The following is a 115,343-nucleotide window of genomic DNA, read 5'->3' as shown; positions in this document are numbered from 1 at the left end:
GTACGGCCGGATGATGCGCACCCTCGCGCAGACCGGCCAGGGCTGGATGACCTTCAAGGACGCCTCCAACCGCACGGCGAACCAGACCGCCGAGCCGGGCACGGTCGTCCACTCCTCCAACCTCTGCACCGAGATCATCGAGGTCACCAACGACGGCGAGACGGCCGTCTGCAACCTCGGCTCGGTCAACCTCGGCGCGTTCGTGCTGACGGAGACGGGCGAGATCGACTGGGAGCGGCTGGACGAGACCGTCCGCACCGCCGTGACCTTCCTCGACCGCGTGGTGGACATCAACTTCTACCCGACCGAGCAGGCCGGCCGTTCCAACGCCCGCTGGCGCCCGGTGGGTCTGGGCGCGATGGGCCTCCAGGACGTCTTCTTCAAGCTGAAGCTGCCCTTCGACTCCCCCGAGGCGAAGGCCCTGTCCACCAAGCTCTCCGAGCGCATCATGCTCGCGGCGTACGAGGCCTCGTGCGACCTGGCCGAGCGCAGCGGCCCGCTGCCGGCCTGGGAGCAGACCCGCACCGCGCGCGGCGTCCTGCACCCGGACCACTACGAGACCGAGCTGAACTGGCCGGAGCGCTGGGAGGCGCTGCGCGCCCGCGTCGCGACGTCCGGCATGCGCAACTCGCTGCTCCTCGCCATCGCCCCGACGGCCACGATCGCCTCGATCGCCGGCGTGTACGAGTGCATCGAGCCGCAGGTCTCCAACCTCTTCAAGCGCGAGACGCTCAGCGGTGAGTTCCTCCAGGTGAACGGGTACCTGGTGGAGGAGCTGAAGGCGCTCGGCGTGTGGGACGCCCAGACTCGCGAGGCGCTGCGCGAGTCCTCCGGCTCGGTCCAGGGCTTCGGCTGGATCCCGGCGGAGGTCCGCGAGCTGTACCGCACGGCGTGGGAGATCCCGCAGCGCGGTCTGATCGACATGGCGGCGGCCCGTACGCCGTTCCTGGACCAGTCGCAGTCGCTGAACCTGTTCCTGGAGACGCCCACCATCGGCAAGCTCAGCTCGATGTACGCGTACGCCTGGAAGCAGGGTCTGAAGACCACCTACTACCTTCGCTCGCGCCCGGCCACGAAGATCGCCCGCGCCGCGTCCGCGTCCGCCGTCCCGGCGGCCACCCTCCCCCTGCCTTCGGCGGGGGTCCCCCCGCTCCCGCAGGCCGTCGACGCCGACGCTCTGGCCTGCTCCCTTGAGAACCCCGAGTCCTGCGAGGCCTGCCAGTAATGAGCTCCAACGACAGCAAGAACCTCCTGGACCCGGGCTTCGAGCTCACGCTCCGCCCGATGCGCTACCCGGACTTCTACGAGCGCTACCGGGACGCGATCAAGAACACGTGGACGGTGGAGGAGGTCGACCTCCACTCGGACGTCGCGGACCTGGCGAAGCTGACGCCCTCCGAGCAGCACATGATCGGCCGGCTGGTCGCGTTCTTCGCGACGGGCGACTCGATCGTCTCGAACAACCTGGTGCTGACGCTCTACAAGCACATCAACTCCCCGGAGGCGCGCCTGTACCTGTCGCGCCAGCTGTTCGAGGAGGCCGTGCACGTCCAGTTCTACCTGACGCTGCTCGACACTTACCTTCCCAACCCGGACGACCGGGCGGCCGCGTTCGACGCGGTCGAGGAGATCCCCTCCATCCGCGAGAAGGCGCAGTTCTGCTTCAAGTGGATGGACTCGGTCGAGAAGATCGACCGGCTGGAGACGCAGGCCGACCGCCGCCGCTTCCTGCTGAACCTGATCTGCTTCGCCGCGTGCATCGAGGGCCTGTTCTTCTACGGCGCCTTCGCGTACGTGTACTGGTTCCGCTCGCGCGGCCTGCTGCACGGCCTGGCCACCGGCACCAACTGGGTGTTCCGTGACGAGACCATGCACATGAACTTCGCCTTCGAGGTCGTGGACACGGTCCGCAAGGAGGAGCCGGAGCTCTTCGACGACGCCCTCCAGCAGCAGGTCACCGACATGCTGAAGGAGGCCGTGGAGGCGGAGCTGCAGTTCGGCCGCGACCTGTGCGGCGACGGCCTGCCGGGCATGAACACCGAGTCGATGCGCGAGTACCTGGAGTGCGTCGCCGACCAGCGTCTGGTCCGTCTCGGCTTCGCGCCGGTGTACGGCTCGCAGAACCCGTTCTCGTTCATGGAACTGCAGGGCGTCCAGGAGCTGACGAACTTCTTCGAGCGCCGTCCGTCGGCCTACCAGGTCGCGGTCGAGGGCACGGTCGACCTGGACGAGGACTTCTAAGGGTCCTCCCGTCCCTCCGGCCGGGACGCGGTGAACGCCGCGAAGCCGGGATGCGGTTCACCACCGCGTCCCGGCTTCTCGCGTTTCCGGCGCCCGATCGTCCGGCCTCCCGTGTGCACGGTCGCCCCGGCTCAGTGGGCGACGGGGCCCCAGTGCATCCGGGTGTGCCGGGCGCGGGACCGGTGGACGGTGGGGGGCATGCCGCCGGCCTTCTGGCGCGGCAGCCACACCAGCCGGGTCTCGACGGCCCGCAGCTGCCGGTCGATCCGACGGTCGCGCAGGACCCCGTACAGGCTGGGGGCGAGCACCAGGACGGCGACGGCGAGGACGGTGAGGTAGCTCAGGAACGTGTTCATGTCTCCACTCTCCTCCCGTGGGGAAAACTCGCACAGTGGCAGGACTGTCATGAAAGAGCGAATTACTGCCACACTGGAGGCATGCTGACCAACGTGGCCGTGGCCCTCCTCGACGAGATCGCCCCCTTCGAGTTCGGGATCTTCTGCGAAGTCTTCGGAATCGACCGCAGCGATCACGGACTGCCGGTGTACGACTTCGCCGTCTGCGCGGCGGAGGAAGGCCCCCTGACCATGTCCGGCACCGGTTTCACGGTCTCCCCCGAACACGGGCCGGAGCGGCTGGAGAGTGCCGACCTGATCTGCGTGCCCGCCTTCCGGGACGCGGGCACCCGCGTGTACCCGGAAGCGCTCATGGAGGCGCTGCGCCGCGCGGTGGACCGCGGAGCGCGGGTGGTCAGCGTGTGCAGCGGCGCGTACGTGCTCGGGGCGGCGGGGCTGCTGGACGGCCGGCACTGCACCACGCACTGGATGCACGCCGCGACGCTGGCCCGGCGCTTCCCGCGGGCACTGGTCGACCCGGACGTGCTCTACGTCGACGCGGGCCCGGTGATCACCTCCGCCGGCACCGCCTCCGGCATCGACGCCTGCCTGCACCTCGTCCGCCAGGAGCACGGGGCCGAGGTGGCCAACACCATCGCGCGGCGGATGGTCGTACCGCCGCACCGGGACGGCGGGCAGGCCCAGTACATCGAGCGGCCGCTGCCGCGCACCTCGTGCGACACCGTGGGCGAGGTGATCGAGTGGATGGCCCGCCACCTGGAGGAGGAGATCACCGTCGAGCAGCTCGCGGAGCGCGCGCACATGTCACCGCGCACCTTCGCCCGCCGCTTCCTCCAGGAGACCGGCACCACGCCGTACAAGTGGGTGCTGCGCCAGCGGGTCCTGCTCGCGCAGGAGCTGCTGGAGGCGACCGACGAGACGGTGGACGCGATCGCCGGCCGCTGCGGCTTCGGCAACGCGGCCGCGCTGCGCCACCACTTCCTGCGGACCCTGGGCACCACGCCGAATTCCTTCCGGCGCGCCTTCCGGGGCCCGCAGGCGGCCTGACCGGCCGAGGGGCTACGCGTTCGGGACGGTCTCGTAGCGCGGGGTGCCCTCTTCCATCTGCCGCAGGGCGTCCTTGCGGTCGCGCTTCGAGAGGCGGTCGATGTAGAGGTAGCCGTACAGGTGGTCGGTCTCGTGCTGGAGGCAGCGGGCGAAGTAGCCGGTGCCGCGCACCTTGATCGGGTTGCCCTGGGCGTCCTGGCCCTCGACCTCGGCGTAGTCCGGGCGGGCCAGCGAGGCGTAGGCGGTCGGGACCGACAGGCAGCCCTCGTTCGAGTCGTCCAGCACCCGGGTGCCGGCGGGCAGCTCGACGAGCTTCGGATTGACCACGACACCGGTGTGCCGCACGCCGTCGTCGTCCGGGCAGTCGTAGACGAAGACCTTGGCGTCCACGCCGATCTGGTTCGCGGCCAGGCCCACGCCCTCGGCGGCCTTCTGGCTGGCGAACATGTCGTCGATCAGCTGCGCCAGCTCGTCGCCGAACTCGGTGACGTCCTTGCACTCGCGGTGCAGGACCGGGTTACCGACGACGGTGATCGGGCGGGCGGTGCCGCGCTCACGGTGGGCGAGCTCGCGCTCGGCACAGTCCTCCGTGTCCACGACGTACCCGTCGTTCACGACCTCGACGCCGACTACCTCGTTCTCCTGCTGCGACATGTCCGCCGTACGCCTTCCGTAAGTCCAAGTCACCGGTGGTCGCCAATGGCCACCGATGTGCCCGTACAGCCTACGGCCCTGCTCAGCAGACTTCTTCGAGATCCCGCCACTCGCGGGTGCCCGGACTGTCCGCGACCCAGCCGTCGAGCAGTCCGCGCACCAGACCGGCCGGCGCCGCGATCCCGCATTCGCGCTCGGGCACCCACAGGGAGCCGGAGCCGGCCGTGCGGTGCCCCAGCGGTCCCGGATGCCCCGGCTCGCTGTGGTCGTGCGGATCCAGGTGCTCGCCGTCGCCCTCGTCGCTGGGCATCTCGCTCTCCGAGCAGGTCCGGCACAGCAGCCGCACCGACGAGGACCAGTCCTCGGCGGCGAAGCCCGCGTCCGAGGCCAGCTGCTCCAGCGCGTCACGGTCCGCCTCGGTGGCCGCCTCCAGCAGCACCACCCAGGTCGGCACCGGCGACGGCGCCCACAGCTCGATCTCGTCGAAGACGGGGTACGAGGGACCGGCCGCGGTGACCCGCTCGCCGTGCGGGACCCCGTCGTGGAGCACGACCTCGCCCCAGCGCCGCCCCGAGGAGGGCAGCGGGATCGACAGGACCTCCAGCCGGGCCGGGTCCAGCCGGCGGCCCCAGACCACCTCGGCCTCGCCCTCGGGCGAGAGCCGTACGGCCGCGCTGCCGAGCTCCATGCCGACCGGTTCGCCGCTGCCCTTGCCGCCCGCGCCGTGGGCGTCGCCGGGCACCTTCAGCCCGTACGCCTGCCAGGCCCGCCGGGCCAGCGGCCAGTCCTGGAGCGCGGTCGCGGCGATGCCCACGTTCCACCAGTCCGGGGCGCCGGTCTCGCGGTCCAGCAGGGCCACGGCGCGCAGTCCCGCGGCCCGTGCCTGCTCCCAGTCGTGGCGGAACTTGTGCAGCAGGGCCAGATTGAACCAGGACTCGGACAGCCAGGGCTCCAGGTCCGCCGCTCTGGTCAGGAGCGCGCCCGCGTCCTCGTACCGCCCGTCGCCGATCAGCGTGAACGCGCGGTCGGTGGCCTGCCGCCACGAGGCGGAGGGCCGATGCCGTACCTTCCCGAAGATCCTCACGATTCCCGCCTGCCTGGGGGCACCCTCCCGGCGGTAGCCGGGGGACAACGGTGCAGCCTTGCGGACACTCTTACTGGCATCCAACCATGCCCACTCGGACGGCCGCTCATTACCCATGGGTTACCCAGGTCGGACGGGAACAACTCTGTCACGTCCGCCCCTGGCCAGAACCCTCGCCAGGCACTCCACGACCTCCGGCTGGTAATCGTGCCCGGTGCCCAGACGGAGCTGCTCCAGGGCGGCCAGTGAGCCGCCCGGGTGACGGCTCCCCCCGGCCAGGTCGTCGTACGCGTTCACCGTACGCACGATGCGGGCCAGGACGGGCTGCTCCCGGTACGGATCCGCCTGCCGCTCCACCACCACGGCGACCTCCGCGGGCACCCCGGTCCGGCGGGCCACCTCCCCGCCCAGCCCGGCGATCCGGCGGGCCTCGGCGGCCGGCAGCTCGGCGGTGGCCCCGTCCGCCACCGGGTCGACGAGGGACAGCTGGCCGATGTCGTGCATCAGGGCGGCGTACTCCAGCACCGTGAGCTCCCGCTCCGACAGGCCCAGCTCCCGGCCCACGGCGCAGCTCAGGGCGGCCACCCGGCGGGCGTGGCCGGGCCGGGTGTATCCGGCGATCTCGGTGGCGCGGGCCAGGGAGGTGATCGTCTGGCGGTAGGTCGTACGGATCGCGGTGATCCGGTGGAAGGACAGCTGCGTCAGCAGCAGGGGCACGCTGAAGACGGGTATGGCCCACAGTCCCGCCACGGCCGCGCCGAGCGCCATCACGACCCCGCTGGCACAGATCGCCGCGCCGATGCCGAGCTGGGCCCGCAGCTCGTCGCGCAGCAGGGGACCGTACGGCCGGCCGGTGCGGGCCCCGGCCAGCGCGGCGGCGAGCACGGCGTCGCACAGGGCGGTGAGGCCGAGCAGGCAGAGCAGGAAGAGGACGAGCCACGGGCCCTGGCCCACCCGTTCGTCCAGCCGGCCGGAGTTGTGGAGCGGCTGGAAACACACGGCGGCGAAGGCGACGGTGAGCACCCGGCGGGACAGGTGGTCGAGGGCGGGGCCGCGGCCCCGGGCGATGTGCGGGACGATCCCGGCGAGGGCCGCCGCGACGACGACGGCGACGATCTGGAGCACCCCGTGCCGGGTGGGCTGGCCGGCGTCCTCGCCGAGCAGGGCGTAGGCGAGGGCGCCGGCGGAGCCGAGCGGGGCGGGCAGGCGGTCGACGGAGCCGCCCTGGCGCCGGTCCCGGCGGGCGAGCTCGCCGACGGCGATCAGCGTGCCGAAGGCCAGGGCGGTACCGGGCTCGACGACGCCGTTCCACAGGGTGTGCGCGAGGGCGACGGCGGTGAGCACGGCCGCGGCCCCCCGCACCGTCCACACGGCCGCGGTCCTCATCCGCCCGCCCCGGCGCCGCCCGCGTCGCGGCCGGGCCGTCCACCGGTGGGTGGAGCGTCGCTCCCCGGGCGGTCGGCCCCGGCGGGCGGCGCGTCCTGCGCGGGCAGGGCGCGCAGCGCCGTCCGCGCGGCCGATCGGGCCGTGCGGGCACTCTCGGGAAGGGCGCCGCCGTTCCTGTCGGCCGGGCCGGGAGCCGCCCGGACCCGATCGGCAGGCGGAGCCGGCGGGGCCGCGCCCGGGCCCGGGCCCGGGCCGGGCGGTACGGACGGCCAGGGCCCGGGTACCCCGGTACCCGCGACCTCAGGGGGAGTGTTTGCGCTGATCACCTGGAGGTCCTCGTCGGAGGTGACCACCGGGTGCCAGCCGTGCCGGCCGATGGCGCCCGTCAGGGCCCGCACCATCGCCGGGTCGAAGTGCGCGCCCGCGCACCGGTCCAGCTCGGCCAGGGCCACCGGCACCGGCCGGGCCCGGCTGTAGGAGCGGGTCGAGGTCATCGCGTCGAAGGCGTCGGCCACCGCCACCACCCGGGCCAGTACCGGGATCTGCTCGCCGGTCAGCCCGTACGGGTAGCCGGAGCCGTCGACCCGCTCGTGGTGGTGCAGGATCGCGGACCGGGCCTCGCCGAGGAAGCCGATGCCGCGCACCATCTCGTGCCCGTACTCGGGGTGCAGCTCGATGATCCGGCGTTCCTCCGGGGTGAGCGGCCCGTCCTTGCGCAGCAGCCGGGTGGGGACGCCCAGTTTGCCGACGTCGTGGAGGATCCCGGCGATCCGCACGACTTCCATCCGGTCGTCGGCCATGCCCAGCTCGCGGGCGATCATCGCGGAGGCCTGGCCGACCCGTTCGCTGTGCCCGCGGGTGTAGCGGTCCTTGATGTCGACGGCCTGGACGAGGGCGCGGATGGTGGCCCGGTGGGCGGAGCGCTCGCGGTGGTACTGGGCGAAGACCCAGCAGGAGATGTACATCGGCAGCAGGACGAGGAGTGCGGCCGGGAGCCCGTACGGGCTGCGCCACATGACGGCCATCATCAGTCCGGCGAGGCCGTGGACGCAGTGCGGGGCGAGGGAGAGGGTGAGCGGTCCGCGCCAGGCGGTGGCGGCGGGCCGGCGTTCGGCGGTGGCCAGGATGCCGCCGTCGAGGGCGGTGAGCACCAGGCAGAAGACGACGGCCGCGGCGGCCGCGGGGAGCATCGCGTAGGGGAAGTCGGCCACCCATCCGGGAGGCCCGGACCCGGCGGAGGGTCCCCCGCCCAGGGAGTCCGGACCGCGCAGCAGCCCGTACGCCCGGCCGGCCGCCCACGCGGCCATGGCCTGCTGGGCGCCGTGCCACACCCGGCGCACCCGGGCGGGCCGCTCGGCCACGGCCCCCGCGCATCCGCCGGGCAGCGCGACGAGCGCCGCGGCGGCGGGCGGCAGCAGGAAGACGGCGGCGAGCACCACGGGGAAGAAGGAGCCGATGCCCTCGGGCACCCGGCTGCCCGGCAGCGGGCAGACCTTCACGAGTTCGCAGCCGAGGTAGAGGACGGCGAGCAGGGCGACGGCCGCCCAGGGCGTACCGGAATCCGTGAATGCGGGGGTGACGCAGGCCGCGGCGGCGAGGACGGCGCACAGGATGTATGCGCGCGCCGCCGGCGGAAGTACCCGCATGGCGCTCTCCTCCCGTGTGCCGTTCAGGCCGGGTACCGGTGCGGACCGGTACCGAATGGGGAGAATAAGTGGGGCCCCGAGGGACGTGGGCCACATTGTCGTATTGCGCCATGCGGACGCCCCCGGATTAGCACCTTCGGGTGAACGAAGTGCCTTTCCGGGGGCGGCTGTTCAATGCACTGCCGATCCGGTCAGCCGGGAGTCGGATTGTCGGCGGTGACATCGTGATCGGGCACCGCCTGCCCCGAGCGGATCAGCTCGATCCGGCCCATGACCTTCGACCGCAGGTCGGTCGGCACGTCGTCCGACCCGCAGCAGCGCTTCACCAGCTTCTTCACGGCCTGCTCCAGGCCGTACTTCTCCAGACAGGGATTGCACTCGCCGAAGTGGGTCTCGAACTTCGTGCAGTCGCTGTCGGGCATTTCCTGATCAAGGAACTCGTACAGGTGATCCAGGACCTCAGAGCACTCTGTCTCGTGCGGCTCTCCGCAACTCATGAGCCCGAGCCTTTCCGGTCGTTCGACTCTCCCGCGCCCGCGGGAACCAGCCCGCGCTCACGGGCATAGTCCTCCAGCATTCCGCGGAGTTGACGGCGGCCACGGTGCAGTCGCGACATGACCGTACCGATGGGTGTACCCATGATGTCCGCGATCTCCTTGTACGCAAAGCCCTCTACGTCGGCAAGGTAGACCGCGATGCGGAACTCCTCCGGAATGGCCTGCAGGGCTTCCTTCACGTCCGAATCGGGCAGGTGGTCGAGCGCCTGCGACTCGGCGGAGCGCAGTCCGGTCGACATGTGCGACTCGGCGCGCGCCAGCTGCCAGTCCTCGATCTCCTCCGCGGCGCTGCGCTGGGGCTCGCGCTGCTTCTTGCGGTAGGAGTTGATGAACGTATTGGTCAGGATGCGGTACAGCCACGCCTTCAGGTTGGTGCCCTCGCGGAACTGGTGGAAGGACGCGTATGCCTTCGCGTACGTCTCCTGGACCAGGTCCTCAGCGTCGGCCGGGTTGCGCGTCATGCGCAGCGCGGCCGAGTACATCTGGTCGAGGTAGCCGAGGGCGTCCCGCTCGAAGCGCGCGTTGCGCTCCGGGGTCGTCTCCTCCGCGTGGCCTTCGTCGGTCCCAGCGACAGGACCCACCTCCTCCGACTGCGTGGCGGCTCCGAAAGCGGACCCGCTCGAATCGGAGAATAGTCGACCATCCCGGCCCTCCGCCGCCCGAAGCGTGCTGCGCTTGGGGGCAGGAAGAACCGTCCAGTCCAGGTCAGCGGCCTGCCGTTGGTTCTGACTGATGACCTGGGTCATGCGCTCCCTCTCCTCCGACAAGTTCCCGTACGTACCGACATCCGAGACAACAGAAGGGCCGGGCGGCGCATTCCCGCGTACCGGACGGGTTTTCGGCCTTCTGTTCCCGCGCGCTTCGCGCTAGTTGCCGGCCGGGAGCGCGAGGAGCCATCGCCCGACCGCATCGGTGATCTTCCCGAGGGCCTCGTCCTGGGTGAGGTCCGCCTTCTTCGGCACGGCGAAACCGTGATCGCCGTACGGGATCTCCACCAGCTCGTGCTCCCCCGCGGGGAACTCCTCGGGGCGCCCGAAGGGGTCCCGGCCGCCCTGGACCACGAGCGTGGGCCGGCCGGCCCCGGTGAGCTCCGCGGCGCGGGACTTCTCCGGCCGGCCCGGCGGGTGCAGCGGGAACGCCAGCGCCAGCACCCCGGCGGCGCCCAGTTCGACGGCGGTCCGGCAGGCCACCCGGGCCCCGGCGCTGCGTCCGCCCGCGACCACCGGCGGTCCGGACTTCGCCAGCGCGGGCCACACCGCGCGCCATCCCTCGTCCAGCACCTTGGGCGCGGCGGCGACCTTCTTCCCGGCGACCCGCCAGGGCTGTTCGACCAGCGCGACCGTGATCCCGCGGGCGGGCAGGGCGGCGGCCAGCGCCTGGAGGTCGCGGGCCTCGATGCCGCCGCCGGCGCCGTGGCTCACGGCGAGCACGAGCTTCGCGGCGCGGGCGGTGTGCCAGGTGATGCGGGCCTCGCCCGCCGGGGTGTCGACGCTCTCGGTACGCGTGGTCATGCACCCCATCCTGCCCGGGCCCGGCCCTAGAAGAGGGTTGCCTCCTCGGGGGCGGCCAGCTCTTCGAGCAGCTCCGGTCCGTTGTTGCGGACGTTGCTGACGGCGGTGGACACCGGGTAGGCGCGCATCAGGCCGCCCGGCGGCGGCGCCAGCAGCTCCCGCAGGGAACCCTCGGTGTCGGTGTTCGCGGGGTCCAGCCAGGCGTCCCAGCGGTCCGGGGTCAGCATCAGCGGCATCCGCGGGTGGATCTCGGAGAGCGAGCGCGGCCCTTCGGCCGGGGGCACGCCCAGGGGGGTCGTCTCGGCCTCGGCGGTGATCACCGAGCAGGTGACCCACCAGGCGAGCGGGTGCTCGTCGGGCAGGGTCCGGTCGCGCCAGAACTCGTATATCCCGGCCATGGCGAAGACGCAGCCGTCGGAGGGGAGCACGAAGTAGGGCTGCTTGCGGGCCCTCTTCTTCTTCCCCTCCACCTCCAGCTGCCGCTCGTCGTGGGCGGTGACCCACTCGTAGTAGCCGTCGGCGGGGACGATGCAGCGGCGCTGCGCGAAGGGGCGCCGGAAGGACGGCTTCTCGTGCAGGGTCTCGGACCGGGCATTGATCATCCGGGCGGCGCCGTCGGGGTTCTGCGCCCAGGAGGGGACCAGGCCCCATTTCAGGGTGCGCAGCTGGCGAACCGGACGCGGGTGCGAAGCGTCCTTCAGGGGACGGTCGAGGACGACGTGGACCTCTTTCGTCGGCGCCTGTTCCAGTCGGGGGCCAGGGCCTCCTCCGGCTCCCACTTCTCGATGCCGAAGGCCTCCACCAGGTCCTCGGGCTTACGACTCGCCGCATACCGTCCGCACATGGCTGCCACACTGCCATGTCACTCCCCCGGCTACCGCTGGGAGGTACCCCCACGACACCGACACAAGGAGTCCGCCACCTCATGGACAGCAGCACGACGGCCGGCCTGTGGGACCGGCTCACGGGCATACAGACCCCGCCCGACCGGTGGCTGGTGATCGTGACCGGCCTGGTCGCGCTCGCCGCCGTCGGTCCCCGCCCGCTGTGGCGGCTCTCCCGCAACGCCATCACCATCGCGCACGAGGGCGGGCACGGTCTGCTGGCGCTGCTGACCGGGCGGCGCCTGAGCGGGATACGGCTGCACTCCGACACGAGCGGGGTCACCGTCAGCCGGGGCAAGCCCACCGGGCTCGGGATGATCCTGACCGCCGCCGGCGGGTACACGGCGCCCTCGCTGCTCGGGCTCGGCGGGGCGGCGCTGCTGTCCGCGCACCGGATCACGCTGCTGCTGTGGGCGGCCACCGCCCTGCTGGTGGTGATGCTGGTGATGATCCGCAACGCGTACGGGGCGCTGACCGTGGTGCTGACCGGCGGGGCCTTCCTGCTGGTGTCCTGGCTGACGCCGGCCGAGGTGCAGGCCGGCTTCGCCTACCTGGTGGTGTGGTTCCTGCTGCTCGGCGGGGTGCGGCCGGTCTTCGAGCTGGGGGCCAAGCGCAGGAACGGCGGAGCCCCGGATTCCGATGCCGATCAGCTGGGCCGGCTCACCCACTTGCATCCGGTGGTGTGGCTGCTGTTCTTCCACGTCGTCGCGCTGTGCTCGCTGGTCGGCGGCGGCCGCTGGCTGCTCGCCCTGTGACCACCCCCTGAGACCGGACGGCGATCAAGATCTGGGGCCGGAGGAAGCCATTAAAGTGGGGGCCATGACCGAGACCCCCGCGCTCCCTGCCCTCTGGCCCGCTCCGCTCGCCGATGGGACCGTCCACGCCACCGTCACGGTGCCGGGGTCCAAATCGGTCACCAACCGCGCCCTCGTGCTCGCCGCGCTCGCCGCCGAACCCGGCTGGGTGCGCCGCCCGCTGCGCTCGCGCGACTCCCAGCTGATGTCCGACGCCCTGCGCGCGCTGGGCGTCGGCATCGAGGAGACGGTCTCCTCCAGCTCCGCGAGTGCCGCCAACGGCGCGGTGGGCGGCGAGGCCTGGCGGATCATCCCGGCGGCCCTGCACGGCCCGACGACCGTGGACGTCGGCAACGCCGGCACCGTCATGCGCTTCCTGCCGCCCGTCGCCACCCTCGCCGACGGGGACATCCGCTTCGACGGCGACCCGCGCTCCTACGAGCGCCCGCTCGGCCAGGTCATCAGCGCCCTGCGCACGCTCGGCGCCCGGATCGACGACGACGGCCGGGGCGCGCTGCCCATGACCGTCCAGGGCGGCGGGGCGCTGGAGGGCGGCACGGTCGAGATCGACGCCAGCAACTCCTCGCAGTTCGTCTCCGCGCTGCTGCTCTCCGCCCCGCGCTTCAACCAGGGCGTCGAGGTCCGGCACGTGGGCGCCACCCTGCCGTCGATGCCGCACATCCGGATGACCGTGGAGATGCTGCGCGCGGCGGGCGCCCAGGTCGACACCCCCGAGGCCGGCGGCGAGAAGAACGTGTGGCGGGTCTCCCCCGGCGCGCTGCTCGGCCGCGACATGGTCGTGGAGCCGGACCTGTCCAACGCCCAGCCCTTCCTGGCCGCGGCCCTGATCACGGGCGGTACGGTCACCGTCCCGGACTGGCCGCGCCGCACCACCCAGCCCGGTGACGCGCTGCGCCGGATCTTCACGGAGATGGGCGGCTCCTGCGAGCTGACCGACGCGGGCCTGGTCTTCACCGGCACCGGCAAGATCCACGGCATCGACGTGGACCTGAGCGAGGTCGGCGAGCTCACCCCGGGCATCGCGGCGGTGGCGGCCCTGGCCGACTCCGAGTCCGTGCTGCGCGGGGTCGCGCACCTGCGGCTGCACGAGACGGACCGGCTGGCGGCGCTGACCAAGGAGATCAACGCGCTCGGCGGCGACGTCACCGAGACCGCCGACGGCCTGCGCATCCGGCCGCGCCGGATGCACGGCGGCGTGTTCCACACGTACGACGACCACCGGATGGCCACCGCGGGCGCGGTGATCGGCCTGGCGGTGGAGGGCGTACAGATCGAGAACGTGGCGACGACCGCGAAGACCCTGCCGGACTTCCCGAAGATGTGGACGGACATGCTCGCCGGGGACGCCGGTGGTTCCGGGACGCCCGGAGCGGGTGCGGGAGCGTAGGGCCCGTCATGCGCAGGTACGGCAAGCACACCGACGAGGACGACATCCGCCAGCGCCCCAACCCCAAGGGCAACCGGCCGCGGACGAGCATCCGGCCCAAGCACGAGGACGCGGCCGAGGGCTTCGTCCTGACCGTCGACCGAGGTCGGCTGACCTGCCTGGTCGAGGGCCGCTCCGTGCACGCGATGAAGGCGCGCGAGCTCGGCCGCAAGGCCGCGGTGGTCGGGGACCGGGTCTGGATCGTCGGTGACCTGTCCGGCAAGAAGGACACTCTGGCCCGCATCGTGCGGATCGAGGAGCGCAAGTCCGTCCTGCGGCGCACCGCCGACGACGACGACCCGTACGAGCGGGTGGTCGTCGCCAATGCCGACCAGCTGGCCATCGTCACGGCCCTCGCCGACCCGGAGCCGCGGCCCCGGATGATCGACCGCTGTCTGGTCGCGGCGTACGACGCCGGGCTGGAGCCGCTGCTGGTGCTCACCAAGTCCGATCTGACCTCCGCGGACAAGATCCTGGAGATCTACTCGACCTTCGGCCTGAACTACGTGGTCACCAACCGCGAGGAGCTCGCGACGGGCGATGCCGCGGACCGGGTGCGCGAGCGGCTGGCCGGCCGGATCACCGCCTTCGTCGGCCACTCGGGCGTCGGCAAGACCACGCTGGTGAACTCGCTGGTCGCCGAGGGCCGCCAGCGCGCCACCGGAGTGGTCAACGCGGTGACCGGGCGCGGCCGGCACACCACCACCTCGGCGCTGGCGCTGCCGCTGCCCTCGGGTGACGGCTGGGTCATCGACACCCCGGGTGTGCGCTCCTTCGGCCTGCACCACGTGGATCCGTCCCGGGTGATCCTGGCCTTCCCGGAGCTGGTGCCGGGTACGGAGGGGTGCCCGCGCGCGTGCAGCCACGACGAGCCGGACTGCGCGCTCGACAAGTGGGTGGAGGACGGGCACGCGGACCCGGCGCGGCTGTATTCGCTGCGGCGGCTGCTGGAGACGCGGGAGCGCCGCGAGGGCGACTGACCGTCCGGCGGGGCGTGCCGTGTTTGTCGGGGGCCCTGTCTGGATAAATGCATAATCCCACCAAGTGACGTGATGTCATGTGACGCGGGGAGGCATTCGACATGGCGTGGCTGCTGGTCGTGGTCGCGGGACTCCTGGAGACCGGTTTCGCGGTCTGCCTCAAGCTCTCCCACGGATTCACCCGGCTGTGGCCGACCGTCGCCTTCGCGTGCTTCGCGCTCGGCAGCTTCGGTCTGCTGACGCTGGCCCTCAAGAAGCTGGACGTGGGACCGGCGTACGCGGTGTGGACGGGCATCGGCGCGGCCGGGACCGCGATCTACGGCATGGTCTTCCTCGGCGACCTGGTCTCCACCCTCAAGCTCGTCTCGATCTCGCTGGTCATCCTGGGGGTCATCGGGCTCCAGCTGTCCGGGTCGGCGCACTGAGCTGCCGGAGCAGCCCGAGCAGCTCGGCCGTCCCCGGTTCCTCCCCCGGGGCGATCACGTAGGAGAGGGCGAGGCGCACGGCGAGCTCGCACCGCTGCGGCCCCTCCCCCGGGGTGAGCGCGGCGGCCGCCCGGTCGCGGACGGCCCGGGCCAGCTCACCGGGCCCGGGCGTCCGGCGGCCCGCGGCCGGCAGGCCCGCGTCCCAGCCGCCGGTGAGCAGGGCCCGTACGAGGGGCTGGGCGCGGGCCGCCCGTACGGTCCACTCGGCGAGGGCGGCGAGCCGGTCGGCGGCCTGGGCCGGGGCGGACAGGGCCCGGTCCACGCCGTCGAGGTAGCGGTCGGCCTCGCGCCGGACCAGGGCGCTGCCCAGGCCCGCCTTGCCGCCGAACTCGTTGTAGAGGGTCTGCCGGGACACCCCGGCGGCGGCGGCCACGTCGACCATCCGCACGGCCGGCCAGGGGCGTGCCGAGAGGGCCGCTCCCGCCGCTTCCAGTAAGGACTCCCGGGCTGCCGGCATCCGCGCCTCCCCGATCGGCTCTCCGGCAAGATTTGACGGGCCGACAGATCCTGTCAAGGGCGCGTCGGGGCCGCACTGTGGACGTCGTTCGCCCGGGTCCGGGAGTCTCGATACTGTTCGGACATGCCCGAGTATGACGATGACCTGCGCCTTGCCCTCGAACTCGCCGACGCGGCGGACGCCGCCACGATGGAGCGGTTCCGCGCCCTCGACCTGAAGGTCGAGACGAAGCCGGACATGACCCCGGTGAGCGAGGCCGACCAGGCCGCCGAGGAGATCATCCGGGCCGGCATCGCGGCCGCGCGGCCCGGCGACGCGATCCTGGGCGAGGAGTACGGCCTGCAGGGCAGCGGCCCGCGCCGCTGGGTCGTGGACCCGATCGACGGTACGAAGAACTACGTGCGCGGGGTGCCCGTATGGGCGACGCTGATCTCGCTGATGGCCGAGGGCGCCGACGGCGTCTTCCGGCCGGTGGTCGGTGTGGTCTCCGCGCCGGCGCTGGGCCGCCGCTGGTGGGCGGCCGAGGGGCAGGGGGCGTACGCGGGTGGCGCGCTCGGCGAGACCGGCGCGATCGGCGTGTCGCAGGTGGCCGGGCTGGCTGACGCCTCGTTCGCGTACTCCTCGCTGAGCGGGTGGGAGGAGCAGGGCCGGCTCGCCGGGTTCCTGGACCTGACCCGCGCGTGCTGGCGTACCCGCGGCTACGGCGACTTCTGGCCGTACATGATGGTCGCGGAGGGGTCGCTGGACCTGTGCGCCGAGCCCGAGTTGAACCTCTGGGACATGGCGGCCATCGCGGTCGTGGTCCAGGAGGCGGGCGGCCGCTTCACCAGCCTCGACGGGGTGGACGGCGTGCACGGCGGGAACGCGGCGGCCTCGAACGGGCTGCTGCACGAGGACATGCTCGGCCTGCTGCACCCGCGCGCCTGAGGCCGGCGCGCGCTGCCCGTGCTCCGTTGCGCGCCTTCTTGTCGGCCCCCCGGGTCCGTGGGAATCTGATACTCCCCACGCTTGTGCGCTTGTGAAGCCTTTCTCTAAGGCGGCTTCACGGGCACACCCGCCCAAGCGGGGGGCTCACCCCAGGAGGTGGCTCTCTTCATGCTCGTCCGTGACGCAATGAGCACCGTGATCCTCACCCTCGGACCCGCGCACACCCTCCGGCAGGCGGCCTGCCTGATGTCCGGCCGGCGCGTCGGCGCGGCCGTCGTCCTCGACCCCGAGCACAGCGGAATCGGCATCCTGACCGAGCGCGACATCCTCAACTCGATCGGCGCGGGCCACGATCCCGACCGGGAGTCCGTGGGTGCGCACACCACCAACAACGTCGTCTTCTGCACTCCGGACGCCACCGTGCAGGAGGCTGCCGAAGCGATGGCGCACGGCGGGTTCCGGCACCTGATCGTGCTGGAGAACGGCGGCCCGGTGGGCATCGTGTCCGTACGGGACGTCATACGCTGCTGGGTACCGGCGCGGCGCACGGTCTCCGCGTAGGCACTTCTGCGCGAACGACGCCGGGCCGCGGTCCTCCGAGGAGGGCCGCGGCCCGGCGTCCTGCTACGACAAGCGATCCGGGATCAGGCGCGGAGGGCCTGGACCGCGGCCTCCAGCCGCTTGCCGAAGTCGCCGTCCGCCTGGCGGAAGTTGTCGATCGCGCGCTCGACGATGTCGTCGCGCGAGACCTTGGCGATGAAGCCGGACAGGTTCTCGATCAGGCGGGCCTTCTCGTCCTCCGAGTAGAGGCGGTAGAGGTTGCCGGCCTGGACGAAGTCGGTGTCCTCGCCGTGCACGGCGGCGGCGTGGTTGCCCGTGCCGCCCGTCACGTCGATGGGCTGCCACAGCGGGCGGTCGGTCTGGTGCGGGCCGCCGAAGCTGTTGGGCTCGTAGTTCTTCGCACCCTTGTGGCGGCCGTCGTACAGGTAGCCGTCACGGGAGTTGGTGCGCGCCTCGGTGGCGTGCGGACGGTTCACCGGCAGGTGGTCGGCGTTGATGCCGACGCGGTAGCGGTGGGCGTCGCCGTAGCCGAAGAGGCGGCCCTGGAGCATCTTGTCCGGGGAGGGACCGATACCGGGGACGAAGTGCGCCGGGGAGAAGATCGACTGCTCGACCTCGGCGAAGACGTTCTCCGGGTTGCGGTTGAGCTCCAGCTTGCCGATCTCGATCGGCGGGTAGTCCTCGTGCGGCCACACCTTGGTGAGGTCGAACGGGTTGAAGCGGTAGGTCGCCGCCTCGGCCGCGGGCATGATCTGGACCTGGACGGTCCAGCTCGGGAAGTCACCGCGCTCGATGGACTCGCGCAGGTCGCGCTGGTGCGAGTCGGGGTCCTCACCGGCGAGCTGGTTGGCCTCGGCCTGGGTGAGGTTCTTGATGCCCTGGTCGGTCTTGAAGTGGTACTTGACCCAGAAGACCTCGCCGGCCTCGTTGTTCCACTGGAACGTGTGCGAGCCGTAACCGTTCATGTGGCGGTAGGACGCCGGGATGCCGCGGTCACCGAACAGCCAGGTCACCTGGTGGGTCGACTCGGGCGACAGACCCCAGAAGTCCCAGACGTTGTCCGCCTCCTGAGAGCCCGTGTACGGGTCGCGCTTCTGGGTGTGGATGAAGTCGGGGAACTTGATGGCGTCCTTGATGAAGAACACCGGGGTGTTGTTGCCGACGAGGTCGTAGTTGCCCTCTTCGGTGTAGAACTTCAGCGCCCAGCCGCGGGGGTCGCGCACCGCGTCGGCGCTGCCGAGGTTGCCCGCGACGGTGGAGAAGCGCAGGAAGGTCTCGGTCTCCTTGCCGACCTCGGAGAGGAACTTGGCACGGGTCCACTGGGAGACGTCGCGGGTCAGCGTGAAGGTGCCGTAGGCGCCGGCGCCGCGGGCGTGCACCACGCGCTCCGGGATGCGCTCGCGGTTGAAGTGCGCGAGCTTCTCCAGCAGCAGCTGGTCCTGGACCAGGACGGGACCTCCGACGCCGGCGGTCTCGCTGTTCTGGTTGTCGGCGACCGGAGCCCCGGCCTCCGTGGTGAGCGGTCCCTGCGTCACGTGCGCCTCCTGCGTCATTCCTGCGTGTCCTGTCCTTGGCGTTTGCCGTACTCGATCCTACAATGGACTTTGTCTAAGTCAAGTAAGCATCCAAGTCCGCACCGGTTCGGGAGTTACACCGAATCCCCTCACTGTTAGGCTGATGTCTATGAGTGACCTGCTGGAACGACTCCGCGGACGCGGCTGGCGCATGACGGCGCAGCGGCGTGTCGTGGCCGAGGTGCTCGACGGTGACCACGTGCACCTGACGGCCGACGAGGTCCACGCGCGCGCTGTGGCCAAATTGCCCGAGATCTCCCGGGCGACCGTCTACAACACCCTGGGCGAGCTCGTCACCCTGGGCGAGGTCCTGGAGGTCTCCACGGACCGGCGCGCCAAGCGGTACGACCCGAACGCCCACAAGCCCCACCAGCACCTGGTCTGCGCCCAGTGCGGCGCGATCCGCGACGTCCACCCGGCGGGCAACCCGCTGGCCGACCTGCCGGACACGGAGCGCTTCGGCTTCGTCGTGTCCGCGGTCGAGGTCACCTACCGCGGGGTCTGCCCGAACTGCGCAGGGGCCTGACCCGGAAACACGAGAAGAGCCCGGACCCCACGGGGGTCCGGGCTCTTCTGCCTTCCGGTTCACGACCGGAAACGACTCAGGGCCCGGATCCATTGGATCCGGGCCCTGAGCCTTCAGTAGCGGGGACAGGATTTGAACCTGCGACCTCTGGGTTATGAGCCCAGCGAGCTACCGAGCTGCTCCACCCCGCGTCGGTAAACACGACTGTACGTGAAGCCTTCCAACAGATGCAAATCGCTTAACTTCCGGCCTCGCCGGCGTGCGAGCGCGCTCAGGCGGACAGCTCCTCCGCGAGCGCGTCGCGCAGCCGCGCCGCCCGCTCCGAGACCTCCGCCGGCCCCAGCTCCATGGCGCGAACGCACCACTTCTGCCCCTCCGCGAGGTCCCCGTGCCGGGCCGCCAGCAGCCCCAGCCGCAGCGCCGCACGGCCGTGGCCCGCCACCGCGGCCCGCGTCCACCACAGCGCGGCCTCCGGCTCGCTGCCCTCGCGGGCGAGCAGCAGCCCCAGGTTGAACGCCCCGTTGCGGGACCCGGCCTCGGCCGCCTCCCGGTACCAGCGCGCGGCGACGGCCAAGTCGCCGCGGGCGGCGGCCAGCATGCCGACCCGCACCTGGGCGCGGCGGTGCCCCAGCTCGGCGGCCCGCTCGTACCACTCCTCGCTCTCCGTCTTGGGGGCGCCGCCCACCGGCTCGCCCAGCGCGACCGGCTCCGGCGGCGGGGCCAGCGACTCCAGCAGCGCGGCCAGCCGGAAGGCGGCCTCCGCGCTGCCGCCGCCCGCCGCGCACCGCAGGTGCCGCTCGGCGGCGCGCTCCTCCCCGTCGCGGACCAGCGCGATGCCGACCTGGAGCGCCGCGTCCGTGTGCCCGGCCGAGGCGGCCCGCTCGTACCACTTCAGCGCCGTACGGTCCTCGTCGCGGCTGGCGAAGAGGATGCCGAGGTTGAACGCGGCGTCGACGCTGCCCGCCTCGGCCGCCTTCGAGAACCACGGCTCCGCGCCCGCCGCGTCCCCGACCTGCAGCAGCATGATGGCCAGCGCGTTGGCCGCCTCGCGGTGCCCCGCGTAGGCCGCCCGCCGGTACCACTGCTCGGCCTGCGCGGTGCGGTCCTGCGCGGCGCACAGCAGGGCGAGGTTGTACGCCCCGTTCTGGTCGCCCGCGTCCATGGCGGTCCGGTACCAGCGCTCCGCGGTCTGGGTCTCCCCGCGCGCGGCGTGCAGGGCGCCCAGCGCGTTCGCGGCGTTGCCGTCGCCGTCCTGGGCGGCCCGGTGCCACCAGGTGGCCGCGCTCTCCTCGTCCCCGGCGTCGCGCAGCAGGAAGCCGAGCGCGCACGCGGCGCGGGCCTCCCCCTGCTTGGCGGAGGTCAGGTACCAGCGCCCGGCCTCCTTGAGCTCCCCGCGCGCCTCCAGCAGCGCGCCCAGGTGCAGGGCCGCGCGCCGGTGCCCGCGCGCGGCGGCCTGCCGGTACCACTGCTCGGCCTCGGTGGGGTCGCCCTTGCGCAGGTGCCTCGCCAGCCGGTACGCGGCTTCGCGGTGCCCCTGTTCGGCGGCGGCGCGGAACCACCGCTCGACGCCCTTGTCCCCGCGGTGCTCCAGCAGGTCGGCCAGTCCGTACGCGCCCAGCGCGTGGCCGGATTCCGCCGCCTGCCTCATCCAGTACTCGGCCGCGGGCTCGTCCCCGCGCTCGCGGAAGTGACGGCCCAGGGCGTGCGCGGCCGGCGCGGATCCGGCGACGGCGGCGACCCGCCACCAGCCGGCGGCGTCTTCGGGGTAGCCGCGCTGGTGCAGCAGGACACCGAGGTTGTTCGCGGCGGCCCGGTCCCCTTCGCCGGTGGCGCCCCGCAGGTACGGCTCGGCCCCGTCGAGGTCACCACGGCGCAGCAGCAGCGCGCCGAGCACGCTCATGGCACCGGGGTCGCCCTTGTCGGCGGCCACCCGGTGCCGGGCCTCCAGCTCGGCGTCGCTCGCCGCGTCGGTCTCGGCGAACAGCTCCTGCGCGCTGTGCTTGTCCAAGAAGTCCGCATCGGTCGGCGCGGTCTGCGCGTCGGCTACCGGAACCGCCCCCTGGGTCTCTGCGCCCGATTCGGTCTCCGCCCTCACAAACCGCCCTGTCTCCAGCAGAGTTGACCTGTCCCCCATAAATCCCATCGTCGCATCACCTGCTACCCGCGTACACCTGGTATGTCGCAGCCAGTGAGGTCACTACAGCGTTTTGTCGACATGCCCACAGTGAGGTAAGTCAAACACGCTCCTACCCCAACTCACCCGCCCCAGCTAACGCGTGTCCGCCCCGGGCATGACGAAGGCCCGGATCCCATGGATCCGGGCCTTCATCTTCAGTAGCGGGGACAGGATTTGAACCTGCGACCTCTGGGTTATGAGCCCAGCGAGCTACCGAGCTGCTCCACCCCGCGTCGGTGAAACCACAGTATCACGACGCGGGACGGAGCCATTACCCACTGATCATCAGCCGCCCGGACTGGGCGCCGCCGGCTTCGCCTCCGCGTCGATCGCCCGCTTCAGCGCCGCCTTGATCTCGTCCTGAGCCTTGCCGAAGGCCGCCCAGTCACCGGCCTGACGGGCCTTCTCGGCGTCCTCGACGGCCTTCTGCGCGTCGGCGAGGGCCGCCTTGACCGTCGGGTCCTGGTTCACCGGGGGCGTGACGGTGCCCTCGCCCGGCGGCTGGGCCGGGGGCACCGGCGTGGTCGGGGCCTCGGCCCCGAAGACCACGTTCAGCGCCTTCTCCAGCGTGTCCTCGAAGGCCGTCTGGCCGCCGTAGGTCACCAGTACCTTGCGCAGCAGCGGGTACTTCAGCCCGGAGCTGCGGACGTACACCGGCTCCACGTAGAGCATTCCGCCGTCGAGCGGCACCGCGAGCAGGTTGCCGTACTCGATCTCCGAGTCACCACCGCGCAGCAGGCGGATCGACTCGGCGATCTTCGGCTCGGACTGGAACTTGCTCTGCACCTGACCGGGGCCGTCCGGCGGCTTGCTGGTCGGCATCTTCAGGATTCTGATCTTGCCGTAGTCCGGAGTGCCCGGATCGGCGTTGACCGCCATGAAGGCACTCAGGTTGGGCCGCTCGTTCGGCGTGAACGTCGTGGTGAGCGAGAAGACCTGGTCCTTCTCCTTCTGGCCCGGCATCTTCATCGACAGGTAGTACGGCGGGACCGCCGTGCCGGCCTTGGTCGTCGGGTCGTCCGGGACCGCCCAGGCCTCACTGCCGCTGAGGAAGGTCTGCGGGTCCGTGACGTGGTACCGGGTCAGCAGCTCGCGCTGGACCTTGAAGAGGTCCTGCGGGTAGCGGAGGTGGTCCATGAGCGGCTTGGCGATGTCGCTCTTGGGCTTCACCGTGCCGGGGAACGCCTTCATCCAGGTCTTCAAGACCGGGTCCTCGGTGTCCCACTGGTACAGGTTGACCGAGCCGTCGTACGCGTCGACGGTGGCCTTCACCGAGTTGCGGATGTAGTTGACCTGGTTCTCCTGGGCCACCACCGCGCGCTGGCTGTTGGTCAGCGAGTCGGCGGTGCTCTGGCCCAGGGTGGTGCGCGAGGCGTACGGGTAGCCGTTGGTGGTCGTGTACGCGTCGACGATCCACTTGATCCGGCCGTCGATCACGGCCGGGTAGGGCGCGCCGTCGATGGTCAGCCACGGGGCGACGGCCTCGACGCGCTGCTTGGGCGTGCGGTTGTAGAGGATCCGCGAGCCCTCGCCGATGGCGCCCGAGTAGAGGATCTGCGGCTCGCTGAAGGAGAGCGCGTAGGCGGCCCGGTTGACCGGGTTGTCCAGGCTGACGCCGGAGTCGCCCTTGTAGCTCGTCTCCTTCTCGCCCTTGTCGTCCGAGTAGTCGAGCTCCTTCTGCGGCCCGCCGACGATCGAGTACTGCTTCGTCTGCTCGCCGTAGTAGATGCGCTGCTCGAAGTCCGTGCCGAACATCCCCTTGGAGGGCAGGTCGGACTGGGTGAAGTCCGGGGCCCCCTGGTCACCGACGGTGGTGCCCTTGGCCGCGACCACGCCGTACCCGTGCGTGTACTTGAAGTGGTCGTTGATCCAGTTGTTCTTCGGGATGCCGCCGATGTTCAGCTCGCGCAGCCCGATGACCGTGTCCTGGCCGCTGTACCGGTCCACGGCGAGCGTGGACGGGAAGGCGTAGTAGCCCTTGACCTGCTGGAGCTGCTGGAACGCCGGCGAGACGATGTTCGGGTCCAGGATCCGGATGCTGGCCGTGGTGTCGGCCTGCGGCCGCAGCTTGCTCCGGTCCGCCGTCTGCGGGGAGCCCGGGTAGTCCGTGACCTCGGAGCCCGCGATCCCGTAGGCGTCGCGCGTGGCCTTGATGTTCTTCTGGACGTACGGGGATTCCTTGGCCTGCTCGTTCGGCTGGACCTGGAACTTCTGCACGATCGCCGGGTACAGCCCGCCGATCAGGATCGCCGAGAGCACCATCAGGCCGAAGCCGATCACGGGCAGCTGCCAGGTGCGGCGCCACAGCGTCGCGAAGAACAGCACGGCGCAGATCGCGGCGATGGCGACGAGGATCGTCTTCGCCGGGAGATAGGCGTTGGCGTCGACGTACCGCAGGCCCGTCCAGTTGTCGGCGGCCTTGAAGTCGCTGGACTTGACGGCGAGGCCGTACCGGTCGAGCCAGTACGCGATGGCCTTGAGCGTGACGAAGAGGCCGAGCAGCACCGACAGGTGCCCGGTCGCGGCGGCGGTGGCCCGGGCGCCCGGGCTGGTCACCCGCAGTCCGCCGTACAGGTAGTGCACGACGGCCGCGGCGATCACCGACAGCACGACCGCGGCGAAGCCGAAGCCGAGCAGGAAGCGGTACCAGGGCAGGTCGAAGGTGTAGAAGGACACGTCCATGTGGAACTGCGGGTCCTTCGTGCCGAAGGTCACGCCGTTCACGTACATGAGCCAGGTCTTCCACTGGCCGGCCGCCGAGGCGCCCGCGATCAGGCCGACGAGCACCGCGATGCCCAGCAGCAGCCACTTCTTGTAAGGGGCGATGCTCATCCGGTAACGGTCGAGGCTCTGCTGCTCCATCGACATCGCGCTGAGCGGCGGCCGCAGCCGGTGGGCCAGCCAGATGTTGAATCCGACGACACCGGTCATCAGCAGACCGAAGACGGCGAAGAGCCCGATCTTGGTCCACAGCGTGGTGGTGAAGACGGTGGAGTACTTCACGGAGCGGAACCAGAGCCAGTCCGTCCAGAAGCCCGCGAACATGATGAAGAGCATGGCCAGGACGGCCAGCACGCCCAAGGTCATGAGGAGAGTGCGGGCCCGCCGGGAGGGGCGGCCGACTCTCATCCGTGGCCCGGACGGGCCTCCGCCGCGGTCCGGCATCTGGAAAGCCAAGGTGCGCACCTCGAAAGTCGCTGGGTCTGGTAATGAACGGGCCCCCGATCGTAGAGCCCACTCATGCAACTTACTGAGGCTTCGGTCAGTTCCCGGTATCCGGTGGAAAGGAGGCAGGATGTTGCCCATGTCCAACGTTTCGCCTTCCCCCGGCACCCCCATGGCGGCCTCGCCGCTGACCCGTGCCTGCCTCGAGATCGACGAGTACGCGGCCGGCCTCGGCTGGGACCAGCCGGCCCGGCTGTTCGCCCTCGTCGACACCGCCCGGCTCAAGAAGCAGGAGCCTCGGCTCGCGAGCCAGCTCGGCCTCGACCAGGACGACGCCGGCAAGGCCTCCCTCACCCCGATCGAGCAGGACGAGGTCCCGAAGGGGACCCCCCTCGACAAGTTCCTGGGCACCATCGCCTGGCCCGACGCCGTCGTCGGCTGTGCGCTGACGGTGGAGCGGCTGATGCTGCCGCCGTCCGCGGAGGCCTCCGTACCGGAGGGGCTGAACGACAAGCAGCTGTCGAAGTGGGTCGCCGGTCACCCGGAGCGGCAGGAGGTCCGCCTCACCGTGGCCGTGCTGCGCGACGGCTCGCGCGAGTCGGCCGTACGGCTGCGCGAGAAGGACTCCTCGACCGAGGTGCTCACCGGCGGGGGCCTGGTGCCCGGGCTGGCGGAGGCCCTGGCCGCGACCTTCTCGTAGGACCGCAGGGGGAGGGGCCGGTCAGGGCTTGGCGCTGCACTGCGTCAGCCCGGCCGTGTCCCCCTTGCTGATCTTCTCCAGGGCCTTGGTGGCGTCGCCGATCGTGGAGACCTTCACCAGGGTCAGGCCGTCGGGCACGTTCGTGGCGGCGGAGGCGCAGTTCTCGGCGGGCGTCAGGAAGTACTCGGCGCCGGCCTGGCGGGCACCGATGGTCTTCATCTGGATGCCGCCGATCGGACCGACCTTGCCCGCGTCGTTGATGGTGCCGGTGCCCGCGACGAACTTGCCGCCGGTCAGGTCCTCCGGCGTCAGCTTGTCCACGATGCCGAGGGCGAACATCAGGCCGGCGCTCGGGCCGCCGACGTCCGCGAGCTTGATGTCGATCGTGAACGGGAAGGTGTGGTCGGATCCGGCCCGGATGCCGACGATGGCGTGGCCGTCGCCCTCCGCCTTGCCCGCGTTGATCGTCACCTTCGAGGAACCGGTGGGCTCGTGGTTCGCCTTCGCCGCCTCGGCCGCCTCCGCGGCGGGCACGATGGTGAACTCGACCGGCTCGCCGGGCTTGTGCTTGGTGACGAGCTTCGCCACGTCCTCGGGGGCGGTGACGGGGGCGCCGTCCACCGCCTTGATCACGTCACCGGCGTGCAGCTTGCCCTCGGCGGGGCTGTCCTTGACCACGGACGCGACGATCACGCGGGCGGTGACGGGGATGCCGAGCTGATTCAGGGCCGCCACCTTGGCGCTCTGCTGCGACTGGCTGAACTCCTCGGCGTTCTCCTGGGTGGATTCCGCGTCCGTCTTGCCGTCCGGGTAGAGGTTCTCGTGCGGCACGACGATGTTGTCGCCGGACAGCCACCCGTACACCGCTTCCACCAGGCTCATGTCGTAGTCCGCGCCGGTGACGCGGACCGTCGTCATGTTGAGGTGGCCGCTGGTCGGGTACGTCTTGCGCCCGGCGATGTTGAGGACGGGCGCACCGTGCGAGTCGCCGAGCGTGTTCACGGTCGGGCCGGGGCTCATCTCCGCGTACGGGACCTTGATGAACAGCCCTGCGCAGAGCAGCGCGAACAGCACGAGGGTGGAAGCGAGCATCGTCGCAGTGCGGCGTGGCATGGATCCGACAGTACGGGACGGCCCCGGCGGGCAGCCCTCGGGGCCGGTCCGTACGGGGTCCGCGCGCGAAACTCTCAGGGGATTCTCAGCGGGGTCCCGTCAGACGGCGTCGGAACCCGAATGGGCCTCTGCCTTCGCCCTGGCCTGATCGGTGTTGCCCATGGCCTCGCGGAACCGCGCGTAGCCGGCGAGCTCGGATATGTCACCTTGCGTGCGGTCGCGCGCCGCCCAGCTGCCCCATATCGCCGCACCTATCGCGGCGGACAGCGGAATCAGCAACCACGCCAAAGACGCCATGGGCGTGCCTCCCTACCCCGAACTACGTTTCGTTGGTGGCTTCAACGCTCGTGCCCGTGGGGGGGTTACGCAAATCGAGGGCGTGTTGCGCGGCCGAACGGGTGCGAGGCTACCCCCTCGCGGGAGCCGCTCCGCGCCCGGGGCTCAGCAGGCGCCGACCCACTCCTCGGTGCCGTCGGCGAACGTCTGGTGCTTCCAGATCGGGACCTCGTGCTTGAGGTCGTCTATGAGCATCCGGCAGGCCTCGAAGGCCTCGCCGCGGTGCGGGCAGGAGACGGCGACGACGACGGCCAGGTCGCCGACGGCGAGGTCGCCCACGCGGTGCACGGCGGCCAATGCGCGGACGGGGAACTTGGCCACGACGCGCTCGGCGACCCGGCGCATCTCGGCCTCGGCCGTCGGGTGGCAGGAGTAGCCGAGCGAGTCGACGTCCGCGCCGCTGTCGTGGTTGCGCACCGTGCCGACGAAGAGCGTCGTCCCTCCCGTCGCGTCGTCGCCGACGGCCTGGAAGACCTCGTCGATCGAGAGCGGGGTGTCACGGATCTCGAGCAGCCGGATCGGGTCCTGAGCGGCCTGCTCGCCGGGGTGGTCGAAGTGCGGTGCCATGCCTTCATCGTGCCCTAGTGGCTGACGGGGCGAAATAGCAGTTTCGCCCGTGCCGGACCCACGCCCTTGGGAGCCTCCTACCAATCCACTCCGGCCTCGCCGGCGTTTGAGGCGGGCGGGTCCCCCGGACCGAGTCCGGGGGAGGGTCCGGGGCGGAGGCCCGGTCCGTGACCCGCGGGTCAGATCCCGCGCCGCTTGCGCGCCAGGCGGACCGCGGCGGCCGCGCCCAGCAGCGCGACCGTCGCACCCGCCGCACCGGCGGCCGTGGCGGCGTCCCTGCGGCCCAGCCGGCGGCCCGCGACCGTGTGGCGCCCCGAGACCTCCTGGAGGAGCTCGGCGAGCACCTCCTCGTTGGTCCAGCGCGGCCGCCACCCGGCCGCGTGCAGCCCGCTGACGCTGACCACCCAGGGGTGCATCGTGTACGCGAGGTCCCCGGCCGGGGACGGGGTCAGGCCGATCCGGTGCAGCCGGGCCGCCGCGCCCAGCGCGACCGCCGAGGGGAGCTCCATGCGGCGGATGCCGCTCAGCTCCTCGACCTCCTCCTGCTCCAGCCACCCCTCGCAGCCCACGGCCAGCTCGCCCTCGACCTTCTCCAGGGCCGCGTACTCCAGGGCGCTGACCAGGTCCTCGACGTGGCAGAACTGCCACGTGGGGCGGGATCCGGCCACCACGAGCAGCCGCGGGGACTCGAAGTACCGGGTCAGGGCCGTGTCGGTGCCGCCGACCAGGACCGCCGGGCGGATCACGGTGACGTTCAGGCCCGGGTGCGCGCGCGGGGCGCGGCGGCCGAGGCGCTCGATCTCCAGCAGGTCGCCGACGCCGGTGGCCTCGGCGGTGGCCCGCAGCTCGGAGTCCTCCGACAGCGGGATGTCGTTGTCCGGGAGGGCCCCGTAGACCATCGCCGAGGTGCAGAGGACGACCCGGTGCACACCGGCCGCGGCGGCCGCCGTGAGGACGGTCTGGGTCCCGCGCACGTTGTACGCCGTACGGGCCGCCGGGTCCGTCTCCAGATCCAGGTCGAGGGCGAGGTGGACGACGACGTCCGCGCCGCGCAGCTTCTCGGCGATCGCGGGGTCCCGTACGTCCAGGATGTGCCACTGCGCGGCCGCGCAGTCGCCCCGCCGCTCGTCGATGGCGACGACCTGCTTGACCTCGTCGGAGGCGGCCAGCCGGCTCACCAGGGCCGCGCCGACACCCGACGCGGCGCCGGTCACGGCGATCACGGGGCCTCGCACGGCCGGGTTTCGCGGCTGGCGAACGCCCTGGGCGCTGTCGCCGTGGTCAGGGCGGTCTTCGTCGTCGTTCATCGCGCGAAACTGCGGATCTGGGGAACTCACCGGGCGTCTCCAGCGGTTGTCTTCAGTAGGGACGCGCCGTGACGCGTACCCACCAGGTGATGTCCATCCTGCCGCAGCCCAGGAGTCGGCGGAGCACCGAGCCCGTATGCGGGCCGGGTGTCTACGCTGGGTGGTGTTGTCGGACCATTGCCCGTCGGCACCCGCCGGCGGCCCTACGAGCCGAGGAAACCCGTGAGCGACACCCCATTCGGATTCGGCCTTCCGCCGGAGGAGCCGGACAACGGCGACGAGGGCAAGAAGAAGGGCGGTCAGGGCGGTCAGGGCGGCCCGAATCCGTTCGGGTTCCCCGGCATGGGCCTGCCGGGCGGCGCGGGCGGTCCCGGCGGCGCGGACAACCCGTTCGCCGCGATGTTCGGTTCCGTGAACCCCAACGACCTCGGCGCCGCCTTCCAGCAGCTCGGCCAGATGCTGAGCTACGAGGGCGGTCCCGTGAACTGGGACATGGCCAAGGACATCGCCCGCCAGACCGTCGCGCAGGGCACGGCGGACGGCGTGAAGGACACGAGCGTCGGCATCGCCGAGAAGTCGGCCGTCGAGGAGGCCGTGCGCCTGGCCGACCACTGGCTGGACGGCGTGACCTCGCTGCCGTCGGGCGCCACCACCTCCGTGGCGTGGAGCCGCGCCGAGTGGGTCGAGGCGACCCTTCCGGTGTGGAAGGAGCTCGTGGACCCGGTCGCCGAGCGCGTGGGCGCGGCCATGGGCAGCGTCCTGCCCGAGGAGATGCAGGCCATGGCGGGCCCGCTGCTCGGAATGATGCGCTCCATGGGCGGTGCCATGTTCGGCCAGCAGATCGGCCAGGCCGTGGGCACGCTCGCGGGCGAGGTCGTGGGCTCGACGGACATCGGGCTGCCGCTCGGCCCGGCCGGCAAGGCCGCGCTGCTGCCGCTGAACATCGAGGCCTTCGGCAAGGACCTGAGCGTCCCGGCGGATGAGGTCAGGCTGTACTTGGCCCTGCGCGAGGCCGCGCACGCCCGGCTCTTCGCGCACGTGCCGTGGCTGCGCTCGCACCTGTTCGGCGCGGTCGAGGGCTACGCCCGCGGCATCAAGGTCGACACGTCGAAGCTGGAGGACGTGGTCGGCCAGCTCGACCCGTCGAACCCGGAGCAGCTGCAGGAAGCGCTGCAAGGCGGCATGTTCCAGCCGCAGGACACCCCCGAGCAGAAGGCTGCCCTGGCCCGCCTGGAGACGGCTCTCGCGCTGGTCGAGGGCTGGGTCGACGCGGTGGTGCACGAGGCCGCCAAGCCTCGGCTGACCTCGGCGGACGCGATGCGCGAGACCATGCGCCGGCGGCGCGCCTCGGGCGGCCCGGCGGAGCAGACCTTCGCGACGCTGATCGGCCTGGAGCTGCGCCCGCGCCGGCTGCGCGACGCCTCCCGGCTGTGGGCCTCGCTCACGGACGCGCGCGGTGTGGACGGCCGTGACGGGCTGTGGGAGCACCCGGACATGCTGCCGACGGCCTCCGACCTGGACGACCCGGACGGCTTCGTGCACCGCGAGCAGCTGGACTTCTCCGAGATCGACAAGATGCTCGGCGAGGCCGCCGAGCAGCGCGAGCAGCGTGACCGGCACGACGAGGACGGCGACGAGAAGAAGTGAGCCTGCACGAAGACGCGGTCCTGGTCCTGAAGGGCTACGAGGGCCAGCCCGAGCTGCGCGACGTCTATCTGGAGCACCTCGCCGCCCATGCGGACGGGGTGTACAAGCCGTGCACGGCGGGGCACATCACCGGCAGCGCTCTGGTGATCGACCCGGCGCGGGGGCGCGTACTGCTGACCCTGCACAAGAAGCTGGGCATGTGGCTGCAGATGGGCGGCCACTGCGAGGACGGTGACGACACCTTGGAGGCGGTGGCGCTGCGCGAGGCCCGCGAGGAGTCGGGCATCGCGTCCGGGCTGAGCCTGCTGCCCGGCGGTCCGGTGCGCCTGGACCGGCATCCGATCCCGGCGCCGTGCCACTGGCACCTGGACGTCCAGTACGCGGCGCTGGCTCCGGCCGGCGCGGAGGCGGAGATCAGCGAGGAGTCGCTGGACCTGCGCTGGTTCCCGTACGAGGAGGTGGCGGCGGTGGCCGACACCTCGGTGGTACGGCTGCTGGAGGCGACCTTGGCGCGGCTCGGCGGCTGACCCGGGTATGACGAAGGGGCGGTCCCTCGCGGGGCCGCCCCTTTCGCCTGCCTTCGATCAGTTCCCGCGGATCAGTTCCAGGCGTTGTTCTGGTTCTGCGCGTGGGAGCCGTGCTGGCCCACACCGAACTGGGCGGCGACGCCCTGGCCGAGCTGGGCGTTCTGCGGCGGCAGGACCTCGCTGGGCTGCACCAGCGCGAAGCCGGTGCCGAGGAAGCTGAGCTCCCAGCCCTCGCCGGTGTTGCCGCGCCGCCGCCAGACCCCGCTGGAGTGCGTCTGGGCCTGCATCTGCACGCGCAGCGAGGTCGACCAGGCGACGATGGCGTCCGCGTCGGCGTTGACGTACTTGTCGGGCGTGACGTGCATCATCAGCGGCTGCCCGGAGGTCATCAGCGCGACCTTGCCGCGGCCGGTGATGTTGAGCTGGTACTTGCCGGAACCGGAGATCCCGTACTGGCTGTCCACCGCGATGACCTCGGTGTGCAGGGTGGAGTCCAGGGCCAGCACGTAGCTGCTGTCGACCGTGAGGCCTTCCTGGTCCACGTCCACGACGTGGACGTACTGGGCCAGGTTGGCCAGGTAGACCGTGCCCTGCCCGGAGCAGCGCATGAGGTCCAGGCCCTCGCCGGTGCGGCGGCGGGCATTGCGCTGGCCGGTGCTCTGGTACTCGCCGTCGAAGTCGATGAGGCCCTGGTAGGCGACCATCGCGCCCTTGCGGGCGAGGACGTCGTCGGAGCCGGTCAGCGAGACCCGCAGCAGCTGCGGGTTCTGGATCGCGTACCGGTCCTGGGACTGGGCCTCGGCGTGGGCGAAAAGTGAGCTCTGCATGATGTGTCCGCTCCCCCTCAGCCCCGGACCCGGAGCCGGTCGGTGCTGTCCTCGCTGGGCTGTACGACGACGATGCCCTGGCCGGAGAAGGCCATCTGGTAGGCCTCCCCGCTGCCCCGGCCGATCATCGACGAGGCCTTGAAGCTGCGCTTGCCCTTGACCTTCAGATTCGGCGACCAGGCGACGAGCGCGTCCGGGTCGACGTACGTCTCGTCCTCGCCGCGGCCGCAGTCGACCACGATCGGGGTGCCGCGGGAGGTCAGGGCGACCCAGCCGGTACCCGCGACCTGCACGTTGAACAGCCCCTGGCCGGCGAACTTGGCGAGCCCCTTGACCCGCTCGACGCCCCACTGGAGGTGCGCGTCGAAGGCGAGCAGGTTGGTGCCGTTGACGGAGAGCGAGTCGTTCTGGAGGTTGATGACGACCACGTCGGCGCCGTAGTCGGCGAGGTAGAGCAGGCCGTCGCCGGTGCACTTCATCAGGGGTGCGCCCTCGCCGGTGACCCACTGCGAGGCCATCTGGCGGACGGCCGGCGGGTTGGGCTCGTACTGCACGAAGCCCTCGTAGGCGACCATCGAGCCGGTGCGGGCGAAGAGGTCCTGGCCGCTTTGCATGGCGACCTTGAGCATGGCCCGGCCGTGGTTCTCCATGCGGGCCGTGACGGGCGTCGGGGCGAAGCCCGCGAGCTGCTGGTTCATTGCGTTCATGTCGGGCTCCCTCAGACCTCGTACGGCTGGACGACGATGAAGTTGCCGGGAGCGCCGCGGAACTGGAGGTTCACGGTCTCCCCGCTGTGGCCGGGGTAGGCGTTGCGCCGCAGCCGGACCTGGCTGGACAGGATCACCTGCGAGGCGGAGGACCACGCCACGATGGCGTTGCTGTCCGCGAAGGTGGTCGGGGTGACGGGCAGGACCACCGGGACGCCGTGCGTCTTGACGATGACCGTGCCCGTGCCCTGGAACTGCATGGTGAACAGGGCGCCGCCGGGGATGCCGTGGCCCTCGATGCGGCGGACCTCGTGCTGGAGCGACTCGTCGAAGGCGAGGACGGCCTCGGCGGAGACGCAGATCCCGTCGCCCTGGAGCTCGATGGCGTGCAGGTGGGAGCCGTCCTCGGCGAGGAAGACCTGGCCGCGGCCGGTGCAGCGCATGAGCTGCATCTCCTGGCCGGTGGCGTTGCCCACGATGCGGCCGGCGAAGCCCGCGCCCTTGTAGCTGAAGTCCACCTTGCCCTGGTACAGGACCATGCTGCCCTGGCGGGCGAGGACGGCCTGGCCGCCCATCGCCAGGTCGACGCGCATGAGCTGCGCGTTCTGCGGGGTCCAGCGGGCGCCCGTGGGGGCTTCCTTGTACGGCTGCAGCGCGGCGGCGAGCCCGGCGCCGACGGGGGCGGCGGCCTGGGGGGCGTAGCCGGGCTGCTGGCCCGGGACCTGCCCGGGGACCTGGCCCGGGACCTGGCCGTAGCCCGGCTGCTGCCCGTAGGGCGCGGGGGCCGGGGCGGGCGGCGGGACCTGGCCCGGGTAGCCGGGAACCTGTCCGGGGACCTGGCCGGGGACCTGGCCGTACGAGGGCTGCTGCGGCTGCGGCTGCCCGTACGGGGCGGGGGCCGGCGGGGCGAGCGGCGCGGCCATGGTGGGTGCGGCGTGCACCGGGGCCGGGGCGGCGGGCTGCTGGTACTGCGGCTGCGGGACCGCGGCGGGCGCGGGCGCCCCGAAGGACGGCGCGGGCGCGGGTGCCTGGGCGGGCGCCGGGGCGCCGAAGGACGGGGCCGGGGCGGCCCCCTGCGGCGGCGGGGCGAACCCGGGGGTGGCCGCGGCGGGTGCCTGCTGCGCCGGCTGCGCCTCCTCGGCGACCTCGCCGCCGAAGTTCCTCAGCAGCGCGTCGAGCCCGCCGTCGAAGCCCTGGCCGACGGCGGCGAAGCGCCACACGTCCTTGAGGTAGAAGTCGCCGAGCATCACGGCCCGCTCGGTGGTGAACTCCGAGCCGGTGAAGGCGTACCGGACGACCTCTTCGCCGCCGGCGACGATCCGGATGTAGCCCGGACCGATCTGCGACATCTGTCCGGCGCCGTCGAGGGTGGCGGTGAAGGACAGCTTGTGGATGGACGCCGGAACGCGGTCCAGGGTCACCCGGAAGGATTCGGTGTCGCCGGACTGCGCGCCGAGTTGCTGAATGGACTCTTCCGGCGACTTCGGCTGGTTGAAGAAGACGAAGTAGCGGTCGTCCGACAGCTGCTCGTTGACGTCGAGCCCGAAACAGCTGATGTCGAAGGTGAGTCCGGGCCCGGCGATCTGGACGCCTACGTACAGATCCGTGCCCGCCGTGAGATCACTGATCTTGGCCTTGTGGCCGCGTTGGAATTCCCTGGCCATACGTAACGACCGTCCCCCATCCCGACTGTGAATACGTGCCGCTCAGGCTAACGGCAACTGCCGACATCCGGCCAAGTCGGTACCGACCCGGTACATATCACGCTGTGTGACATGACGGGTGGGTACAGGGCCTTCCGGCTCATTCGTCGCGGGCGGCGGGAACCTGCGGGAGCCGCTCGGCCGCCACCACTCCCTCCAGGTACCCGCGGGCGCGCTCGGTGCGCGGGTACGCCTCCAGCAGCTCCCAGAAACGGGGCCCGTGGCCGGGCACGAGGAGGTGGGCCAGCTCGTGCAGGAGCACGTAGTCGACGACGTACTCCGGCATGCCCTGGATGCGGTGCGAGAGCCGGATGCTGCCTTCGGCCGGGGTGCAGGAGCCCCAGCGGGTGTTCTGATTGGTGACCCAGCGGACCGAGCGGGGGCGTGCGCGGCCGCCGAAGTACTGCCCGGACAGACGCTCGGCGCGCTCGGTGAGTTCCGCGTCCCCGAGGGTGCGTTTGCTCTCCTGGGCGGCGAGCTTGTCGAGCATGACGCCCACCCAGCGTTTCTCCTCCGCCTCGGACATCCGGGCAGGGATGAGGACGACCGTACGGTCACCCTCGCGATAGGCGGATACGGTCCTGCGGCGGCGCGCGCTCCGGCGGACTTCGACGGCGCGCTGCGGTGGATCGGCGGACACGCCACGACGGTACCCGGTGGCGGCGGCCGAAGTCCCGCCCGGCCGGGGGTCGAACTTGAGCGATGCGGAGCCGATATCGGGAACTGCATTTCCCTTCATCTCATATGCCTAATACCTCTCGCCTGTGGACAAATTCGCGCACGGATTCCGGCGGACGGGCAGTGTTGCGGGAGAGCCGGAAATGGGGCGGCTCACGTCCGCACGGAAAATCGAGGGGGATCGGTCATGTATCCGAAGGTGAAGCCCGCGCTGGCACGGGCCTGGCGGGACCGGGAGACGGTGCAGTTCGGGGTGACCCCCGCCCATGCGGTGGTGCTCGGCCCGGTGGACACGGCGACGGGCTCGCTCATCGACCGGATCGACGGAACGCGGGGGATAGAACTGCTGCGGGCCGAGGCCACGGGCATGGGGCTGCCGGACGGCCGGGCCGACGCGCTCGTCAGGCGGCTGGCGGGAGCCGGTCTGCTCGACGACGCCACGGCGGGCGGCCCGCGGGCCCAGGCCGTGCGCGGTCATCCGGAGGCGCTGGAGCGGCTGGGACCCGATCTGGGCTCCCTCTCCCTGGTCCACCGGGAGCCGGGCGGGGACTTGCGGGGTGTCGCCGCCCGCCGGGCGATACGGGTCCGGGTGCGCGGGAGCGGACGGGTGGGCGCCGTGATCGCCGCGGTCCTGGCGGGAGCCGGCGTGGGGCGGGTCGAGGTGCTCGACGGGGGCCGGGTGGAGCCTGCGGACGTGGCGCCGGGCGGGCTGGATCCCGGGAGCGTGGGCCGGCTGCGGGCGGAGGCCGCGGGGAAGCTGGTGCGCGGGTCCGCCCCCGGGCGCGCCCCGCGGGCCGGGGAGGAGGAGGGGGCGGAGCCGCGGCTGGCCCTGGTGGTGGTCGCGCCCCGGGACGGGCTGCACGCCTGGGCCCCCGATCCGGACACCGCGGCCGACTGGGTCGCCACCGGCATCCCGCACCTGTACGCGGGGGTGTTGGAGGGGACGGGGCTGGTGGGGCCGCTGGTCCTGCCGGGGGTGACGGCCTGCGCGGGGTGCATGGAGCGCGAGCGCGTGGACCGGGACGCGGCCTGGCCCCGGATGCTGGTCCAGTGGCGCTCGGCCCACCGCCGCCGCGCGGGTGCCGCCTGCGACCTGGGTCTGTCCACGGCGGTCGCCGGCCTGGCCGCGGCCCACGCGCTCTCCTTCCTCGACGGTGAACTGCCCGCGTCCACCGCCACCCGCTGGGAGGCCGCCCTTCCCTCCCTCCACTGGGAATCCGCCCCGGTCCTCCCCCATCCCGACTGTCCCTGTGGGGCACACGCGGAGCACAAGGACACCCCGCGGGAGCCCGGGGAAGGTGCCCTCCTCCGAGCCGCGAGGCGGCCATGACAGGATGCGGAGAACCGCTGTTCGCGGCCCAGCTGTCTGGGAAATGGAGGGGCGTATGTCTGATCTTCCCCGGAAGGCGGTCACCCGCACCGTCAAGCTGGCCGCGCTGCCGCTCGGCATCGCGGGACGGGCCACCTGGGGGCTGGGCAAGCGGATCGGGGGCAAGTCCGCGGAGATCGTGGCGGGCGAGCTCCAGAAGCGCACCGCCGAGCAGTTGTTCCGCACGCTCGGGGAACTGAAGGGCGGCGCCATGAAGTTCGGGCAGGCCCTGTCGGTCTTCGAGTCGGCGCTGCCCGAGGAGGTCGCCGGGCCCTACCGGGCGGCGCTGACCAAGCTCCAGGAGGCGGCTCCGCCGCTGCCCGCGGCGACGGTGCACCAGGTGCTGGCGGACCGTCTCGGCGCCGAGTGGCGGGAGCTGTTCGAGGAGTTCGAGGACAAGCCGGCCGCGGCGGCCTCGATCGGGCAGGTGCACCGGGCGGTGTGGCACGACGGCCGGCAGGTCGCGGTCAAGGTCCAGTACCCGGGGGCCGGTGAGGCGCTGCTGTCGGACCTGAAGCAGCTGGGCCGGTTCGCGGGGCTGCTGGGGCCGCTGATCCCCGGCATGGAGATCAAGCCGCTGATCAAGGAGTTGCGCAACCGGGTCGCCGAGGAGCTCGACTACGAGCTGGAGGCCGAGGCCCAGCGGACCCACGCGGACGCCTTCGTGGACGATCCGGACGTGGTCGTGCCGGATGTCGTGCACCAGGGCGACCAGGTGCTGGTGACCGAGTGGATGGAGGGGACCCCGCTGTCGGAGGTGATAGCCGACGGCACCGAGGAGGAGCGCGACCGCGCCGGACAGCTGCTGGCCCGGTTCCTCTTCTCCGGTCCCGCGCGCACCGGTCTGCTGCACGCGGACCCGCACCCGGGCAACTTCCGGCTCATACCGGGGGCGGACGGCCGGATGCGGCTGGGCGTGCTGGACTTCGGCACGGTCGACCGGCTGCCGGGTGGCTGGCCCAAGCCCATCGGCAGGTCGCTGCGGATGACCCTGGACGGTGACGCCGAGGGGGTCTACGGGCACCTGCGCGCCGAGGGGTTCGTGAAGGAGTCCATCGAGCTGGACCCCGACGCGGTGCTGGACTACCTCAAGCCGATCATCGAGCCGGCCGAGGCCGAGGAGTTCACCTTCACCCGGCCGTGGCTGCGCGGCCAGGCGGCGCGGATCGCCGATCCTCGTTCCCCCGCGCACCAGTTGGGCCGGCAGATCAATCTGCCGCCTTCGTACCTGCTGATCCACCGGGTGACGCTGAGCACGATCGGGGTGCTGTGCCAGCTGGGCGCGACGGTGCGGCTGCGGGACGAACTGGACGCCTGGCTGCCGGGGTTCGCCTCCGCCGAGTGACTCCGTAGGGTCCGTCCGGGCCCCGGGGTCACCACCAGGAGGAGTCGAGCCTGCCTTCGATCGCGCGGAGGTTGGCGCGCGCGCAGTCGACGCAGAAGTACTGTCTGGCCCCGTTCTCCACCGAGCAGGTCCAGGTGGGCGGGGCGCCGCCGGGGGACTCTGTGCCACAGCGCGCGCAGACGACGGGCTGGGCCTCGGATCCCGACGGGGTGGGGTGGGGGGTCGGCTGGTCCACCTCCAGACGATATCCCCGCGAGGGGTGGACTGCCGTCCGCAACGCACCGGGGGGACCGGTCCGTTCGGACCGGTCCCCCCGGGGACGCAGTTTCAGCTCTCAGTGCATGACGGCCATGGCCAGCGCACGGCGGGCGCGCAGCGAGACGCGCTCGGCACGCCGCTGCATGCGGCGGGCGGCGACCAGGCGTACGGCGTGACGTTCGACGTCCACCTCACGCATGAGCTCGTCCATATGGGCACGAGCCAGGGCTTCTGGGATGAGTTGCATTTCGCGGGTCCTGTTCTGACGCGAGGTCATCGCGCCGGCGGTGATGAAGTCTGCGTGGGCGGCGCCGTGGGGCTGCTCGCTCGTGATGTGGGCGGTCATGAGGGCCTGCTTCAGGGGGTCGTGCGTCAGGGGGCGGTCGATGGTTCCGATGGCGGTCATGCCACGACAACCGGGTTCTTGCGCGGACGGCCACGGGGCCGCTTGCGGGCGACGACGACACCCTGGACGAAGAGCTCGCCACCCCAGACACCCCAGGGCTCGCGGCGCTCGACCGCTCCGGCGAGGCAGGCCTCGACCAGCGGACAGGTGCGGCAGAGCGACTTGGCGTACTCGACGTCGGCCGGGGACTCGGCGAAGAAGACCTCGGGGTCGAAGGTGCGGCAGGGGACGGGTACGCCGAGGTTCTCGATGGCGTCGTCGAGCGCGGTCAGCGCGGTGAGCGGGGTCAAGGTGTGGTCCTCCGGGACTGCGGGCGGGGAGATCGTGTGGGTCTGCGTTACGGACGGGGCGTGCGCTTCGAGTTGCACGGTGGTTTCTTCCTCGTCGTCTTGGTCGGCTAGTCGTTCCGGCCGGTCGGCCGGGTTCGGCTGTCACCTGGTTCTGCCAGTCCCGAGGCTCCTTCGCTGCGTTGCCCCCCTGTTCGGGGACAAACAGAAGGGCCGCGGATCCCGGGTGGGGTTCCGCGGCCCTGAAGGCGCCGGTCTGATCACGCGATCAGACTGGATCACTCCAGGGTTCGAGCCCACGGAAGGCCCACATCAGGTGGTGCTGCTGCTTCTTCGTCTGCTTCGTCTTGGCTCCGGCACCGGCTGCGGCCGCGAAGCCATAGGCGCCATGCGCCTGGGCTTCTGCTGCCAGTACTGCCACCGGTGCCAGGGTCGGTCGCTCATTGCGCTCACTGACCGGAAGGGTCGCCAGCAGGGCGGGGCGGTCGGCGGAAATCGCGGACACACCGGTACCCAGGAGGGAGACGGAACCGAGCAGGCAGGAAGCGTCGACCGAGCGATCGGTCATTTTGGTGAAGGTCATGAAGCTGGTCACTGGTCTCGCCTCCTCTCGGCGTCTCGGGGACGGTGGCCCGGGGGCCTGTCCCATGCGTATTCGGATAAGTACAGCACGGATCCAGGGCTTCGGAGAAGCCACCGTTTCCGTTGCTAAGAACCTATGGGTCTTCGCTGGGCATGTGCAAACTATTTTTCCGACGAGTTTCTACGCGTCGGCGGGATCCTCGGGCTCAGGCTCCTGACCTGCACATATGGCCAGGACCTCGGCTCCGTAGCGGTCGAGCTTGCGGCCGCCCACTCCGGAGATCATAGAGAGCTCTCCCGGCTCGGTGGGCGCGGCCTCCGCGATCGCCATCAGCGTCTTGTCCGTGAAGACGCAGTAGGCGGGCAGTCCCTGCTCCCTCGACTGGCCCGCACGCCACTCCCGCAGCCGCTCGTAGAGCCCTTCGTCCATGTCGGACGGGCAGTCCTCACAGCGCATCAGTTTGAGCTCGCCGGCCTCGGTCAGGGTCTTGCCGCAGACCCGGCACAGCACCGGGCCGCGGCGGCCCCGCTTGCGCGGCCCGCTCTCGGCCGCGGAGCCCGGCCCGCTGCGGGGCACCGCGGAGCCCGGCCGCAGGCCGTTCAGGAAGCGACTGGGGCGACGGGAGGCCCGGCCGCCCGGAGCCCGGGAGAGGCCCCAGGAGAGGGTCAGGTGCAGCCGCGCCCGGGTGACGCCGACATAGAGCAGCCGGCGTTCCTCCTCGACCTGCTCGTCGGTCTTCGCGTACGTGATCGGCAGCATGCCGTCGGTGAGACCGACGAGGAACACGGCGTCCCACTCCAGGCCCTTCGCCGCGTGCAGGGAGGCCAGGGTGACGCCCTGGACGGTCGGGGCGTGCTGGGCGGCCTTGCGCTCGTCCAGCTCGATCGTGAGGTCCGCCAGGGTGGCTCCCGGCCGGTTCCGGGCGAAGTCCTCGGCGAGCCGGACCAGCGCGGCCACGGATTCCCACTGGTCGCGCACGGCGCCGGAGCCGGCGGGCGGCTCGGAGGTCCAGCCGGTGGAGCTGAGCACCGCCCGGACCTGGGAGCCCAGTTCCACGACGTCGTCGAGCAGCGGGTCGTTCCCGCCGGAGCGGGCGGCTCCGCGCAGCGCGAGGATCGCCTTCTGGACCTCGGCGCGCTCGAAGAACCGCTCGGCCCCGCGCAGCTGGTAGGGGACCCCGGCGTCGGCGAGGGCCTGTTCGTAGACCTCGGACTGGGCGTTGATGCGGTAGAGGACGGCGATCTCACCGGCCGGGACGCCCGCGGCGATCAGGTCGCGGATCCGGTGGGCGACGCCCTCGGCCTCGGCGGGCTCGTCGGCGTACTCGGCGTAGAACGGGTCGGGGCCGGTCTCGCGCTGGGAGATCAGCTCCAGCCTGTGCTCGGCGGCGCGGCCCTTGGCCTGGTTCAGCAGCCCGTTGGCGAGGTGGACCACCTGGGGGGTGGAGCGGTAGTCGCGGACCAGCTTGACCACGGTGGCCTGCGGGTACTTGGTGCGGAAGTTCAGCAGGTGGTCGGGGGTGGCGCCGGTGAAGGAGTAGATCGTCTGGCTGGCGTCGCCGACGACGCAGAGGCTGTCGCGCTCGCCGAGCCAGAGGTCCAGCAGCCGCTGCTGGAGGGGGCTGACGTCCTGGTACTCGTCGACCACGAAGTGCTGGTACTGGGTGCGGATCTGCTCGGCGATGTCGTGGCGGTCCTGGAGGATGCCGACCGTCAGGAGCAGCACGTCCTCGAAGTCGATCATGCCGCGGTCGCGCTTGAGCTGTTCGTACGTCCCGTAGATCTGGGCGATCTCGGCCATGTCCCGGGGTGCCTCGCGGCCCGACTTGAGGGCGGCGGCGGGATAGTCGGCGGGCACCGTCTGCGTGACCTTGGCCCACTCGATCTCGCCGGTGACGTCGCGCAGCTCGCCCCGGTCGAGCCGGATCCGGCAGCGCGCGCCGGCCTCGGCGACGAGCTGGATCTTGCGCTCCAGCAGCCGGGGCACGTCCCCGCCGACCGCCTTGGGCCAGAAGTACTGGAGCTGGCGCAGGGCGGCGGAGTGGAAGGTCCGGGCCTGGACCCCGCCCGCGCCGAGGGTGCGCAGGCGTCCGCGCATCTCCCCGGCGGCGCGGTTGGTGAAGGTGACGGCCAGCACACTGGCCGGCATGAGCTGGCCGGAGCGGACGCCGTAGGCGATGCGGTGGGTGATCGCGCGGGTCTTGCCGGTACCGGCGCCCGCCAGCACGCACACCGGCCCGCGCAGGGTCGTCGCGACCTCGCGCTGCTCCGGGTCCAGGCCCAGGAGCACCGCGTCGGCCGAGTCGGCGGAGCCGGGGCCACCCGGGAACGATGGGGAGTGCGTTGCTGATGTCACCCCGCCATGCTGCCAGGTCTCGTGGGGCGGGCGGGAAAACCGTCCACAGGCGGCACGTATCCGTCGTATCAGTCACACCGGCCGCGCGGGGGCGCGCGTACGGGAATGGCGGCGGGGTCCCGTACGTTCGAGTACTCGGACCACCGAGCCCTCACAAAGGAGAGCGCAGCATGCAGGACACGGGCACCGTCACGATGTACAGCACGACCTGGTGCGGCTACTGCCGTCGGCTGAAGACCCAGCTGGACCGGGAAGGCATCGCGTACAACGAGATCAACATCGAGCTCGACCCGGAGTCCGCCGCGTTCGTGGAGAAGGCCAACGGCGGCAACCAGACGGTTCCCACCGTGCTCGTGAAGTCCGCCGCCGGCAGCGAGTCCGTCATGACGAATCCGAGCCTGGCCCAGGTCAAGCAGGCCCTCGCCGTCTGAGGCAGCGGCACCCGCGAGCACCCGCGCGTGCTCGTGCGCACCAGAAAGGCCCCCGCCGAGGCGGGGGCCTTCTGCTGTGACGAACGTTACGCCGCCATCTTCGGCAGCGGCTCGCCGTACCAGAGCTCGACCAGCCGGGCGGCGATGGAGATCCCCGACGGGGGCAGCACCTCGCCCGACGCGAACGCCGCGCGCAGCTCCTCCCGCGAGAACCAGCGGGCCTCCTGGATCTCCTCGCCGTCCACGGTGATCTCGGAGGTGGTGGCGCGGGCCGTGAAGCCCAGCATCAGGCTGTACGGGAACGGCCACGGCTGGCTGGCCACGTACTCGACCTCGCCGACCCTGACGCCCGCCTCCTCCCACACCTCGCGGACGACGGACTGCTCGATCGACTCGCCCGGCTCCACGAAGCCGGCGAGGGTCGAGAAGCGGCCCTCCGGCCAGTGCACCTGGCGGCCCAGCAGCGCGCGGTCGTGCTCGTCGGTGACCAGCATGATCACGGCCGGGTCGGTGCGCGGGTAGTGCTCGGCGCCGCAGCCCGGACAGCGGCGGATGTGCCCGGCGGCCGCGACCACCGTGCGCTCGCCGCAGCGGGAGCAGAAGCGGTGCATCCGCTGCCAGTTCTCCAGCGCGACGGCGTGCACCATCAGCCCGGCGTCGCGCGGAGAGAGCAGCAGTCCGGCCTCGCGCAGGCCGGCCGGGCGGGCCGACTGGTCCATGCGGCCGGGCAGCGCGTCCTTCTGCAGCGCGAAGTACCGTACGCCGTCCTCGTCGGTGCCCAGGAAGTAGCGGTGGGTCTCGGTGACCGGGGCCTCGAAGGCCGGGGTCATCACGATGCCGGTGCCCCCGTCGGGGGTGTCGTCGATCAGGACCTGGCCGCCGGAGACGACGAAGACGCGGGTCGTGGGGTGGCTCCAGGCGGCGGCGAGCCACGCCTCGTCGAGGCGGTGGTGCGCGGCGCGGTCGATTCCGCTGGGCGCGGCGAGCGAGAGAGGGCGCTCGGTGAGAGGGCGCTCGGTATGGGTGCTCACAGGTACTTCCAACTCCCCCGGTGGTGGGACAAGGCAGGCGTGCGTGCGACGGGTGTCAGGCGGTTGCGCGGTGGGTGGCGGCCAGGTCTCCCCAGAGGTAGGCGGTCGCCTCGACGCCCTTGAGGAGCAGATCCAGTTCGACCTTCTCGTTCGGCGCGTGCCAGCCGTCGGACGGGACCGAGATGCCGAGGAAGAGGACGGGCGCGTCCAGGACGTCCTGGAGGTCCGCGGCGGGTCCGGAGCCGCCCTCGCGGGTGAAGCGGATCTTCTGGCCGAAGGCGCGGCCCATGGCCCGAACAACGGACTGCAGGGCCGGGTGGTCCAGCGGGGTCAGGCACGGCCGGGTCGGGGCGCCGAAGGTGATGGAGTGCCGGATCCCGTCCGGGATCCGGGCCGCGGCCCAGTCCCTGACGGCGGCCTCGACCTCGTACGGGTCCTGTCCGGAGACCAGGCGGAACGACAGCTTCAGGTGGGCGGAGGCGGGCACGATGGTCTTGCCGCCGGGGCCCTGGTAGCCGCCGCCGATGCCGTTGACCTCGGCCGTCGGGCGGGCCCAGACGCGCTCCAGGGTGGAGTAGCCGGCCTCGCCGGAGGCCGCGTGGGACCGGGCCGTACGGAGCCACTCGGACTCGTCGAAGGGCAGCTCGGCGATGAGCGCCCGCTCCGCCTCGGTGAGTTCGGCGACGCCGTCGTAGAAGCCGGGGATCGTCACGCGCCCGTCGTCGTCGTGCAGGGCGGCGACCAGGCGGGCGGCGACGGCGGCCGGATTGGGCACGGCCCCGCCGAAGGCACCGGAGTGGATGTCCTGGTCCGGGCCGTGGAAGTCGATCTCGCAGTCGGCGACGCCGCGCATGCCGGTGCAGACGGTGGGGGTGGTCTCGGACCACATGCCGGTGTCGGAGACGATCACGACGTCGGCGGCGAGCTCGGCGGCGCGGGCCTCGACGAGCGCGCGGAAGTGGGTGGAGCCGGACTCCTCCTCGCCCTCGATGAGCAGCTTGAGGTTCACGGCGGGGGCGGCGGCGCCGGTGGCCGCCAGGTGGGCGCGCACCGCGAGGGTGTGGAAGAACACCTGCCCCTTGTCGTCGGCGGCGCCGCGCCCGTACATGCGGCCGCCCTGGACCACCGGCTCGAAGGGGTCGGTGTGCCAGCCGTCGGCGCGGGCGGCGGGCTGCACGTCGTGGTGCCCGTACACCAGGACGGTGGCGGCCTGCGGGTCCTCGCTCGGCCAGTGCGCGAAGACGGCGGGGGCGCCGGGGGTCTCCCAGACCTCGGCCACCGGGAAACCGGTCTCCTTGAGCTTCGCCGCCAGCCATTCGGCGCTGCGGCGTACGTCGCCCGCGTGCTCGGGCTGGGCCGAGACGGAGGGAATGCGGAGCCACTCGGCGAGGTCGTCGAGGAAGGCGGCGCGGTGGGTGTCGATGTACGTGCGGACGACGTTGTCCGGCGGGGTGTCGCTCATGCCCACGAGCCTAGCCGTCCGCCTGATGGTCACCGCCGGTGTCCGAATTGCCTTGGAGGATCCGCTCAAGGCGGGCCCGGTCGGGGAGGTTGCGGGGGCGGATCACGCGGCCGCTGCGGACGTGGAGGAAGGCGGCGGTGACCTGGCTGAGCGGGGTGTTCGTGGCCTCGGCCCAGGCCAGGCGGTAGACGGCGAGCTGGAGGGGGTCGGCCTCGGTGGTGCGGCCGGTCTTCCAGTCGACGATCTCGTACGAGCCGTCGTCGTTCCGGTAGACGGCGTCGATCCGGCCGCGGATGACGCGGCCGGCGAGGGTGAGCTGGACCGGGGCCTCCATGCGGTGGGGCGGCCGGTCGGCGTACGGACTGCGCTCGAAGGCGGCCTTGAGGGAGTCGAGGTCGGCCTCGTCGGCGATCTCCTGGTCGGAGCCGGCGCCGGGGAGGTCGGCGACGGGGTCGAGGACGTCGAGGAAGGGCAGCGGGAGCTCGTCGAAGCGGGACTCGACCCAGGCGTGGAACCGGGTGCCCTGGCGGGCCGCGGGCTGCGGGGGCTTGGGCATGGGGCGGGCGAGGTCGCGTACGAAGCCCTGCTCGTCGGCGGCGAGCCGGAGCAGCTGGCTCGCGGAGAGGGCGGCGGGCAGCTCGACGTCGCGGACGACGGCGCGGGCGCGGCGGAGCTCGCCCTCCAGGGCGTCGAGGTCGCGGTCCCAGGAGGCGATGGCGCGCGCGTCCTCCGGTGCGAGTCCGGCCGCGCGGCCGGGTCGGCCGCCGCCGCCGGCCCGGGCCTCGCCGGCCCAGGCCTCGCCGGCCCAGGGGTCATCGCCCTGCGGGGCGGTGGCACCGGTGCGCGGCTCCGCCTTATGGCCGGCTCCGCCCGCGCCCTCGGCGACGGCCCGGTGGGCCGCCTCCGGCCAGAGCTCGTCGTCGAGCGGGCCGCTGGGCGGGGCCGCGGGCACGGCCGCGCCGCCGGGCGCGGGCCGGGCTTCGGCCTCCGGCCAGAGCTCGTCGTCGAGCGGCGCGTCGGGGGCGGAGTCCTCCTCCGCCCCGCCCCTTCCCGAAACCGGGGCGCTGCCCCGGACCCCGTCGCGGCTCGGGCCCGCGGCCCGTGGCGCGGGCACACGGACGGCATCATCCGGCCAGGAAGCCGGGGCCTCCCCCTGGACCCCGTCCGGGCTCGGGCCTGCCGCCCCGGGCGCGGGCATGCCGGCAGGGTCCGGCCAGGAGTCGGGGCGCGGGGCCGCCGTATCCGGGGCTCCGTTCCTGGGCTCGGGCTCGGGGTCGGGGTCGGGCTCGGGGTCGGGGTCGGGCTCGGGGTCGGGGTCGGCCCAGGTGGTGTCGTCCGGCCAGGGCTCTTCGTCGTAGGACGGGTCCTCACAGTCCGGGGGCCAGAGGTAGGACTCGTCCTCGGGCGGGGGCGGGGTCGCCAGGTAGGACTCCACCAGGGCGGCCGCCGCACGGCGCAGGGTGAGGGAATGCGGGTCGAGCGGGAGGGGCCAGGAGCGGTCCGGGGTGGAGTCGTCGGCGAGGGAGGGGTTCTCGGCGTCCGGCTCCGGCTCGTCCGCCCAGGCCTCGATCTCGCCGTGCCCCGCCGCGCAGTGGTCGTAGAGGGCCCGGAGGAAGTCCGAAGGGCCGCGGCGCTTCTTCTGGGTCGGGCCCCACCAGTGGCCCGAGGCCAGCAGGAGGGAGCGGGGGCGGGTGAAGGTCACGTAGCCCAGGCGGAGCTCTTCCGTGGCCTTGTGGTCCTTCAGGGCCGTCTTGAACGCCTTCAGGCCGGCCGAGGTCCAGTCCGGGTCGGCCGGCAGGGTGGGGGCGTCGCCGCGCAGCGCGTACGGGAGCACCTTCGCGTACGAGGTCCAGGCCTCCGGCGCCTTCTCCTTCGGGAAGGAGCCCGCGCACAGGTCCGGGACGACGACCACGTCCCACTCCAGGCCCTTCGACTTGTGGGCGGTCAGCACCTTCACGGTGTTCTCCCCGCCCGGCAGGGCGTGGTCCAGGCCCTTCTCGTACTGGGCGGCCGTGCGCAGGAACGCCAGGAAGGCCAGCAGCGAGGCCTCGCCGTCCAGCGCGGCGAAACCGGCCGCGACGTCCATGAAGTTCGACAGCGTCTCGCGGCGGCGGGCCGCCAGCGCGTGCGGGGAGGCGGACAGCTCCACCTCCAGGCCGGTCGCGGACAGCACGCGGTGCAGGACGTCCATGAGGGGGTCGGCCAGGGAGCGGCGCAGGTCGCGCAGTTCCTGCGCGAGGTGCGCGAAGCGGACCCGGGCCTGCGCCGAGAAGGGCAGGTCGTCCGGGGCCTGTCCGGCGCCGTCGAGGAAGGTCTCCAGCGCGTCGGCCAGCGACACGATCTCCGCCGGGTCCACGCCCTCCACGGCCGCCGCGAGCCGTTCGTCCGGGTCCGCCCCGGCCGGCGCACGGCCCACCATGAGCCGGGCCCGGCGGCCCAGCAGGGCCAGGTCCCGCGCGCCGATCCGCCAGCGCGGGCCGATGAGGAGCCGGACGAGGGAGGCGTTGGCGCCCGGGTCCTGGAGGACCTCGCAGACGGCGACGAGGTCCGCGACCTCGGGGAGGTGCAGCAGCCCGGAGAGGCCGACGACCTCCACCGGCACGTCCCGGTCCACCAGGACGGCCTGGATCCGCGCGAAGTCCCCGGCGGAGCGGCACAGGACCGCGATCTCGCGCGGTTCCGTGCCCGTGCGGACCAGGTGGGCGACGGAGTCGGCGAGCCAGTCGAGCTCCTGGGCGTGGGTCTCCAGCAGGGCGCAGCGGACCTGCCCCGCGCCCTCGGCCCCCGGGCCGGGGCGCAGCGCCTCCACGCCCTCGTGCAGGGCGCGCAGCGGGGCGGCGAGCCCGTTGGCCAGGTCGAGGAGCCGGCCGCCGCTGCGCCGGTTCTCGCTGAGGGAGAGCCGGGTGGCGGGGCTCCCGTCGGCGTGCGGGAAGTGCTCGGGGAAGTCGTCGAGGTTGGCCACGGAGGCGCCGCGCCAGCCGTAGATCGCCTGGCAGGGGTCACCGACGGCGGTGACGGCGTGGCCGGAGCCCGCGCCGAAGAGCCCGGAGAGCAGGAGGCGCTGGGCGACCGAGGTGTCCTGGTACTCGTCCAGCAGCACGACCCTGAACTCCTCGCGCAGCAGGGCGCCGACCTCGGGGCGGGTGGTGGCGAGCTGCGCGGAGAGGGCTATCTGGTCGCTGAAGTCGAAGAGGTCGCGGGCGCGTTTGGCGGCGCGGTAGCGGACGACGAGCTCCAGCAGTTCGAGGCGGCCGCGCACGGCCTCGGGGACCTTGCGCAGGTCCTCGTTGGTGAGCTTCGTGCCGGCGAGCACGTCCAGCAGCGCGGTGTCGTGGACGCGCAGCCGCTCCGGCTCGACCAGGTGCTCGGAGAGTTCGCCGTCGAGCGCGAGGAGGTCGCCGACCAGGTCGGGGACGGACTTGGTGAGCGAGGGGTACGGGCCGGGGGCCTCGCGCAGCACCTTCGCGGCGAGCTGGAAGCGGGTGGCGTCGGCGAGGAGGCGGGAGCTGGGCTCCAGGCCGATGCGCAGGCCGTGGTCCTTCAGGAGCTGGCCGGCGAAGGCGTGGTACGTGGAGATGCGCGGCTCGCCGCCGGCCGCGTCGGCCCCGGCGCCGAAGCCGGCCCCGGCGGGAGAGGGGTCCGGGTCGGTGATCCCGGCCCGCGCGAGGGCCTTCCGTACGCGCTCGGACAGCTCGCCGGCGGCCTTGTTGGTGAAGGTCAGGCCGAGGACCTGCTCGGGGGCGACCGCGCCGGTGCCCACCAGCCAGACCACGCGGGCGGCCATGACGGTGGTCTTGCCGGAGCCGGCGCCGGCGACGATGACCTGGGGGGCGGGCGGGGCGGTGACGCAGGCCATCTGTTCGGGCGTGAAGGGGATCCCGAGGAGCTCTTTGAGCTGCTCGGGATCGGTGAGGACGGACGCACGCGCGGACACCTGAAAAGGCTAGCCGCCCCCACCGACAGCCCCGACCGTCCCGCTCACTCGACGGTCTGGCGGCCCTCGGGGCGGGCGCTGCACGCGTTGCGGAAGGAGCAGTGGTCGCAGTGCTTGCCCGTGGCGGGCGCGAACCGCTCGTCGAGCACCCGGCCCGCGGCGGTCGCGAGCAGGTCGCCGACCCACTCCCCGTCGAGCGGCTGCTGGGCCTGGACCTTGGGGACGGTGTCGCCGCCGTCGCGCTGGGCCGCGCCCTGGCGGAGCTGGACGAGTTCGGCGCCGCCGGGGGCGGGGCGCAGGCCGTCGAAGACCTCGTCGACGGCGCCCTCGCGGACGGCGAGCTGGTAGACGGCGAGCTGGGGGTGGCGGGCGACCTCGTCGCGGGTGGGCGCGGACTTGCCGGTCTTGAAGTCGACGACGTACGCACGCCCCTGCGGGTCCGATTCGACCCGGTCCATGGAACCCCGGATGCGGACGGCGACCTCGCCGGCTTCGAGTGTGACGTCGAACTCGTGCTCGGTGGCCACGGCCGCCCTGCCCCCCCGGTCGGTGGTGTGCCAGCGCAGGAAGCGTTCCAGGGCGGCGCGGGCGTTGTCCTTCTCCTGGCGGGACTTCCAGGGCGCGTCGAAGGCGAGGGCGTCCCACACCGAGTCGAGGCGTTCCATGAGGACGGCCAGGTCGGCGGGGGTGCGGCCGGAGGCGACCTCGTCGGCGAGGACGTGGACGACGTTGCCGAAGCCCTGGGCGGCGGTGGAGGGGGTGTCGGCCTTGACCTCGCGGCCCAGGAACCACTGGAGGGAGCAGGTGTTGGCGAGCTGCTCCAAGGCGCTGCCGGACAGGGCGACGGGCCGGTCCCGGTCGCGGAGCGGGACGCTGCTGCGGGTGGGCTCGTACAGGCCCCACCAGCGCTGCGGGTGCGCGGCGAGGACCAGCGGGCGGTCCTCGTCGTCGGTGAGCGCGGCGAGGCGGGCGAGGCGGCGGGCGGCGGCGTCGCGCAGGGCGGGCGAGGCGTCGGGGTCGACGGTGGTGGCGCGCAGCTCGGCGACGAGCGCGGGCACGGCGAGGGGGCGGCGGGGGCGGCCGGTGACGTCCTTGGGGGTGACCCCGAGCTCGGTGAGGAAGCGGGAGGGCTGGTCGCCGTCGTCGGCGGGGGCCTTGACGGCGGTGACGACGAGGCGGTCGCGGGCGCGGGTGGCGGCGACGTAGAAGAGCCGGCGCTCCTCGGCGAGGAGGGCGCCGGGGGTGAGGGGCTCGGCGAGGCCGTCGCGGCCGATGCGGTCGGCCTCCAGGAGGGAGCCGCGGCGGCGGAGGTCGGGCCACAGGCCCTCCTGGACGCCGGCGACGACGACGAGGGACCACTCCAGGCCCTTGGAACGGTGGGCGGTCATCAGGCGGACGGCTTCGGAGCGGGTGGCGCGGGCCGTCAACGTGTCGGCGGCGATGTCCTCCGCCTCCAGTTGTTCGAGGAAGTTGAGCGCGCCGCGGCCGCCGGTGCGCTCCTCGGCGCGGGCGGCGGTGTCGAAGAGGGCGCAGACGGCGTCGAGGTCGCGGTCGGCGTTGCGGCCGGCGGCGCCGCCGCGGCGGGCGCTGCGCTCCAGCCGCTGGGGCCAGGGGGTGCCGTCCCAGAGGATCCACAGGGCCTCTTCGGCGGTGCCGCCGCCCTGGAGGAGCTCGCGGGCCTTGCGCAGGAGCAGGCCGAGGCGCTGCGCTCCGCGGGCGTAGACGGGGTCGTGCGCGGTGAGCCGCTCCGGCTCGGCGAGGGCGCGCGCGAGCAGTACGTCGGAGGGTGCGGGCACCTTGACGCCGGCGGCGCGCTCCTCGTCGCGCAGGGCCCGGCCGAGCCGCCGCAGGTCGGCGGCGTCCATGCCGCCGAGGGGGGAGGTGAGCAGGGCGATGGCCGCCTCGACGCCTCCGGCGGGGTCGGCCGTGTCAGGGCCCGGCCCCGCCGTCACGCCCCCGGCGGGATCGACGCCCCCGGCGGGGTCGACGCCCTCGGGGCCCGGCCCCACCTCGCCCGCGGCGGCGTCCGCGCCCGCCCCGGCGGTGCCTGCGGCCTCCGCTTCGGCGGAGCCGGGGGCGGCCGCCTCGGGGCCCGGCCCCGGGTCCGCCTCGCCTGCGGCGGCCGGGGCCTCGGGGGCGGTTGCCGGCTCGGGTGATGTGTCGGGGGGCAGGGTTGCCGTGGCGGTGAGGCGGAGGGCGGTCAGGAGGGGGGTGACGGCGGGTTCGTGGCGGAGGGGGGTGTCCGTGCCGTCGGTCTCGGTGGGGACGCCCGCCGCGATCAGCGCGCGGCGCATCGCCGGGAGGGTGCGGCCGCCGGCGCGGACGAGGACGGCCATGTCCTGCCACGGGACGCCGTCCTCCAGGTGGGCCCGGCGCAGGATGTCGGCGATGTTGTCCAGCTCGGCGCCGGCCGTCGGGTACGTGAAGACCTCCACGCCGCCGCCCTCCCGCGTGGCCTGGAGGCCGCGGTGGGCTCGTACCGCCGCGGCCGGCAGCCGCGGGACCGGCATCCGGGCGGTGAGCAGACGGGTCGCCGTCAGCAGGGCCGCGCCGGAGCGGCGGCCGACGGTCAGGGCTTTGACCCGCGCGCCCGGGAAGGCGGACTCGAAGTCGAGGATGTTGTTGATGTCCGCGCCGCGGAAGGCGTAGATCGACTGGTCGGGGTCGCCGAAGGCGACCAGCGTGCCGCCCCGGCCGGCCAGGGCCCGCAGCAGCCGCAGCTGCGAGGCGTCCGTGTCCTGGTACTCGTCCACGAAGATCGCGTCGTAGGCGGAGGACAGGGCGGGGGTGCCTTCCGCCAGGAGGACCGCGCGGTGGAGGAGTTCCGCGTAGTCCAGCGTGCCCTGGAGGTCCAGGACGTCGAGGTACTCGGAGAGGAAGGCCGCCGCCGCCTTCCAGTCCGGGCGGCCGATGCGGTCGGCGAAGGAGGAGAGGGCCTGCGGGCCGAGGCCCAGTTCGCGGGCGCGGGCCAGCACCGCACGGACCTCGTCGGCGAAGCCGCGCGTGGTCAGCGCCGCCCGCAGGTCGTCGGGCCAGCGGATGGAGCGGATCCGGCGCTGGCCTTCCAGGAGGGTGCGGACCATCACGTCCTGCTCCGGGCCGGACAGCAGCCGCAGCGGGTCGGCGAACAGGTCGGTGTCCTGGTGGGCGCGGACCAGGCCGTAGCAGAAGGAGTGGAAGGTGGTGGCCTGCGGGGCCCGCGCACCGCCCAGCCGCAGGGCGGCCCGGTCGCGCAGGTCCACCGCCGCCTTGCGGCTGAAGGTGAGGATGAGGATGCGGGCGGGGTCCGCTCCCGCCTCCACCCGGGCGGTCACCGCCTCGACCAGCGTGGTCGTCTTCCCGGTGCCCGGTCCGGCCAGGACCAGGAGTGGTCCGCCGGTGTGGTCAACCACCGCCCGTTGCGCTGCGTCCAGCACAGGGGGATCCACCCGTTCCGGCCCGGTGCGCACGAGGCGGTACGCGTCAGGGGTCCGCGTACGCCGCCGCTCGGCGCGGTGGCTTTCGGAGGAAGAGGTGATCACGTGGGGTGCCGGTCCTGGTGGGTCTGCGGGTGTTGCCGTGACGGCTCGCGGAGAGGCCGAAGAGGCAACGCTACGGCAACCGGCCGACGCCGCGCAGTCCCCCCGGGTACCCCGGACGGGCGTTCGCACGGTCGCCCGATCGCCCGCCCGGGCCGCGCATGGCCGAAGCTGTCAGGTGTGAGCCTCGTCGCGCGTGCCGTCCCCTCCGGGGTCTCCCGGGGCCCCGTCCCAGCGCGCCCGGCGCATGTCCAGCCGCGGCTCGCCGCCCGCCGTCAGGCGCAGCGGGGTGGCCTCGGCCCGGTAGTGCTCCAGGGCCCGCAGCTCGTGGCCGGGCAGGGGTACGCCGTCCGCCCGCACCACGCGCCACCAGGGCACGGCTCCCCCGTACAGGGCCATGACACGCCCGACTTGGCGCGGACCTCCCTCGCCGAGCCATTCGGCGACGTCCCCGTATGTCATCACCCGGCCGGGCGGAATACGCTCGGCCACCTCAAGCACGTGCTCCGCGTACGCGGGCAGCTCCTCACTCATTCGGCACATGGTGCAGTACGCCGGAGGCCCGCCGGCGGAAGTCGGGGTTCCGGACCGGCGCGCACCCTGATGCCCCGCTGGCCCGCCGGTCCGTGCCACCATCTTCCGGGCGGTGACTGGTGATACGTGATCAAGAAGAGACGGATGTGACGACGAAGGAGCAGGGTGTGAGCCCTCCGAACGGCGCGGCGACGGACGACGGCGCGCGCCCAGACGACGGCGCCGCCTCCCGCCCCGAACCCGCTCCGGCGACCCGCCCGGAGGCCGCTCCGGAGGCCACGCCGGAGATCCCGTCGGAGATCCCGTCGAAAACCCCGCGCGCCGAGGGTGTCCCCGGCACCGCCGGCGGCAGCGGTACGGACGGCGGGGGCGACGACGCGGAGGGGCCGCACGGCCACGCCCCCACGGCCGCCGACCGCGTCGAGGTCGACGAGCCGCTGCTCGCCGCCCGCGTGCACCGGCCGTCCGACCTCGTACGCCTCCTCGTCGGCGTCCTCGGCATCGCCGTCCTGCTCGCCATCGCCGCCTTCGCCCACGGCACCACGGTCGGTCTCGAGGAGGACATCAACAAGGGCACCGGCCAGGCGCCGGCCCTGCTGATCAAGGTCGCGGCGCTGGTGTCCAGCATCGCGGTGCTGCTGCTGCCCGTCGCCTTCGCCATCGAGCGGCTGATCAAACGCGACGGGCTGCGCATCGCCGACGGCGTGCTCGCCGCCGTCCTCGCGCACGGCGTCACCCTCGCCACCGACCTGTGGGTCTCCCAGGCCGCCCCCGACACCATCCAGGACGCCCTGACCCGCTCGGCGGGCGGCGGGGCCCTCACCGACCCCGTGCACGGCTACCTCGCGCCCGTCATCGCGTACATGACCGCCGTCGGCATGACCCGCAGACCCCACTGGCGCGTGGCGCTGTGGGTGGTCCTGCTGCTCAACGCCCTCACCATGCTGGTCAACGGGTACACCACACCCTTCTCGATCATCCTCACCGTGCTGATCGGCTGGAGCGTCGCCTACGGCACCCTGTACGCCGTCGGCTCGCCCAACGTGCGCCCCACCGGGCAGAACCTCCTCGCCGGCCTGCGCCGGGTCGGCTTCCAGCCGGTCAGTGCGATGCGCGCCGAGATGCCCGAGGGCCCGGAGGCGTCCGAGGTGAGCGACCGGGGCCGGCGCTACCACGTCACCCTGGAGGACGGCCCGCCGCTCGACGTGACCGTCGTCGACCGCGAGCAGCAGGCCCAGGGCTTCTTCTACCGGGTCTGGCGCCGGCTCACGCTGCGCGGCATCACCACGGGTCGCAGCCTGCTGTCGCTGCGCCAGGCGCTGGAGCAGGAGGCGCTCCTCGCGTACGCGGCCATCGCGGCCGGGGCGAACGCGCAGAAGCTGATCGCCACCTCCGAGCTGGGTCCGGACGCGGTGATGCTCGTCTACGAGCACCTGGGCGGCCGGACCATGGACTCCGTCCCCGACGAGGAGATCACCGACGAGCTGATCCGCAACGCGTGGGAGCAGGTACGGGCCCTGCAGTCGCGGCGGATCGCGCACCGGCGGCTGACCGGGGACGCCCTGGTGGTGGATCGTTCCGGCAACGTCATCCTCACCGACCTGCGGGGCGGCGAGATCGCCGCGGGCGATCTGGTGCTCCGGATGGACATCGCCCAGATGCTCACCACGCTCGGCCTGCGGGTCGGCGCGGAGCGGGCGGTGGCCTCGGCGGTGTCGGTGCTCGGCCCGGACGCGGTGGCGGACTGTCTGCCGCTGCTCCAGCCGATCGCGCTGAGCCGTTCCACGCGGGCGACGCTGCGCAAGCGGGCCCGGGAGCGGGCGGAGCGGCAGCGGGAGGCCGTACTGGAGTCCTCGCGGGCGGCGAAGGCGGCGCGCGAGGCGGAGTCCGCGGCCGCGGCCGGCCCGGCCGCCACGCCCGCCTCGATCTCGGCGGCCGCCGAGCGGAAGGCCGAGAAGAAGGCCCTGGACGACGCGCTGGACGGGGCCCGCGAGGAGGATCTGCTGAGCCAGATCCGCCAGCAGGTGCTGCTGATCCGTCCGCAGGCGCCGGTGGAGCCGGCCCGGCTGGAGCGGATCCGGCCGCGCACGCTCGTGTCGTTCATCGCGGGCGCGTTCGGTGCTTACTACCTGCTCACGCAGCTCGCCCACGTGGACTTCGCGACGATCGTCGGCGACGCGCAGTGGGGCTGGGTCGGTGCGGCCCTCGCCTTCTCGGCGCTGACGTACTTCGCGGCGGCGATGAGCCTGCTGGGCTTCGTACCGGAGCGGGTGCCCTTCCTGCGGACGGTGATCGCGCAGGTGGCCGGCTCGTTCGTGAAGCTGGTGGCCCCGGCGGCGGTCGGCGGTGTCGCGCTGAACACGCGCTTCCTGCAGCGGGCGGGGGTCCGGCCCGGGCTCGCGGTCGCGAGCGTGGGCGCCTCGCAGCTCTTCGGGCTGGCCAGCCACATCCTGCTGCTGCTGTCCTTCGGCTATCTCACCGGGACCGAGAAGACCCCCGAGATGACCCCGTCCCGGGCGGTCATCGCGGGGCTGCTGACGGTGGCGGTGCTGGTGCTGGTGGTGACGGCCGTCCCGTTCATGCGGAAGTTCGTCGTGACGCGGGTACGGGCGCTGTTCGCGGGTGTGGTGCCGCGCATGCTGGACGTGTTGCAGCGGCCGAAGAAGCTGGTGACCGGCATCGGCGGGATGCTGCTGCTGACGGGCTGCTTCGTGATGTGCCTGGACGCGTCGATCCGCGCGTTCGGGGGCGGCGAGGCCATCAGCTACGCGAGCATCGCGGTGGTCTTCCTGGCGGGCAACGCGCTGGGTTCGGCGGCGCCGACGCCGGGCGGCATGGGCGCGGTGGAGACGACCCTGACGCTGGGGCTGATCGCGGCCGGGCTGGAGAAGGAGGTCGCGATCTCGGCGGTGCTGCTGTTCCGCCTGATGACCTTCTGGTTGCCGGTGCTGCCGGGGTGGATCTCGTTCAACTTCCTGACCCGCAAGGAAGCCATCTAGCCTCCGGCTCGGTCGGCGGGTTCCGGGTGCGGGGCGCGCCCCGCACCCCTACGGCGCTCCGCGGCCGCGCCTCAAACGCCGGCGGGGCTGAATGTGCACGGCGCGGCCGGATGCGCGGCGCGGCCGAAGGGGTCGGGATGGGCGCGGCGGACCCGTTTGGGTCAGCGCGCGGGCGGGGGCGGCGGAGGGCGCACAGGATGGAGGCATGCCGAGAAACGCCTGGCGGGTCACCGCCGCCGCCGCACTCGCCGCCGCTCTGCTCTCCACGGCCGCGTGCTCCGACGACGGCGAAGGGAGCCGGCCGACGGCTGACGGCACCAAGCCGGCCAAGCCCCTCAAGTGGGGCGAGTGCAGCGCTCCCACCCCGGCCCAGGGCAGCGGCCCGGTCCCGCCCAAGGACTGGCAGTGCGCCACCCTCGACGTCCCCCTCGACTACGCCGATCCGGGCGGCGAGACGATCCCGATCGCCCTGATCCGCGCCAAGGCCCGCGACCAGAAGAATCGTCTCGGCTCCCTGGTCTTCAACTTCGGCGGCCCCGGCGGCTCCGGCGTCGCCACCCTCCCCGGCGCCGCCAAGGAGTACGAGGCCCTGCGCGCCCGCTACGACCTGGTCAGCTTCGACCCCCGCGGGGTGGGCGCCAGCGCCCCCGTCCTCTGCGAGGGCGACAGGCAACTGGACGTGTACTACGCGCAGGACTCCTCCCCGGACACCCCGGAGGAGGAGAAGGCCTACGTCGACAACATCAAGAAGTACCAGAAGGCCTGCAAGGACAAGTCCGGCAAGCTCCTCCCCCACGTCGGCACCCCCGACGCCGCCCGCGACCTGGACCGCATCCGCCAGGCCCTCGGCGACGAGAAGCTGAACTACTTCGGTGTCTCCTACGGCACCGAGCTCGGCGGGGTCTACGCCCACCTCTTCCCCAAGAACGTCGGCCGGGCCGTCTTCGACGCCGTCGTGGATCCGACCAAGAACTCCGAGGAAGGGGCGATGGGCCAGGCCAAGGGCTTCCAGCTCGCCCTCGACAACTTCGCCCAGGACTGCGTGGACCGCGGCGACGAGTGCCGGCTCCAGGGCAGCACGCCCAAGGAGATCGAGGCCACCATCATCAAGCTCCAGAAGGATCTGGCCGCGAAGCCCATCGCGGGCATCGGGGCCCGGCGGCTCACCGAGAGCGCCGCCACCAACGGCATCGCTCAGGCCCTGTACTCCAAGGAGCTGTGGCCGCTGCTGGAGCAGGGCATCGACGAGGCCCAGGGCGGGCAGGGGCAGCTGCTGATGGCCCTGTCCGACGCGCTCAACGGCCGTGACCAGCAAGGGCGTTACAGCAACATCGGCGCCGCGAACACCGCCGTCAACTGCGTGGACTCCAAGGATCGTTACACCCTGGCGGAGACCAAGGCCGGGCTGTCGGCGTTCCGTTCGGCCTCGCCCGTCTTCGGGGACTTCCTCGGCTGGGCGATGATGACCTGCACCGACTGGCCCGTGCCCGGCACCAGCGAGACCCCGGACGTGTCGGCTCCCGGCTCCGCCCCGATCCTGGTGATCGGCAACACCGGCGACCCGGCCACCCCGTACGAGGGCGCGCGCAAGATGGTGGAGCGGCTCGGCCCCGGCGTGGGCGTGGAGCTCACGTACAAGGGCGAGGGACACGGCGCGTACAACAGCGGCGACCCCTGTGTGCAGGAGGCCGTGAACACGTACTTGCTGGACGGGAAGACGCCGGCGGCGGGCACCGTGTGCACCGCGAGCCCGGACGCCACGGTGACGCCCGTCGCGCCGGAGGCTCCGGCGGGCGCCTGATCCGGATCCCGGGAACGCCGCAACGCCGGAGGGGCCGCACCGCGCGACGCGCGCGGTACGGCCCCTCCGGGGTGACTTCTCAGTAGACCGGCTTCTCGGGCTCGATCTGGTGGACCCAGCCGATGACGCCGCCGCCGACGTGCACCGCGTCCGCGAAGCCCGCGGACTTCAGGACCGCGAGGACTTCCGCACTGCGGACACCCGTCTTGCAGTGCAAGACGATGCGCTTGTCCTGCGGCAGGTCCTGGAGGGCCGTGCCCATCAGGAACTCGCCCTTGGGGATCAGCTTCGCGCCGGGGATCGAGACGATCTCGTACTCGTTGATCTCGCGGACGTCGATGATCTCGATGGGCTCGTCGTTGTCGATCCACTCCTTGAGCTGCTTGGGAGTGATCGTCGAGCCGAGCGCGGCCTCCTGGGCCTCCTCCGACACGACGCCGCAGAAGGCCTCGTAGTCGATGAGCTCGGTGACGGTCGCGTTCGGACCGCAGACCGCGCAGTCGGGGTCCTTGCGGACCTTGACCTGGCGGTACTGCATCTCCAGGGCGTCGTAGATCATCAGGCGGCCGACCAGCGGCTCGCCGACACCCGTGAGGACCTTGATGGCCTCGGTGACCTGGATGGACCCGATGGACGCGCAGAGCACGCCCAGCACGCCGCCCTCGGCGCAGCTCGGGACCATGCCCGGCGGCGGGGGCTCCGGGTAGAGGCACCGGTAGCACGGGCCGTGCTCGGACCAGAAGACCGACGCCTGGCCGTCGAAGCGGTAGATCGAGCCCCACACGTACGGCTTGTTCAGCAGCACGCAGGCGTCGTTGACCAGGTAGCGCGTGGCGAAGTTGTCCGTGCCGTCGACGATGAGGTCGTACTGGCTGAAGATCTCCATCACGTTCTCGGCTTCGAGCCGCTCTTCGTGCAGGACCACGTTCACGTACGGGTTGATGCCCAGCACGCTGTCGCGGGCCGACTCGGCCTTGGAACGGCCGATGTCCGCCTGGCTGTGGATGATCTGGCGCTGCAGGTTCGACTCGTCGACCTCGTCGAACTCCACGATGCCCAGCGTGCCGACGCCGGCCGCGGCCAGGTACATGAGGGCGGGCGAGCCGAGGCCGCCCGCGCCCACGGCCAGCACCTTGGCGTTCTTCAGGCGCTTCTGGCCGTCCATCCCGACATCGGGGATGATCAGGTGGCGGGAGTACCGACGGACCTCGTCAACGGTGAGCTCAGCAGCTGGCTCGACCAGGGGTGGCAGCGACACGGGGACTCCGTAGATGGTGACGTCTTAACGGTGGTTCTCTCCGTAACACTGCCACGCCCGTCTTCATTCCAAGACACCTGTCCCAATTCTTGAGACGATTTCGTCCCAGTACCCGGGCATCGAGGCCCACGGGTCACGGTCGCCGACCGCGCGCCGGTCCGTGAACCAGATGGTGCCCGCGCCCTGCCAGCGGGCGATCCGCATCGCCTCCTCCAGGTGCGTGCGCGGCACCCCGTGGACCAGGTGACAGAACCGCTCCGCCGGATGGTCCGCGGTCCACTCCGCCACCTGCGACCACCGGTAGTCGGCCCACGGCCCGGAGAAGGTGACCAGTTGGTCGGCGGCCTCCGCGTAGCCCTCGTACGGGTGCGTGCCGTGCCCGAGCACGATCCGCAGGTCCTCCCCCAGACCGCGCAGGGTCTCGACGACCCGGCACACCGAGGCCAGGTCCGCCTTGTCGGCCGGGGTCCCGGCGAGGTAGAAGCCGCCGACCCCGTACCAGTCGCGGAAGCGGTGGGCGTCGGAGACCAGCTCCCCGAACGACCGCGATCCGTCCCGCATCGCGAGATGGCCGAGGACCGTGCCGCCCGCGCAGCGCAGCTTCGCCGCCGCTTCCGTGCAGTGCGGGTCGGGCCGCCCGCCGGGGCCGTCCGTGACGTTGAGCACGGCCCAGTGCAACGGGGTGCCGGGGCGGGTCAGTTCGGCCCACTCGACGGGGGCGAGCAGGGGGTGCGCGTAGCCGGGGATGCCGAGGCCGAGGCGGCCGGCCTCGGCCGCGGCGGCGGTCACCGGCCCCGGCGGTGTGGTCAGATGCGGCACGCCGCCTCCATCCAGATGTCCGCGAGGGATTCCTCCAGGTTGATCCGGGGCCGCCAGCCGAGCCGGTCGCGGGCGGTACGGACGTCCGCCTGCTGCCAGGCCCCGCAGCCGTCGGGGTACGGGTACGGCTGGGGAGCCGCGCCGGAGAGCTGCTCCGCGGTGGCCTCGGAGCGGGGGGCTCCGATGGAGGCGAGCCCGACCGGCCGGCCCGGGTGGTGGCCCTGCGGGGATCCGCCGTGCGGGACGTCCAGCTCGTGCAGGGCGCCTCCGTACCCGGCGACCCGGGCCAGGACGGCGGCCGCGTCGCGCAGCCGGACCGCGCGGCCGGTGCCGATGTTGACGACGCCCTGAGCCGCGGACAGGGAGGCGGCGTGCACGGCCCGCGCCACGTCCCGTACGTCCACGAAGTCGCGTTGCACGCCGAGCCCGCTGAGCTTGAGCTCGCCGTCGCCCGCCTGCATCGCGCGGCGCATGGCCTCGGCGAGCCGGCCGAGCGGGGATCCGGCGGGGGTGCCGGGGCCGACGGGCGAGAAGATCCGCAGGACGACGGCGTCCAGGCCGGAGCCCAGCACCAGCTCGGTGGCGGCCAGTTTGCTGACGCCGTACGGCCCGCCGGGTCTCGGCACGGCGTCCTCGGCCGTGGAGGATCCGGGCTGGCTGGGCCCGTACTCGGCGGCGCAGCCGAGCTGGACGAGCCGCGCCCCGCAGCCGCTGCGGCGCAGCGACTCGCAGATCGTGGCGACGGCGACGGTGTTGTGCCGGGTGAGTTCCCGGGCCCCGCCCCGGGTGGCGCCGGCGCAGTTGATGACGACGCCCGGGTGGACGGCGTCGAGGAAGCGGGTGAGCGCGCCGGGGCTGCCGGTGGCGAGGTCGAAACGGACGTCGGCGTCGTCGCCGCGGCCGAGCGCGGTGAGCTGGACGGCGGGGTCGGCGAGCAGCCGGTCGGCGACGTAGCGGCCGAGGTATCCGTTGGCTCCGATCAGCAGCACCCTCATCGCGTGACCCCTTGGTTGGTTGGCTGGCCGGTCATGTCTGTTTCTCCTTGCGGACGGGTGGGTGGATGGGGCGGGGTACGGGTACAGCGCCTCGGCGGCGGCTCCGAAGGTCGGTGGTCGTCCCTGTCCCGTCAGGGCCGCGCATGCGCGGATGCGCGGGACAGGGCGAGGACGGCGTGTACGAGGAGTCCGGCCGCGGGGGGGGGGGGCGGCGGCGGGGGCGGGGGGGGGGGGGGGGAGGGGGGGGGGGGAGGGGGGGGGGGGTGGGGGGGGGGGGGGGGGGGGGGGAGGGTAAGGGGGCTGGTCCATTTCCGTGGGTTTCCGTCGGGGTTGGGTGTGTCCCCCTCCCCCCCCCCCCCCCCCTCCACCCCCCCCCCCCCCCCCCCCCCCCCCCCCACCGCGCCTCAAACGCCGGCGGGGCTGGATTTGGCCCGGCCGAGTCAGAGATGAGCAGCTCGGAGTCCGTCCCCAGGGGGCGAGTACGAACCCGCACCGGATCCTGGCCGGGTAGCCGGAAGTGGTGCACCGCCCAGGCCGGCGTGCCGCCGAGGCGCCAGCCGTCGGAGGCGTCGAACGGGTCGACCCATCCCTCCTGCCTGGGCTTCGTCAGGGGCTGCGCCAGGAGCGCCGCAGCCATGTACACCTCGTCCGGGACCCCCTCCGGGAGGAGCTCGGTGAGGTCGCGCTCCACCAGCCCGGTGTCGAGGTCGCCCGAGACCACGTCCGGGTGCGCCAGCAGGCGGCGCAGGAAGCCCGCGTTCGTTTGGACGCCCAGGATCACGGTGTCCGCCAGCGCCCCCCGCAGCAAGCGCAGCGCACTGGCGCGGTCCGGCCCGTACGCGATGACCTTCGACAGCATCGGGTCGTACGTCGACCCCACCGGCACGCCCGCCGTCAGCCCGGAGTCCGTGCGCACGGCCCCGCCGTCCGGCTCCGAGAGGGCCAGGACGGTGCCGCCGGACGGCAGGAACCCGCGCGCCGGGTCCTCCGCGCAGACGCGGGCCTCGATCGCGTGCCCGGTCAGCGTCACCCCGGACTGGTCGAAGCCCAGCGGGGCGCCCGCCGCCACCCGGAGCTGCTGCTCCACCAGGTCCAGCCCGGTGATCAGCTCCGTCACCGGGTGCTCGACCTGGAGGCGGGTGTTCATCTCCATGAAGTAGTAGGAGGAGGGGTCTCCGCCCGGGACGATGAACTCCACCGTGCCCGCGCCGACGTACCCGCAGGAGCGGGCCGCGTCGACCGCCGCCGCGCCCATCGCCGCCCGCGTCTTCTCGTCGAGCAGGACCGACGGCGCCTCCTCGATCACCTTCTGGTGCCGGCGCTGCAGCGAGCACTCGCGCTCGCCGAGGTGCACCACGTTCCCGTGGGCGTCGGCCAGCACCTGGATCTCGATGTGCCGCGGGCGGTCGATCCACCGCTCCACCAGCAGGGTGTCGTCGCCGAAGGAGGACTTCGCCTCGCGGCGGGCCGCCGCGATCTCCTCGGCCAGCACCGCCTCGTCGCGTACCAGCCGCATGCCCTTGCCGCCGCCGCCCGCCGAGGGCTTCAGCAGTACCGGCATGCCGATCTCCTGGGAGGCGGCGACCAGTTCGGCGTCGGTCAGGCCGCTTCCGGAGGAGCCGGGGACCACGGGCACGCCCGCCGCCTTCACCGTCTCCTTCGCGCGGATCTTGTCGCCCATCAGGGAGATGGCGGAGGCCGGCGGCCCGATGAAGGCCAGCCCGGCGTCCGCGCAGGCCTGGGCGAAGGCCGCGTTCTCGGCGAGGAAGCCGTAGCCCGGGTGGACGGCCTCGGCGCCCGTGCGCCGGGCGGCGTCGAGGAGCCGCTCCACCGACAGGTAGCTCTCGGCGGCCGCCGCCGGGCCGATCCGGACGGCCGTGTCGGCCTCCCGTACGTGCCGGGCGTCCGCGTCGGCGTCGCTGAAGACGGCCACGGAGCGGATGCCGAGCTCCCGCAGCGTGCGGATGACCCGGACCGCGATCTCGCCGCGGTTCGCGACCAGAACAGTGCTGAACATCAGTGAGGTCCTCACGTCACATACGGAAGATGCCGAAGCCCGGCTGCGTTTGATCCTTTTGGCCCAGCGGGGCGTTCGCGCACGCGGTCAGGGCCAGTCCCAGCACCTGCCGGGTCTCCATCGGGTCGATGACCCCGTCGTCCCACAGCCGCGCCGTGGCGTAGTAGGCGTTGCCCTGCTCCTCGTACTGCGCGCGGACCGGGGCCTTGAAGGCCTCCTCGTCCTCGGCCGGCCACTCCTGGCCCGCGCCCTCGATCTGATCGCGCTTGACGGTGGCGAGGACCGAGGCCGCCTGCTCGCCGCCCATCACGGAGATCTTGGCGTTGGGCCACATCCACAGGAAGCGGGGCGAGTACGCCCGGCCGCACATCGAGTAGTTGCCGGCGCCGTACGAGCCGCCGACCACCACCGTCAGCTTCGGCACCCGGGTGCAGGCCACGGCCGTCACCATCTTGGCGCCGTGCTTGGCGATGCCGCCCGCCTCGTAGTCCTTGCCGACCATGAAGCCCGAGATGTTCTGGAGGAAGAGGAGCGGGATCCCGCGCTGGTCGCACAGCTCGATGAAGTGCGCGCCCTTCTGGGCGGATTCGGCGAACAGGATGCCGTTGTTGGCGATGATCCCGACCGGGTGTCCGTGGATCCGGGCGAAGCCGGTGACCAGGGTCTGTCCGAACTCGGACTTGAACTCCTGGAAGCGGGACCCGTCCACGATCCGCGCGATGATCTCGCGGGCGTCGTACGGGGTGCGCGAGTCGACGGGGACCGCGCCGTACAGCCCGTAGGGGTCCACCTTGGGCTCCTCCGGAGCCTCGACCGACCAGGGCAGGGCCCCGCGCTCCGGGAGGGTCGCCACGATGTTCCGTAGGATCCGCAGCGCGTGCGCGTCGTCCTCCGCGAGGTGGTCGGTCACGCCGGAGATCCGGGAGTGGACCTCGCCGCCGCCGAGCTCCTCCGCCGTGACCACCTCGCCGGTGGCGGCCTTCACCAGCGGCGGCCCGCCGAGGAAGATCGTGCCCTGGTTGCGGACGATGACGGCCTCGTCGCTCATGGCCGGTACGTACGCCCCGCCCGCCGTGCAGGAGCCGAGGACGGCGGCGATCTGCGGGATGCCGGCTCCCGACATGCGCGCCTGGTTGTAGAAGATGCGGCCGAAGTGCTCCCGGTCGGGGAAGACCTCGTCCTGCATGGGGAGGAAGGCGCCGCCCGAGTCGACCAGGTAGAGGCAGGGGAGACGGTTCTCCAGGGCCACCTCCTGGGCGCGCAGGTGCTTCTTGACGGTCATCGGGTAGTACGTGCCGCCCTTGACGGTGGCGTCGTTCGCGACGATCACGCACTCGCGGCCGCTGACCCGGCCGATGCCCGCGATGACCCCGGCGGCGGGGGCGGCGCCCCCGTACATGCCCTCGGCGGCCAGCGGGGCCAGCTCCAGGAAGGGCGATCCGGGGTCGAGGAGGGTGTCCACGCGGTCGCGGGGGAGGAGCTTCCCGCGGGCGGTGTGGCGGGCGCGGGCCTTCTCGCCGCCGCCGAGCCGGGCCGCGTCGAGCCGGGCGCGCAGGCCCTCGGTCAGCTCGCGGTGGGCGGCCTCGTTGGTCCGCCAGGCCTCGGACGCCGGGTCCGCGGCGCTCGTCAGCACTGGTGCCTGCTGCATCGGTCGAGCTCCCTTGCTCGGTGCACGCTGTTAATGAGCGTTAACGCATGTACGGCCTAGGTTAACGAGCGCTAACGGCCCTGTCTAGAATGGTTTCCCATGAGCACCAGAGCGGCCGCCCCCACCCGTCGCGAGCAGATCCTCAGTGAGGCCGCCCGCCTCTTCGCCGCGCGCGGATTCCACGGTGTCGGCGTCGACGAGATAGGCGCCGCGGTGGGCATCAGCGGCCCCGGCCTCTACCGGCACTTCGCGGGCAAGGACGCCATGCTCGCCGAGCTGCTCGTCGGCATCAGCGAGCGGCTGCTGACCGGCGGCCGACACCGGGTGGCGGAGGCGGCGGGCGCCCCGGAGCGGGTCCTGTCGTCCCTCATCGACGGACACATCGACTTCGCCCTCGACGACCGGGCGCTGATCACGCTGCACGACCGGGAGCTCGACCGGCTGCGGGAGGCCGACCGCAAGCTCGTACGGCAGCTGCAGCGCCAGTACGTGGAGCTGTGGGTGGAGGTCGTACGGGAACTGCACCCGGAGGTCGCCGAGGCCGAGGTGCGCGTCTCCGTGCACGCGGTCTTCGGCCTGCTGAACTCCACCCCCCACCTGGCGGCCCTGGGCCGGGAGGCGACGGAATCGCTGCTGCGCCGCCTCGCGCACGGGGCGTTCGGGGCGCTGTCGGCATGACCCCGGGCGTCCGCCGACCGGAATGGACGCGCCGCCTCCGCCCGGGCGGCGGCAGAATGGCCCGTATGCCGAAGCCGATAGAGCCGCCGAGCCGTGCCGAACTCATCGACCATCTGGTCCGTACGCGGATCGCCGGGCAGGTGGCGACGCCGCGCGAGAACAACCTCTCCCACTACCGCAAGCTCGCCAACGGCGACCGGCACTACTGGCTCGGGCTGGAGCTGGGCGACCGGTGGACGGACGAGCAGGACGTCCTCGCCGTGATGGCGGAGCGGTGCGGGGTCGTGGACGACCCGGCCTTCCGGTACGGCCAGGACACCATCGACCCGGAGCTGACCGTGGCCGGCCTGGACCGGCTGGCGGCGCGGCTGCGCAAGGCGGCGCTGGACCGGCAGAGCGTGCTGTTCGCCACCGGCCACCCGGGCGGGCTGCTGGACGTCCACCGGGCCACGGCGGCGGCCCTGCGCGCCGCGGGCTGCGAGATCGTCGTCATCCCGTCGGGCCTGGTGGCCGACGAGGGCTCGGTGTGGCAGTTCGCGGACGTCGCCGTACTGGAGCGCGGCGCCACCCTGTGGCACACCCACTCGCCCGAGCCGATGGCCGCGATCCTGAACGGCCTGACGGCCGAGAACCGCCCGCAGCCGGACCTGGTCGTCGCCGACCACGGCTGGGCCGGCTGCGCGGCCCAGCGCGGCCTGGACGCGGTCGGCTACGCGGACTGCAACGACCCGGCCCTCTTCCTCGGCGAAGCCGAAGGCACCCTCCAGGTCGCCGTCCCCCTGGACGACCACGTCCGCGACCCCCGCCACTACGACCCGCTGGTGGCGTACCTGCTCAACGCGGCGGGATTGCCGGGCGAATAGCACGGCGGCCACCGAAAAGCCCCGACCGGTATCCCGGCCGGGGCTTCGTTGCGCCCTCTTCTCGGAAGGGGCGAGTGACGTCGAGGGGGAGCGGCTTCGAACCTCGTCCCGACCCTTGCGGTCAGTCCTCGGGCCCGGCCGAGCGCACGTAGCGAACGCCGTCCGTGTCCTGGGGGAGGAACCCCTTCGTACCGTCCTTGAGCGGCACGACCACCAGGTAGACCTTGCACGGCTTTCCAGTGGAGGGTCCCTGGTAGTCGAACCTGATCCCCGGCCTCTCGTCGGGATAGGTGTCGAAGACCCACTTCGCCGGCCCGGTGTAGTCGCGACCTGCTGCCCCGGCCACCTGCCCGCAGTCCGGCCCGGGCCGAGTCACCCTTTCCAGGTCCGCGGAACCGTCAGGCCGGACCGTCAAACGGCCGCCGTTCGTGCTCGTCCAGGTCCCCTCCACATCGGTGACCGAGAGCGAGGCGCTGCGGTCCTCGCCGAGGTCTATCTGGAAGGCGGCCAGCAAAACTACGAAGAGCACTGCCACACCTGTGAACCACCAGGCGGGCCGTCGCGGGCGAATGCTCACCAAACGCTCCTTCTCATACCTGTCACCGTGATCTCCCTACTCGAAGAATGCACGTTGGGCGAATTCACCCGACTTCACGTACGCCTTCGCCTCTTCGATGATTTGGGCATTGAAGTGCGGGGTACCAACCCGGAGTTTGGTAGCCAGCGCCCGCGCGAGGACACGGTTGCCGATTTCCCTTCCACGGACGTTGTTGTAAAGGTCCGCCAACTGATCAGGCCGCTCTCCCTCCTGCAGGTATGCCTCATGGGCGTCGGCCCACACGATTGCTCTATCCTCACCGAGCTCGAGCGTCAGCCTGGCCTGCCACAGGGCGTGCCGGTAGGCGTTGCTGTTCAGCCCTGTGCGCTTGTTTTCCTCTGTGGATTCCTTCTCAGCCCACAGCTTTATCTCGCGGGCCTTCCAGCATTCCACCGGATCGTGCGTACAGGTATCGCGTTCCGCGAGATTCGGCTTGTGCAGCGAGTCCGCTTCTGCGTTAGCCCCGTCCTCCGGAACCCAGTTGAGTGGCCACGTCTGGCGACCGAGGTAGTCCTGCTCCAAGCGGAGTGCCTGACTCACAATCTCCTGCTGGCTACGACCGCCGGGAGCCTTGACGTAGAGCCCTGTCTGCTTGCGTTTGGGCGGTACACAGTACATGCCGCAACGCTGGATGCGCCGGGAATACAGCGTGCCGTAGCCCGTGCTGTACTTGGTCGCGGCTTGGACGACGCTTTGGGGCTTGGATTCGAAACCCTGGTCGCTGTTGTTACCTTCGAAGTACTTGAGGCCGTCAGGGTCGGAGAAGGTGAAGGGGTTGTTCGCGGCGTAGGTGTAGCCGTGGAGCTGCTGGGAGTCCTTGAGGTCCATGATCGGGTCGACGGAGATGAATCGGCCGATCAGGGGGTCGTACTCGCGAGCGCCGATGTGGGTCAGGCCGCTGTCGTTGTCCTTGGTGCCTCCGACGAAGGTCTTCTCGCCGGTCCACGCCGTCGGCTGGGTGCCGCGCGTTTCTCCGAAGAGGCCCGTCTTGCGGCGGGTGACCGTTTGGGTCGTGTCGGCGGTGATCTGCGTGGTGCTGGTGTTGTGGTGGTCGGCGAGGGTGAAGGTGAGCTTGCCACCCGTGCGCATCGCGACGTCGCCGTAGTAGCGGGTCCCGGTGAGCGTCCCCGTCTTGTCGAGCTTCAGCTCGTTGCCGGACGGCAGGTAGAGGGTGGTGGCGTCCTTCTCCTTGCGCAGGATGCGGTTACCGGTCGCGTCGTAGACGAACGAGTCGGTGGACGTGCCCTGCACGAGGGACTTGAGGCGTCCCTCCGCGTCCCAGTCGAGGTACTGGGTTTCACCGGTGCCGCTCTTGCGGGTCTTGGTGTTGCCGCCCGCGTCGTAGGTGAAGGTTTCCTCGTGCGGGTCGGTGCCGGTCTGGGCGACCTTGGGCAGGTCGTGCTTCCCGGCGGTCGACGGCGCGTACGTGCGGACGGTGTCCGCGGTCGGGCCCGAGGCGGTCTTGTGCTTGGTCTCCGTCTTGCGGTTGCCGACGGCGTCGTAGGTGTACGTGGTCCAGTACGGGTCCTCGCCACCGATGACGGTCGCCGACGGAGTGGCCGCGCAGGTCTCTCCCTTGTTGGTCCAGGCCTGGGTGATGCGGCGCAGTGCGTCGAGGTTGACGCACTGGGTGTCGGTCGTCCGAGTGATGTCCTGGCCGTAGGCGGTGGCGATGGCGGTCAGGTTGCCGACGGGGTCGTTCGTGTACTTGGTGTCCTCGATCCGCTGAGGGGCGAGGTCCCGGTCGGCGTAGGTGCGGGTGAGAGCGCCGGTGTGCTCGTCGAACTCGTGGGACCGGTACAGGCGCTGGCCCGACGCGCCCAGCTCCTGGCGGATCGTGCGGCCGTAGTGGTCGTAGGTCATCGCCGCGACGAGGCGGCTGCTGCCGGCACCCATGTTGTTCAGCAGGCCGGAGACCGTCTTGTAGGTGCTGCCGACCGTCTCGGCCGGGAGGCCGCCCATGGCCGGGTGCTTGGTCGTGAGGACCTGGCCGGCGATGTTGTAGGTGTTCGTCCACTTGTAGGTGCCGGCAAGTGCGCCGGTGTCGGGGGTGGACGGGACGGTGACCTGGGATTCGAGAGGCTGGTAGAGGTCGTTGTAGGCCAGGACCTCCGAGGTGTACGCCTTGCCGTCGACGTAGCGCGTGGACTTGGCCGGCTGGCCCTTGGCCACGGTGTCGTAGACGGACGAGGTCAGCGTCGTCGCGCCCTGCTTGGTGGCGACGGGACGGCCGAGGTCGTCGTAGTCGGTGTGCAGGGTGACGCCGCGCGCGTCGGTGACGTCGCTGACGCGGTCACCGGCGTCGTAGGCGGTCTTGGTGACGCCCTTGTCCGGGTCGTTCGCCTCGACCTGACGGCCGCGGACATCGTAGGTGTACGTCCACTTGGCGTTGCCTGGGTCGGTGACCTGGCTCAGCTGGCCGAGCCTGTTGTAGGTGTAGAGGGTCGACTGTGAGGTGGTTCGGGCCGGGTCGGTGTACTGCTTGGCCTCGACCGTGCGACCCAGCGCGTCGACGACGGTGGTGGTCGTGGTGCCGCCCGGGGGCGGGCTGACCGTGGTGGTGTCGCCGGTGTAGCTGGTCGTGGTGCGCTTGGTCTCGGTGCCGAACTTCTTGGCGATCACCGCGGTCGGGCGGCCGGCACCGTCGAAGAGGATGTCGGTGGAGGCCGGGTAGTTGAGCTCCTGTCCCGTGACCAGACCGGGCGAAGGAGTGCCGTCGGCGTAGTACGTACCGGAGGAACGCCACGCCAGGCCGCGGGTGTCGTAGAAGGTCTCCGTGACCAGACGGCCGGCCAGGTCGGGCGACTGGGTCTGCGTCTGGCGCTCGCGCAGCAGACCGTCCTGGATGGAGTGGACGACGGAGTACTTGTAGTCGTGGGTCAGCGTCTTGGACGTGACGACGTTGGGACCACTGTTGCGGACGGTGTACTCGAATACCCGGCTCGGCAGGTCCGGGTTGGCCTCCGCGGTCCAGTTCGGGACCCAGACCTTCGTCACCCGGCCCAGGGCGTCGTACGCCGTCGTGACGACCTTGCCGTTGGGGTCGGTGACCTTGGTGGCCTGACCGCGGAGCGGGTCGAGCTGGCTGGTGACGGTGTGGCCCAGCGCGTTGGTCGCCGTCATCGCGGTCGGGACCTCGCCGGTGGCCGGCGTATATGCGGTGGTGGTGACCTTTCCGTAGGCGTCGGCGGCCGCCAGCGCTCGGCCGTACATGTCGTAGCAGAGCTGGTTCTTGGTCGCACCGCAGTTGGACGGGATGCTCGACGTGGTGTCGTAGCCGTCGCCCTTGCCGTTGATCTTCTCGGTCTTCGTCACCAGACCCGTGCCGGGTACGGTGCCGAGCGTGCCGTTGTCGAAGTAGGTCCGGGTATCGCTGATGACGTCGGCCGGAGTGCCGGTGGTTTCGCAGGGCAGCGCGACGGTTTCGACGTGGCTCTGCCGGTCCAGGATCCAGGTGGCGGTGTTGCGTGCGTAGGTGGTCCTGGTGCAGGACTCGTCGCCGGTCTTGGCGGTGTCACCGGTGCTCGACTGCCAGTCGACCATGCCGTAGTCGTCTGCAGCAGTCCGCGGCCAACCACTGGTCGAGCGTGACCCTGGGGCTGTTCGCGTCGGACGAGACCGACGAGTTCCAGTGGAAGCGTTTCGACGCGAAGACCATGACGCTGGAGATCGAGTACAACAATCCGCCGGACACGCCGTCCGACCTGGGGACCTCTCCCTGGGTGCCCTGCGTCCAGGGCGGCTCGATCGGTAATGCCACCATCAGCGTGAACGCGACGATCTCAGACCGCGATTCGGGGAACCTGAGCACCGAGTTCCAGATCTTCAGGGACGGCCAGAGCGCCCCCGTCGCCAGCCAGCACGTTCCGGCCAACAACGGCAAGGTCGCGACCTGGAACGTGCCCGACGCTTCCCTCCCCGACGGGATCTACACCTGGAAGGCGCGTACGACCGACCAGGAAGGTGCGCAGTCGGCCTGGGCCCAGACGTGCAAGTTCACCGTGGACCGTAACCGTCCGGCGGAGGCACCGAAGATCACCTCCACCGCCTTCCCCGATGGGAGGAACGGCTGGCCCCAAGGCACCGGCAAGGCCCGTCAGGAAGGGGACTTCGTCCTCTCCGCCAACGGTGACAAGGACGTCACCTGGTACGGCTACTACACCGACTGGGACCCGGAGGTGAAGAGCACCTCCGTCGCCGCGGGCACATCGTTCACCGCGAAGCTCACCCCGCCCGGCGCGGGCCCGCACTTCGTCTACGCCTTCAGCCAGGACGCCGCCGGTAACCGGTCCGACACCGCTGCTTACCAGTTCTACGCGGCGCGCACGGCAACGGTGGACGTGCCCCACGACCTCAACGGCGACGGCTTCCGCGACATCTGGAGCAGCGACCTCTTCGGCAGCCTCCTGACCTACACCGGCCAGGGCAACGGCAAGTTCTCTGCAACGGTCAGCTCCGCCAACTCCTTCGCCCGCTCGCAGGTGGCAGCCTTGGGTGACTGGAACGATGACGGCTACAACGACATGATCGCTCTCGAGCAGCAGGCCGGCATGACCCGTAAGACGCTGTGGGTCTACGACAACAACGGCCAGGGCACCGTCGACAACCACACCGAGAAGACCGCGGACCGGCCCCAGGACGACCACTGGTCCGACGCCGAGCAGATCATCACCCCTGGTGACCTCAATGGCGACAAGGTTCCGGACATCCTCGTCAAGCAGGGAAACAAGCTCTGGGCCTACTACAACACCCTCTGGGGCGCACTCGAAGCACCCGTGCTGGTCGGCGGCACCGACTGGGACAAGTACTCGGTCATCGCCCCGGGTGACCTCAACAAGGACGGCGTGCCCGACCTGTGGCTGAGGGACAACGCCAACGGCGACATTTTGCGCACCTACGGAAAGAAGAGCCCGGAGGAGGGTCAGGCGGTCGACCTGGCCACGTGGGGCACTCAGACGCGCAGCAGGGTGGGTTCCGGCGTGACGCAGGCCGGCTACCCGCAGGTCAGCTCCGCCGGCGACCTCAACGGTGACGGTGTCCCCGACCTGTGGGCCCGTCAGGCCGACAACACCATGGTCGGCTGGCCGGGGAAGCTCTCCGCCGACGGCAGCACCGTCGGCTCCTTCACGCCCCGCTTCGAGATCGACGGAGTGCCGGGCGCCCGCATCCCCAGCGGCACCACACTGGCGTCGGGGCAGGAGTTCTCCAGCGGCAACTCCAAGCTGCTGATGCAGGCCGACGGCAACCTCGTGCTCTTCAGCAAGGACAACAAGCAGCTGTGGGCCACCGGGACCAAGAGCCCGGGCGCCACGGCCCGTATGCAGAGTGACGGCAACTTCGCCGTCTACGCGGCCGACGGCAAGACGGAACTGTGGAGCAGCAAGACGAGCACTCCGTACTCCTATGCGGTACTGCAGCCCCGCGGCGTGCTCGTCGTCTACAGCGCCTCCGGGCAGAGCCTGTGGACCAGCGGCTCCCAGAGCCGGCCGGACTACAACGGCGACGGCTACACGGACGTGGCGGTCCGCGATGTCAACGGTCACCTCTGGATCTATCCCGGCACCGGCGGTACGGGCACCAAAACGCTCGGCGACCGGTACCTCGCAGGCAACGGCTGGTGGCGTGACCACTGGACGAACGTGTACACCACCGATTTCAACAACGACGGATACACCGACATCGTCGCGCGGAACCATCTCGGGGACCTGTGGGTGTACCCCGGTACCGGAAGGACCGGGACCAACACGCTCAACAACCCCGTGCTGATCGGTACCGGCTGGAACATCTACCCGGACCTCGGCTTCGGGGACATGAACGGCGACGGCCGCACGGACGTCATCGGCCGTGACGGCGGCGGCAACCTGTGGGTCTACCCCCACGGTGGCGGCACCGGCACCCAAGCCCTCAGCAGCCGGTTCTCCATCGGCGTCGGCTGGTGGACTGCGGACTGGCCCACCCTCCGGTTCGCCGATCTGAACAACGACAACAAGATCGACGTTCTGGCGCACCGCAACAACGGCAAGCTCTACCTCTACCCGAACACCAGCAACGGTTCCATCAGCCTCGGCAGCCCCAGCGTCGTCGGCGAGGGCTGGTGGAACGGTGAATGGAGCCCGTTCGCCGGCGACCTCAACAACGACGGCAAGCCGGAACAAGTCGGCGTGACCCGTACCGGGGAGCTCCACGACTTCACCGGCACCGGCAGCACCCTGATCGGTATCGGCTGGACCGGATACGACATCGTCCTCTGACCCGGGTCGACCAGTGAGGGGGTGAGGTCCGCGAGGGCCTCACCCCCTCCGTCGTTCACCGACAGCGCGGCCTGCAGGACGCGTAGGGCTCGTTGTCAGTGGCGGTGGTTACGGTCGGTCGTATGTCGAAGACGCCGAAGTCGCCGAAGTCGCCGAAGGTGCACCACTCGTTGGCCGTGCTGGTCGGCGATCCGCAAGGGGGCTCCCTGGGGCTGGAGTTGCCCGCCGGTGGGGTGCTGAGCGTGCGGGGGGAGCCGCTGTTGTGGGTCTCCGACGGGCCCTTGGGGGTGGGGGCGCTCGCCGCGCACCGCAGTCCGGCCCTGGCCGCCGCCGGGTTGCAGGCGGTGCTGTTCCAGGGCCGGCGGGGCCTGGAGGAGTGGTGGCGGGACCGGGAGCTGAGGCCGTGGCGGATGTCCGACCCGGACGACCACCACGTCGAGCCGGTGCTGCGCGAGTTCTGGCACGGTGTGGTCCCCGACCCCGAGGAGGGGGAGGAGGGTGAGGAGCTCATCGCCCCCTTCGGCCGTGACTGGCCGGGGCTCGCGGAGCCCGGGCCGGCGGGCGGGCCGGACGCGGCGGATCCGGAGGCCGCGGCCCGCGAGCTGGCGGACGAGCTGATCGGGAGCGGGTCCCTGCCGAGTCCGCGGCTCGCGCTGGTTCCCGCGGCCCGCGGAGCCGACGTACCCACGGCGATGGGCTGGTGCGGGCCGACCAACCACGAGAACGACACCGCCCGCATCAGCGCGGTCCTGCGGTCCTGGGAGGACCGGTTCGGCGCCCGCGTCGTCGCCCTCGGCTTCGACGAGCTGTACGTTTCGGTCGCGGCCCCGCCGCGTACGGTCGCCGGGGCGCTGCCGGTGGCCGCGGAGCACTTCGCCTTCGCGCCCGACAACATATGGCAGGGCTGCGGCACGATCCGGGCCTACGCCGACGAGGCGGTCACCGGCAGCAACCTCTGGGGTTTCTGGTGGGACTGAGACCCGCCGAGGTGTCCGTCAGGCGCGCGGAACGCGGACGACACCCTCCTGGATGACGGTCACGGCCAGCCGGCCGTCCTGGGTCCAGATGCGGGCCTGGCCGAGGCCCCGGCCGGCCGCCGCCGAGGGCGACTCCTGGTCGTACAGCAGCCACTCGTCCGCGCGGAACGGCCGGTGGAACCACATGGCGTGGTCCAGCGAGGCGCCGACCACGTCGCCCACCGCCCAGCCGCCCCGGCCGTGCGCGAGCAGCACCGAGTCCAGCAGGGTCATGTCGGAGACGTAGGTGGCCAGGCAGGTGTGCAGCAGGGGATCGGCGCTGTCCAGCTTGCCGGCCGTGCGGAACCACACCTGGGAGCGCGGCTCCACCGGTTCGCCGACGCTGCCCCAGGGCGGGGTCGTGGCGTACCGGAGGTCCACCGCCTCGCGGGTCTCGATCAGCCGCTCCACCGTGCCCGGGTCGCGGAAGATCTCCCGGTACGCGGGCAGCGACTCGGCCGCGGTGGGCAGGGACTCCGGGTCCGGGGCCGACGGCATCGCGACCTGGTGGTCGAGGCCGTCCTCGTACGTCTGGAACGACGCCGAGAGGTGGAAGATCGGCTGGCCGTGCTGGACCGCGACGACCCGGCGCGTGGTGAAGGAGCGCCCGTCTCGGATCCGGTCCACCGAGTACACGATGGGCGCGCCGGTGTCCCCGGTGCGCAGGAAGTACGAGTGCAGCGAGTGCGCGGTGCGGTCCGCGGGGACGGTCCGCCCGGCCGCGACCAGAGCCTGGGCCGCGACCTGACCGCCGAAGACGCGCGGTACCAGCGAAGGGCGGCTGGTACCGCGGAAGATGTTCTCCTCGATCTGCTCGAGGTCGAGCAGATCGAGGAGCGTCGTCAGTGCCTCGTTCATGGGGGAAGGGTAAGTGCCCGGATTTCCTACAGGCCCATGGACTTGGCGATGATGGACTTCATGACCTCGCTGGTGCCGCCGTAGATGCGGTTCACGCGGTTGTCGGCGTACAGGCGGGCGATCGGGTACTCGTTCATGTAGCCGTAACCGCCGTGCAGCTGCAGGCACTTGTCGATGACGCGGTGCGCGACCTCGGTGCAGAACAGCTTCGCGGACGCGGCCTCGGCGGCGGTCAGCTCACCGGCGTCCAGGGCCTCCAGGGCGCGGTCGGCGACGGCCTCGGCGGCGTCCACCTCGGCCTGGCAGGCGGCCAGTTCGAACTTGGTGTTCTGGAAGTGCGCGACCGGCTTGCCGAAGACGGTGCGCTCCGTGACGTACTGCTGGGCGAACCGGATGGCGGCCTTGGCCTGCGCGTACGCACCGAAGGCGATGCCCCAGCGCTCGGACGGCAGGTTCGCGCCGAGGTAGTAGAAGCCCTTGTTCTCCTCGCCGAGCAGGTCCTCGACCGGGACCTTCACGTCGACGAACGCCAGCTCGGCGGTGTCGGAGGTGCGCAGGCCCAGCTTGTCCAGCTTGCGGCCGATGGAGTAGCCCTCGGACTTGGTGTCCACGGCGAACAGGGAGATGCCGAAGCGGCGGTCCTCCGCGCTCGGGGCGGAGGTGCGGGCGCAGACGATCACGCGGTCGGCGTGCACGCCACCGGTGATGAAGGTCTTGGAGCCGTTGAGGACGTAGTGGGTGCCGTCCTCGGAGAGCTTGGCGGTGGTCTTCATGCCCGCGACGTCGGAGCCGGTGCCCGGCTCGGTCATGGCCAGCGCCCACATCTCCTCACCGGAGACGAACTTCGGGAGGTAACGCTTCTTCTGCTCGTCGTCGGCGAGCATCTTGATGTAGGGCAGGGCGAGCAGCACGTGCACGCCGGAGCCGCCGAAGTTGACGCCCGCGCGCGAGGTCTCCTCGTACAGGACGGCCTCGAACTTGTGGGTGTCCAGGCCCGCGCCGCCGAACTCCTCGGGGACGTTGATGCCGAAGACGCCCAGCTCGCCGAGCTTGTAGTAGAAGTCGCGGGGCGCCTGTCCGGCGGCGAACCACTCGTCGTAGACGGGGACGACCTCGGCCTCGATGAAGGCGCGGATGGTCTCGCGGAACGCCTCGTGGTCCTCGTTGAACACCGTACGGCGCACGGCCGGCTCCCTTCGGTCGCGGCAGTCCGCCGCCTGAATCTAAGCGCTTGCTCAGATTAAGTTACCGGCGAGTTGTCCACCCTGTCCAGAGTGGGTGACCGACCTCATGCGGGGCGGCCGCGCCGGCCGGGCGGGCTCAGCCCGGGGCCGGGTCGAGGTGCTCGGCCAGCGCCTCGTGGGTGAGGTGGAGGCCGGCCCGCAGGACCGCGTCGCGGCGGCCGGGATGGGCGGCCCGGTGCCGCAGTTCCAGCTCCCGGGCCAGCCGCAGCCGGTCCGTGCAGTCCTCGCCGCGCAGGGCCGCGTCCAGGGCCGAGGCGGTCGCCCCGACCAGCGGCGCCATGGCGCGCACCGCCCCGTCCGCCCCGTCCGCCCCGCCCGGGACGGCTTGCGAGCCGCTCGCTCCCGCCCGCTCCCCGCCGGCCACCTGTCGCCCCCCGCCGGCGGCGGAGGAGCGGATCTCCAGCTCCCGCGTGAGGAACAGCAGGGCCGGCGCCGTCCGGGCGGCCAGCCGCAGCCGCGGACGGAGCGTGTCCGCGGCCCCGGCCGGCGCCTGCCGGGGCGGCAGGAGCAGCAGGCGTCCCGTCCTGCGGTCCAGCGCGGCGGACAGTTCGTACGGGCGGCGCCACCGGGCGAAGGGGTCCGCCGGCGCGGGGCCCGTGGGCCGCCCGGCGGCGGCCCGCGCCGCGATCCGCTCCAGCAGGGCGCCGAGCCCGGTGCGGTACTCCTCCAGGCCGCTCACGGCCTCCCGGTACGGGTCGGGGGGCCACAGCAGCGGGCCGAGGAGCACCACGACGGCGATGCCGGCCGCGGTCTCCTCCAGCCGGGCCAGCGGGTATCCGGGCACCGGCGTCGCGTAGATCACCAGCGCGGTGACCAGCACCTGCTGATTGGGGGAGCCGTCGTGGCGCAGCAGGAACATCCCGGCGCACGCGCACACGACGAGGACCAGGAACGACAGCGAACCCGACGGCAGCCAGTGCAGGACCAGCACGCTCAGCACCACCCCGACGACCACCCCCACCAGCCGCTCCAGGGCCAGCCGGGGCGCCGCGAACACGTCGTCGCGCAGGATGAGGACGGCAGGCAGGGCCGCGGGCACGGGGGCCGTACTCGTACCGAGCCACACGCACACGAACCACGGGACCGTCGCGCACACCAGCAGCCGGGCGGCCGGTGCCAGGCGCTCACCGAAGGGGCGGCTCCGCGCCGGGACGGACGTGCTGCCGAGCATGCGGCACATCGTAGGGGCGGCCGCCGCTCCCCGGCGGGCCCGCGGGGCGGGCGTCGGGGAGCGTTCAGCCGCCCGGCCCCGGCGGGGGCCCCTGCCAGCGCAGGGCGAACCACAGCTCCATCCGGGTGTCCGGGTCGTCCAGGTCCCGCCCCAGCAGCTCCGCGCAGCGGGCCACGCGCTGGCGGACCGTGTTGCGGTGCACCCCCAGGGCGGCGGCGGTGCGGTCCCACCCGCCGTGGTGCGCCAGCCAGCCGCGCAGCGTCTCCCGCAGGACGGGGGAGAGCGGCGCGAGCAGGGCCGCCGCGTGCGCGCTGGCCTCCGCCTCGCCGACCAGGCCCGAGAAACCGGGGGCGGCGTGCCGGGCCAGGGGGGCGCGGGCCGCCTCGGCGCGCTCCAGGGCCCGCCGGGCCTGCGCGTCGGCGGCGGGGAGCGCGCCGGGTGCGGCCGGGGCGCTCACCCCGAGGCGCCAGCCGGGCCGCGCGCCCGGCTCCCGCTCGGTGAGCAGGCGTACGGGATCCCCGCGCGGATCGACCAGTACGGTGCCCAGCGCGGCCGCCAGGGCCTGCGGGTCGCCCGTCCCGCGGGCGTGCACCACGTGCCAGGGCCCGGGGGACAGGACCGCGGCGGGATCGCCGTCGAGGAGCAGCCGGGCGAGGGCCGCCGCCTCCGGTCCGGCCGGGCGGTGCGCGGTGAGCAGGGTCAGCAGCACCGCCGCGACCGAGGCGATCGTGTGGTCTCCGGGGGCGCGGGCGGGCGTGGCGGTCCCGAGCGCCCGTACGGCCTCCGTCCTCGGCTCGGACGCGGGCTCGGCGGCGGGCTTGGCGGCCGGCTCGGCCGCGGGCTTGGACGCGGGCTTGGACGCGGGCTTGGACGCCGGCGCCGGCGCGGCCTCCGCCGCGGGCGCCGGGCCGCCCAGGGCGTGGGCCGTGAGGTGCCATCCGCCCGCCTGGTCGGTCGCCGTCGCGGGCCCGCCCGGCCGGCCGACGCGGGCCAGCAGCGCGCGCAGCGCCGCCGCGGCCTCCGGGGGCGGCGGGTTCCCCGCGGAGCGGTCGTCCGGCCGGAGCGTGACGTGGCCGCCCAGGCTCGCCGCCAGCCGCGACAGCACCGCCGGGACCGGATCGGGCCGGGCGGCCGCCGCCGCGAGGGACTGCTGGGCCTCGGTGACCCGGCGCAGCTCCCGCGTACGGGCCCCCGCCATCAGCCGCCAGACCGTACGGGCCACCGCGCTGAAGGGCGTGCCCGGCGGGACCTCCAGGAGCGGCAGCCCGTGGTGCGCGCAGGCCTCGGCCAGGCCGGCCGGCACCCGCTCGTGCACGGGCGCCACCCCGAAGCCGAGGGCCGCCACCCCGGCCTCGGCCAGCCGGGCGACGTAGCCGTCGGGATCCGTGCCGAGCCCGGCCCCCGCCGTCAAAAGCAGCTCGCCGCCGAGCAGGTACGGGGACGGGTCGGCCATCTCGGAGGCGTGCACCCCGTGCACATCGGCCTCGGCCGGGCCCGCGAGGTGGCGCAGGCCCAGCTCCCGGTCGGGCAGCAGCGCGCCGAGCGGGACCGGTGCGGTGGGCGGGGGCGGGTCAGTGGCCGAGGCCTCCATGGATACTCCGTACAGATCAGGGGTCTCCTGTGGATGGTACGTACACTTCGCGTCGGGTGGGCGCCGCCTTACGCTCGAAGAACCGCACTTGTAGGACCTCCAGAAGGGCACCCCCCATGAGCACGCAGCCGCGCGGCCCCGTCGACTCCTCCCGCATCCCGCGCTACGCGGGCCCGGCGACCTTCGCCCGGCTGCCCCGCCTCGACGAGGTCGGCGGCAAGGCGGACGTCGCCGTCGTCGGCGTGCCCTTCGACTCCGGCGTCTCCTACCGCCCGGGCGCCCGCTTCGGCGGCAACGCCATCCGCGAGGCCTCGCGCCTGCTGCGCCCGTACAACCCGGCGCAGGACGCCTCCCCCTTCGCGCTCGCGCAGGTCGCCGACGCCGGTGACATCGCCGCGAACCCGTTCAACATCAACGAGGCGGTCGAGACGATCGAGGCCGCGGCCGACGAGCTGATCGGCAACGGCTCCCGCCTGATGACCCTCGGCGGCGACCACACCATCGCCCTCCCGCTGCTCCGCTCGGTCGCGAAGAAGCACGGCCCGGTGGCCCTGCTCCACTTCGACGCCCACCTGGACACCTGGGACACGTACTTCGGCGCCGAGTACACCCACGGCACCCCCTTCCGCCGCGCCGTGGAGGAGGGCATCCTCGACACCGAGGCGCTCTCGCACGTCGGTACCCGCGGCCCGCTGTACGGCAAGCAGGACCTCGACGACGACGCCAAGATGGGCTTCGGCATCGTCACCTCGGCGGACGTCTACCGCCGCGGCGCCGACGAGGTCGCCGACCAGCTGCGCCAGCGCATCGGCGACCGCCCGCTCTACATCTCCATCGACATCGACGTGCTGGACCCGGCGCACGCGCCCGGCACCGGCACCCCCGAGGCGGGCGGCATGACCTCCCGCGAGCTGCTGGAGATCATCCGCGGCCTGTCCTCCTGCAACCTGGTTTCGGCGGACGTCGTCGAGGTGGCCCCGGCGTACGATCACGCGGAGATCACCTCGGTCGCGGCCTCGCACACCGCGTACGAGCTGACCACGATCATGAGCCGTCAGATCTCTGCCGCGAGGCAGGGCCGATAAGCACAGCGCGGCGGCGAAGGCGAACCCGAAGGGCGAGTAAGCGCACGTGACGCACGACCACGACCTGGTACTCCGTCCCACCGAGGCCCAGACGGCCGCCGCCCTGGCCCCACCGCCGGGGCGGACGGGCGGGGACCTGGTCGTGGAGACGCTGCGCTCGCTCGGCGCCACCACCGTCTTCGGGCTGCCGGGCCAGCACGCCCTCGGCCTCTTCGACGCGGTGGGGCGCTCCGACCTGCGCCTCGTCGGACTCCGTACGGAGAACAACGCGGGCTTCGCCGCCGACGCCTACGGCCGGATCACCGGCGAGGCGGTCCCCCTCCTCCTCTCCACCGGCCCGGGCGCGCTCATGGCCCTGCCCGCGCTCGCGGAGGCGGCCGCGGCCTCGGCCCCGGTGCTCGCGATCTCCTCGCAGGTCCCCGTCGGGGGCCTGGGCGGGGGCCGCCGAGGCCACCTGCACGAGCTGCGCGACCAGGCGGCGTCCTTCCGGGACGTGGTGAAGTCGGTCCACACCGCCCGCACCCCGTCCCAGATCCCCTCCGTCATCGCGGCGGCCTGGGAGTCGGCGCTGACCGCTCCGCACGGCCCGGTCTGGGTGGAGATCCCGGAGGACGTCCTGCGCGCAGAGACGTTCATTCCGCAGGTCACGGGATTGGACGCGACCCCGCACGAGCTCGCCCCCCGCCCGGAGCTCACCGCCGTGGCCGCGCACTGGCTCTCCTCGGCCGAGCGCCCGGTGATCATCGCCGGCGGCGGGGTCGTCCGCTCCGACGCCGCGGGCAAGCTCAAGCAGCTGGCGGAACGCCTGGGCGCCCCCGTGGTCACCACCTTCGGCGGCAAGGGCGCCTTCCCCTGGACCCACCCGCTCTCCCTCCAGTCCTGGCTGGAGGACCGTCACATGACGGACTTCCTGGAGGACGCGGACGTCCTGCTGGTCGTCGGCTCGGGCCTCGGGGAACTCTCCTCGAACTACCACACGTTCTTTCCCACGGGCCGGGTCGTCCAGATCGACGCGGACCTCGGCAAGCTGGAGTCCAACCACCCGGCCCTCGGCATCCACGCGGACGCCCGCCTGGCCCTCCAGGCCCTGCTGGAGACGGTGTCCGAGCGCGAGGACCCCGCCGCCCCGGAGCGCGTCCGCCTCGTCCTCGACGACATCGAGGCGCGCCTCGCCACCCAGGACGTCTCCCTGGAACGCTCGCTGCTGACCTCGATCCGGTCCGCCCTCCCCGCGCGCTCCCCGTCCTTCTGGGACATGACGATCCTGTCCTACTGGGCCTGGTCCGCCTTCGACGCGAAGCACCCCAACACCATGCACTCGGCGCAGGGCGCGGGCGGCCTCGGTTACGCCTTCCCGGCGGCCCTCGGCGCCTGCGTCGCCGAACCGGGCACACCGGTCCTGGCGGTGTCCGGCGACGGCGGCGCGATGTACTCGATCGCGGAACTGGCCACGGCCCGCCAGCACGACCTCGACGTCACCTGGCTGATCGTGGACGACGGCGGCTACGGCATCCTGCGCGAGTACATGACGCAGTCCTTCGGCAGCGCCACCGGCACGGAACTCACCCGCCCCGACTTCGCCGCCCTCGCGGCGTCCTTCGACGTCCCGGCGACCACGACCACCCCGGAATCCCTCGCCTCCGACCTCAAGAAGGCCCTCGCCACCCCGGGCCCCTCGGTGGTCGTCCTCCCGGCCCTCCTCAAGATGTTCGCCCCGACTCACCTCTAGGGGCCTCGGCCCGTCTCCGGCCTCGGCCGGGCGGCCTTGCCGGTCCCGTTCCGCCAGGGGGCGGCAGCCCCGGCGCCCCGCCTGCCCCGGCCGACGCGTTCCTTCGGGTGATGACGCTGTGTCATCGAGCCGGGTGGGCCGGGGGTGTGGGACGTTGGGCCGCGGGGGCCGGAGCGGGAGCGGGAGCGGAGGTGGTGGTGCCGTGATGCGCGCAGTCGTCCGCGGTCTTGTCGTGGCCGTGGTGTCCGGGGTGCTGGCCGCGACCGCGGGGTGCCAGAGCGCGGGGCCCGCCGACGGGTCCGGAACGCCGCTCCCCACCGCCACGACCGGGATCCAGGAGAGCACCCCGGCCGCCTCGTCCTCGGTGTTCCTGGGGCAGGGGTCCGACGCCTCCACCTCGCAGGTCAGCGTGCCGACCGCGCAGGTCGGCGAGCCGGCCGACGGGGACGTCACGGTGGTCAACCCGAGCGGCGACCCCGTCACCGTCCAGAACCTCGCCGCCACCACCGACAGCGGCGCGACCTCGATCGTCGAGGACACCTGCACGGGCGTGGAACTGCCGCCGGGCGGCAGCTGCCGGATCCGGGTGCAGCACATCGCCACGGAGGCCGGCCCCTACACCGGCGAGCTGACCGCGACGACCTCCGACGGCAACGTCCTGACCGCCGCCATCTCCGGTGAGGCACTGGGCGAGGCCACCCCCACCGACGAGGACACCACGGGCACGGAGACGCCGTCGCCGTCCCTTTCCCCCTCCCCTTCCTTCTCGCCCTCGCCCTCGCCGTCGCCGACCTCCGACACCGACACCGAGACTTCCGAGCCGGCCGTCACGGACTGATCTCGATCCTGACGGTGTCGTCGTCGGGCAGGACCACCAGCGTGCGCTCCTGCTGCCCCGGCAGGTAGGAGACGAGGTAGAAGCGGGCCGGCGTCTTCGCGAGGACGCGGAAACCGCGGTACTGGTAGCGGTACGGACTCCTGCCGCTGCCCAGGTCGTCGAAGACGATGCCCGGCGCGTGATGGGTCACGGGCACCCGGGAGTAGACGACCAGCCTCGGGCTGGAGACGTAGCCCTCCGCGGCGTCGCTCATGGCCTCCGTGCGGCCGGCCATGGCCACGTACCGCGCCATGCCGAAGAACAGGCTCATCGTCAGCACCCCGAGAAGCAGGGCGCCGGCGGTCAGCCACAGCCGGTCGGCCGTACGGCTCTCCCCGTGCTGCCCCTCCTGGCCGTCGGGGCCCCCGGCGCTCAGGCGCAGCTGGACGGCGAAGAACGCCAGCGTGGCCCCCAGGGCCACCGCCAGGCAGGGCACGAACTCGCGCGGCCAGCCCCGGGGGAGCCGCGGCAGCCGGCCCTCCCAGAAGAAGACCGGGAAGCCCGCCAGCACCAGGAACAGTCCGGCCGCGAGCAGCCAGCGGGTCACCGCCACGCGCCGGGCCTGCTGCCGCGGCCCGGCCAGCAGCCGTCCCGCCCACCCCAGTGCCAGCAGCACGGCCAGCCCGCAGAACAGCAGGAACCAGAGCGGGAAGAAGATCGCACCCGGGCTCCTCACCAGGTAGGCCTGGACGGAGAGCTGGAGGTCGGCCGCCGGCACGCCGAAGGTGGCGTAGTACGCCTCGGTGTAGGTGCTGCCGAAGTAGTAGAGGAGACCGAGGACGATGGTCCCCGGCGCCGCGATGTACGCCACCTTCTCCAGGAACGCCTTCGACGGGCTCGCCGCCCGCGCGCCGGCCGCCTGTGTACCCGCCGCCTGCGTACCCGCCTCCTGCGTACCCGCCTCCTGCGGTCCGGCCGTCTGCGGTACCGGCGGCTCCTGCGGCTCCGACATGCGCCCAGTCTGGGCGTCGGTCCCCGGACCCGCACCCGGGGCGGCGCCGGACGGCTGACCCTCGGGCGGGACCGGCGAATGAACCCCTCCGGCCCACGTCCGGGTGCTCCCCACGTGCGCCGGAGCCGCCCGGCGTACACGTTCGAATTGTTGCGGCGGGATGAAATCCGCCGGCCGGGGCGTTGCCGCCTCCGGCAGGACAAGACGAACGGGGAGGCACCACGTGACGGCGGCTGGGGAGAAACAGGGCTGGGGCAAGCGGCTGGCGGCCTACACCTGGCGGTACAGGCGCAACGTGCTGCTCGCGCTCGGCTCCTCGCTGGCCGGCATGGCCGTCATGGCGCTCGTACCGCTCGTCACCAGGGTGATCATCGACGATGTCATCGGCGACCAGAGCAAGCCCATGGGGCCCTGGGCCGGGCTCCTCATAGCCGCCGCCCTGCTCGTCTACGTGCTCACCTACATACGCCGGTACTACGGCGGGCGGCTCGCCCTCGACGTGCAGCACGACCTGCGCACCGACATGTACGCCACCATCGCCCGCCTCGACGGGCGCCGCCAGGACGAGCTGTCCACCGGGCAGGTCGTCGGGCGGGCCACCACCGACCTCCAGCTGATCCAGGGCCTGCTGTTCATGCTGCCCATGACCATCGGGAACTTCCTGCTCTTCGGGATATCCCTCGGGGTCATGCTGTGGCTCTCCCCGCTGCTGACCGTCGTCGCGCTGCTGATGGCCCCCGCCCTCTGGTTCATCGCCAAGCGCAGCCGCAAGAAGCTCTTCCCGGCCACCTGGTGGGCCCAGGGCCAGGCCGCCGCCGTCGCCACCGTCGTCGACGGGGCCGTGACCGGCGTCCGCGTCGTCAAGGGCTTCGGCCAGGAGGAGCAGGAGACCGGCAAGCTGCGCACGGCGAGCCGCCGGCTGTTCGCCGGACGCATGCGCACCATCCGCCTCAACTCCCGCTACACCCCCGCCCTCCAGGCCGTACCCGCCCTCGCCCAGGTCGCCATGCTGGCCCTCGGCGGCTGGATGGCCACCGAGGGGCAGGTCACCCTCGGCACCTTCGTCGCCTTCTCCACCTACCTGGCCCAGCTCGTCGGCCCGGTCCGCATGCTCGCCATGGTCCTCACCGTCGGCCAGCAGGCCCGCGCCGGCGTCGAGCGGGTCTTCGAGCTCATCGACACCGAGCCCGCGATCGAGGAGGGCACCCACGAGCTGCCCGCCGACGCGCCCGCCACCGTCGAGTTCGACGACGTCCGCTTCGGCTACGACCCCGAGCGGCCCGTCCTCGACGGGTTCTCGCTCTCCGTCGGGGAAGGCGAGACCATCGCCGTCGTCGGTGCCTCGGGAAGCGGGAAGTCCACCGTCTCGCTGCTGCTGCCCCGCTTCTACGACGCCGACGGCGGAGTGGTCCGCGTCGGCGGGCACGACGTCCGCGAGCTGACCTACGGCTCCCTGCGCTCCGCCATCGGGCTCGTCCCGGAGGACTCCTTCCTCTTCTCCGACACCATCCGCTCCAACATCGCCTACGGGCACCCCGGCGCCACCGAGGCGCAGATCGAGGCCGCCGCCCGCGCCGCCCAGGCCGAAGGCTTCATCCAGGCCCTGCCCGCCGGGTACGACACCAAGGTCGGGGAGCAGGGACTCACCCTCTCCGGCGGCCAGCGCCAGCGCATCGCCCTCGCCCGGGCCATCCTCACCGACCCCCGGCTGCTCCTCCTCGACGACGCCACCTCCGCCGTGGACGCCCGCGTCGAGCACGAGATCCACGAGGCCCTGCGCGCCGTCATGGCCGGCCGGACCACCCTGCTGATCGCCCACCGCCGCTCCACGCTCGCGCTGGCCGACCGGATCGCCGTACTCGACCGCGGGCGGCTCGCCGACATCGGGACGCACGAGGAGCTGGAGCGCCGCTCGGCGCTCTACCGCCGGCTGCTCACCGACCCCGACGCGCTCGGCGCCGGGTCGCCGCGGACTCCGGACGCCCCGCTGATGACGGAGTTCGAGCGCGAACTCGACCGCAAGCTCGAACGGGACATCGAGCTCGAAGCCGAGATCGACTCCGAGCCGGTCAACGCCAAGCGCCGGGTCGCGGCCGGGATCACCCCCGAGCTGTGGCGGCGCCGCGACGGGCAGAGCGGCCAGGCCCCCGCCGCCGCGAGCGGCGCGCCCGGAGCCGGCCACACCATGGCCGGGGCCGTCGCCGGCATGCCGGCGACGCCCGAACTCCTGGCACAGGTGGCCGCCCTGCCGCCCGCCGAGGACGAACCCGAGGTGGACGAGACACGCGCCGCGGCCGCCGAGGAGAGCTACGGCCTGCGCCGCCTGCTCCGCGGCTTCTGGGCGCCGCTCGCCATCAGCCTCGGCCTCGTCGCCGTGGACGCCGGCGCCGGACTGCTGCTGCCGATCCTGATCCGGCACGGCATCGACCAGGGCGTCGAGCAGGCCTTGCTCGGCGCCGTCTGGGTGGCCGCCGGGCTCGCCCTCGCCCTCGTCGTCGCGCAGGGGGCCGCGCAGTTCGCCGAGACCCGCATGACGGGCCGTACGGGCGAGCGCGTCCTGTACGCGCTGCGCGTCAAGATCTTCGCCCAGCTCCAGCGCCTCGGCCTCGACTACTACGAGCGCGAGCTGACCGGCAAGATCATGACCCGGATGACCACCGACGTCGACTCGCTGAGCTCGTTCCTGCAGACCGGGCTCGTCACCGCCGTCGTCTCCGTCTTCACCTTCTTCGGGATCCTCGTCGCCCTGCTCGTCCTCGACGTCGAGCTCGCGCTGATCGTCTTCGCGACCCTCCCCGTCCTGGTCGTCGGCACGATCATCTTCCGCCGCAGGTCCGTCGCCGCCTACGAGCTCGCCCGCGACCGCGTCAGCCTGGTCAACGCCGACCTCCAGGAGTCCGTCTCGGGCCTGCGCATCGTCCAGGCCTTCCGCCGCGAGGGCTCCGGCGCCGCCCGCTTCGCCGAGCGCAGCGACTCGTACCGCGAGGCCCGCGTCCGCGGCCAGTGGCTGATATCCGTCTACTTCCCCTTCGTCCAGCTGCTGTCCTCGGGCGCCGCGGCCGCCGTGCTGATCGTCGGCGCGGGCCGGGTGGAGGCCGGGACGCTCACCACCGGCGCGCTCGTCGCGTACCTGCTCTACATCGACCTGTTCTTCGCGCCCGTCCAGCAGCTCTCCCAGGTCTTCGACGGCTACCAGCAGGCCACCGTCTCGCTGGGCCGCATCCAGGGGCTGCTGCGCGAGCCCACCACCACCCCGCTCCCGGAGGAGCCCCGGGAGGTGCCGGAGCTGCGCGGGGAGATCGCCTTCGAGGACGTCCGCTTCCAGTACGGGACGGCGCAGGAGCGCGGCGAGAAGGGGGAGGCGCTGGCCGGCATCAGCCTGCGGATACCCGCCGGGCAGACCGTCGCCTTCGTCGGCGAGACGGGAGCCGGCAAGTCCACGCTGGTCAAGATGGTGGCCCGGTTCTACGACCCGACCTCCGGCCGGATCACCGCGGACGGCGCCGATCTGCGGCAGCTCGACCTGACGGCGTACCGGCACCGCCTGGGCGTCGTCCCCCAGGAGCCCTACCTCTTCCCGGGGACCGTCCGCGACGCCATCGCCTACGGGCGGCCCGACGCGAGCGACGCCGAGGTCGAGGCCGCCGCCCGCGCGGTCGGCGCCCACGACATGGTCGCCACCCTCGACGGCGGCTACCTGCACACCGTCGCCGAACGCGGCCGCAACCTCTCCGCCGGCCAGCGCCAGCTGATCGCGCTCGCCCGGGCCGAACTCGTCGACCCGGACGTGCTGCTGCTCGACGAGGCCACCGCCGCCCTGGACCTGGCCACCGAGGCCCAGGTCAACCAGGCGACGGACCGCCTCGCCGGCAAGCGCACCACCCTGGTGGTCGCGCACCGGCTGACCACCGCCGCGCGCGCCGACCGCGTCGTGGTCATGGACCACGGACGGGTCGTGGAGGACGGCACCCACGCCGAACTCCTGGCGCGCGGCGGCCGGTACGCCGAGCTGTGGCGCACCTTCGTCGGGGAGGACGAGCGCGCCGCGGCCTGAGGGGGCGCGAAGGGTTCAGAGTTCGCCGAAGAGCAGATTGCCCGGGGCGTCCTCGTCGGTGCCGGTGTAGTACTCGCGCACCGCGTGGAGGAGCTCGTCCACCGTCAGGGTGCCGTCCCCGTCCGCGTCGATCCGCTGGAACAGCGCCTCGGCGTCGGCGGGGCTCAGCTCCGTGTCGAAGGCGCCCTGTGCCCTGTGGAACTCCTCCGGGCTGATGACCCCGTCGCCGTCGGTGTCGACGATCGTGAGGATCGCCCGCATCATCGGCCGGAACGAGCGGTCGTAGGCGGGCCCGCCCTGTGCGTACAGGCGCGTCATGCCCAGCTTGTACTCCTCGGGCGTGACCTTGCCGTCCCGGTCCGTGTCCAGCTCGGTGAAGAGGTCTTGCCAGAAGTCGGTCAGACCGCGCATCACCAGTTCGGCCCTGGGCGAGGTGGCCGGCTCGTCGAGGGCCGACAGCAGCCGGGACCCGAGCGCGAAGATGTCGTCGGCCTCGACCACCCCGCTCCCGTCGGCGTCCAGGTGTGTGAAGGCGCGCTCCAGCTTGCGGTCGAGCAGGTCGTTCGTCATTTCAAGTGCCTTTCACGGCTACGTTGAGCATGCTTTCGATTACCTAGCGTAAGGTCCGCCTTGATCGTGAACTCCCGTTCAGCCGCTGGGAAGTTGTGAATGCACTCTTACGAGGTATCGGTGGTCGGCGCGGAAGAGTCCGGTACCCGTTGGGTCCACTGCGCGCCGTCGCCTTCCTTCCGCGAGGAGACCTTCTTCCCGCTGCTGTGCGTGGTCGTCCCCGAGGCCCCGGCCGTGCCCGGCGAGGCGATCGCCTTCCTCAACGTCAACCGCTACGGGCTGCGCACCTCCCTGTGGACGCGGGAGGCGGTCTTCGATCACGCGGCGGCCGGCGTGACTCTTTGCGTGCTGCAACCTTCCGCGGGGCTCGGGCGTCGTACGTGCGTGCGTGTGCAGTGCGTACGACCGATCGGGGGACAGGTTGTTGCAGGGGTGGAGGAGACGGGCCCGTCGGGCCGCGTCCCTGGGGGTCTTCGCGGCGGCGCTGTGGCTCTGCGCCGGTGGACTGTTCACGGCGCCGCCCGCGCAGGCGGCGGCCCACGGCTGCGGGGGCCGGCTGGCGAGAACCATGCCCTTCGAGACGGGTGAGGTGCGCGTCTACAAGAGCCGCAACCAGGCCTGCGCGGTGACCGTGGCCCGCGTCCCCGGCGAGCGGCGGCGGATGGCGGTGAGCATCCAGCCCCGCGGTGGGGCCCCCGTCCGTGAAGAGGGGCGATTCACCCGATATGCCGGGCCTGTCACCGTCGGCGCGATCAGCCGCTGCGTGTATGTAAGGGGCGGTGTGGGTGCCGGATCGGCCACTTCCGGCTGGATCCTGTGCTGAGGTACCGGCCCAACTAGGTCTGTTCAGCGGCGCGTTGCCCCGGCTAGGTTCACGGCGACCGAAGTGAACTCAAGGGGAGGGTGCATGCGCAAGACGCTCGGATGGCTGCTGTCGCTCGTGGTGCTGATCGGCACCATGGGCGCGGCCGGCTCCACGGCGCAAGCGGCCACAGCCGCGGAACCGCCGGCCGCCACGGACATCAAGGACCAGATCCTCGGCATTCCGGGGATGAGCCTGATCGAGGAGAAGCCGTACCCCGGCTACCGCTTCTTCGTTCTGAACTACGAGCAGCCGGTGGACCACCGGCAGCCGTGGAAGGGCACTTTCAAGCAGCGCCTGACCCTTCTGCACAAGGACGTCTCGCGGCCGTCGGTGTTCTTCACCTCCGGCTACAACGTCAACACCAGCCCGCGCCGCAGCGAGCCGACGACCATCGTCGACGGCAACCAGGTGTCTCTGGAGTATCGATTCTTCACCCCCTCCCGGCCCGACCCGGCCAACTGGGCGAAGCTGGACATCTGGCAGGCCGCCAGTGACCAGCACCGCCTCTTCACCGCCCTGAAGAAGATCTACAAGAAGAACTGGCTGGCCACGGGCGGCAGCAAGGGCGGGATGACGGCGACGTACTACGAGCGGTTCTACCCGCGCGACATGGACGGCGTCGTCGCGTACGTCGCGCCCAACGACGTCGCCGACAAGGAGGACTCGGCCTACGACAGGTTCTTCGCCAAGGTCGGCACCAAGGAGTGCCGCGACAGGCTGAACGCGGTCCAGCGCGAGGCGCTCGTGCGCCGCGAGCCGCTGGAGGCCAAGTACGCCGTGGCCGCCGCCGAGAACGGCTGGACCTTCACCACCGTCGGCAACCTCGACAAGGCCTACGAAGCCGTCGTGCTCGACTACGTGTGGGCCTTCTGGCAGTACAGCCTGCTCGCCGACTGCGGCTCCGTCCCGACGGCCGCCACCGCCAGCGACCAGGAGATCTGGGACACGATCGACGCGATCTCCGGCTTCTCGGCCTACGCCGACCAGGGCCTGGAGACGTATACGCCGTACTACTACCAGGCGGGTACGCAGCTGGGCTCCCCGGACATCAAGCAGCCGCACCTGAAGGGCCTGAGCCGCTACGGCTACCAGCCGCCGCGCAACTTCGTGCCCCGGGACATCCCCATGACCTTCCAGCCGGGGGTCATGGCGGACGTGGACAAGTGGGTCCGCGACAACGCCGACCAGATGCTCTTCGTGTACGGCCAGAACGACCCGTGGGGCGCCGAGCCCTTCCACCTCGGGTACGGGGTCCGCGACAGCCACGTCATGATCGCGCCGGGCGCCAACCACGGGGCCAACGTCGCGAAGCTCCTGGACGGCGAGAAGACCCTCGCCACCGCGAAGATCCTCCAGTGGGCCGGGGTGGCTCCGGCCGCCACGATCGCCGACGAGTCGAAGGCGGCGCCGCTGGCCGCCGCGGACGCGCAGCTCGACCAGCAGGACCCGGAGCGCGAGCCGCAGCTGCGGCCGTAACGCCATGGGCCGTGCCTCGGAGCCCCGGGGCACGGGCCGCGCGGCTGACGCCGCCTAGCGCGTCAGCCCGTGGCCCAGCGGGTAGCGGCCCGGCACCGGGACCGGGATGCGGCCGGCGGGCCGTACCGCCCCGGTGAGCACCCGGGCCGCCGCCCGCATCTCCACGTCCGTCCACGAGTACGTCGCCAGCTCCGCCGCGCAGGCCGGCAGCCGGGCCGGGTCGTACGGATTGCGGACCGCCAGCAGGATCACCGGGACACCGGACGCGATCAGGTCCGTCACCAGCCGGCGTTGTGGATCGTCGTCTTCGTCGCCGTTGCGTTCCGGGACGTTGTACGTGCACACCAGTACGGCCGCGTGGCCGGGCACCGCGGCCGGCGCACGGGCGGGCGGGACCGCCGTGGCCCGGCAGCCCAGGGCCGTCAGCTCCCGCGCCAGTACGGCCGTGGGAGGGCCCGTGGTGCCCGTGGGGGAGGCCGGATCCGTCCCCGTGACCAGCAGCCGGGGGCCGGCCGCCGCGTCGATCGGCACCAGCCCGCGGGGATTGGCCAGCAGGGTCGTCGTGCCCGCCGCGATCTGGTCGGCGGCGTCCCGGTGCCGGCGGATGCCGACGGTGGCGTCCACCGCCTCGGTCGTGGTGTACGCCTCGTCGAACAGCCCCCGGCGGGACTTCAGTTCCAGGATCCGCAGCACCGACTCCTCGACCCGGGCCTCCGTCAGCTCGCCCGCCTCGACGGCCGCCAGCACACTGCGGTACGCGAGCCCCAGGTCCGGCGGGTTCAGCAGCTGGTCGCAGCCCGCCAGCAGGGCCAGGACGGGGACGCGGTCGTCCCCGTACTTCTGGCGGACCCCGGCCATGTCGAGGGCGTCGGTGACCACCACCCCCTGGAAGCCGAGGCGTTCGCGCAGGATGCCCGTGACGATCGGCCGGGAGAGGGTCGCGGGATCCCCCGAGGGGTCGAGCGCGGGGAAGACGATGTGCGCCGTCATGACCGCGTCCACGCCCGCCTTCACCGCGGCGCGGAACGGCGGCTCGTCCAGCTCCTCCCAGGCGGCGCGGGTGTGCCGCATCACCGGCAGGCCCACGTGGCTGTCGGTCTCGGTGTCCCCGTGGCCCGGGAAGTGCTTCGCGGTGGCGGCCACGCCCGCGCCCTGGTAACCGCGCACCTGGGCGGCCACCAGGGCCGCCACGGCGTGCGGGTCGGAGCCGAAGGACCGTACGCCGATCACGGGGTTGGCCGGGTTGACGTTGACGTCGGCCACCGGGGCGTAGTCCTGCCGGATGCCCAGGGCGGCCAGCTCGGCGCCCGCGATGCGGGCGGCCCGCTGGGCGTCGGCGGTGGAGCCGCCGGCGCCCAGCGCCATCGCCCCCGGGAGCAGGGTGGCCGGGGCGCCGATCCGGGCGACGGCGCCGTGCTCCTGGTCGGTCGAGAGCAGCAGCGGGATCCGGGCGCCGGAGGCGAGGGCGGCCTGCTGGAGGCCGACCGAGAGGGCGGCGATCTGGTGCGGGGCGCGGGTGTTGTGGGCCCAGGCGAAGTAGACGATCCCGCCGAGGTGGTAGCGCGAGACCAGTTCGGCGGCGGTGCGCACGCCGAACAGGGTCTGGTTCTGCTCGGCGTCGGCCGGGTCGGGATCGGTCGCCGAATGGCCGTACGCCCGCGAGACGAAGAGCTGCCCGACCTTCTCGGCGAGGCTCATCCCGTCCACGAAGCGGCGCAGGCTCGCCCGGTCGGGGCGGTGGCCCGGTGGGCCCTCGGGGGACCTGGGGTCGTCGGGGGTGCCGTGCGTGCCGAGCGTGGCGGAGGCGGCCCCCGCGGCGGCGACGGCGGCGGCCATGGCGGCTGCGGTGAGCAGGGTCCGGCGGGAGGCGTGGTGCGGCACGGGGCGGACCCTACCGGGTGCCCTCCGGGCGGGTCGGCTGTGTCGGGGTGTGTTGGCCAAGTACCGCCGGTTGCCGTGCGGTGCCGTGCGGTGCGGTGCCGTGCAGTGCAGAGCAGTGCCGTGCGGTGCCGTGCGGTGCCGTGCGGTGCCTTGCCGTGCAGGGCAGTGCCTTGCCTGGCCGGCCGGGGTGGGTGGGGCGGTTTCGGCGGGGCCGGGCGCGCGCCGGGGCGTCTCCTCGGGCGCCGAACGTGACGAGGGGTCGGAGAGTCTGGCGGAAGTGCGTTCGGCGCCCTGCGGGGATCGCCCCGGCACACACCCGGCCCCGCCGAAACCGCCCGGGGGGTCGGAGGGCCCGGTCTCGTTCGCGGTTGGTGCCTTGCCGGGTCGCCCCGGTGTGGCGGTTAGGTGGGCCAGTGGGACTGGAGGGTTTTCACGGCTTCTGTGATGGCGGGGCGGCGGGCGGCGCCGGTGCGCCAGAGGGCGTACAGGCGGCGTACGGGGCCCGGTTCCAGGGGGACCGCCACCGCGCCCGGCGGCAGCGTTCCGGTGCCCAGGCGGGGGACGACGGCGACTCCGAGGCCGGCCGCGACCAGGGCGACGATGGTGTGGTTCTCCTCGGCCACGTGCGCGATGTCGGGTTCGAAGCCGGCCGTGCGCAGGGTCCGTACCAGCCAGTCGTGGCAGACGCGGCCGGGCGGCTGGCAGACCCAGCGCTCGCCGCCGAGGTCGCCGCGCTGGATGGTCCGGCGCGTGGTGAAGGGGTGGCCGGCCGGGACGACCAGGTCACAGAGGTCGTCGCCGATCACCGCCTGCTCGATCCCCTCGGGCGCGGGCAGCGGGGCGATGTCCCAGTCGTGGGCCACGGCCAGATCGGTGACCCCCCGTGCCACCAGGTCGACGGACAGGTGCGGGTCCACCTCGGTCAGGCGCACCTCGAGTGCGGGGTGGCGGACGGCCAGATCGGCCAGGACGCCCGGCAGCAGCCCGCGCGCCGCCGAGGCGAACGCGGCCACCGTCAGCAGCCCGCTCGGCTGCCCGCGCCGCTCCTCCAGGGTGGTCTCGGCGTGTTCCACGATCGCCAGCAACTGCTGGGCGGCGTCGGCCAGATGGCGGGCCTCCTCGGTGAGCGCGACCCCGCGCCCGCGCCGCTCCAGCAGGGTGGTGCGTGTCTCCCGCTCCAGCTTGGAGATCTGCTGCGAGACCGCGGAGGGGGTGTAGCCGAGGGCGGCCGCGGCGCCCGCGACCGAGCCGTGGACGGAGACGGCGTGCAGGGCGCGGAGCCGGGCGAGATCGAGCATGCCTCTATCGTAAGCATCGCTTCATCGAGTGCGGAAGCGATTCGCGCTGGTGCTACACGGTCGGGGCGGCGATGGTTGGACCATGCGTCCCGTACACACCGCCCTCGCCGTGCTCGTCGCCGCGGCGTGGGGCTTCAATTTCGTCGTCATCGAGATGGGGCTCGACCTTTTCCCGCCGTTGTTGCTGTCCGCCTTGCGGTTCCTGGTCGCCGCCCTGCCCGCCGTGTTCTTCGTGGGGCGGCCCAAGACCCCCTGGAAGTGGATCGTCGGGGTCGGGGTCGCGCTCGGTGTCGCCAAGTTCGGCCTGCTCTTCACCGGGATGGACGCCGGGATGCCCGCCGGGCTGTCCTCGCTGGTGCTGCAGATCCAGGCCGTCTTCACCGCCGCGCTGGCCGCGGTGGTGCTGCGCGAACGTCCCGGCCGGGTACGGGTGCTCGGCATGGCCGTGGCGTTCGCCGGGATCGCGGTCGCCGCGGTGGACGGAGGGACCTCCGGGCCCGTGCTCGGCTTCACGCTGGTCGTGGCGGCCGCCGCCTGCTGGGGCGTGTCCAACGTGCTGACCCGCAAGGCCTCGCCGCCCGACGCCCTGAACTTCATGGTGTGGGTGTGCACGGTCCCGGTACTGCCGCTGCTCGCGCTGTCCCTGGTGTTCGAGGGACCCGAGCGGGACCTGGCCGCGCTGCGGTCCCTGGACTGGTCCGGGGTGGCCGTCATCGGTTACGTCGCCTGGGTGTCCACCGTCTTCGGCTTCGTCGCCTGGAGTTACCTGCTGCGCCGCTATCCGGCTTCCGCGGTGGCGCCGTTCTCGCTGCTGGTGCCGGTGTTCGGGATGACCTCGGCGGCCCTGGTCCTGGGGGAGTCCGTCTCGGGGCTGCGCTGGCTGGCGGCCGTGCTCCTGGTCGGCGGTGTCGCCCTCACCTCGCTGGCCCCCGCGCGCGCCTCGAACCGTACAGGGGTCGGTTCGGGCGTCAGCGCGGGGAGCCCTCCTGTAGGGGCAGCCGCCAGTCCTGCCCCGTCAGGCTCACTCCGTACGAGCGGTGCGGCCGCTCCGCGATCAGGGTGAACCCGGCCTTCAGATAGAGGTCGCGGGCGTCGGTGAGCACGTCGTTGGTCCACAGCACCAGCTCGCGGTAGCCGACCGAGCGGGCGAAGGTGACGACGGTGTCGACGAGCAGGGTGCCGATGCCGCGGCCGCGGCCCTCCGGGTCGACCAGGAGCAGACGGAGCCGGGCGGTGCCGGGGGCGCCGTCCTCGCGCACGCACATCACCGAGCCGACCGGGCGGCCGGCCAGCTCCGCGATCCACACCCGTTCCAGGTAGGGGTCGTGGTCCTGGGCGAAGTCCGCGACGATCCGGGCGACCAGCCCCTCGAAGTCGCTGTTCCAGCCGTACTCGGCGGCGTACAGCGCGCCGTGGCGCTGCACGATCCACCCCAGGTCACCCGGTTCCGGGTCCCGCAGCCGCACGCTCTCCGCCATGCCCCAACTCTAGGGCCGTGGGCCCCCGAACGGGCTACTTCTTGCCGCCGCCGAGGATCTGGCCCAGGAGGTCGCCCAGGCCGCCGCCGTCCGCCGCGGCCGGGGCGGCACCGGGGGCCGCGCCCGGGGCCGGGAGTCGGCCACGGGCTTGCTCACCTCGGCCAGCACCCCGGCCATCATTCCGCCGCCGAGCAGGCCGCCGACGCCGCCGCCGAGCGTGGCCACGCCCTGCAGCGGCGGCTCGGCCGCCTCCGCGAAGGCCTGGCGCACCTCCGCGCCGTCGCCGTCATCGGCGCCGGCCTTCTGCTGGAGGTCGCCGGTCAGCGCGCCGACCGTCTGCGCGACGGTGTCCCGGGCCCCGGCGGTGTCGGTTTCGAGGAGCCCGGCGATCTCGGTCAGCTCGTCGTCGCCGAGCTCGTGGAGCCCGTCGTCCTGGAATGAGGAGGATTCACTCGTGCCGGAAACGCTACTTGTGTGATGATTTGGCGGCACCTTGAGTAGGCGTCCGGTAACGGAAAAGTAAAGCTGTGGGTCCCGATGCAACCCTGCGGGGGTAACGAGGGTCGTATGTTGCGTCGGCGCTTCCGGGGAGGGATCTGGGGGGATCGGGAAGTCCGACACGGGAGGGGTAACCGTGAGGGGGTCCGGCCGCGAGGCGGGACCCCCTTCGCGCTGTCCACAGGCCTGACGCGGTGTCGGCGCGGCCCGGTAGCTTCGGAGCATGGCAACAGACGCGGCACGGGTGGTTCCGGTGCAACTGGCGGTGGTCGAGGGGGTGCTCGAGCGCATCACCTACGCCAACGAGGAGAGCGGGTACACGGTCGCCCGCGTCGACACCGGCCGCGGCAGCGGTGACCTGCTCACCGTGGTCGGCTCGCTGCTGGGCGCGCAGCCCGGCGAATCGCTGCGCATGGAGGGCCGCTGGGGCTCCCACCCGCAGTACGGCAGGCAGTTCACCGTGGAGAACTACAAGACCGTGCTGCCCGCGACCATCCAGGGCATCCGCCGGTATCTGGGGTCGGGCCTGATCAAGGGCATCGGCCCGAAGATCGCCGACAGGATCGTGGAGCACTTCGGGACGGACACCCTCGATGTCATCGAGGCCGAGCCGAAGCGGCTGATCGAGGTGCCCGGGCTCGGGCCCAAGCGGACGAAGCTGATCGGCGCGGCCTGGGAGGAACAGAAGGCCATCAAGGAGGTCATGGTCTTCCTCCAGGGCGTCGGCGTCTCCACCTCCATCGCGGTCCGCATCTACAAGAAGTACGGGGACGCCTCCATCTCGGTGGTGAAGAACCAGCCGTACCGGCTCGCCGCCGACGTCTGGGGCATCGGGTTCCTCACCGCCGACCGGATCGCCCAGGCCGTCGGCATCCCGCACGACAGTCCCGAGCGGGTGAAGGCCGGCCTCCAGTACGCCCTGTCCCAGTCCACCGACCAGGGGCACTGCTTCCTGCCCGAGGACCGGCTCATCGCCGACGGGGTCAAGCTGCTCCAAGTGGACACCGGGCTGGTGATCGACTGCCTGGCCGAGCTCGCCGCCGACCCGGAAGGGGTCGTACGGGAGTCCGTACCGGATCCGCAGGGCGGGCCGGACCCGCTGACCGCCGTGTACCTGGTGCCCTTCCACCGGGCCGAGCTGTCGCTGGTGGGGCAGGTGCGCCGGCTGCTGAACGCCGAGGACGACCGGATGCCGGCGTTCCGGGACGTGGACTGGGAGAAGGCGCTGGGCTGGCTCGCCGGGCGGACCGGGGCCACCCTCGCCCCCGAGCAGCGGGACGCGGTCCGGCTCGCGCTGACCCGCAAGGTCGCCGTCATGACCGGCGGTCCCGGCTGCGGAAAGTCCTTCACGGTGCGCTCGATCGTCGAGCTGGCCCGGGCCAGGAAGGCCAAGGTGGTGCTGGCCGCGCCCACCGGCCGGGCGGCGAAGCGGCTGTCCGAGCTGACCGGGGCCGAAGCCTCCACGGTGCACCGGCTGCTGGAGCTCAAACCGGGCGGGGACGCGGCGTACGACCGGGAACGGCCGCTGGACGCGGACCTGGTCGTGGTCGACGAGGCCTCGATGCTGGACCTGCTGCTGGCCAACAAGCTGGTCAAGGCCGTGGCGCCGGGGGCGCACCTGCTGCTGGTCGGCGATGTGGACCAGCTGCCCTCGGTCGGCGCCGGGGAGGTGCTGCGGGACCTGCTGGCCGAGGGCGGCCCGGTGCCCGCGGTCCGCCTCACCCGGATCTTCCGGCAGGCCCAGCAGTCGGGCGTGGTCACCAACGCCCACCGGATCAACACCGGGCTGCCGCCGATCACGGACGGGCTCCCGGACTTCTTCCTCTTCGCGGAGGAGGACACCGAGGCGGCCGGGGTGCTCGCCGTGGACGTGGCGGCGCGCAGGATTCCGGCCAGGTTCGGGCTCGACCCGCGGCGGGACGTCCAGGTGCTCGCGCCCATGCACCGCGGCCCGGCCGGCGCCGGGAACCTCAACGGGCTGCTCCAGCAGGCGATGACACCGGCCCGGCCGAACCTGCCGGAGAAGCGGTTCGGCGGCCGGGTCTTCCGGGTGGGCGACAAGGTGACCCAGGTCCGCAACAACTACGAGAAGGGCGCGAACGGCGTCTTCAACGGCACGGTCGGCGTGGTCACCGGGCTCGACGTGGACGAACAGCGCCTGACGGTGCGTACGGAGGAGGACGAGGAGATCGGGTACGAGTTCGCGGAGCTCGACGAGCTGGCCCACGCGTACGCCGTCACCATCCACCGTTCCCAAGGGAGTGAATATCCCGCGGTGGTGATCCCGGTCACCACCGGGGCCTGGATGATGCTCCAGCGCAACTTGCTCTACACGGCGGTGACCAGGGCGAAGAAACTGGTCGTCCTCGTCGGGTCCCGCAAGGCCCTCGGTCAGGCGGTGCGTACCGTTTCCGCAGGCAGGAGGTACACGGCGGTCGCGGCCAGGCTGTCCGGCCGGATACCGGTGGGAAACATCACCTAGATGATCGATCATTCGGGGTTCCACCACCGGTGCGGAGGGGGCAGGATGAGCAGCTTGACGGCACTGAGTGCCGTCGAAAGCACCAAAGGCCGACCCCGAGTGCACTCTCCTGCGCCAAATGGGGGAAGGTAGAGGCAGTCAGGGCACCTCGAAGAAGAGGCACTACGTCGGTGAGGGATGACGTGAGCGACAACTCTGTAGTACTCCGGTACGCGGACGGTGAATACACCTACCCGGTGGTCGAGAGCACCGTCGGTGACCAGGGCTTCGACATCTCGAAGCTGCGGGCCCAGACCGGGCTCGTCACCTTGGACAGTGGCTACGGCAACACCGCGGCCTACAAGTCCGCGATCACCTACCTCGACGGTGAGCAGGGCATCCTGCGTTACCGCGGCTACCCGATCGAGCAGCTGGCCGAGCGTTCGACCTTCATCGAGGTCGCGTACCTGCTGATCAACGGCGAGCTGCCGACCGTCGACCAGCTCGCGTCGTTCCGCAACGAGATCACCCAGCACACGCTGCTCCACGAGGACGTGAAGCGCTTCTACGACGGCTTCCCGCGTGACGCGCACCCGATGGCGATGCTGTCCTCCGTGGTCAGCGCGCTGTCGACGTTCTACCAGGACAGCCACAACCCGTTCGACGAGAAGCAGCGCCACCTCTCGACGATCCGGCTGCTGGCCAAGCTCCCGACGATCGCGGCCTACGCCTACAAGAAGTCGGTCGGCCACCCGGTGGTCTACCCGCGCAACGACCTCGGCTACGTCGAGAACTTCCTGCGCATGACCTTCTCCGTGCCGGCCCAGGAGTACGACCTGGACCCGGTCGTGGTCTCGGCGCTCGACAAGCTGCTGATCCTGCACGCGGACCACGAGCAGAACTGCTCGACCTCCACCGTGCGTCTGGTCGGCTCCTCCCAGGCGAACATGTTCGCCTCGATCTCCGCCGGCATCTCGGCCCTGTGGGGTCCGCTGCACGGTGGCGCCAACCAGTCCGTCCTCGAGATGCTCGAGGGCATCAAGAACGACGGCGGCGACGTCGACGCCTTCATCCGCAAGGTGAAGAACAAGGAAGACGGCGTCCGCCTCATGGGCTTCGGACACCGCGTCTACAAGAGCTTCGACCCCCGGGCGAAGATCATCAAGGCGGCGGCGCACGACGTCCTCTCGGCGCTCGGCAAGAGCGACGAGCTGCTCGACATCGCGCTCAAGCTGGAAGAGCACGCGCTGGCCGACGAGTACTTCGTCTCGCGCAACCTCTACCCGAACGTGGACTTCTACACCGGTCTGATCTACCGGGCCATGGGCTTCCCGACCGAGATGTTCACCGTGCTCTTCGCGCTCGGCCGGCTCCCCGGCTGGATCGCCCAGTGGCACGAGATGATCAAGGAGCCGGGTTCGCGCATCGGCCGCCCGCGCCAGATCTACACGGGCGAGGTCCTGCGCGACTTCGTGCCCGTCGAATCCCGCTGAACCGAGGCTCGCTGACCGAGGCCCGCTGACCCGAGGCTCTCCACCGCGCGGCGTGCGGCCGCGCGGGCAGCACCGCAGGTAACCCCCAGGCGTACGAAAAGCGCCCCGCCGTCGATCCCCCCACGGGTCGGCGGTCGGGGCGCTTTCCTTTTCCCCGAGACGGATTCCCCCCACGGGACCCGAGTCGGGGCGTCAGTGTGCCGGGACCCGTTCTGATCGGGAGGGCCGCTCAAAGCCTCCCGCGGGCACGTGTCCCGGCCGGCTGATGCCACGGAAGTCCCCCAGGGCTTCCGTCGAACGTCCCCCAAGACGTTCTTGGCATCGCCCCATTAGACCCGTGGCGACCCCGGATGGTTACGTTGCGGTCACTGTGATCTGCGTCTCCCGTGAAGGAACTGTGTGCGTGGTGGGGAGGAGATCCACTAGCGGAAGGAGCGCAACCGGAGGCTGTTGGTCACCACGAAGACCGAGGAGAAGGCCATCGCGGCCCCCGCGATCATCGGGTTGAGCAGGCCGAAGGCCGCCAGCGGCAGGGCCGCCACGTTGTACCCGAAGGCCCAGAACAGGTTGCCCTTGATGATGGCCAGGGTCCGGCGGGAGAGCCGGATCGCGTCCGCCGCCACCCGAAGGTCGCCCCGTACGAGGGTCAGGTCCCCGGCCTCGATCGCCGCGTCGGTGCCCGTGCCCATGGCCAGCCCCAGGTCCGCCTGGGCCAGCGCCGCCGCGTCGTTGACCCCGTCGCCGACCATGGCGACCGTACGGCCCTGCGCCTGCAGGCGGCGTACGACGTCCACCTTGTCCTGCGGGAGCACCTCGGCGATCACCTCGTCGATGCCCACCTCGCGGGCCACCGTCTCGGCGACGGCCTTGTTGTCGCCGGTCAGCAGGACCGGAGTGAGGCCCAGCGCCCGCAGCCGGGCGACCGCCTCGGCGCTGGTCTCCTTGACCGCGTCGGCCACGGTCAGCACCCCGCGCGCCGCCCCGTCCCAGGCCACCAGGACCGCGGTGCCGCCCTCGGCCTCGGCGGCCGCCCTGGCCGCGTCGAGCTGGGCCGGCAGCGCGATCGACCAGTCCGCGAGCAGCTGTGCGCGGCCCACCAGTACGGCGTGTCCGTCGACGACGCCCTGCACGCCGAGGCCGGCGAGGTTCTCGAAGCCCTCCGGGACCGGCAGGGCGCCGGCCCTCCCCCAGACTTCGTCCGGGGGTACCCCCATGGCCGCCGCGGTGGCGATGGCCCGGGCGATCGGGTGCTCCGAGGCGTGCTCCAGGGACCCGGCCAGGCGCAGGAGTTCGCGCTCGTCGACGCCCTCGGCGGGGTGGACGCCGGTGAGGGTCATCCGGCCGGTGGTGACGGTGCCGGTCTTGTCCAGGACGACGGTGTCCACGCGGCGGGTGGACTCCAGCACCTCGGGTCCCTTGATCAGGATGCCGAGCTGCGCGCCCCGCCCGGTGCCGACCATCAGCGCGGTCGGAGTGGCCAGGCCCAGGGCGCAGGGGCAGGCGATGATCAGGACGGCCACGGCGGCGGTGAAGGCGGCGGTGGGGTCGCCGGTGATCAGCAGCCAGCTGACCCAGGTGCCGAGCGCGAGGACCAGTACGACGGGCACGAAGATCCCGGAGATCCGGTCGGCGAGGCGCTGCACCTCGGCCTTGCCGTTCTGGGCCTCTTCCACCATCCGGGCCATCCGGGCCAGTTGGGTGTCGGCGCCGACGCGGGTGGCCTCGACGACCAGCCGCCCGGAGGCGTTGACGGTGGCTCCTGTGACGGAGTCGCCGACGGACACCTCCACGGGGACGGACTCGCCGGTCAGCATGGAGGCGTCCACGGCGGAACTGCCCTCGACGACCGTGCCGTCGGTGGCGATCTTCTCGCCGGGGCGCACGACGAAGCGGTCGCCGGCCGCGAGCGCGCTCACCGGGACGCGGACCTCCCGGCCCGCGCGCAGGACGGTGACGTCCTTGGCGCCGAGCTCCAGCAGGGCCTTGAGGGCCGCGCCCGCCTTCCGCTTGGAGCGGGCCTCCAGGTAACGCCCGAGCAGGATGAAGCTGACGACGCCGGCGGCGACTTCCAGGTAGAGGGCGGAGGAGCCGTCCGTACGGGAGATGGTGAGGTCGAAGCCGTGCCGCATGCCCGGCATCCCGGCGTGGCCGAAGAACAGGGCCCACAGCGACCAGGTGAAGGCGGCCAGCGTGCCGACCGAGACCAGGGTGTCCATGGTGGCGGCGCCGTGCCGGGCGTTGGTCCAGGCGGCCTTGTGGAAGGGAAGGCCGCCCCAGACGACGACGGGGGCGGCGAGGGTCAGCGAGAGCCACTGCCAGTTGTCGAACTGCAGGGCCGGAACCATCGACAGCAGGACGACGGGCAGGGCGAGCGCGGCGGAGACCAGCAGCCGTTGGCGCAGGGCGGACAGCGCCCCGTCGGGGGCCTCGGCCTGTGTCTGTGTCTGCGCCTGTGCCTGCGCCTGCGCCTGCGCTCCTGCCGCGTCCTCCGCGGGGGCCGGGGCGGGCGGCGGGGGCTCCTCGGCGGTGTAGCCGGTCTTGACGACGGTCGCGATCAGGTCCGCGACCCGCACGTCACCGGCGTAGGAGACGTGGGCCTTCTCGGTGGCGTAGTTCACCGTGGCCTCGACGCCGTCCATCCGGTTGAGCTTCTTCTCGATGCGGGCCGCGCAGGAGGCGCAGGTCATCCCGCCGATCGAGAGTTCGACCGCCGTTATCGGTCCGTCGTGCACTGTGCTGCTCATGTTCCGGCTCCAGGGGGATGGCCGGGCCGTACGGGACCAGTATGAGCTGGCCGGCACGGCCCGGCGGGGTACCGCGGGTGCTGGGGTGGTGCGGGTTGCCGCGGGTGCTGCCGAAGGGAGGGTCGCTCAGACCCGTCCGGCGAACTCGTAGCCGGCCTCGTCCACGGCGGCGCGGACGTCCTCGTCGGCGAGCGGGGCGGCGGAGACCACGGTGACCTCGCCGGTCGCGGCGACGGCCTTGACCGTGCTGACGCCTTCGAGGGCGGAGATCTCGTTGGTCACCGCGCCCTCGCAGTGGCCGCAGGTCATGCCGGTCACCCGGTAGACGGTGGTGGTCTGGGTGTCCGTCTCGGCGGTCATGTCGTTCTCCTCTTCAGGGGCGTGTCCGGTCACCGGGAGGGGTGGCCGATGAGTCCACCGTTCTCCCGACTCTCCGAGACTATACCCCTGGGGGGTATGAAAGCGAGCCTCGACGCCCAGCAAGTCGGTCGAGGTCGGTCGGAGTGGGTCAGCCCGAGTGGGGCGTGCTGATCATCGGGTCGAGGTAGCGCAGCAGAACGGTCTTCAGCTCCGCGATGTACGCCTCGCGCTCGGCACCCTCGTGGGTCAGGATCAGGTCCAGCGAGGCCTTGAAGATGCCCAGGATCATGTTCGAGGTGTGGGCGAGCTCGGCGGGTGCGGACTCCGGGCAGAAGGTGTGCAGCACGCCCTCGATCCGGGAGAGCAGGCTGGAGTGCAGCTTCCAGTGCTCCTGGTCGATGGCGCCCGGGATGCCGGAGCCGTGCATGAGCGCCCAGAAGGCCGGGTTCTCGCAGTTGAAGGCGATGACCGGGTCCAGGACGGCGTCCAGCAGCTCCGGCAGCGGCCGCCGGAGGTTCTCGGGCAGGAAGGCCTGCCCGTGCATCTCGTGGGCCTGCTGGAGCAGCTGCCCGCCGAGCTCGACGGCGATGGCCTCCTTGTTCGGGAAGAACTGGTAGAGCGTGCCCGGCGAGACACCGGCCTCGCGGGCGATGGCGTTGGTGCTGGCCGCGGCGTAGCCGGTACGGCAGAACACCCCGGCGGCGGCCGCCAGGAGCTGGGAGACCCGACGCTCGCCCCGAGCCTGGCGGCGACGCGGTGCGGCGGCTTCACCGGTTTCGGTCGTTTTGCCCTTAGGTGTCCCCGGCATTCCCATCCCTTGCTTCCCGTGGGCGATTGACAAACGCGAGTGGTCACTCGCATTCTGATGAAACGCGAGCGACTGCTCGCCTTTGCCAGTCTATTTGGCCTGGCAATCACGGTGAAGGGGACACCGAGTGATGTCCGAAGTCAAGAATCCGCCGTCGTCCGGGGAGAGCGGCAGGTGGACCCGGTTCGTCACGGCCCGGCCGCGGCTCTCGCTGCTGCTCGCCCTGGTGGTCACGGCCCTGGCCGTGTTCGCGGGCGGTGGCGCCGCCGAACGGATGGGCAGTGGCGGCTGGGAGGACCCGGGCGCCCAGTCCACCTACGCCGCCAAGGCCCTGGAGCGCGAGTTCCCGGCCTCCCAGCCCAATCTGCTGCTGCTCGTCGACGCCGGCCCGGGAACCGCCGGGGTGGACGATCCCGCCGTCGCGGCCGAGGCGGAGCGGCTGACGGCGCGGCTCGCCGCCGAGCAGGGAGTCGTCGGCGTCGGCTCGTACTGGCGCACGCACCTGCCGGCCCTGCGCTCCGAGGACGGCCGGCAGGCCCTCATCGCGGCCCGGGTCCTCGGCGACGAGAAGACCGCCACCGCGGTGCTGGACCGGATCGACCCGCACTACCGGGGTGAGCGCGGCCCGGTGCGGGTCTCCTTCGGCGGGCCGGTCGCGGTCCAGCGAGAGGTGACCACCACCATCCAGGAGGATCTGCTGCGCGCCGAGATGATCGCGCTGCCGGTCACCCTCGTCCTGCTCATCCTCGTCTTCGGCAGCGCCGTCGCCGCCCTGCTGCCCCTCGGCGTCGGCATCGTCGCCATCCTCGGCACCAACGCCGTGCTGCGCGGCCTCACCGAGTTCACCGACGTCTCCGTCTTCGCCCAGAACCTGACCACCGCGCTCGGACTCGGGCTCGCCATCGACTACGCCCTGTTCATCGTCCGCCGGTTCCGCGAGGAGCTCGCCGCCGGACGGGACCCGGTGGCGGCCGTCGGGGCCACCCTGCGCACCGCCGGGCGCACGGTGCTGTTCTCGGCGCTGACCGTCGCGGTCTCGCTCTCGGCGATGCTCTTCTTCCCGATGTACTTCCTGCGCTCCTTCGCCTACGCCGGCGTGGCGGTGGTCCTGCTCGCCGCGGGGGCCGCGCTGATCCTGCTTCCGGCGGCCCTGGTGCTGCTCGGCGAGCGGGTCAACTCCTTCGACCTGCGCAGGCTGTGGCGACGCGGGCGGCCGGCCGGGGTCCCGGCCGAACCGGGGCGGGGCTGGGCGCGCGTGGCCCTTGTGGTGATGCGCCGGGCTCCCGTCTTCGCGGTGGCCACGACGGCCGGACTGCTGCTGCTCGGACTTCCCTTCCTCGGCGTGAAGTTCGGCACGGTGGACGACCGGCAGCTGCCGAAGACCGCGGAGTCGCATGTGGTCCAGCAGCAGATCCGGGACTCCTTCCCGGGCAGCCCCGGCGGAACGCTCACCGTCCTCGCCGAGGACGCCGCCGGGCCCGCCGAGCTCGCCGCCTACCGGGAACGCCTGGCCGTCCTGCCCGGGGTGGTCCGGGTCGACGGGCCGGTGAGCTCCGCGAACACCGCGCGGTACGCCTACTTCTCGCTCACCACCGAGGGCGAGGCGATCGGGCAGCAGGCCCAGGACCTCGTCGGTGAGGTGCGCGAGGTGGACGCGGACTTCCGGACCTCCGTGACCGGAGAGGCGGCACGGCTCGTCGACGCGCAGAAGGCGATAGCGGGGAAGCTGCCCCTGTCGCTGGCCGTGGTGGTGCTCGCCACGCTGCTGCTGGTGTTCCTGCTCACCGGGAGCGTGCTCATACCGATCCAGGCGGTCCTGCTCAACGCCCTGAGCCTGACCGCGATGTTCGGGGCGGTGGTGTGGGTCTTCCAGGAGGGAAACCTCTCCGGATTGCTCTCCTTCACCTCCACCGGCGACATCGAGACCAACCTGCCGGTCCTGATGTTCTGCATCGCCTTCGGACTCTCCATGGACTACGGGGTGTTCCTCATATCCAGGATCAAGGAGGAGTACGACCGGACCGGGGACCACGAGGGGGCCGTGCGCACCGGGCTGGCCCGCACGGGCGGGCTGATCACCGCGGCGGCCGTGATCCTGGCCGTGGTGATGGTGGCCATCGGCACCTCGCGGGTGACCAACACGAAGATGCTGGGGCTTGGGATCGCGCTGGCGGTGTTGATGGACGCCATGGTCGTACGCAGCCTCCTCGTCCCGGCGGTCATGAAGCTGACCGGGAAGGCCACCTGGTGGGCGCCGGGCCCGCTGCGCAGGCTGCACGAGAGGTTCGGGCTGAGCGAGGGGGAGTCCCTGCCGGCGACGGCGACGGCGACGGCGACGGCGACGGCCGAGCCGAAGGCGGAGCCGGAGCCGGATCCCGAGCCGGAGAAGGTCTCCGCCGGGACCGCCTAGCCGGAGGCCGGCGGGGCCGGGGGGCCGGGGGGCCGGGGTTGCGGGGCGGGGCCCGGGGTGACCCCGCCCGCACCGGGGAGGTGTCAGTCCTCGCGGCGCCCCCGGTTGCCGGGGCGGCGGGCCACCCAGGCCCAGACGGTTTCGGCGTACCAGTACGGCTTGCCGCTCTCCACGTGGTCGGGCGGGGGGAGCAGCCCGTGCTTGCGGTAGGAGCGCACGGTGTCCGGCTGGACCCGGATGTGAGCGGCGATCTGTTTGTACGACCACAGCTGTCGGTCGCTCATGCGGGACACCTCCTTGTCCACACGGCAGGGTCGGCCGGGAGGCCGTCGGGGGAGCCGGCGCGTGGACAGTGACGATCACTCGGGTTCTGCCCGGGGAACGACGCGGAGTGATGGCAGGGGAGGGGCTGTCGACCTCCTGTGACGGAAAACCCGCGTCATGCGGACATGCGTGACACAAGGGTGACCCCTGTGACGGATGCGGCACAGGGGTCGGTTGCGGGGCAGGGAGGGATCAGCGGTACAGGGCCGGCCGTTCCGCCAGCTCCACGAGGGTGCGTACGCCGCTGCGCGCGGCCGCGAGGCCCGCCTCGGAGACGGCGGCCGCCGCATAGCCGTCCCAGGTGTCCGGCCCCGCCACCCGGCCGCGCGCCGCTGCCGACACCCAGCGCCGCAGCTGCCGGTCGTAGGCGTCGGCGAAGCGCACCGTGAAGTCCTGGACGATCTCGCCGCCCCACCGGCCCGCGGACTGGACGACCATCGCGTGGCCGTCGCCGATCCGGGCGCTGCCCGCCTCGCCGACCGCCTCGCACTGCACCTGGTAGCCGAAACCGCAGTTGACGAAGATCTCCACGTCGACGACGGCCCCGCCGGAGGTCTCCAGCAGCACCATCCGGGGATCCTGCAGCCCCTCGGGAGCGGCAGCCGTGGGCCGGGGGGAGAGCACGGTCACCGCGGTGACCTCCTGCCCCAGCAGCCAGCGCGCCGCGTCCACCTCGTGCACCACCGAATCGCTGATGAGCATGTCGCTGGTGAAGAAGGACGGCGAGGAGGCGTTGCGGTGCCGGCAGTGCAGGAAGAGGGGGCGCCCGATCCCGCCCGCGTCCAGCAGCTCCTTCAGCCGCTCGTACTCCGCGTCGAACCGCCGCATGAAGCCCACCTGCACCAGGCGCCGGCCCAGCCGCCGTTCGGCCTCCATGACGCGCAGTGCCCCCGCCGGATCCGGGGTCAGCGGCTTCTCGCACAGCACCGGCAGCTCCCGCTCCAGGGCGTGCAGGATCGCTTCCTCATGGGCGGGCCCCGGGGAGGCGACCAGTACGGCCCCCACCCCCGGCGCCGCTATCGCGGCCGCCGGATCGGTGTGCGCGCTCACCCCGTCCAGTCCGCCCGTGACCTCCTTGACCCGGTCACCGTCCGGGTCGGCCACGGCCACCACCCGGGCCCCGCCCACGGTCCGCCCGATCCGGCGCACGTGGTCGGCGCCCATCTTCCCGGTGCCGATGACGGCGATGCCGAGCGTGTTCGTCATGTCGTGTTCCCTCCGGGAGTCAGCGGGCGCCGCAGGAGCGCAGGTAGGCGCGGGTGCGCCGGGCGATCGGCAGCGGCTGGTCGGGCGGACACGGGTACATGTCCTGCTCCACGATGGCGAACAGGTCCACGCCCAGCCGCTGGGCCGCCGCCAGTACCGGTTCCAGCGCGGGCACCCCCGACGGCGGCTCGCACATCACCCCGCGGCCCACCGCCGGCCCGAAGGGCAGCTCCTCCGCGAGGACTTCGGCGAGGATCCGCGGGTCCACCTGCTTCAGGTGGAGGTAGCCGATCCGCTCGGCGAACGTCTCGATCGCCCGGACGCTGTCGCCGCCGCAGTACGCATAGTGCCCGGTGTCCAGGCAGAGCGAGACGAGCCCGGGATCGGTCGCGTCCAGGAAGCGGGCCACGTTCTCCGGAGTGTCGATGTGGGTGTCGGCGTGCGGGTGGACGACGATCCGCAGCCCGTACCGGTCCTGGACCTCCCGGCCCAGCCGTTCGGTCTGGGAGGTCAGTTCACGCCATTGGGCCGGGGTCAGGACGCGGTCCTCCCGTACCTCCCCGGTCTTGTCGTCCCGCCAGAAGGAGGGGATGACGACGAGGTGGGCCGCGCCCATGGCCTGGGTCAGCGCCGCGATCCGCGACACGTGCTCCCAGGTGTCCTCCCACACGGCGGGCCCGTGATGGAGTCCGGTGAAGACGGTTCCGGCCGAGACCCGCAGTCCGCGCTTGGCCGTTTCCCCGGCGAGTCGGGCGGGATCCGTGGGCAGATAGCCGTAGGGGCCGAGCTCGATCCACTCGTACCCCGCGTCGGCGACCTCGTCGAGGAAACGCGCCCAAGGGGTCTGCCGGGGGTCGTCGGGAAACCAGACACCCCAGGAGTCCGGAGCCGAACCGATGCGGATACGGGTCAACGCGGGCGGGGAGGACGTCATAGCGGCCACCTTAGGCGGGAGACGAGGGAGACGAGTGGGACGAGTGGGAGGACTGACTGTGACCGGCACCGGCGATCCGTTCGCGTTCGACCTGATCACCATGGGCCGCATCGGGGTGGATCTCTACCCGTTGACGACCGGCGTACCACTGGCCGAGGCGGAGACCTTCGGGAAGTTCCTGGGCGGCTCCCCGGCCAACGTGGCCGTCGCGGCCGCGCGGCTGGGACGGCGGGTGGCGGTGATCACCCGGACCGGCGCGGACCCCTTCGGCACGTATCTGCGTTCCGAGCTGCGGGGGTTCGGGGTGGACGACCGGTGGGCGACCGAGGTGGCGGGCCTGCCCACGCCGATCACCTTCTGCGAGATCTTCCCGCCGGACCACTTCCCGCTGTACTTCTACCGGCTGCCGAAGGCCCCGGACCTGGAGATCGCCCCGGACGAGGTGGACCTGGCGGCGGTACGCGCGGCCCGGGTGTTCTGGATGACGGGCACCGGCCTGAGCGAGGAGCCCTCGCGGGCGGCGACGCTGGCGGCGCTGGAGGCCAGGGCCGAGGCGGGGGCGGGGGGCGGGGCCGTGGCCGGGGCCGGGGCCGGGACGACGGTGTTCGACCTGGACTGGCGGCCGATGCTGTGGCGGGAGAAACCCGGGCCGTACTACGAGCGGGCGCTGGCGTCGGCGACGGTGGCCGTCGGCAACGCCGAGGAGTGCGAGATCGCCACGGGCGAGTCCGAGCCGTACGCGGCGGCGCGGGCGCTGCTCGCCGCCGGGGTCGAACTGGCGGTGGTCAAACGGGGCCCGGAGGGCGTGCTGGCCGTCCACCGCGACGGGACGGTGGCGGAGGTGCCGCCGGTTCCCGTCCGGGTGGTCAACGGGCTCGGGGCGGGGGACGCGTTCGGGGGCGCGCTGTGCCACGGGTTGTTGGCGGGGTGGGAGCTGGGCCGCGTCGTGCGGTACGCGAACGCGGCGGGGGCGATCGTCGCCTCGCGGCTGGCGTGCTCGACCGCGATGCCGTTCGCTCACGAGGTGGAGGAGGTGCTGGGGCGTGCCGGTGGTGTCTGAGTGGGGGATGTCCTGGACGAGGCTGGCCGTGCTCGAACTGGCGCCGGGGGAGGTGTACGCGCACGAGTGCGGGGAGTCGGAGTGGATCGTGCTCCCGTTGTCGGGCGGGTGCGAGGTCAGCTGCCGCGTCCTGCCGGGACCCGCACCCCAATCGCCGGCCGGGCTTCAAGACCGGGGCTCCGCCCCGGACCCCGCTCCCCAAACGCCGCAGGGGCTGCATCATCCGGCCTCGCCGGTGTTTGAGGAGCGGGGGTCCGGGGGCAGCGCCCCCCCGGCGGAGCTGCAGGTGTTCGAACTGCGCGGCCGCACGGGGGTGTTCCGCGGCCCCACCGACTTCGCTTACCTGCCCCGGGACGCGCACGCGGAGATCCGCTCGGTCGCCGGCGGGCGCTTCGCGCTCGCGGGGGCCCGGTGCCGGCGGCGGCTGCCCGCACGGTACGGCCCCGCCGGCGGGGTGCCCGTGGAGTTGCGCGGCGCGGGGCAGTGCTCCCGCCAGGTCAACAACTTCGCGGCGGCCGAGGCGTTCCCCGCCGACCGGCTGATCGCCGTCGAGGTGCTCACCCCCGGCGGGAACTGGTCCTCGTACCCGCCCCACAAGCACGACGAGCACCACCCCGGCGAGGAGTCCCGCCTGGAGGAGATCTACTACTTCGAGATCGCCCCGCACGGGGACACCCCCGGGCTCGGCTACCAGCGGGTGTCGCCTTCCCCCGCCGGGAAGACCGACGTCCTCGCCGAGGTGCGGACCGGGGACGCCGTGCTCATCCCCGACGGCTGGCACGGGCCGTCCATCGCCGCCCCCGGGCACGACATGTACTACCTGAACGTGATGGCCGGGCCGGGCGAGACCCGGGAGTGGCTGATCCGGGACCACCCCGACCACGGCTGGATCCGCGGCAGCTGGGACGGTCAGGACATCGACCCCCGGCTCCCCTTCCCCTCCGAGGAGGCCACCCGGTGAGGCTCACCGTCGCCCAGGCGCTCGTACGGTTCCTGGCCCGTCAGTACACCGAGCGCGACGGCCACAGGCAGCGCCTGATCGCCGCCACCTGGGGCATCTTCGGGCACGGGAACGTCGCCGGGATTGGGCAGGCGCTGCTGGAGGCCGGGCCGGACGCCATGCCCTTCCTCCAGGGGCGCAACGAGCAGGCCATGGTGCACGCCGCCGTCGGGTACGCCCGCCAGCGCGGCCGGCTCTCCGCGCACGCCGTCACCACCTCCATCGGGCCCGGCGCCACCAACCTCGTCACCGGCGCCGCCCTCGCCACGATCAACCGGATCCCGGTGCTCCTGCTGCCCGGGGACGTCTTCGCGACCCGGCCCGCCGATCCCGTGCTCCAGCAGCTGGAGGTCCCGTACGCGGGGGACCTGTCGGTCAACGACACCCTGCGGCCCGTCTCCCGCCACTTCGACCGGATCACCCGCCCCGAGGCCCTCATCCCGGCCGCCCTCCAGGCCGTGCGGGTGCTGACCGATCCCGTCCAGACCGGCGCCGTCACCCTGGCGCTGCCGCAGGACGTGCAGGCGGAGGCGTACGACTGGCCCGAGGAGTTCTTCGCCGAGCGCGTGTGGGGCGTACGGCGCCCGCGGCCCGACCGCGCCGAGCTCGCCGCGGCCGCCGGGGCCGTACGGGGCTCCGCACGCCCCCTGATCGTCGCCGGCGGCGGGATCCGGCACAGCGGGGCCCAGGCGGCCCTCGCCGCCTTCGCCGACGCCACCGGGATCCCGGTGGCCGTCACGCAGGCGGGCAAGGGCGTGCTCCCGTACGACCACCCGGCCGAGGTGGGCGGGATCGGCCACACCGGCACCGCCACCGCCGACGAGCTGGCCCGGGAGGCCGATCTGGTGATCGCCGCCGGGACCCGGCTGACCGATTTCACCACCGCCTCCGCGACCCTCTTCCAGAATCCGGCCGTCCGGTTCATCGGCCTCAACCTGGACCCGTACGACGCCCACAAACTCGCCGCCCGCCCGCTGGTCGCCGATGCCCGCGAGGGGCTCGACGAGCTCCGGGAGGCGGTCGCCGGGTACCGGGTGGATCCCGCGTACGAGAGCGCGTACGCGGGGCGCAGGGGCGCGTGGGAGTCCCGCGTCGACCAGGCGTACGCCGTGTCCGCGGCCGACGAGGACCTCCCGCCCACCCAGGCGCAGGTGCTCGGACTGCTCGACGGGCTCGTCGACGGCACCGACATCCTGGTCAACGCGGCCGGATCGCTCCCCGGCGACCTGCACAAGCTGTGGCGGGCCCGGTCCGCGGACCAGTACCACGTGGAGTACGGATACTCCTGCATGGGCTACGAGATCCCGGCCGCGATCGGGGTGGCGCTGGCCGCGCCCGGCCGGCCGGTGTGGGCGCTGGTCGGCGACGGGACCTACCTGATGAACCCGACCGAGATCGTCACGGCCGTCCAGGAGGGCGTCCCGATCAAGGTGGTGATCCTCGACAACCACGGCTACGCCTCCATCGGCGGCCTGTCGGGGGCGGTCGGCGGTGAGGGCTTCGGCACCGGATACCGCTTCCGGGCGCCCGACGCCTCGTACACGGGGGACCCCCTTCCGGTGGACCTGGCGGCCAACGCGGCCTCCCTCGGAATGGCCGTGATCCGCGCCCGCACGGTACGTGACCTGCGCGAAGCCCTCGCCGAGGCCCGCTCGGCGACGCGTCCCACATGTGTCTACACACAGACCCGAACGCCCGACACTGTGTCGGGCCCACCCCCGGCACAGGCGTGGTGGGATGTTCCTGTGGCCGAGACCGCGACCCGCAAGGCGGCGGCCCAGGCCCGTGAAGAGTACGACCGGCAAGCCGCGCAGCGACGTCGCCATCTGTGAAGGAGCAAGGCAATGAAGACCGTCAACCACTGGATCGGTGGCAAGACCGTCGAGGGCGCGTCGGGCAACTACGGCCCGGTCACCGACCCGGCCACCGGCGAGGTCACCACGCAGGTCGCGCTCGCCTCGGCCGATGAGGTCGACGCGGCGGTACAGGTCGCCAAGGAGGCCTACCTCAGCTGGGGCCAGTCCTCGCTGGCCGCCCGCACCAAGGTGCTGTTCGCCTACCGCGCCCTGCTGGACGCCAACCGCGACGCCATCGCCGAGCTGATCACCGCCGAACACGGCAAGGTCCACTCCGACGCGCTCGGCGAGGTCGCGCGCGGCCTGGAGATCGTCGAGCTGGCCTGCGGGATCACCACCCAGCTCAAGGGCGAGCTGTCCACCTCGGTCTCCAACCGGGTCGACGTCTCCGCCATCCGCCAGCCGCTCGGCGTCGTCGCCGGCATCACCCCCTTCAACTTCCCGGCGATGGTGCCGATGTGGATGTTCCCGCTGGCCGTGGCCTGCGGAAACACCTTCATCCTCAAGCCGAGCGAGAAGGACCCGTCGGCCTCCAACAAGCTGGCCGAGCTGGCGAGCGAGGCCGGTCTGCCGGCGGGCGTGCTGAATGTGGTCCACGGTGACAAGGTGGCCGTCGACGCGCTGCTGGCCCACCCCGACATCGCGGCGGTCTCCTTCGTCGGCTCGACGCCGATCGCCCGCCACATCCACACCACCGCCTCCGCCAACGGCAAGCGCGTGCAGGCGCTGGGCGGTGCCAAGAACCACATGCTGGTGCTCCCGGACGCCGACCTGGACGCGGCCGCCGACGCGGCGGTCTCCGCCGCCTACGGCTCGGCCGGCGAGCGCTGCATGGCGATCTCCGCGGTCGTGGCCGTCGGCTCCATCGCCGACACCCTCGTCGACAAGATCCGAGAGCGCGCCGAGAAGATCAAGATCGGCCCCGGCAACGACCCGACCTCCGAGATGGGCCCGCTGATCACGGCCGCCCACCGCGACAAGGTCGCCTCGTACGTCAAGGGCGCGGCCGCCCAGGGCGCCGACGTGGTCCTGGACGGCACCGGCTACACGGTCGAGGGCAACGAGAACGGCCACTGGATCGGCCTCTCCCTGCTCGACAACGTGAAGACCGACTCCGACGCCTACCGCGACGAGATCTTCGGGCCGGTGCTGTGCGTGCTGCGCACGGAGACCTACGAGGAGGGCGTGGCGCTCATCAACGCCTCGCCGTTCGGCAACGGCACCGCGATCTTCACCCGCGACGGCGGCGCCGCCCGCCGCTTCCAGCTGGAGATCCAGGCCGGCATGGTCGGCGTCAACGTCCCGATCCCGGTGCCGGTGGGCTACCACTCCTTCGGTGGCTGGAAGGACTCGCTCTTCGGCGACCACCACATCTACGGGAACGACGGCATCCACTTCTACACCCGCGGCAAGGTCGTCACGACCCGCTGGCCGGACCCCTCGGACGCACCGGCCGGCGTGGACCTGGGCTTCCCCCGCAACCACTGACCGCCGATCGCTGCTCGCCGACGCCGACGCCGACGCCGACGCCGACGCCGACCGCTGACCGCGCGCAAGCGCCGTAGGCCCGGCTCGCCCCCCGCACACCTCACCGCGGGGGGCGAGCCGCGTTTTCAGAGCAGCGACCAGACGTCCTTCGCCGCCCCCGTGCCCCAGACGGCGTCGCCGTGGCCGTAGCCCGGGACCACCGTGAAGGCGACGCGGTCGTTGCCGGCCGCGCGGATCAGCTCCGCGCCGCGCGGGTGGTCACCGCGGCCCAGCTCGGCGTTGACCCAGGCCACCTCGGCGCGGATCCGGTCCCAGGCGATCCGGTACGTGGCGTCGTCGCCCGCCCAGACCGCGGCGAGGTCCCGCATCAGGGCGGTCGGCAGGAGGCCGCTCCCGAGGGCGGCGGTGGCCGCGTGCCAGGTGTCCAGCGGGGTGTGGGTGAGGGCGAACCGGTCCTCGGCCGGGGTGGCGCCGAAGGTGTAGGTCCCGGCGCTGTGACCCTGGGCGTAGATCCAGTTCGCCGGTCCCGGGAGGGCGGCCGTGCGGATCAGCGCGAAGTGGGCGAGTCCGGCGTGGGTGAAGCGCCGGGTCGGGTCCGGCGGCCAGGGCGCCGGGGAGACGCCGTCCGGATCGGCCACCGCCCTGGCGATCACGGCCGTGAGCCCCGGATCGACGACGTGGCCGCCCTGCGCGAGCTGGGTGGCGTACGCGTCCCGGGTGTCGGCCGCGCGCACCGCCAGGTCACCGGTGTACGGGCCGGTGGTGTCCAGGACCAGCACCCGGCGCAGCCGCGGCGAGGCGTCGTGCGAGGCCGCGTCCAGGGCGAGGGCGGCCCCGGCGGAATGCCCGGCGTACTGGTAGGGCAGCCCGAGTACGGAGTCCAGCGCGCCCACCACCCGGGCCAGGTCCCGACGGTGCGCCGCGAGCCCCCAGTCGGCGGTGATGTCGGCGGCGACCGCCGCGTCCTCGCGCGGGGTGACCCCGACCACGAGCAGGCCGCGGCCGCGCAGCTCGTGCGCGAGGTTGTGGTCGTCCGGGCCGCCCGGGGTGAAGAACTCCGCCGCGAAGTTCAGCCCGCCGCCGGGCAGCAGGTACGCGATCCCCCGCGGCGCCCGTCCGGTGTCCGCGATCACGTCCACCGTGACGGGGGCCGGGCCGCCGTCGTCGAGCGGGAGGGTGAGCCGGATCCAGCCGTCGCCCGGCAGGTAGACGGCGGTGCCCGTGCCCAGCGCGCGCTCGATGCGGGTCAGCAGACCCGTGCCCTTGGCCGCGTCGCCGCGCTGTCGTTCCATCGAAGGTGCCTCCCCGCCCCAGGGTGATGGCCGAATACCGTCACCCTGGGACACCTTCGCCGGTCAGCGCGTCTGAGCCAAGTCCGGGGCGGGTTCCAGCTGTTCGTGTTCCGCGCGGCGCCGGCGGCGCAGCACCCACAGGGTGACCCCGGCGCCCGCCACCACCAGGAACAGGCCCACGGCCGGCCAGGGGACGGCGATGAAGCCGGTCTCGGACCGTGAGACGAGATCGGGGTGGGCGGTCGCGCCCGCCGTGATCCTGACGGTCACCCAGTCGGACTGGGGGGCGTCCGGCCAGGGTTCGGTCAGCTCGACGCGCTGCCCCGGCAGCAGGGTCAGCCTCAGCTCGCGGGCCGGCCGGTCCAGCACCCGGCGCCCGAACAGGCCCTCGGCGGAGACCGTCACCTTGGGCTCGACGACCACGTTGCCGCGGTTGACCAGTGCGTACGAGACCGTGGCGCGGGCGCTGCGCACCCAGGGCAGCAGCGGCGCCGACCGGCTGATCCGCACGTCCTCCACGCTCAGCCCCGGAGTCAGCGGCCCCGGCACCCGGAAGTACAGCCGGGCGCCCACCGAGCGCTTCACCCCGACCCGGACCTTGCCGTCCTGCTGCACGCCCTCCACCGCGGTGTTCAGGGCGACGATCCCGCCGACGTGGTCACCGGGCGTCGCGTCCGCCGGGACCCTCACGGTGAACGGGATGTCCTTGCGGCCCTTGGCCGGCACGGTGACGGTGCCCGCGGTCTCCGGCGGCAGCGCGATCCACGCCCCGACGTCCTTCGGCTTGGTCTCCACCGGGAGCAGCGCGAAGGCCCCGCCCTCCGGGGTGTTCATCGCGTCGGTGGCGAAGATCTGGAACGTCAGGTCCTTGTCGGAGGAGTTGAGGATCGTCACGCTGTCGCCGAGGGCGGTCCCGGCCGTGCCCTGGTGGAAGAAGTAAGCGCGGTCGGTCATCGCCGCACCGGCCGCGGGGGTGGGGAAGACCCCCCAGGTGCCGTTGTCCGCGGCCCTCGCCGCGCCGGCCGGGAGCAGACCCGCACCCAGGAGCAGCAGGCTGAGCAGCAGCCCGTGGAGCAGGCCGTGGAGCGGGGTGCGGGTGCGGCTACGCGTACGGCTGCGGGTGCGCATGGGCGGTCTCCAGTCGGCGCCGGAAGGGGAAGGGGTGGTGGGGGGGGGGGGGGGGGGGGGGGGGGGGGGGGGGGGGGGGGGGGGGGGGGGGGGGGGGGGGGGGGGGGGGGGGGGGGGGGGGGGGGG

Annotated in this window: 90 protein-coding genes, 2 tRNA genes and 2 pseudogenes (1 of these 94 running past the window's edge); 36 read left to right on the top strand and 58 right to left on the bottom strand. The window is 72.4% G+C overall.

The features are described 5' to 3' along the window. On the top strand, window positions 1-1,225 hold the 3' portion of the coding sequence (locus ACZ4VT_RS05885) for a ribonucleoside-diphosphate reductase subunit alpha (RefSeq protein ID WP_467946989.1). Its footprint begins 1,193 nt before the window's first position; the window shows 1,225 of its 2,418 coding nt (coding positions 1,194-2,418); the start codon falls outside the window, past its left edge; its stop codon occupies window positions 1,223-1,225. Further along, window positions 1,225-2,241, top strand: coding sequence for a ribonucleotide-diphosphate reductase subunit beta (locus tag ACZ4VT_RS05880; RefSeq protein WP_467946988.1), 1,017 nt, complete (start codon window positions 1,225-1,227; stop codon window positions 2,239-2,241). The genes ACZ4VT_RS05885 and ACZ4VT_RS05880 overlap by 1 nt, the downstream gene beginning before the upstream one ends. Window positions 2,242-2,372: 131 nt before the next feature. Here the strand turns inward: ACZ4VT_RS05880 and ACZ4VT_RS05875 are convergent, their stop codons facing one another. Further along, a complete protein-coding gene (locus tag ACZ4VT_RS05875) occupies window positions 2,373-2,597 on the bottom strand; it encodes a hypothetical protein (RefSeq protein ID WP_467946986.1) in 225 nt (74 codons plus the stop codon). Window positions 2,598-2,678: 81 nt separating this feature from the next. On the opposite strand from ACZ4VT_RS05875, the gene ACZ4VT_RS05870 reads away from it, so the two are divergent. Then, window positions 2,679-3,644 (top strand): helix-turn-helix domain-containing protein, encoded by a 966-nt coding sequence (locus ACZ4VT_RS05870; RefSeq protein WP_467946984.1) that lies wholly within the window; start codon window positions 2,679-2,681, stop codon window positions 3,642-3,644. Window positions 3,645-3,656: 12 nt separating this feature from the next. Here ACZ4VT_RS05870 and def read toward each other — a convergent pair whose 3' ends face one another. The 8 genes and pseudogenes from def to ACZ4VT_RS05830 all read right to left on the bottom strand — a co-directional run bounded on the left by def (window position 3,657) and on the right by ACZ4VT_RS05830 (window position 11,326). After that, window positions 3,657-4,298, bottom strand: coding sequence for a peptide deformylase (gene def / locus ACZ4VT_RS05865; RefSeq protein WP_362797221.1), 642 nt, complete (start codon window positions 4,296-4,298; stop codon window positions 3,657-3,659). Window positions 4,299-4,380: 82 nt separating this feature from the next. After that, on the bottom strand, window positions 4,381-5,382 hold the full coding sequence (locus ACZ4VT_RS05860) for a tetratricopeptide repeat protein (protein ID WP_362797223.1): 1,002 nt from the start codon (window positions 5,380-5,382) through the stop codon (window positions 4,381-4,383). 120 nt (window positions 5,383-5,502) lie between these two features. Further along, window positions 5,503-6,768: an HD-GYP domain-containing protein gene (locus ACZ4VT_RS05855; RefSeq protein ID WP_467946982.1), complete on the bottom strand. Its 1,266-nt coding sequence runs from the start codon at window positions 6,766-6,768 to the stop codon at window positions 5,503-5,505. Then, entirely contained in the window at window positions 6,765-8,414 is a 1,650-nt protein-coding gene (locus ACZ4VT_RS05850; RefSeq protein WP_467946980.1) for an HD-GYP domain-containing protein, read from the bottom strand. The genes ACZ4VT_RS05855 and ACZ4VT_RS05850 overlap by 4 nt, the downstream gene beginning before the upstream one ends. Window positions 8,415-8,605: 191 nt before the next feature. After that, window positions 8,606-8,911, bottom strand: a complete 306-nt coding sequence (gene rsrA, locus ACZ4VT_RS05845) for a mycothiol system anti-sigma-R factor (RefSeq protein ID WP_351291604.1) — start codon at window positions 8,909-8,911, stop codon at window positions 8,606-8,608. Continuing rightward, window positions 8,908-9,552, bottom strand: coding sequence for a sigma-70 family RNA polymerase sigma factor (locus ACZ4VT_RS05840; RefSeq protein WP_030709911.1), 645 nt, complete (start codon window positions 9,550-9,552; stop codon window positions 8,908-8,910). Before ACZ4VT_RS05840 ends, rsrA begins: the two co-directional genes overlap by 4 nt. A gap of 285 nt (window positions 9,553-9,837) precedes the next feature. Continuing rightward, complete coding sequence (locus ACZ4VT_RS05835; protein WP_467946977.1) at window positions 9,838-10,482, bottom strand: alpha/beta hydrolase family protein; 645 nt, start codon at window positions 10,480-10,482, stop codon at window positions 9,838-9,840. A 26-nt stretch (window positions 10,483-10,508) separates the two neighbouring features. After that, window positions 10,509-11,326, bottom strand: a pseudogene (locus ACZ4VT_RS05830) (SOS response-associated peptidase). Between the two features lie 81 nt (window positions 11,327-11,407). Here ACZ4VT_RS05830 and ACZ4VT_RS05825 point away from each other — a divergent pair. From ACZ4VT_RS05825 to ACZ4VT_RS05810, 4 genes are all read left to right on the top strand, one after another. Next, the gene (locus tag ACZ4VT_RS05825; protein WP_467946975.1) at window positions 11,408-12,121 is read left to right on the top strand and encodes a M50 family metallopeptidase; all 714 of its coding nucleotides are present in this window, start codon (window positions 11,408-11,410) and stop codon (window positions 12,119-12,121) included. 64 nt (window positions 12,122-12,185) lie between these two features. Next, window positions 12,186-13,568: a 3-phosphoshikimate 1-carboxyvinyltransferase gene (gene aroA, locus ACZ4VT_RS05820; protein ID WP_467946973.1), complete on the top strand. Its 1,383-nt coding sequence runs from the start codon at window positions 12,186-12,188 to the stop codon at window positions 13,566-13,568. 8 nt (window positions 13,569-13,576) lie between these two features. Continuing rightward, on the top strand, window positions 13,577-14,587 hold the full coding sequence (gene rsgA, locus ACZ4VT_RS05815) for a ribosome small subunit-dependent GTPase A (protein WP_467946971.1): 1,011 nt from the start codon (window positions 13,577-13,579) through the stop codon (window positions 14,585-14,587). Between the two features lie 101 nt (window positions 14,588-14,688). Next, the gene (locus ACZ4VT_RS05810; RefSeq protein WP_030011402.1) at window positions 14,689-15,012 is read left to right on the top strand and encodes a DMT family transporter; all 324 of its coding nucleotides are present in this window, start codon (window positions 14,689-14,691) and stop codon (window positions 15,010-15,012) included. On the opposite strand, the gene ACZ4VT_RS05805 is transcribed toward ACZ4VT_RS05810, so the two are convergent. Further along, window positions 14,978-15,529 (bottom strand): TetR/AcrR family transcriptional regulator, encoded by a 552-nt coding sequence (locus ACZ4VT_RS05805; protein ID WP_467946969.1) that lies wholly within the window; start codon window positions 15,527-15,529, stop codon window positions 14,978-14,980. The two genes, ACZ4VT_RS05810 and ACZ4VT_RS05805, sit on opposite strands and share 35 nt — an antisense overlap. A 123-nt stretch (window positions 15,530-15,652) precedes the next feature. Here ACZ4VT_RS05805 and hisN point away from each other — a divergent pair, with 123 nt between their 5' ends. Further along, complete coding sequence (hisN, locus tag ACZ4VT_RS05800; RefSeq protein ID WP_467946967.1) at window positions 15,653-16,456, top strand: histidinol-phosphatase; 804 nt, start codon at window positions 15,653-15,655, stop codon at window positions 16,454-16,456. 168 nt (window positions 16,457-16,624) lie between these two features. Then, window positions 16,625-17,017 carry a CBS domain-containing protein gene (locus ACZ4VT_RS05795; RefSeq protein ID WP_319723017.1) on the top strand — a complete coding sequence of 131 codons (393 nt, stop codon included), beginning with the start codon at window positions 16,625-16,627 and terminating at the stop codon, window positions 17,015-17,017. An 83-nt stretch (window positions 17,018-17,100) separates the two neighbouring features. Here the strand turns inward: ACZ4VT_RS05795 and ACZ4VT_RS05790 are convergent, their stop codons facing one another. Next, on the bottom strand, window positions 17,101-18,570 hold the full coding sequence (locus ACZ4VT_RS05790; protein WP_467946965.1) for a catalase: 1,470 nt from the start codon (window positions 18,568-18,570) through the stop codon (window positions 17,101-17,103). 130 nt (window positions 18,571-18,700) lie between these two features. Here ACZ4VT_RS05790 and ACZ4VT_RS05785 point away from each other — a divergent pair, with 130 nt between their 5' ends. Continuing rightward, complete coding sequence (locus ACZ4VT_RS05785; RefSeq protein ID WP_467946963.1) at window positions 18,701-19,117, top strand: Fur family transcriptional regulator; 417 nt, start codon at window positions 18,701-18,703, stop codon at window positions 19,115-19,117. Window positions 19,118-19,234: 117 nt separating this feature from the next. Here the strand turns inward: ACZ4VT_RS05785 and ACZ4VT_RS05780 are convergent. From ACZ4VT_RS05780 to ACZ4VT_RS05765, 4 genes are all read right to left on the bottom strand, one after another. Continuing rightward, window positions 19,235-19,308 (bottom strand) — tRNA-Met (locus ACZ4VT_RS05780). Window positions 19,309-19,388: 80 nt separating this feature from the next. Next, window positions 19,389-21,251, bottom strand: a complete 1,863-nt coding sequence (locus ACZ4VT_RS05775; RefSeq protein ID WP_467946961.1) for a tetratricopeptide repeat protein — start codon at window positions 21,249-21,251, stop codon at window positions 19,389-19,391. Between the two features lie 201 nt (window positions 21,252-21,452). Next, window positions 21,453-21,526, bottom strand: a tRNA-Met gene (locus tag ACZ4VT_RS05770). Between the two features lie 52 nt (window positions 21,527-21,578). Further along, complete coding sequence (locus tag ACZ4VT_RS05765) at window positions 21,579-24,458, bottom strand: UPF0182 family membrane protein (protein ID WP_467947188.1); 2,880 nt, start codon at window positions 24,456-24,458, stop codon at window positions 21,579-21,581. Window positions 24,459-24,588: 130 nt separating this feature from the next. Between ACZ4VT_RS05765 and ACZ4VT_RS05760 the strand changes: the two genes are divergently transcribed. Then, a complete protein-coding gene (locus ACZ4VT_RS05760; RefSeq protein ID WP_362797249.1) occupies window positions 24,589-25,158 on the top strand; it encodes a PPA1309 family protein in 570 nt (189 codons plus the stop codon). A gap of 21 nt (window positions 25,159-25,179) precedes the next feature. On the opposite strand, the gene ACZ4VT_RS05755 is transcribed toward ACZ4VT_RS05760, so the two are convergent. The 4 genes from ACZ4VT_RS05755 to ACZ4VT_RS05740 form a co-directional block, all read right to left on the bottom strand. Further along, on the bottom strand, window positions 25,180-26,271 hold the full coding sequence (locus ACZ4VT_RS05755) for a YlbL family protein (protein ID WP_467946958.1): 1,092 nt from the start codon (window positions 26,269-26,271) through the stop codon (window positions 25,180-25,182). 99 nt (window positions 26,272-26,370) lie between these two features. Continuing rightward, the gene (locus ACZ4VT_RS05750; RefSeq protein ID WP_467946956.1) at window positions 26,371-26,568 is read right to left on the bottom strand and encodes a hypothetical protein; all 198 of its coding nucleotides are present in this window, start codon (window positions 26,566-26,568) and stop codon (window positions 26,371-26,373) included. Window positions 26,569-26,712: 144 nt separating this feature from the next. Next, entirely contained in the window at window positions 26,713-27,174 is a 462-nt protein-coding gene (locus ACZ4VT_RS05745) for a molybdenum cofactor biosynthesis protein MoaE (RefSeq protein WP_351295219.1), read from the bottom strand. A 179-nt stretch (window positions 27,175-27,353) separates the two neighbouring features. Next, window positions 27,354-28,511 carry an SDR family oxidoreductase gene (locus ACZ4VT_RS05740; RefSeq protein ID WP_467946954.1) on the bottom strand — a complete coding sequence of 386 codons (1,158 nt, stop codon included), beginning with the start codon at window positions 28,509-28,511 and terminating at the stop codon, window positions 27,354-27,356. 192 nt (window positions 28,512-28,703) lie between these two features. Between ACZ4VT_RS05740 and ACZ4VT_RS05735 the strand changes: the two genes are divergently transcribed. After that, entirely contained in the window at window positions 28,704-30,128 is a 1,425-nt protein-coding gene (locus tag ACZ4VT_RS05735; RefSeq protein ID WP_467946952.1) for a zinc-dependent metalloprotease, read from the top strand. Beyond that, the gene (locus tag ACZ4VT_RS05730) at window positions 30,125-30,655 is read left to right on the top strand and encodes an NUDIX hydrolase (RefSeq protein WP_467946950.1); all 531 of its coding nucleotides are present in this window, start codon (window positions 30,125-30,127) and stop codon (window positions 30,653-30,655) included. The genes ACZ4VT_RS05735 and ACZ4VT_RS05730 overlap by 4 nt, the downstream gene beginning before the upstream one ends. Window positions 30,656-30,726: 71 nt before the next feature. Here the strand turns inward: ACZ4VT_RS05730 and ACZ4VT_RS05725 are convergent, their stop codons facing one another. The 4 genes from ACZ4VT_RS05725 to ACZ4VT_RS05710 form a co-directional block, all read right to left on the bottom strand. Next, a complete protein-coding gene (locus ACZ4VT_RS05725) occupies window positions 30,727-31,482 on the bottom strand; it encodes an AIM24 family protein (RefSeq protein ID WP_467946948.1) in 756 nt (251 codons plus the stop codon). A 17-nt stretch (window positions 31,483-31,499) separates the two neighbouring features. Next, complete coding sequence (locus ACZ4VT_RS05720) at window positions 31,500-32,180, bottom strand: AIM24 family protein (protein WP_362797613.1); 681 nt, start codon at window positions 32,178-32,180, stop codon at window positions 31,500-31,502. 20 nt (window positions 32,181-32,200) lie between these two features. Continuing rightward, window positions 32,201-33,853 carry a TerD family protein gene (locus ACZ4VT_RS05715; protein WP_467946946.1) on the bottom strand — a complete coding sequence of 551 codons (1,653 nt, stop codon included), beginning with the start codon at window positions 33,851-33,853 and terminating at the stop codon, window positions 32,201-32,203. Between the two features lie 139 nt (window positions 33,854-33,992). Then, window positions 33,993-34,631, bottom strand: a complete 639-nt coding sequence (locus tag ACZ4VT_RS05710) for a M48 metallopeptidase family protein (RefSeq protein WP_467946944.1) — start codon at window positions 34,629-34,631, stop codon at window positions 33,993-33,995. Between the two features lie 126 nt (window positions 34,632-34,757). Between ACZ4VT_RS05710 and ACZ4VT_RS05705 the strand changes: the two genes are divergently transcribed. Together ACZ4VT_RS05705 and ACZ4VT_RS05700 are read left to right on the top strand one after the other, a co-directional pair. Then, window positions 34,758-35,900 carry a TOMM precursor leader peptide-binding protein gene (locus tag ACZ4VT_RS05705; protein ID WP_467946942.1) on the top strand — a complete coding sequence of 381 codons (1,143 nt, stop codon included), beginning with the start codon at window positions 34,758-34,760 and terminating at the stop codon, window positions 35,898-35,900. Between the two features lie 55 nt (window positions 35,901-35,955). Continuing rightward, window positions 35,956-37,284: an ABC1 kinase family protein gene (locus tag ACZ4VT_RS05700; RefSeq protein ID WP_467946940.1), complete on the top strand. Its 1,329-nt coding sequence runs from the start codon at window positions 35,956-35,958 to the stop codon at window positions 37,282-37,284. Between the two features lie 28 nt (window positions 37,285-37,312). Here ACZ4VT_RS05700 and ACZ4VT_RS05695 read toward each other — a convergent pair whose 3' ends face one another. From ACZ4VT_RS05695 to ACZ4VT_RS05675, 5 genes are all read right to left on the bottom strand, one after another. Further along, a complete protein-coding gene (locus ACZ4VT_RS05695) occupies window positions 37,313-37,519 on the bottom strand; it encodes a hypothetical protein (RefSeq protein WP_467946938.1) in 207 nt (68 codons plus the stop codon). A gap of 99 nt (window positions 37,520-37,618) precedes the next feature. Further along, a complete protein-coding gene (locus ACZ4VT_RS05690) occupies window positions 37,619-37,948 on the bottom strand; it encodes a hypothetical protein (protein WP_467946936.1) in 330 nt (109 codons plus the stop codon). Beyond that, on the bottom strand, window positions 37,945-38,316 hold the full coding sequence (locus tag ACZ4VT_RS05685) for a WhiB family transcriptional regulator (RefSeq protein WP_467946934.1): 372 nt from the start codon (window positions 38,314-38,316) through the stop codon (window positions 37,945-37,947). The genes ACZ4VT_RS05690 and ACZ4VT_RS05685 overlap by 4 nt, the downstream gene beginning before the upstream one ends. A 187-nt stretch (window positions 38,317-38,503) precedes the next feature. Next, window positions 38,504-38,830, bottom strand: a complete 327-nt coding sequence (locus ACZ4VT_RS05680) for a hypothetical protein (protein WP_376618912.1) — start codon at window positions 38,828-38,830, stop codon at window positions 38,504-38,506. A gap of 168 nt (window positions 38,831-38,998) precedes the next feature. After that, the gene (locus tag ACZ4VT_RS05675; RefSeq protein ID WP_467946932.1) at window positions 38,999-41,173 is read right to left on the bottom strand and encodes an ATP-dependent DNA helicase UvrD2; all 2,175 of its coding nucleotides are present in this window, start codon (window positions 41,171-41,173) and stop codon (window positions 38,999-39,001) included. 170 nt (window positions 41,174-41,343) lie between these two features. On the opposite strand from ACZ4VT_RS05675, the gene ACZ4VT_RS05670 reads away from it, so the two are divergent. Further along, window positions 41,344-41,604 carry a mycoredoxin gene (locus ACZ4VT_RS05670; protein WP_030011087.1) on the top strand — a complete coding sequence of 87 codons (261 nt, stop codon included), beginning with the start codon at window positions 41,344-41,346 and terminating at the stop codon, window positions 41,602-41,604. An 86-nt stretch (window positions 41,605-41,690) separates the two neighbouring features. Here ACZ4VT_RS05670 and nudC read toward each other — a convergent pair whose 3' ends face one another. The 5 genes from nudC to ACZ4VT_RS05645 form a co-directional block, all read right to left on the bottom strand. Continuing rightward, entirely contained in the window at window positions 41,691-42,647 is a 957-nt protein-coding gene (gene nudC, locus ACZ4VT_RS05665; RefSeq protein ID WP_362797277.1) for an NAD(+) diphosphatase, read from the bottom strand. Between the two features lie 43 nt (window positions 42,648-42,690). Then, window positions 42,691-44,097 carry a dipeptidase gene (locus ACZ4VT_RS05660; RefSeq protein ID WP_467946930.1) on the bottom strand — a complete coding sequence of 469 codons (1,407 nt, stop codon included), beginning with the start codon at window positions 44,095-44,097 and terminating at the stop codon, window positions 42,691-42,693. 10 nt (window positions 44,098-44,107) lie between these two features. After that, a complete protein-coding gene (locus ACZ4VT_RS05655; protein WP_467946928.1) occupies window positions 44,108-48,031 on the bottom strand; it encodes a UvrD-helicase domain-containing protein in 3,924 nt (1,307 codons plus the stop codon). Between the two features lie 44 nt (window positions 48,032-48,075). Then, window positions 48,076-51,549: an ATP-dependent helicase gene (locus ACZ4VT_RS05650; protein ID WP_467947186.1), complete on the bottom strand. Its 3,474-nt coding sequence runs from the start codon at window positions 51,547-51,549 to the stop codon at window positions 48,076-48,078. Window positions 51,550-51,723: 174 nt separating this feature from the next. After that, the gene (locus ACZ4VT_RS05645) at window positions 51,724-52,092 is read right to left on the bottom strand and encodes an MGMT family protein (protein WP_467946926.1); all 369 of its coding nucleotides are present in this window, start codon (window positions 52,090-52,092) and stop codon (window positions 51,724-51,726) included. Between the two features lie 110 nt (window positions 52,093-52,202). Here ACZ4VT_RS05645 and ACZ4VT_RS05640 point away from each other — a divergent pair, with 110 nt between their 5' ends. Then, entirely contained in the window at window positions 52,203-55,082 is a 2,880-nt protein-coding gene (locus ACZ4VT_RS05640; RefSeq protein WP_467946925.1) for a lysylphosphatidylglycerol synthase transmembrane domain-containing protein, read from the top strand. 205 nt (window positions 55,083-55,287) lie between these two features. Beyond that, window positions 55,288-56,883, top strand: coding sequence for an alpha/beta hydrolase (locus tag ACZ4VT_RS05635; protein WP_467946923.1), 1,596 nt, complete (start codon window positions 55,288-55,290; stop codon window positions 56,881-56,883). Window positions 56,884-56,962: 79 nt separating this feature from the next. On the opposite strand, the gene moeZ is transcribed toward ACZ4VT_RS05635, so the two are convergent. From moeZ to ACZ4VT_RS05610, 5 genes are all read right to left on the bottom strand, one after another. Continuing rightward, entirely contained in the window at window positions 56,963-58,141 is a 1,179-nt protein-coding gene (gene moeZ, locus ACZ4VT_RS05630) for an adenylyltransferase/sulfurtransferase MoeZ (protein WP_030709977.1), read from the bottom strand. 63 nt (window positions 58,142-58,204) lie between these two features. After that, entirely contained in the window at window positions 58,205-58,960 is a 756-nt protein-coding gene (locus tag ACZ4VT_RS05625; protein ID WP_467946921.1) for a spherulation-specific family 4 protein, read from the bottom strand. Further along, window positions 58,948-59,955, bottom strand: coding sequence for an NAD-dependent epimerase/dehydratase family protein (locus ACZ4VT_RS05620; protein ID WP_467946919.1), 1,008 nt, complete (start codon window positions 59,953-59,955; stop codon window positions 58,948-58,950). Before ACZ4VT_RS05620 ends, ACZ4VT_RS05625 begins: the two co-directional genes overlap by 13 nt. A 31-nt stretch (window positions 59,956-59,986) precedes the next feature. Next, on the bottom strand, window positions 59,987-61,972 hold the full coding sequence (locus ACZ4VT_RS05615) for an acetyl-CoA carboxylase biotin carboxylase subunit (RefSeq protein WP_467946917.1): 1,986 nt from the start codon (window positions 61,970-61,972) through the stop codon (window positions 59,987-59,989). A gap of 16 nt (window positions 61,973-61,988) precedes the next feature. After that, window positions 61,989-63,620 (bottom strand): carboxyl transferase domain-containing protein, encoded by a 1,632-nt coding sequence (locus ACZ4VT_RS05610; protein WP_467946915.1) that lies wholly within the window; start codon window positions 63,618-63,620, stop codon window positions 61,989-61,991. Window positions 63,621-63,719: 99 nt separating this feature from the next. On the opposite strand from ACZ4VT_RS05610, the gene ACZ4VT_RS05605 reads away from it, so the two are divergent. Both ACZ4VT_RS05605 and ACZ4VT_RS05600 read left to right on the top strand, forming a co-directional pair. Beyond that, window positions 63,720-64,298, top strand: a complete 579-nt coding sequence (locus ACZ4VT_RS05605) for an SACE_7040 family transcriptional regulator (RefSeq protein ID WP_362808860.1) — start codon at window positions 63,720-63,722, stop codon at window positions 64,296-64,298. Window positions 64,299-64,354: 56 nt separating this feature from the next. Beyond that, entirely contained in the window at window positions 64,355-65,161 is an 807-nt protein-coding gene (locus ACZ4VT_RS05600) for a phosphatase (protein ID WP_467946913.1), read from the top strand. Window positions 65,162-65,282: 121 nt separating this feature from the next. On the opposite strand, the gene ACZ4VT_RS05595 is transcribed toward ACZ4VT_RS05600, so the two are convergent. Beyond that, window positions 65,283-65,738, bottom strand: a complete 456-nt coding sequence (locus tag ACZ4VT_RS05595; RefSeq protein WP_467946911.1) for a hypothetical protein — start codon at window positions 65,736-65,738, stop codon at window positions 65,283-65,285. 36 nt (window positions 65,739-65,774) lie between these two features. Beyond that, window positions 65,775-69,302, bottom strand: coding sequence for an RHS repeat domain-containing protein (locus ACZ4VT_RS05590; RefSeq protein ID WP_467946909.1), 3,528 nt, complete (start codon window positions 69,300-69,302; stop codon window positions 65,775-65,777). 44 nt (window positions 69,303-69,346) lie between these two features. On the opposite strand from ACZ4VT_RS05590, the gene ACZ4VT_RS05585 reads away from it, so the two are divergent. Beyond that, window positions 69,347-72,010: an FG-GAP-like repeat-containing protein gene (locus ACZ4VT_RS05585; RefSeq protein ID WP_467946907.1), complete on the top strand. Its 2,664-nt coding sequence runs from the start codon at window positions 69,347-69,349 to the stop codon at window positions 72,008-72,010. Window positions 72,011-72,132: 122 nt separating this feature from the next. Beyond that, entirely contained in the window at window positions 72,133-72,987 is an 855-nt protein-coding gene (locus ACZ4VT_RS05580) for a DUF4253 domain-containing protein (protein ID WP_467946906.1), read from the top strand. 18 nt (window positions 72,988-73,005) lie between these two features. Here ACZ4VT_RS05580 and tesB read toward each other — a convergent pair whose 3' ends face one another. The 4 genes from tesB to ACZ4VT_RS05560 all read right to left on the bottom strand — a co-directional run bounded on the left by tesB (window position 73,006) and on the right by ACZ4VT_RS05560 (window position 77,890). Beyond that, the gene (tesB, locus tag ACZ4VT_RS05575; RefSeq protein ID WP_327414114.1) at window positions 73,006-73,884 is read right to left on the bottom strand and encodes an acyl-CoA thioesterase II; all 879 of its coding nucleotides are present in this window, start codon (window positions 73,882-73,884) and stop codon (window positions 73,006-73,008) included. A 26-nt stretch (window positions 73,885-73,910) separates the two neighbouring features. Then, on the bottom strand, window positions 73,911-75,068 hold the full coding sequence (locus ACZ4VT_RS05570; RefSeq protein WP_351296153.1) for an acyl-CoA dehydrogenase family protein: 1,158 nt from the start codon (window positions 75,066-75,068) through the stop codon (window positions 73,911-73,913). 136 nt (window positions 75,069-75,204) lie between these two features. Beyond that, entirely contained in the window at window positions 75,205-76,299 is a 1,095-nt protein-coding gene (locus ACZ4VT_RS05565) for an FUSC family protein (protein WP_467946903.1), read from the bottom strand. 64 nt (window positions 76,300-76,363) lie between these two features. Beyond that, window positions 76,364-77,890, bottom strand: coding sequence for a PucR family transcriptional regulator (locus ACZ4VT_RS05560; protein ID WP_467946901.1), 1,527 nt, complete (start codon window positions 77,888-77,890; stop codon window positions 76,364-76,366). A 116-nt stretch (window positions 77,891-78,006) separates the two neighbouring features. On the opposite strand from ACZ4VT_RS05560, the gene speB reads away from it, so the two are divergent. From speB to ACZ4VT_RS05545, 3 genes are all read left to right on the top strand, one after another. Further along, the gene (gene speB, locus ACZ4VT_RS05555) at window positions 78,007-78,975 is read left to right on the top strand and encodes an agmatinase (RefSeq protein ID WP_362808844.1); all 969 of its coding nucleotides are present in this window, start codon (window positions 78,007-78,009) and stop codon (window positions 78,973-78,975) included. A gap of 46 nt (window positions 78,976-79,021) precedes the next feature. Further along, window positions 79,022-80,704, top strand: coding sequence for a thiamine pyrophosphate-binding protein (locus tag ACZ4VT_RS05550; RefSeq protein ID WP_467946899.1), 1,683 nt, complete (start codon window positions 79,022-79,024; stop codon window positions 80,702-80,704). Between the two features lie 205 nt (window positions 80,705-80,909). After that, window positions 80,910-81,542: a hypothetical protein gene (locus tag ACZ4VT_RS05545; protein ID WP_467946897.1), complete on the top strand. Its 633-nt coding sequence runs from the start codon at window positions 80,910-80,912 to the stop codon at window positions 81,540-81,542. Here ACZ4VT_RS05545 and ACZ4VT_RS05540 read toward each other — a convergent pair. Beyond that, the gene (locus ACZ4VT_RS05540; protein ID WP_467946895.1) at window positions 81,532-82,533 is read right to left on the bottom strand and encodes a hypothetical protein; all 1,002 of its coding nucleotides are present in this window, start codon (window positions 82,531-82,533) and stop codon (window positions 81,532-81,534) included. The two genes, ACZ4VT_RS05545 and ACZ4VT_RS05540, sit on opposite strands and share 11 nt — an antisense overlap. Before the next feature lie 160 nt (window positions 82,534-82,693). Here ACZ4VT_RS05540 and ACZ4VT_RS05535 point away from each other — a divergent pair, with 160 nt between their 5' ends. Next, window positions 82,694-86,587: an ABC transporter ATP-binding protein gene (locus ACZ4VT_RS05535; protein ID WP_467946894.1), complete on the top strand. Its 3,894-nt coding sequence runs from the start codon at window positions 82,694-82,696 to the stop codon at window positions 86,585-86,587. A 15-nt stretch (window positions 86,588-86,602) separates the two neighbouring features. Here ACZ4VT_RS05535 and ACZ4VT_RS05530 read toward each other — a convergent pair whose 3' ends face one another. Beyond that, window positions 86,603-87,157: an EF-hand domain-containing protein gene (locus ACZ4VT_RS05530; RefSeq protein ID WP_467946892.1), complete on the bottom strand. Its 555-nt coding sequence runs from the start codon at window positions 87,155-87,157 to the stop codon at window positions 86,603-86,605. Window positions 87,158-87,725: 568 nt separating this feature from the next. Here ACZ4VT_RS05530 and ACZ4VT_RS05525 point away from each other — a divergent pair. Both ACZ4VT_RS05525 and ACZ4VT_RS05520 read left to right on the top strand, forming a co-directional pair. Beyond that, a complete protein-coding gene (locus ACZ4VT_RS05525; RefSeq protein WP_467946890.1) occupies window positions 87,726-87,980 on the top strand; it encodes a hypothetical protein in 255 nt (84 codons plus the stop codon). An 84-nt stretch (window positions 87,981-88,064) separates the two neighbouring features. After that, complete coding sequence (locus ACZ4VT_RS05520; RefSeq protein ID WP_467946888.1) at window positions 88,065-89,498, top strand: S28 family serine protease; 1,434 nt, start codon at window positions 88,065-88,067, stop codon at window positions 89,496-89,498. Between the two features lie 54 nt (window positions 89,499-89,552). Here the strand turns inward: ACZ4VT_RS05520 and ACZ4VT_RS05515 are convergent, their stop codons facing one another. After that, window positions 89,553-91,379, bottom strand: a complete 1,827-nt coding sequence (locus tag ACZ4VT_RS05515; RefSeq protein ID WP_467946886.1) for a glycoside hydrolase family 3 protein — start codon at window positions 91,377-91,379, stop codon at window positions 89,553-89,555. Between the two features lie 401 nt (window positions 91,380-91,780). Continuing rightward, window positions 91,781-92,677: a LysR family transcriptional regulator gene (locus ACZ4VT_RS05510; protein WP_467946884.1), complete on the bottom strand. Its 897-nt coding sequence runs from the start codon at window positions 92,675-92,677 to the stop codon at window positions 91,781-91,783. A gap of 82 nt (window positions 92,678-92,759) precedes the next feature. On the opposite strand from ACZ4VT_RS05510, the gene ACZ4VT_RS05505 reads away from it, so the two are divergent. Further along, on the top strand, window positions 92,760-93,740 hold the full coding sequence (locus tag ACZ4VT_RS05505) for an EamA family transporter (protein ID WP_467946882.1): 981 nt from the start codon (window positions 92,760-92,762) through the stop codon (window positions 93,738-93,740). On the opposite strand, the pseudogene ACZ4VT_RS05500 reads toward ACZ4VT_RS05505, so the two are convergent. Continuing rightward, a pseudogene (locus ACZ4VT_RS05500) lies at window positions 93,646-94,149 on the bottom strand (GNAT family N-acetyltransferase); the annotation flags it as partial. The gene ACZ4VT_RS05505 and the pseudogene ACZ4VT_RS05500 sit on opposite strands and share 95 nt — an antisense overlap. 15 nt (window positions 94,150-94,164) lie before the next feature. Then, the gene (locus tag ACZ4VT_RS05495) at window positions 94,165-94,647 is read right to left on the bottom strand and encodes a hypothetical protein (protein ID WP_467946881.1); all 483 of its coding nucleotides are present in this window, start codon (window positions 94,645-94,647) and stop codon (window positions 94,165-94,167) included. A 229-nt stretch (window positions 94,648-94,876) separates the two neighbouring features. On the opposite strand from ACZ4VT_RS05495, the gene recD2 reads away from it, so the two are divergent. Next, complete coding sequence (gene recD2 / locus ACZ4VT_RS05490) at window positions 94,877-97,135, top strand: SF1B family DNA helicase RecD2 (protein WP_467946879.1); 2,259 nt, start codon at window positions 94,877-94,879, stop codon at window positions 97,133-97,135. Between the two features lie 182 nt (window positions 97,136-97,317). Beyond that, entirely contained in the window at window positions 97,318-98,607 is a 1,290-nt protein-coding gene (locus ACZ4VT_RS05485; RefSeq protein WP_030710677.1) for a citrate synthase, read from the top strand. A gap of 422 nt (window positions 98,608-99,029) precedes the next feature. Here ACZ4VT_RS05485 and ACZ4VT_RS05480 read toward each other — a convergent pair whose 3' ends face one another. The 3 genes from ACZ4VT_RS05480 to ACZ4VT_RS05470 form a co-directional block, all read right to left on the bottom strand. Beyond that, the gene (locus ACZ4VT_RS05480) at window positions 99,030-101,351 is read right to left on the bottom strand and encodes a heavy metal translocating P-type ATPase (protein ID WP_467946876.1); all 2,322 of its coding nucleotides are present in this window, start codon (window positions 101,349-101,351) and stop codon (window positions 99,030-99,032) included. A 126-nt stretch (window positions 101,352-101,477) separates the two neighbouring features. After that, window positions 101,478-101,711 carry a heavy-metal-associated domain-containing protein gene (locus ACZ4VT_RS05475; RefSeq protein ID WP_467946874.1) on the bottom strand — a complete coding sequence of 78 codons (234 nt, stop codon included), beginning with the start codon at window positions 101,709-101,711 and terminating at the stop codon, window positions 101,478-101,480. Between the two features lie 148 nt (window positions 101,712-101,859). Beyond that, window positions 101,860-102,519: a TetR/AcrR family transcriptional regulator gene (locus tag ACZ4VT_RS05470; protein ID WP_362808804.1), complete on the bottom strand. Its 660-nt coding sequence runs from the start codon at window positions 102,517-102,519 to the stop codon at window positions 101,860-101,862. Window positions 102,520-102,649: 130 nt separating this feature from the next. Here ACZ4VT_RS05470 and ACZ4VT_RS05465 point away from each other — a divergent pair, with 130 nt between their 5' ends. Next, window positions 102,650-104,929 (top strand): MMPL family transporter, encoded by a 2,280-nt coding sequence (locus tag ACZ4VT_RS05465; RefSeq protein WP_467946872.1) that lies wholly within the window; start codon window positions 102,650-102,652, stop codon window positions 104,927-104,929. 83 nt (window positions 104,930-105,012) lie between these two features. Here the strand turns inward: ACZ4VT_RS05465 and ACZ4VT_RS05460 are convergent, their stop codons facing one another. The 3 genes from ACZ4VT_RS05460 to ACZ4VT_RS05450 form a co-directional block, all read right to left on the bottom strand. After that, a complete protein-coding gene (locus ACZ4VT_RS05460) occupies window positions 105,013-105,213 on the bottom strand; it encodes a helix-turn-helix transcriptional regulator (RefSeq protein ID WP_467946870.1) in 201 nt (66 codons plus the stop codon). 232 nt (window positions 105,214-105,445) lie between these two features. Beyond that, the gene (locus tag ACZ4VT_RS05455) at window positions 105,446-106,459 is read right to left on the bottom strand and encodes a Gfo/Idh/MocA family protein (RefSeq protein WP_467946868.1); all 1,014 of its coding nucleotides are present in this window, start codon (window positions 106,457-106,459) and stop codon (window positions 105,446-105,448) included. Between the two features lie 19 nt (window positions 106,460-106,478). Beyond that, on the bottom strand, window positions 106,479-107,393 hold the full coding sequence (locus ACZ4VT_RS05450) for a sugar phosphate isomerase/epimerase family protein (protein ID WP_467946866.1): 915 nt from the start codon (window positions 107,391-107,393) through the stop codon (window positions 106,479-106,481). Between the two features lie 58 nt (window positions 107,394-107,451). On the opposite strand from ACZ4VT_RS05450, the gene iolC reads away from it, so the two are divergent. The 4 genes from iolC to ACZ4VT_RS05430 are packed head-to-tail and all read left to right on the top strand — an operon-like array spanning window position 107,452 to window position 112,797. Continuing rightward, window positions 107,452-108,453 carry a 5-dehydro-2-deoxygluconokinase gene (iolC, locus tag ACZ4VT_RS05445; RefSeq protein ID WP_467946864.1) on the top strand — a complete coding sequence of 334 codons (1,002 nt, stop codon included), beginning with the start codon at window positions 107,452-107,454 and terminating at the stop codon, window positions 108,451-108,453. Window positions 108,454-108,460: 7 nt separating this feature from the next. Beyond that, window positions 108,461-109,414 carry a 5-deoxy-glucuronate isomerase gene (gene iolB / locus ACZ4VT_RS05440; RefSeq protein WP_467947184.1) on the top strand — a complete coding sequence of 318 codons (954 nt, stop codon included), beginning with the start codon at window positions 108,461-108,463 and terminating at the stop codon, window positions 109,412-109,414. Then, on the top strand, window positions 109,411-111,285 hold the full coding sequence (iolD, locus tag ACZ4VT_RS05435) for a 3D-(3,5/4)-trihydroxycyclohexane-1,2-dione acylhydrolase (decyclizing) (protein ID WP_467946862.1): 1,875 nt from the start codon (window positions 109,411-109,413) through the stop codon (window positions 111,283-111,285). The genes iolB and iolD overlap by 4 nt, the downstream gene beginning before the upstream one ends. Before the next feature lie 12 nt (window positions 111,286-111,297). Next, window positions 111,298-112,797 carry a CoA-acylating methylmalonate-semialdehyde dehydrogenase gene (locus tag ACZ4VT_RS05430; RefSeq protein ID WP_467946860.1) on the top strand — a complete coding sequence of 500 codons (1,500 nt, stop codon included), beginning with the start codon at window positions 111,298-111,300 and terminating at the stop codon, window positions 112,795-112,797. Window positions 112,798-112,922: 125 nt separating this feature from the next. On the opposite strand, the gene ACZ4VT_RS05425 is transcribed toward ACZ4VT_RS05430, so the two are convergent. Next, on the bottom strand, window positions 112,923-114,089 hold the full coding sequence (locus ACZ4VT_RS05425; RefSeq protein WP_467946858.1) for a hypothetical protein: 1,167 nt from the start codon (window positions 114,087-114,089) through the stop codon (window positions 112,923-112,925). A gap of 63 nt (window positions 114,090-114,152) precedes the next feature. After that, window positions 114,153-115,217, bottom strand: a complete 1,065-nt coding sequence (locus ACZ4VT_RS05420) for a WxL protein peptidoglycan domain-containing protein (RefSeq protein WP_467946856.1) — start codon at window positions 115,215-115,217, stop codon at window positions 114,153-114,155. Window positions 115,218-115,343 lie beyond the last annotated feature (126 nt).

The sequence above is a fragment of the Streptomyces sp. NPDC029164 genome, from assembly GCF_055563995.1.
Note: the sequence above shows the minus strand (reverse complement) of the source record. Positions and strands in the feature narration are given on the sequence as shown.

Coding starts and splice junctions, on each gene's coding strand:
- ACZ4VT_RS05720 (WP_362797613.1), bottom strand. CDS start 32,180: ATGAACCAGCAGCTCGCGGGCTTCGCCCCGACGCCCGTCACGGCCCGC.
- ACZ4VT_RS05635 (WP_467946923.1), top strand. CDS start 55,288: ATGCCGAGAAACGCCTGGCGGGTCACCGCCGCCGCCGCACTCGCCGCC.
- ACZ4VT_RS05470 (WP_362808804.1), bottom strand. CDS start 102,519: ATGCCGGGGACACCTAAGGGCAAAACGACCGAAACCGGTGAAGCCGCC.
- ACZ4VT_RS05480 (WP_467946876.1), bottom strand. CDS start 101,351: ATGAGCAGCACAGTGCACGACGGACCGATAACGGCGGTCGAACTCTCG.
- ACZ4VT_RS05425 (WP_467946858.1), bottom strand. CDS start 114,089: ATGGAACGACAGCGCGGCGACGCGGCCAAGGGCACGGGTCTGCTGACC.
- ACZ4VT_RS05700 (WP_467946940.1), top strand. CDS start 35,956: ATGTCTGATCTTCCCCGGAAGGCGGTCACCCGCACCGTCAAGCTGGCC.
- rsgA (WP_467946971.1), top strand. CDS start 13,577: ATGCGCAGGTACGGCAAGCACACCGACGAGGACGACATCCGCCAGCGC.
- ACZ4VT_RS05870 (WP_467946984.1), top strand. CDS start 2,679: ATGCTGACCAACGTGGCCGTGGCCCTCCTCGACGAGATCGCCCCCTTC.
- ACZ4VT_RS05670 (WP_030011087.1), top strand. CDS start 41,344: ATGCAGGACACGGGCACCGTCACGATGTACAGCACGACCTGGTGCGGC.
- ACZ4VT_RS05540 (WP_467946895.1), bottom strand. CDS start 82,533: ATGTCGGAGCCGCAGGAGCCGCCGGTACCGCAGACGGCCGGACCGCAG.
- ACZ4VT_RS05565 (WP_467946903.1), bottom strand. CDS start 76,299: ATGCTCGGCAGCACGTCCGTCCCGGCGCGGAGCCGCCCCTTCGGTGAG.
- ACZ4VT_RS05430 (WP_467946860.1), top strand. CDS start 111,298: ATGAAGACCGTCAACCACTGGATCGGTGGCAAGACCGTCGAGGGCGCG.
- ACZ4VT_RS05600 (WP_467946913.1), top strand. CDS start 64,355: ATGGCCCGTATGCCGAAGCCGATAGAGCCGCCGAGCCGTGCCGAACTC.
- ACZ4VT_RS05475 (WP_467946874.1), bottom strand. CDS start 101,711: ATGACCGCCGAGACGGACACCCAGACCACCACCGTCTACCGGGTGACC.
- ACZ4VT_RS05760 (WP_362797249.1), top strand. CDS start 24,589: ATGTTGCCCATGTCCAACGTTTCGCCTTCCCCCGGCACCCCCATGGCG.
- ACZ4VT_RS05520 (WP_467946888.1), top strand. CDS start 88,065: ATGCGCAAGACGCTCGGATGGCTGCTGTCGCTCGTGGTGCTGATCGGC.
- ACZ4VT_RS05855 (WP_467946982.1), bottom strand. CDS start 6,768: ATGAGGACCGCGGCCGTGTGGACGGTGCGGGGGGCCGCGGCCGTGCTC.
- ACZ4VT_RS05725 (WP_467946948.1), bottom strand. CDS start 31,482: ATGCAGAGCTCACTTTTCGCCCACGCCGAGGCCCAGTCCCAGGACCGG.
- tesB (WP_327414114.1), bottom strand. CDS start 73,884: ATGAACGAGGCACTGACGACGCTCCTCGATCTGCTCGACCTCGAGCAG.
- ACZ4VT_RS05755 (WP_467946958.1), bottom strand. CDS start 26,271: ATGCCACGCCGCACTGCGACGATGCTCGCTTCCACCCTCGTGCTGTTC.
- ACZ4VT_RS05745 (WP_351295219.1), bottom strand. CDS start 27,174: ATGGCACCGCACTTCGACCACCCCGGCGAGCAGGCCGCTCAGGACCCG.
- ACZ4VT_RS05790 (WP_467946965.1), bottom strand. CDS start 18,570: ATGACGCAGGAGGCGCACGTGACGCAGGGACCGCTCACCACGGAGGCC.
- def (WP_362797221.1), bottom strand. CDS start 4,298: ATGTCGCAGCAGGAGAACGAGGTAGTCGGCGTCGAGGTCGTGAACGAC.
- ACZ4VT_RS05510 (WP_467946884.1), bottom strand. CDS start 92,677: ATGCTCGATCTCGCCCGGCTCCGCGCCCTGCACGCCGTCTCCGTCCAC.
- ACZ4VT_RS05795 (WP_319723017.1), top strand. CDS start 16,625: ATGCTCGTCCGTGACGCAATGAGCACCGTGATCCTCACCCTCGGACCC.
- ACZ4VT_RS05465 (WP_467946872.1), top strand. CDS start 102,650: ATGTCCGAAGTCAAGAATCCGCCGTCGTCCGGGGAGAGCGGCAGGTGG.
- ACZ4VT_RS05850 (WP_467946980.1), bottom strand. CDS start 8,414: ATGCGGGTACTTCCGCCGGCGGCGCGCGCATACATCCTGTGCGCCGTC.
- speB (WP_362808844.1), top strand. CDS start 78,007: ATGAGCACGCAGCCGCGCGGCCCCGTCGACTCCTCCCGCATCCCGCGC.
- ACZ4VT_RS05775 (WP_467946961.1), bottom strand. CDS start 21,251: ATGGGGGACAGGTCAACTCTGCTGGAGACAGGGCGGTTTGTGAGGGCG.
- ACZ4VT_RS05450 (WP_467946866.1), bottom strand. CDS start 107,393: ATGACGTCCTCCCCGCCCGCGTTGACCCGTATCCGCATCGGTTCGGCT.
- ACZ4VT_RS05805 (WP_467946969.1), bottom strand. CDS start 15,529: ATGCCGGCAGCCCGGGAGTCCTTACTGGAAGCGGCGGGAGCGGCCCTC.
- ACZ4VT_RS05875 (WP_467946986.1), bottom strand. CDS start 2,597: ATGAACACGTTCCTGAGCTACCTCACCGTCCTCGCCGTCGCCGTCCTG.
- ACZ4VT_RS05580 (WP_467946906.1), top strand. CDS start 72,133: ATGTCGAAGACGCCGAAGTCGCCGAAGTCGCCGAAGGTGCACCACTCG.
- ACZ4VT_RS05530 (WP_467946892.1), bottom strand. CDS start 87,157: ATGACGAACGACCTGCTCGACCGCAAGCTGGAGCGCGCCTTCACACAC.
- iolB (WP_467947184.1), top strand. CDS start 108,461: ATGTCCTGGACGAGGCTGGCCGTGCTCGAACTGGCGCCGGGGGAGGTG.
- ACZ4VT_RS05525 (WP_467946890.1), top strand. CDS start 87,726: ATGCCCTTCGAGACGGGTGAGGTGCGCGTCTACAAGAGCCGCAACCAG.
- recD2 (WP_467946879.1), top strand. CDS start 94,877: ATGGCAACAGACGCGGCACGGGTGGTTCCGGTGCAACTGGCGGTGGTC.
- ACZ4VT_RS05590 (WP_467946909.1), bottom strand. CDS start 69,302: ATGGTCGACTGGCAGTCGAGCACCGGTGACACCGCCAAGACCGGCGAC.
- ACZ4VT_RS05785 (WP_467946963.1), top strand. CDS start 18,701: ATGAGTGACCTGCTGGAACGACTCCGCGGACGCGGCTGGCGCATGACG.
- ACZ4VT_RS05710 (WP_467946944.1), bottom strand. CDS start 34,631: ATGAAGGGAAATGCAGTTCCCGATATCGGCTCCGCATCGCTCAAGTTC.
- ACZ4VT_RS05750 (WP_467946956.1), bottom strand. CDS start 26,568: ATGGCGTCTTTGGCGTGGTTGCTGATTCCGCTGTCCGCCGCGATAGGT.
- ACZ4VT_RS05715 (WP_467946946.1), bottom strand. CDS start 33,853: ATGGCCAGGGAATTCCAACGCGGCCACAAGGCCAAGATCAGTGATCTC.
- ACZ4VT_RS05645 (WP_467946926.1), bottom strand. CDS start 52,092: ATGTGCCGAATGAGTGAGGAGCTGCCCGCGTACGCGGAGCACGTGCTT.
- ACZ4VT_RS05535 (WP_467946894.1), top strand. CDS start 82,694: ATGAAATCCGCCGGCCGGGGCGTTGCCGCCTCCGGCAGGACAAGACGA.
- ACZ4VT_RS05810 (WP_030011402.1), top strand. CDS start 14,689: ATGGCGTGGCTGCTGGTCGTGGTCGCGGGACTCCTGGAGACCGGTTTC.
- aroA (WP_467946973.1), top strand. CDS start 12,186: ATGACCGAGACCCCCGCGCTCCCTGCCCTCTGGCCCGCTCCGCTCGCC.
- ACZ4VT_RS05620 (WP_467946919.1), bottom strand. CDS start 59,955: ATGAGGGTGCTGCTGATCGGAGCCAACGGATACCTCGGCCGCTACGTC.
- ACZ4VT_RS05610 (WP_467946915.1), bottom strand. CDS start 63,620: ATGCAGCAGGCACCAGTGCTGACGAGCGCCGCGGACCCGGCGTCCGAG.
- ACZ4VT_RS05825 (WP_467946975.1), top strand. CDS start 11,408: ATGGACAGCAGCACGACGGCCGGCCTGTGGGACCGGCTCACGGGCATA.
- ACZ4VT_RS05765 (WP_467947188.1), bottom strand. CDS start 24,458: ATGCCGGACCGCGGCGGAGGCCCGTCCGGGCCACGGATGAGAGTCGGC.
- ACZ4VT_RS05545 (WP_467946897.1), top strand. CDS start 80,910: ATGCGCGCAGTCGTCCGCGGTCTTGTCGTGGCCGTGGTGTCCGGGGTG.
- ACZ4VT_RS05560 (WP_467946901.1), bottom strand. CDS start 77,890: ATGGAGGCCTCGGCCACTGACCCGCCCCCGCCCACCGCACCGGTCCCG.
- ACZ4VT_RS05420 (WP_467946856.1), bottom strand. CDS start 115,217: ATGCGCACCCGCAGCCGTACGCGTAGCCGCACCCGCACCCCGCTCCAC.
- ACZ4VT_RS05690 (WP_467946936.1), bottom strand. CDS start 37,948: ATGACCGCCATCGGAACCATCGACCGCCCCCTGACGCACGACCCCCTG.
- hisN (WP_467946967.1), top strand. CDS start 15,653: ATGCCCGAGTATGACGATGACCTGCGCCTTGCCCTCGAACTCGCCGAC.
- ACZ4VT_RS05605 (WP_362808860.1), top strand. CDS start 63,720: ATGAGCACCAGAGCGGCCGCCCCCACCCGTCGCGAGCAGATCCTCAGT.
- ACZ4VT_RS05505 (WP_467946882.1), top strand. CDS start 92,760: ATGCGTCCCGTACACACCGCCCTCGCCGTGCTCGTCGCCGCGGCGTGG.
- ACZ4VT_RS05460 (WP_467946870.1), bottom strand. CDS start 105,213: ATGAGCGACCGACAGCTGTGGTCGTACAAACAGATCGCCGCTCACATC.
- ACZ4VT_RS05835 (WP_467946977.1), bottom strand. CDS start 10,482: ATGACCACGCGTACCGAGAGCGTCGACACCCCGGCGGGCGAGGCCCGC.
- rsrA (WP_351291604.1), bottom strand. CDS start 8,911: ATGAGTTGCGGAGAGCCGCACGAGACAGAGTGCTCTGAGGTCCTGGAT.
- ACZ4VT_RS05455 (WP_467946868.1), bottom strand. CDS start 106,459: ATGACGAACACGCTCGGCATCGCCGTCATCGGCACCGGGAAGATGGGC.
- ACZ4VT_RS05880 (WP_467946988.1), top strand. CDS start 1,225: ATGAGCTCCAACGACAGCAAGAACCTCCTGGACCCGGGCTTCGAGCTC.
- ACZ4VT_RS05615 (WP_467946917.1), bottom strand. CDS start 61,972: ATGTTCAGCACTGTTCTGGTCGCGAACCGCGGCGAGATCGCGGTCCGG.
- ACZ4VT_RS05660 (WP_467946930.1), bottom strand. CDS start 44,097: ATGAGCGACACCCCGCCGGACAACGTCGTCCGCACGTACATCGACACC.
- ACZ4VT_RS05705 (WP_467946942.1), top strand. CDS start 34,758: ATGTATCCGAAGGTGAAGCCCGCGCTGGCACGGGCCTGGCGGGACCGG.